Annotated in this window: 124 protein-coding genes (2 of these 124 only partly in view); 51 read left to right on the top strand and 73 right to left on the bottom strand. The window is 28.2% G+C overall.

What is annotated here, in order from left to right; all coding sequences use genetic code 11:
• From BFL38_RS04940 to BFL38_RS04920, 5 genes are all read left to right on the top strand, one after another.
• Nucleotides 1-1,332: the 3' portion of a DNA polymerase III subunit beta gene (locus tag BFL38_RS04940; RefSeq protein ID WP_069726005.1), read on the top strand. The gene continues 279 nt to the left of window position 1, outside the view; the window shows 1,332 of its 1,611 coding nt (coding positions 280-1,611); its start codon lies beyond the left edge, outside the window; the stop codon is at nucleotides 1,330-1,332.
• A 52-nt stretch (nucleotides 1,333-1,384) separates the two neighbouring features.
• On the top strand, nucleotides 1,385-2,758 hold the full coding sequence (locus tag BFL38_RS04935; RefSeq protein ID WP_142950324.1) for an FtsK/SpoIIIE domain-containing protein: 1,374 nt from the start codon (nucleotides 1,385-1,387) through the stop codon (nucleotides 2,756-2,758).
• A 61-nt stretch (nucleotides 2,759-2,819) separates the two neighbouring features.
• Nucleotides 2,820-3,179 carry a hypothetical protein gene (locus tag BFL38_RS04930; RefSeq protein WP_069726003.1) on the top strand — a complete coding sequence of 120 codons (360 nt, stop codon included), beginning with the start codon at nucleotides 2,820-2,822 and terminating at the stop codon, nucleotides 3,177-3,179.
• Nucleotides 3,180-3,314: 135 nt separating this feature from the next.
• Nucleotides 3,315-3,566: an HK97 gp10 family phage protein gene (locus tag BFL38_RS04925; protein WP_069726002.1), complete on the top strand. Its 252-nt coding sequence runs from the start codon at nucleotides 3,315-3,317 to the stop codon at nucleotides 3,564-3,566.
• A gap of 123 nt (nucleotides 3,567-3,689) precedes the next feature.
• Nucleotides 3,690-3,965 (top strand): hypothetical protein, encoded by a 276-nt coding sequence (locus BFL38_RS04920; RefSeq protein WP_069726001.1) that lies wholly within the window; start codon nucleotides 3,690-3,692, stop codon nucleotides 3,963-3,965.
• Here BFL38_RS04920 and BFL38_RS15120 read toward each other — a convergent pair.
• The 34 genes from BFL38_RS15120 to BFL38_RS04765 all read right to left on the bottom strand — a co-directional run bounded on the left by BFL38_RS15120 (nucleotide 3,962) and on the right by BFL38_RS04765 (nucleotide 16,961).
• A complete protein-coding gene (locus BFL38_RS15120; RefSeq protein ID WP_176720546.1) occupies nucleotides 3,962-4,135 on the bottom strand; it encodes a hypothetical protein in 174 nt (57 codons plus the stop codon). The two genes, BFL38_RS04920 and BFL38_RS15120, sit on opposite strands and share 4 nt — an antisense overlap.
• Nucleotides 4,136-4,180: 45 nt before the next feature.
• The gene (locus tag BFL38_RS04915) at nucleotides 4,181-4,405 is read right to left on the bottom strand and encodes a hypothetical protein (protein ID WP_069726000.1); all 225 of its coding nucleotides are present in this window, start codon (nucleotides 4,403-4,405) and stop codon (nucleotides 4,181-4,183) included.
• A 19-nt stretch (nucleotides 4,406-4,424) separates the two neighbouring features.
• Nucleotides 4,425-5,048 (bottom strand): hypothetical protein, encoded by a 624-nt coding sequence (locus tag BFL38_RS04910; protein WP_069725999.1) that lies wholly within the window; start codon nucleotides 5,046-5,048, stop codon nucleotides 4,425-4,427.
• A gap of 63 nt (nucleotides 5,049-5,111) precedes the next feature.
• Nucleotides 5,112-5,336, bottom strand: a complete 225-nt coding sequence (locus BFL38_RS04905) for a hypothetical protein (protein WP_069725998.1) — start codon at nucleotides 5,334-5,336, stop codon at nucleotides 5,112-5,114.
• 11 nt (nucleotides 5,337-5,347) lie between these two features.
• Nucleotides 5,348-5,515 (bottom strand): helix-turn-helix domain-containing protein, encoded by a 168-nt coding sequence (locus BFL38_RS15115; protein ID WP_176720545.1) that lies wholly within the window; start codon nucleotides 5,513-5,515, stop codon nucleotides 5,348-5,350.
• Nucleotides 5,516-5,554: 39 nt separating this feature from the next.
• A complete protein-coding gene (locus BFL38_RS04900; protein ID WP_069725997.1) occupies nucleotides 5,555-5,857 on the bottom strand; it encodes a hypothetical protein in 303 nt (100 codons plus the stop codon).
• A gap of 41 nt (nucleotides 5,858-5,898) precedes the next feature.
• Entirely contained in the window at nucleotides 5,899-6,291 is a 393-nt protein-coding gene (locus BFL38_RS04895) for a hypothetical protein (RefSeq protein WP_069725996.1), read from the bottom strand.
• Between the two features lie 13 nt (nucleotides 6,292-6,304).
• Nucleotides 6,305-6,811, bottom strand: coding sequence for a hypothetical protein (locus tag BFL38_RS04890; protein WP_069725995.1), 507 nt, complete (start codon nucleotides 6,809-6,811; stop codon nucleotides 6,305-6,307).
• A gap of 90 nt (nucleotides 6,812-6,901) precedes the next feature.
• Nucleotides 6,902-7,735: a DNA (cytosine-5-)-methyltransferase gene (gene dcm / locus BFL38_RS04885; RefSeq protein ID WP_069725994.1), complete on the bottom strand. Its 834-nt coding sequence runs from the start codon at nucleotides 7,733-7,735 to the stop codon at nucleotides 6,902-6,904.
• A gap of 114 nt (nucleotides 7,736-7,849) precedes the next feature.
• Nucleotides 7,850-8,113 (bottom strand): HNH endonuclease, encoded by a 264-nt coding sequence (locus tag BFL38_RS04880; protein ID WP_069725993.1) that lies wholly within the window; start codon nucleotides 8,111-8,113, stop codon nucleotides 7,850-7,852.
• Between the two features lie 10 nt (nucleotides 8,114-8,123).
• A complete protein-coding gene (locus tag BFL38_RS04875; RefSeq protein WP_069725992.1) occupies nucleotides 8,124-8,684 on the bottom strand; it encodes a DUF5131 family protein in 561 nt (186 codons plus the stop codon).
• A 4-nt stretch (nucleotides 8,685-8,688) separates the two neighbouring features.
• A complete protein-coding gene (locus BFL38_RS04870; protein WP_069725991.1) occupies nucleotides 8,689-9,186 on the bottom strand; it encodes a hypothetical protein in 498 nt (165 codons plus the stop codon).
• Nucleotides 9,183-9,389: a hypothetical protein gene (locus BFL38_RS04865; RefSeq protein WP_069725990.1), complete on the bottom strand. Its 207-nt coding sequence runs from the start codon at nucleotides 9,387-9,389 to the stop codon at nucleotides 9,183-9,185. The genes BFL38_RS04870 and BFL38_RS04865 overlap by 4 nt, the downstream gene beginning before the upstream one ends.
• Nucleotide 9,390: 1 nt before the next feature.
• Nucleotides 9,391-9,570, bottom strand: a complete 180-nt coding sequence (locus tag BFL38_RS04860) for a hypothetical protein (RefSeq protein ID WP_069725989.1) — start codon at nucleotides 9,568-9,570, stop codon at nucleotides 9,391-9,393.
• Between the two features lie 10 nt (nucleotides 9,571-9,580).
• Complete coding sequence (locus BFL38_RS04855; protein WP_069725988.1) at nucleotides 9,581-9,910, bottom strand: hypothetical protein; 330 nt, start codon at nucleotides 9,908-9,910, stop codon at nucleotides 9,581-9,583.
• Nucleotides 9,910-10,422 (bottom strand): nucleotide modification associated domain-containing protein, encoded by a 513-nt coding sequence (locus BFL38_RS15420; RefSeq protein ID WP_256097200.1) that lies wholly within the window; start codon nucleotides 10,420-10,422, stop codon nucleotides 9,910-9,912. Before BFL38_RS15420 ends, BFL38_RS04855 begins: the two co-directional genes overlap by 1 nt.
• Entirely contained in the window at nucleotides 10,412-10,846 is a 435-nt protein-coding gene (locus BFL38_RS04845; protein WP_083249379.1) for a DUF4406 domain-containing protein, read from the bottom strand. Before BFL38_RS04845 ends, BFL38_RS15420 begins: the two co-directional genes overlap by 11 nt.
• A 2-nt stretch (nucleotides 10,847-10,848) precedes the next feature.
• Complete coding sequence (locus tag BFL38_RS04840) at nucleotides 10,849-11,055, bottom strand: hypothetical protein (RefSeq protein WP_069725987.1); 207 nt, start codon at nucleotides 11,053-11,055, stop codon at nucleotides 10,849-10,851.
• A 22-nt stretch (nucleotides 11,056-11,077) separates the two neighbouring features.
• Entirely contained in the window at nucleotides 11,078-11,275 is a 198-nt protein-coding gene (locus BFL38_RS04835) for a hypothetical protein (RefSeq protein ID WP_069725986.1), read from the bottom strand.
• Between the two features lie 2 nt (nucleotides 11,276-11,277).
• Nucleotides 11,278-11,577, bottom strand: coding sequence for a winged helix-turn-helix transcriptional regulator (locus BFL38_RS04830; RefSeq protein WP_069725985.1), 300 nt, complete (start codon nucleotides 11,575-11,577; stop codon nucleotides 11,278-11,280).
• Nucleotides 11,577-12,212, bottom strand: coding sequence for a hypothetical protein (locus BFL38_RS04825; protein ID WP_069725984.1), 636 nt, complete (start codon nucleotides 12,210-12,212; stop codon nucleotides 11,577-11,579). Before BFL38_RS04825 ends, BFL38_RS04830 begins: the two co-directional genes overlap by 1 nt.
• A 9-nt stretch (nucleotides 12,213-12,221) precedes the next feature.
• Nucleotides 12,222-13,172, bottom strand: coding sequence for a hypothetical protein (locus BFL38_RS04820; protein ID WP_069725983.1), 951 nt, complete (start codon nucleotides 13,170-13,172; stop codon nucleotides 12,222-12,224).
• Nucleotides 13,172-13,642, bottom strand: a complete 471-nt coding sequence (locus BFL38_RS04815) for a hypothetical protein (protein WP_069725982.1) — start codon at nucleotides 13,640-13,642, stop codon at nucleotides 13,172-13,174. The genes BFL38_RS04820 and BFL38_RS04815 overlap by 1 nt, the downstream gene beginning before the upstream one ends.
• A gap of 21 nt (nucleotides 13,643-13,663) precedes the next feature.
• Nucleotides 13,664-13,882, bottom strand: coding sequence for a hypothetical protein (locus tag BFL38_RS04810; protein WP_069725981.1), 219 nt, complete (start codon nucleotides 13,880-13,882; stop codon nucleotides 13,664-13,666).
• Between the two features lie 22 nt (nucleotides 13,883-13,904).
• On the bottom strand, nucleotides 13,905-14,153 hold the full coding sequence (locus tag BFL38_RS04805) for a hypothetical protein (protein WP_069725980.1): 249 nt from the start codon (nucleotides 14,151-14,153) through the stop codon (nucleotides 13,905-13,907).
• Between the two features lie 28 nt (nucleotides 14,154-14,181).
• Complete coding sequence (locus BFL38_RS04800; RefSeq protein WP_069725979.1) at nucleotides 14,182-14,814, bottom strand: hypothetical protein; 633 nt, start codon at nucleotides 14,812-14,814, stop codon at nucleotides 14,182-14,184.
• A 30-nt stretch (nucleotides 14,815-14,844) separates the two neighbouring features.
• Nucleotides 14,845-15,051: a hypothetical protein gene (locus tag BFL38_RS04795; protein ID WP_069725978.1), complete on the bottom strand. Its 207-nt coding sequence runs from the start codon at nucleotides 15,049-15,051 to the stop codon at nucleotides 14,845-14,847.
• A gap of 18 nt (nucleotides 15,052-15,069) precedes the next feature.
• The gene (locus BFL38_RS04790; RefSeq protein ID WP_069725977.1) at nucleotides 15,070-15,357 is read right to left on the bottom strand and encodes a hypothetical protein; all 288 of its coding nucleotides are present in this window, start codon (nucleotides 15,355-15,357) and stop codon (nucleotides 15,070-15,072) included.
• 14 nt (nucleotides 15,358-15,371) lie between these two features.
• Complete coding sequence (locus BFL38_RS04785) at nucleotides 15,372-15,569, bottom strand: hypothetical protein (protein ID WP_069725976.1); 198 nt, start codon at nucleotides 15,567-15,569, stop codon at nucleotides 15,372-15,374.
• A 102-nt stretch (nucleotides 15,570-15,671) separates the two neighbouring features.
• On the bottom strand, nucleotides 15,672-15,932 hold the full coding sequence (locus tag BFL38_RS04780) for a hypothetical protein (RefSeq protein WP_069725975.1): 261 nt from the start codon (nucleotides 15,930-15,932) through the stop codon (nucleotides 15,672-15,674).
• Nucleotides 15,933-15,934: 2 nt separating this feature from the next.
• Nucleotides 15,935-16,204 carry a hypothetical protein gene (locus BFL38_RS04775; RefSeq protein ID WP_069725974.1) on the bottom strand — a complete coding sequence of 90 codons (270 nt, stop codon included), beginning with the start codon at nucleotides 16,202-16,204 and terminating at the stop codon, nucleotides 15,935-15,937.
• A gap of 24 nt (nucleotides 16,205-16,228) precedes the next feature.
• Nucleotides 16,229-16,528 (bottom strand): hypothetical protein, encoded by a 300-nt coding sequence (locus BFL38_RS04770; protein ID WP_069725973.1) that lies wholly within the window; start codon nucleotides 16,526-16,528, stop codon nucleotides 16,229-16,231.
• 4 nt (nucleotides 16,529-16,532) lie between these two features.
• Entirely contained in the window at nucleotides 16,533-16,706 is a 174-nt protein-coding gene (locus tag BFL38_RS15110; RefSeq protein ID WP_176720544.1) for a hypothetical protein, read from the bottom strand.
• A gap of 3 nt (nucleotides 16,707-16,709) precedes the next feature.
• The gene (locus BFL38_RS04765) at nucleotides 16,710-16,961 is read right to left on the bottom strand and encodes a hypothetical protein (RefSeq protein WP_069725972.1); all 252 of its coding nucleotides are present in this window, start codon (nucleotides 16,959-16,961) and stop codon (nucleotides 16,710-16,712) included.
• A gap of 301 nt (nucleotides 16,962-17,262) precedes the next feature.
• Between BFL38_RS04765 and pnuC the strand changes: the two genes are divergently transcribed.
• The 5 genes from pnuC (at nucleotide 17,263) to recF (ending at nucleotide 22,739) form a co-directional block, all read left to right on the top strand.
• On the top strand, nucleotides 17,263-17,967 hold the full coding sequence (pnuC, locus tag BFL38_RS04760; protein WP_069725971.1) for a nicotinamide riboside transporter PnuC: 705 nt from the start codon (nucleotides 17,263-17,265) through the stop codon (nucleotides 17,965-17,967).
• A 34-nt stretch (nucleotides 17,968-18,001) separates the two neighbouring features.
• A complete protein-coding gene (locus BFL38_RS04755; protein WP_069725970.1) occupies nucleotides 18,002-19,003 on the top strand; it encodes an AAA family ATPase in 1,002 nt (333 codons plus the stop codon).
• A 175-nt stretch (nucleotides 19,004-19,178) separates the two neighbouring features.
• Nucleotides 19,179-20,165, top strand: coding sequence for a vWA domain-containing protein (locus tag BFL38_RS04750; RefSeq protein ID WP_069725969.1), 987 nt, complete (start codon nucleotides 19,179-19,181; stop codon nucleotides 20,163-20,165).
• A 165-nt stretch (nucleotides 20,166-20,330) separates the two neighbouring features.
• Nucleotides 20,331-21,515, top strand: a complete 1,185-nt coding sequence (metK, locus tag BFL38_RS04745; protein ID WP_069725968.1) for a methionine adenosyltransferase — start codon at nucleotides 20,331-20,333, stop codon at nucleotides 21,513-21,515.
• Nucleotides 21,516-21,671: 156 nt separating this feature from the next.
• Nucleotides 21,672-22,739, top strand: a complete 1,068-nt coding sequence (recF, locus tag BFL38_RS04740; protein ID WP_069725967.1) for a DNA replication/repair protein RecF — start codon at nucleotides 21,672-21,674, stop codon at nucleotides 22,737-22,739.
• A gap of 540 nt (nucleotides 22,740-23,279) precedes the next feature.
• On the opposite strand, the gene BFL38_RS04735 is transcribed toward recF, so the two are convergent.
• Nucleotides 23,280-24,347, bottom strand: a complete 1,068-nt coding sequence (locus BFL38_RS04735) for an ankyrin repeat domain-containing protein (protein ID WP_069725966.1) — start codon at nucleotides 24,345-24,347, stop codon at nucleotides 23,280-23,282.
• Nucleotides 24,348-24,554: 207 nt separating this feature from the next.
• Between BFL38_RS04735 and BFL38_RS04730 the strand changes: the two genes are divergently transcribed.
• The 9 genes from BFL38_RS04730 to carB all read left to right on the top strand — a co-directional run bounded on the left by BFL38_RS04730 (nucleotide 24,555) and on the right by carB (nucleotide 36,433).
• Complete coding sequence (locus BFL38_RS04730) at nucleotides 24,555-24,986, top strand: hypothetical protein (protein WP_069725965.1); 432 nt, start codon at nucleotides 24,555-24,557, stop codon at nucleotides 24,984-24,986.
• Between the two features lie 103 nt (nucleotides 24,987-25,089).
• Nucleotides 25,090-25,557 carry a TspO/MBR family protein gene (locus BFL38_RS04725; protein ID WP_069725964.1) on the top strand — a complete coding sequence of 156 codons (468 nt, stop codon included), beginning with the start codon at nucleotides 25,090-25,092 and terminating at the stop codon, nucleotides 25,555-25,557.
• Nucleotides 25,558-26,111: 554 nt separating this feature from the next.
• On the top strand, nucleotides 26,112-28,340 hold the full coding sequence (locus BFL38_RS04720; RefSeq protein ID WP_069725963.1) for a glycoside hydrolase family 2 protein: 2,229 nt from the start codon (nucleotides 26,112-26,114) through the stop codon (nucleotides 28,338-28,340).
• A 121-nt stretch (nucleotides 28,341-28,461) separates the two neighbouring features.
• A complete protein-coding gene (locus BFL38_RS04715; RefSeq protein WP_069725962.1) occupies nucleotides 28,462-28,902 on the top strand; it encodes a MarR family winged helix-turn-helix transcriptional regulator in 441 nt (146 codons plus the stop codon).
• Between the two features lie 65 nt (nucleotides 28,903-28,967).
• Nucleotides 28,968-29,411 (top strand): YkgJ family cysteine cluster protein, encoded by a 444-nt coding sequence (locus BFL38_RS04710; protein WP_069725961.1) that lies wholly within the window; start codon nucleotides 28,968-28,970, stop codon nucleotides 29,409-29,411.
• Nucleotides 29,412-29,418: 7 nt separating this feature from the next.
• Complete coding sequence (locus tag BFL38_RS04705) at nucleotides 29,419-30,882, top strand: B12-binding domain-containing radical SAM protein (RefSeq protein WP_069725960.1); 1,464 nt, start codon at nucleotides 29,419-29,421, stop codon at nucleotides 30,880-30,882.
• An 87-nt stretch (nucleotides 30,883-30,969) separates the two neighbouring features.
• Nucleotides 30,970-31,923, top strand: a complete 954-nt coding sequence (locus BFL38_RS04700) for a peptidylprolyl isomerase (protein ID WP_069725959.1) — start codon at nucleotides 30,970-30,972, stop codon at nucleotides 31,921-31,923.
• A gap of 234 nt (nucleotides 31,924-32,157) precedes the next feature.
• Entirely contained in the window at nucleotides 32,158-33,243 is a 1,086-nt protein-coding gene (gene carA, locus BFL38_RS04695; protein ID WP_069725958.1) for a glutamine-hydrolyzing carbamoyl-phosphate synthase small subunit, read from the top strand.
• The gene (gene carB, locus BFL38_RS04690; RefSeq protein WP_069725957.1) at nucleotides 33,236-36,433 is read left to right on the top strand and encodes a carbamoyl-phosphate synthase large subunit; all 3,198 of its coding nucleotides are present in this window, start codon (nucleotides 33,236-33,238) and stop codon (nucleotides 36,431-36,433) included. Before carA ends, carB begins: the two co-directional genes overlap by 8 nt.
• A gap of 71 nt (nucleotides 36,434-36,504) precedes the next feature.
• On the opposite strand, the gene aroF is transcribed toward carB, so the two are convergent.
• On the bottom strand, nucleotides 36,505-37,551 hold the full coding sequence (aroF, locus tag BFL38_RS04685; protein ID WP_069725956.1) for a 3-deoxy-7-phosphoheptulonate synthase: 1,047 nt from the start codon (nucleotides 37,549-37,551) through the stop codon (nucleotides 36,505-36,507).
• 361 nt (nucleotides 37,552-37,912) lie between these two features.
• Between aroF and glgP the strand changes: the two genes are divergently transcribed.
• The gene (glgP, locus tag BFL38_RS04680) at nucleotides 37,913-40,474 is read left to right on the top strand and encodes an alpha-glucan family phosphorylase (protein WP_069725955.1); all 2,562 of its coding nucleotides are present in this window, start codon (nucleotides 37,913-37,915) and stop codon (nucleotides 40,472-40,474) included.
• A gap of 190 nt (nucleotides 40,475-40,664) precedes the next feature.
• Here glgP and BFL38_RS15415 read toward each other — a convergent pair whose 3' ends face one another.
• A complete protein-coding gene (locus BFL38_RS15415; RefSeq protein WP_256097199.1) occupies nucleotides 40,665-40,838 on the bottom strand; it encodes a hypothetical protein in 174 nt (57 codons plus the stop codon).
• 200 nt (nucleotides 40,839-41,038) lie between these two features.
• On the opposite strand from BFL38_RS15415, the gene BFL38_RS04670 reads away from it, so the two are divergent.
• The 6 genes from BFL38_RS04670 to BFL38_RS04645 all read left to right on the top strand — a co-directional run bounded on the left by BFL38_RS04670 (nucleotide 41,039) and on the right by BFL38_RS04645 (nucleotide 46,966).
• Entirely contained in the window at nucleotides 41,039-41,992 is a 954-nt protein-coding gene (locus tag BFL38_RS04670) for a TAXI family TRAP transporter solute-binding subunit (RefSeq protein WP_069725954.1), read from the top strand.
• Between the two features lie 83 nt (nucleotides 41,993-42,075).
• Complete coding sequence (locus BFL38_RS04665; RefSeq protein WP_069725953.1) at nucleotides 42,076-42,579, top strand: DUF1850 domain-containing protein; 504 nt, start codon at nucleotides 42,076-42,078, stop codon at nucleotides 42,577-42,579.
• On the top strand, nucleotides 42,576-44,552 hold the full coding sequence (locus BFL38_RS04660; protein WP_069725952.1) for a TRAP transporter permease: 1,977 nt from the start codon (nucleotides 42,576-42,578) through the stop codon (nucleotides 44,550-44,552). The genes BFL38_RS04665 and BFL38_RS04660 overlap by 4 nt, the downstream gene beginning before the upstream one ends.
• 155 nt (nucleotides 44,553-44,707) lie before the next feature.
• Nucleotides 44,708-45,178, top strand: coding sequence for a GyrI-like domain-containing protein (locus BFL38_RS04655; RefSeq protein ID WP_069726061.1), 471 nt, complete (start codon nucleotides 44,708-44,710; stop codon nucleotides 45,176-45,178).
• 21 nt (nucleotides 45,179-45,199) lie between these two features.
• Nucleotides 45,200-45,793: an RdgB/HAM1 family non-canonical purine NTP pyrophosphatase gene (rdgB, locus tag BFL38_RS04650; RefSeq protein WP_069725951.1), complete on the top strand. Its 594-nt coding sequence runs from the start codon at nucleotides 45,200-45,202 to the stop codon at nucleotides 45,791-45,793.
• 15 nt (nucleotides 45,794-45,808) lie between these two features.
• Complete coding sequence (locus tag BFL38_RS04645) at nucleotides 45,809-46,966, top strand: ROK family protein (RefSeq protein WP_069725950.1); 1,158 nt, start codon at nucleotides 45,809-45,811, stop codon at nucleotides 46,964-46,966.
• A gap of 44 nt (nucleotides 46,967-47,010) precedes the next feature.
• Here BFL38_RS04645 and BFL38_RS04640 read toward each other — a convergent pair whose 3' ends face one another.
• Entirely contained in the window at nucleotides 47,011-48,516 is a 1,506-nt protein-coding gene (locus tag BFL38_RS04640) for a sulfatase family protein (protein ID WP_069725949.1), read from the bottom strand.
• A gap of 3 nt (nucleotides 48,517-48,519) precedes the next feature.
• The gene (locus tag BFL38_RS04635) at nucleotides 48,520-50,214 is read right to left on the bottom strand and encodes a solute:sodium symporter family transporter (RefSeq protein ID WP_069725948.1); all 1,695 of its coding nucleotides are present in this window, start codon (nucleotides 50,212-50,214) and stop codon (nucleotides 48,520-48,522) included.
• Between the two features lie 282 nt (nucleotides 50,215-50,496).
• Between BFL38_RS04635 and BFL38_RS04630 the strand changes: the two genes are divergently transcribed.
• From BFL38_RS04630 to BFL38_RS04615, 4 genes are all read left to right on the top strand, one after another.
• A complete protein-coding gene (locus BFL38_RS04630; RefSeq protein WP_069725947.1) occupies nucleotides 50,497-51,021 on the top strand; it encodes a DUF8052 family protein in 525 nt (174 codons plus the stop codon).
• Nucleotides 51,022-51,053: 32 nt separating this feature from the next.
• Nucleotides 51,054-52,721: a carbon starvation CstA family protein gene (locus BFL38_RS04625; protein WP_069725946.1), complete on the top strand. Its 1,668-nt coding sequence runs from the start codon at nucleotides 51,054-51,056 to the stop codon at nucleotides 52,719-52,721.
• Nucleotides 52,722-52,896: 175 nt separating this feature from the next.
• On the top strand, nucleotides 52,897-53,319 hold the full coding sequence (locus BFL38_RS04620; protein ID WP_008723919.1) for a hypothetical protein: 423 nt from the start codon (nucleotides 52,897-52,899) through the stop codon (nucleotides 53,317-53,319).
• 45 nt (nucleotides 53,320-53,364) lie between these two features.
• Complete coding sequence (locus tag BFL38_RS04615; RefSeq protein ID WP_069725945.1) at nucleotides 53,365-56,181, top strand: tetratricopeptide repeat protein; 2,817 nt, start codon at nucleotides 53,365-53,367, stop codon at nucleotides 56,179-56,181.
• Between the two features lie 75 nt (nucleotides 56,182-56,256).
• Here the strand turns inward: BFL38_RS04615 and BFL38_RS04610 are convergent, their stop codons facing one another.
• A complete protein-coding gene (locus BFL38_RS04610) occupies nucleotides 56,257-57,918 on the bottom strand; it encodes a formate--tetrahydrofolate ligase (RefSeq protein WP_069725944.1) in 1,662 nt (553 codons plus the stop codon).
• Nucleotides 57,919-58,099: 181 nt separating this feature from the next.
• Between BFL38_RS04610 and BFL38_RS04605 the strand changes: the two genes are divergently transcribed.
• On the top strand, nucleotides 58,100-59,062 hold the full coding sequence (locus BFL38_RS04605) for a Gfo/Idh/MocA family protein (RefSeq protein ID WP_069725943.1): 963 nt from the start codon (nucleotides 58,100-58,102) through the stop codon (nucleotides 59,060-59,062).
• A gap of 89 nt (nucleotides 59,063-59,151) precedes the next feature.
• Here BFL38_RS04605 and BFL38_RS04600 read toward each other — a convergent pair whose 3' ends face one another.
• The 5 genes from BFL38_RS04600 to BFL38_RS04580 form a co-directional block, all read right to left on the bottom strand.
• Nucleotides 59,152-59,778, bottom strand: a complete 627-nt coding sequence (locus BFL38_RS04600) for a hypothetical protein (protein WP_069725942.1) — start codon at nucleotides 59,776-59,778, stop codon at nucleotides 59,152-59,154.
• Nucleotides 59,779-59,832: 54 nt separating this feature from the next.
• Nucleotides 59,833-60,231 (bottom strand): YbaN family protein, encoded by a 399-nt coding sequence (locus BFL38_RS04595; protein ID WP_069725941.1) that lies wholly within the window; start codon nucleotides 60,229-60,231, stop codon nucleotides 59,833-59,835.
• Nucleotides 60,228-60,659, bottom strand: a complete 432-nt coding sequence (locus BFL38_RS04590; protein ID WP_069725940.1) for a nitrous oxide-stimulated promoter family protein — start codon at nucleotides 60,657-60,659, stop codon at nucleotides 60,228-60,230. The genes BFL38_RS04595 and BFL38_RS04590 overlap by 4 nt, the downstream gene beginning before the upstream one ends.
• Nucleotides 60,660-60,749: 90 nt before the next feature.
• Nucleotides 60,750-62,054: a cell surface protein gene (locus BFL38_RS04585; protein ID WP_069725939.1), complete on the bottom strand. Its 1,305-nt coding sequence runs from the start codon at nucleotides 62,052-62,054 to the stop codon at nucleotides 60,750-60,752.
• 202 nt (nucleotides 62,055-62,256) lie between these two features.
• Complete coding sequence (locus BFL38_RS04580; RefSeq protein ID WP_069725938.1) at nucleotides 62,257-62,925, bottom strand: hypothetical protein; 669 nt, start codon at nucleotides 62,923-62,925, stop codon at nucleotides 62,257-62,259.
• 229 nt (nucleotides 62,926-63,154) lie between these two features.
• Between BFL38_RS04580 and glyA the strand changes: the two genes are divergently transcribed.
• Nucleotides 63,155-64,582, top strand: coding sequence for a serine hydroxymethyltransferase (gene glyA / locus BFL38_RS04575; RefSeq protein ID WP_069725937.1), 1,428 nt, complete (start codon nucleotides 63,155-63,157; stop codon nucleotides 64,580-64,582).
• 88 nt (nucleotides 64,583-64,670) lie between these two features.
• On the opposite strand, the gene BFL38_RS04570 is transcribed toward glyA, so the two are convergent.
• Entirely contained in the window at nucleotides 64,671-65,333 is a 663-nt protein-coding gene (locus BFL38_RS04570; protein WP_069725936.1) for an HAD family hydrolase, read from the bottom strand.
• Between the two features lie 161 nt (nucleotides 65,334-65,494).
• Here BFL38_RS04570 and BFL38_RS04565 point away from each other — a divergent pair, with 161 nt between their 5' ends.
• Nucleotides 65,495-66,256 (top strand): glucosamine-6-phosphate deaminase, encoded by a 762-nt coding sequence (locus BFL38_RS04565; RefSeq protein ID WP_069725935.1) that lies wholly within the window; start codon nucleotides 65,495-65,497, stop codon nucleotides 66,254-66,256.
• A 110-nt stretch (nucleotides 66,257-66,366) separates the two neighbouring features.
• Nucleotides 66,367-67,524 carry a phosphopentomutase gene (locus BFL38_RS04560; RefSeq protein ID WP_069725934.1) on the top strand — a complete coding sequence of 386 codons (1,158 nt, stop codon included), beginning with the start codon at nucleotides 66,367-66,369 and terminating at the stop codon, nucleotides 67,522-67,524.
• Between the two features lie 360 nt (nucleotides 67,525-67,884).
• Here BFL38_RS04560 and BFL38_RS04555 read toward each other — a convergent pair whose 3' ends face one another.
• The 14 genes from BFL38_RS04555 to mutL form a co-directional block, all read right to left on the bottom strand.
• Nucleotides 67,885-69,441 carry a bifunctional metallophosphatase/5'-nucleotidase gene (locus tag BFL38_RS04555; RefSeq protein ID WP_069725933.1) on the bottom strand — a complete coding sequence of 519 codons (1,557 nt, stop codon included), beginning with the start codon at nucleotides 69,439-69,441 and terminating at the stop codon, nucleotides 67,885-67,887.
• A 130-nt stretch (nucleotides 69,442-69,571) separates the two neighbouring features.
• On the bottom strand, nucleotides 69,572-70,774 hold the full coding sequence (locus tag BFL38_RS04550) for an ABC transporter substrate-binding protein (RefSeq protein WP_069725932.1): 1,203 nt from the start codon (nucleotides 70,772-70,774) through the stop codon (nucleotides 69,572-69,574).
• Nucleotides 70,775-70,789: 15 nt separating this feature from the next.
• Complete coding sequence (locus tag BFL38_RS04545) at nucleotides 70,790-71,599, bottom strand: ABC transporter permease (RefSeq protein WP_069725931.1); 810 nt, start codon at nucleotides 71,597-71,599, stop codon at nucleotides 70,790-70,792.
• A 12-nt stretch (nucleotides 71,600-71,611) separates the two neighbouring features.
• Entirely contained in the window at nucleotides 71,612-72,430 is an 819-nt protein-coding gene (locus BFL38_RS04540; RefSeq protein ID WP_069725930.1) for an ABC transporter permease, read from the bottom strand.
• Nucleotides 72,427-73,485 (bottom strand): ABC transporter ATP-binding protein, encoded by a 1,059-nt coding sequence (locus BFL38_RS04535; protein WP_069725929.1) that lies wholly within the window; start codon nucleotides 73,483-73,485, stop codon nucleotides 72,427-72,429. The genes BFL38_RS04540 and BFL38_RS04535 overlap by 4 nt, the downstream gene beginning before the upstream one ends.
• 346 nt (nucleotides 73,486-73,831) lie before the next feature.
• Nucleotides 73,832-74,209 (bottom strand): hypothetical protein, encoded by a 378-nt coding sequence (locus tag BFL38_RS04530; protein WP_069725928.1) that lies wholly within the window; start codon nucleotides 74,207-74,209, stop codon nucleotides 73,832-73,834.
• A 99-nt stretch (nucleotides 74,210-74,308) separates the two neighbouring features.
• Nucleotides 74,309-74,764 carry a hypothetical protein gene (locus BFL38_RS04525; RefSeq protein WP_069725927.1) on the bottom strand — a complete coding sequence of 152 codons (456 nt, stop codon included), beginning with the start codon at nucleotides 74,762-74,764 and terminating at the stop codon, nucleotides 74,309-74,311.
• Nucleotides 74,765-74,890: 126 nt separating this feature from the next.
• The gene (locus BFL38_RS04520) at nucleotides 74,891-75,283 is read right to left on the bottom strand and encodes a hypothetical protein (RefSeq protein WP_069725926.1); all 393 of its coding nucleotides are present in this window, start codon (nucleotides 75,281-75,283) and stop codon (nucleotides 74,891-74,893) included.
• Between the two features lie 413 nt (nucleotides 75,284-75,696).
• Nucleotides 75,697-76,140: a hypothetical protein gene (locus tag BFL38_RS04510; protein ID WP_069725924.1), complete on the bottom strand. Its 444-nt coding sequence runs from the start codon at nucleotides 76,138-76,140 to the stop codon at nucleotides 75,697-75,699.
• 271 nt (nucleotides 76,141-76,411) lie between these two features.
• Entirely contained in the window at nucleotides 76,412-77,470 is a 1,059-nt protein-coding gene (locus tag BFL38_RS04505) for a hypothetical protein (RefSeq protein WP_069725923.1), read from the bottom strand.
• An 8-nt stretch (nucleotides 77,471-77,478) separates the two neighbouring features.
• Nucleotides 77,479-78,162: a LolA-like protein gene (locus BFL38_RS04500; RefSeq protein WP_069725922.1), complete on the bottom strand. Its 684-nt coding sequence runs from the start codon at nucleotides 78,160-78,162 to the stop codon at nucleotides 77,479-77,481.
• Nucleotides 78,155-79,372, bottom strand: coding sequence for an ABC transporter permease (locus tag BFL38_RS04495; RefSeq protein ID WP_069725921.1), 1,218 nt, complete (start codon nucleotides 79,370-79,372; stop codon nucleotides 78,155-78,157). Before BFL38_RS04495 ends, BFL38_RS04500 begins: the two co-directional genes overlap by 8 nt.
• A 346-nt stretch (nucleotides 79,373-79,718) precedes the next feature.
• Nucleotides 79,719-81,062, bottom strand: coding sequence for a LysM peptidoglycan-binding domain-containing protein (locus BFL38_RS04490; RefSeq protein WP_069725920.1), 1,344 nt, complete (start codon nucleotides 81,060-81,062; stop codon nucleotides 79,719-79,721).
• 353 nt (nucleotides 81,063-81,415) lie between these two features.
• Complete coding sequence (gene mutL / locus BFL38_RS04485; protein ID WP_069725919.1) at nucleotides 81,416-83,266, bottom strand: DNA mismatch repair endonuclease MutL; 1,851 nt, start codon at nucleotides 83,264-83,266, stop codon at nucleotides 81,416-81,418.
• Nucleotides 83,267-83,568: 302 nt separating this feature from the next.
• Between mutL and BFL38_RS04480 the strand changes: the two genes are divergently transcribed.
• From BFL38_RS04480 to BFL38_RS04465, 4 genes are all read left to right on the top strand, one after another.
• Complete coding sequence (locus tag BFL38_RS04480; protein ID WP_069725918.1) at nucleotides 83,569-84,756, top strand: acetyl-CoA C-acetyltransferase; 1,188 nt, start codon at nucleotides 83,569-83,571, stop codon at nucleotides 84,754-84,756.
• Between the two features lie 175 nt (nucleotides 84,757-84,931).
• Nucleotides 84,932-85,708, top strand: coding sequence for an enoyl-CoA hydratase-related protein (locus BFL38_RS04475; protein WP_069725917.1), 777 nt, complete (start codon nucleotides 84,932-84,934; stop codon nucleotides 85,706-85,708).
• 92 nt (nucleotides 85,709-85,800) lie between these two features.
• Entirely contained in the window at nucleotides 85,801-86,643 is an 843-nt protein-coding gene (locus BFL38_RS04470; RefSeq protein WP_069725916.1) for a 3-hydroxyacyl-CoA dehydrogenase family protein, read from the top strand.
• 339 nt (nucleotides 86,644-86,982) lie between these two features.
• Nucleotides 86,983-87,357 (top strand): group III truncated hemoglobin, encoded by a 375-nt coding sequence (locus BFL38_RS04465; protein ID WP_069725915.1) that lies wholly within the window; start codon nucleotides 86,983-86,985, stop codon nucleotides 87,355-87,357.
• Nucleotides 87,358-87,407: 50 nt separating this feature from the next.
• Here BFL38_RS04465 and BFL38_RS14605 read toward each other — a convergent pair whose 3' ends face one another.
• On the bottom strand, nucleotides 87,408-87,743 hold the full coding sequence (locus BFL38_RS14605) for a MarR family winged helix-turn-helix transcriptional regulator (RefSeq protein WP_256097204.1): 336 nt from the start codon (nucleotides 87,741-87,743) through the stop codon (nucleotides 87,408-87,410).
• A gap of 167 nt (nucleotides 87,744-87,910) precedes the next feature.
• Complete coding sequence (locus BFL38_RS04455) at nucleotides 87,911-88,678, bottom strand: MBL fold metallo-hydrolase (RefSeq protein ID WP_069726060.1); 768 nt, start codon at nucleotides 88,676-88,678, stop codon at nucleotides 87,911-87,913.
• A 244-nt stretch (nucleotides 88,679-88,922) separates the two neighbouring features.
• Between BFL38_RS04455 and BFL38_RS04450 the strand changes: the two genes are divergently transcribed.
• From BFL38_RS04450 to BFL38_RS04440, 3 genes are all read left to right on the top strand, one after another.
• The gene (locus BFL38_RS04450) at nucleotides 88,923-90,071 is read left to right on the top strand and encodes an ankyrin repeat domain-containing protein (RefSeq protein WP_069725913.1); all 1,149 of its coding nucleotides are present in this window, start codon (nucleotides 88,923-88,925) and stop codon (nucleotides 90,069-90,071) included.
• Between the two features lie 290 nt (nucleotides 90,072-90,361).
• Nucleotides 90,362-91,249 (top strand): DUF58 domain-containing protein, encoded by an 888-nt coding sequence (locus BFL38_RS04445; protein WP_069725912.1) that lies wholly within the window; start codon nucleotides 90,362-90,364, stop codon nucleotides 91,247-91,249.
• Nucleotides 91,250-91,268: 19 nt separating this feature from the next.
• Nucleotides 91,269-92,618, top strand: a complete 1,350-nt coding sequence (locus BFL38_RS04440; RefSeq protein WP_069725911.1) for an MATE family efflux transporter — start codon at nucleotides 91,269-91,271, stop codon at nucleotides 92,616-92,618.
• 11 nt (nucleotides 92,619-92,629) lie between these two features.
• Here BFL38_RS04440 and BFL38_RS04435 read toward each other — a convergent pair whose 3' ends face one another.
• The 5 genes from BFL38_RS04435 to BFL38_RS04415 form a co-directional block, all read right to left on the bottom strand.
• The gene (locus BFL38_RS04435) at nucleotides 92,630-93,883 is read right to left on the bottom strand and encodes an LptF/LptG family permease (RefSeq protein ID WP_069725910.1); all 1,254 of its coding nucleotides are present in this window, start codon (nucleotides 93,881-93,883) and stop codon (nucleotides 92,630-92,632) included.
• A gap of 2 nt (nucleotides 93,884-93,885) precedes the next feature.
• Nucleotides 93,886-94,452 (bottom strand): hypothetical protein, encoded by a 567-nt coding sequence (locus BFL38_RS04430; protein WP_069725909.1) that lies wholly within the window; start codon nucleotides 94,450-94,452, stop codon nucleotides 93,886-93,888.
• Entirely contained in the window at nucleotides 94,452-95,549 is a 1,098-nt protein-coding gene (gene sppA / locus BFL38_RS04425) for a signal peptide peptidase SppA (protein ID WP_176720543.1), read from the bottom strand. Before sppA ends, BFL38_RS04430 begins: the two co-directional genes overlap by 1 nt.
• Nucleotides 95,441-97,351 carry a ribonuclease J gene (locus BFL38_RS04420; protein ID WP_069725908.1) on the bottom strand — a complete coding sequence of 637 codons (1,911 nt, stop codon included), beginning with the start codon at nucleotides 97,349-97,351 and terminating at the stop codon, nucleotides 95,441-95,443. The genes sppA and BFL38_RS04420 overlap by 109 nt, the downstream gene beginning before the upstream one ends.
• Before the next feature lie 177 nt (nucleotides 97,352-97,528).
• Complete coding sequence (locus BFL38_RS04415) at nucleotides 97,529-99,151, bottom strand: TolB-like translocation protein (RefSeq protein WP_069725907.1); 1,623 nt, start codon at nucleotides 99,149-99,151, stop codon at nucleotides 97,529-97,531.
• 146 nt (nucleotides 99,152-99,297) lie between these two features.
• Here BFL38_RS04415 and BFL38_RS04410 point away from each other — a divergent pair, with 146 nt between their 5' ends.
• From BFL38_RS04410 to BFL38_RS04385, 7 genes are all read left to right on the top strand, one after another.
• Entirely contained in the window at nucleotides 99,298-99,717 is a 420-nt protein-coding gene (locus tag BFL38_RS04410) for a hypothetical protein (RefSeq protein WP_069725906.1), read from the top strand.
• A gap of 72 nt (nucleotides 99,718-99,789) precedes the next feature.
• A complete protein-coding gene (locus BFL38_RS04405) occupies nucleotides 99,790-100,146 on the top strand; it encodes an FMN-binding protein (protein ID WP_069725905.1) in 357 nt (118 codons plus the stop codon).
• A 170-nt stretch (nucleotides 100,147-100,316) separates the two neighbouring features.
• A complete protein-coding gene (locus tag BFL38_RS15410; protein ID WP_256097198.1) occupies nucleotides 100,317-100,667 on the top strand; it encodes an ADP-ribosylglycohydrolase family protein in 351 nt (116 codons plus the stop codon).
• 8 nt (nucleotides 100,668-100,675) lie between these two features.
• Entirely contained in the window at nucleotides 100,676-101,257 is a 582-nt protein-coding gene (locus BFL38_RS15405) for an ADP-ribosylglycohydrolase family protein (protein ID WP_256097197.1), read from the top strand.
• 20 nt (nucleotides 101,258-101,277) lie between these two features.
• A complete protein-coding gene (locus BFL38_RS04395; protein ID WP_069725904.1) occupies nucleotides 101,278-101,913 on the top strand; it encodes a Pr6Pr family membrane protein in 636 nt (211 codons plus the stop codon).
• A 334-nt stretch (nucleotides 101,914-102,247) separates the two neighbouring features.
• Entirely contained in the window at nucleotides 102,248-102,511 is a 264-nt protein-coding gene (locus BFL38_RS04390) for a hypothetical protein (RefSeq protein WP_069725903.1), read from the top strand.
• 399 nt (nucleotides 102,512-102,910) lie between these two features.
• Nucleotides 102,911-104,530 carry a gamma-glutamyltransferase family protein gene (locus BFL38_RS04385; RefSeq protein ID WP_069725902.1) on the top strand — a complete coding sequence of 540 codons (1,620 nt, stop codon included), beginning with the start codon at nucleotides 102,911-102,913 and terminating at the stop codon, nucleotides 104,528-104,530.
• A 68-nt stretch (nucleotides 104,531-104,598) separates the two neighbouring features.
• Here the strand turns inward: BFL38_RS04385 and BFL38_RS04380 are convergent, their stop codons facing one another.
• From BFL38_RS04380 to BFL38_RS04360, 5 genes are all read right to left on the bottom strand, one after another.
• Nucleotides 104,599-105,036, bottom strand: a complete 438-nt coding sequence (locus tag BFL38_RS04380) for an RbsD/FucU family protein (protein WP_008726000.1) — start codon at nucleotides 105,034-105,036, stop codon at nucleotides 104,599-104,601.
• A gap of 81 nt (nucleotides 105,037-105,117) precedes the next feature.
• Nucleotides 105,118-106,899 (bottom strand): L-fucose isomerase, encoded by a 1,782-nt coding sequence (locus BFL38_RS04375; RefSeq protein WP_069725901.1) that lies wholly within the window; start codon nucleotides 106,897-106,899, stop codon nucleotides 105,118-105,120.
• A gap of 24 nt (nucleotides 106,900-106,923) precedes the next feature.
• Nucleotides 106,924-107,946, bottom strand: coding sequence for an ABC transporter substrate-binding protein (locus tag BFL38_RS04370; RefSeq protein WP_069725900.1), 1,023 nt, complete (start codon nucleotides 107,944-107,946; stop codon nucleotides 106,924-106,926).
• A gap of 20 nt (nucleotides 107,947-107,966) precedes the next feature.
• A complete protein-coding gene (locus tag BFL38_RS04365) occupies nucleotides 107,967-109,184 on the bottom strand; it encodes an ABC transporter permease (RefSeq protein WP_069725899.1) in 1,218 nt (405 codons plus the stop codon).
• 39 nt (nucleotides 109,185-109,223) lie between these two features.
• Entirely contained in the window at nucleotides 109,224-110,720 is a 1,497-nt protein-coding gene (locus BFL38_RS04360; RefSeq protein ID WP_069725898.1) for a sugar ABC transporter ATP-binding protein, read from the bottom strand.
• Nucleotides 110,721-110,958: 238 nt separating this feature from the next.
• Here BFL38_RS04360 and BFL38_RS04355 point away from each other — a divergent pair, with 238 nt between their 5' ends.
• Genes BFL38_RS04355 through fucO form a run of 3 tightly spaced genes read left to right on the top strand, consistent with a single transcriptional unit; the run spans nucleotide 110,959 to nucleotide 114,305 of the window.
• Nucleotides 110,959-112,368: a rhamnulokinase gene (locus BFL38_RS04355; RefSeq protein WP_069725897.1), complete on the top strand. Its 1,410-nt coding sequence runs from the start codon at nucleotides 110,959-110,961 to the stop codon at nucleotides 112,366-112,368.
• Nucleotides 112,369-112,407: 39 nt separating this feature from the next.
• Entirely contained in the window at nucleotides 112,408-113,100 is a 693-nt protein-coding gene (locus BFL38_RS04350; protein WP_069725896.1) for an L-fuculose-phosphate aldolase, read from the top strand.
• A gap of 56 nt (nucleotides 113,101-113,156) precedes the next feature.
• A complete protein-coding gene (gene fucO, locus BFL38_RS04345; protein WP_069725895.1) occupies nucleotides 113,157-114,305 on the top strand; it encodes a lactaldehyde reductase in 1,149 nt (382 codons plus the stop codon).
• 87 nt (nucleotides 114,306-114,392) lie between these two features.
• On the opposite strand, the gene BFL38_RS04340 is transcribed toward fucO, so the two are convergent.
• On the bottom strand, nucleotides 114,393-115,343 hold the 3' portion of the coding sequence (locus BFL38_RS04340; protein ID WP_069725894.1) for an FGGY-family carbohydrate kinase. The gene runs 633 nt beyond the window's last position; only the last 951 of its 1,584 coding nucleotides appear in the window; its start codon lies beyond the right edge, outside the window; its stop codon occupies nucleotides 114,393-114,395.

The raw sequence follows: 115,343 nt of genomic DNA, 5'->3' as shown, positions 1-115,343 counted from the left end.
AATATATCAGTACAGGAAAATCAAAAAATATATATGTTTTATAAAGGTACTTATATCAGAAAAAGAGAAGATAAATATAATAGAGAAAGAAAAATAAATACACAGCATTTAATTATAGGAATGAACGCCGAAGAATACCCAGACAATAAAATAGATAGAAACTTTATTGACTATATAACAGTTGGTAAAAAAGAATTATTTACTATTTTTAAAAAAAGTATAAATACCGCCTCAAAAGATGATCTCAGAAGCCCAGCTATAAAAGGCGTATATTTTGATTTTTTAGATGATAATACATTAAATATAGTATCTACAGAAGGCAGACAAATGGCGGTATATAAAATGAATTATCAAGTCTATAAAAAATTAAATAATGCTATTATACAAACAGATACAATAAAAGCTATATTTAAAAATGTTTCTAATATAGACAAAAATATTGATAATAAAGAGACTGTAAATATATCTATTAATAAAGAATGTATACAGATAATAGATAATGATTATATATATACAAGTGCTTTAATAGTTGGGAAATATCCGCCTTATAAAAAAATTATACCAAGTAAAGAAAATGAAAAATATAAAGATGAATATAAAAAGCTATATAGTATTATATTAGATAATAAACAGATGATAGAAATAAAAAAAGCTATACAAAAATTGAAAAAAATAAATAAAACAAATAGTAAATGCATAGTATTAAGATTTTATAAAAATAACTTAATACTTACAATAGGAGAATACAAAAATATAGAGAATATGTCAAATATAGTTATAGACAGTATAAACAGTAATATAGATTATACTTTAACTATTAATCATGACTTTTTATTAAATATTTTATCTATGATAATAAATAAAGATAATGATAATAGATGTACACTTGAAATATATAAAAAAGATGATCCTATAAAAATAATACATAATACTAATATATTTCTAATTATGCCGTTTACAATAGAGAATATGAACGAAATAAACCAATACTTAGAAAACTTCATAACTAATATTAATATAAAAGAGCTACAAACAAAAGAAAACCAAGAACACAAAGAAACAAAAACTATAAAAATAAAACAAACAAGACAGCAGAGAAGATTTATTGAAAGAGAAAAATCTAAAAAACATACTATAAGATTTATAGATTATATTAATAGTATAAAAATCATTAATTATAAAGCTATAGAATTAATCAAATATATTGACAGCTTGAATATAACCGATGATGAGAAAATATCATTATTTAATATAAAATATAATAAGTACAAAAAGCCTTATATATGGCATATTACGGATACTACAAAAATAGAGATATTGAAAACAGCGTAAATATATTAAGCCTTTTTTTCGTGAAGCTAGTTATATATTAGCTAGCTTCACAATGGATACTAAAAAAATAATAATAGGAGGTATAAGAATGATAATAGGTACTATAATGTGTTTTAATGCTTTATTACAATGTTTAATCGTTTTAATAGAATATTCTTTTAAAGCAGCAGTTTTTATATTTGATTTAATATATAAGTTTGTGAAATACATTCAAAATAATAAAAAATCAAATATTGAAAAAAGAAATTATGATAATTTTGTATATACTTATAGAACAGCCCAAAAAGATGAAAATAAAGAATATAAAGAATATATAAAAGAAAATAAAGAAGATAAAGCAGAGGATAAAAAGGAGAATACCAAAAAAGAATATAATTACCCTAATATTGATTTATTAAATGAAAGTAAAGAAACTATATATAATAATTATATAGATATTGAAGAGATAGAAATTATATTAAAAGAATCAAGAATATCTATTAATTATATTTTTAAATATTACAACAGTATAATAAAAAGCTATACATTAAGCACACTTGAAAACAGCTTAAAATGTCTATTCGGCGATAATATAAGATTAAATAAATACTACGCATCTAAGACATTAGCAATAGAATATATAAAAACCGATGATAGCAGATACTTCGGAATAAAAGAAGTTATAAATGATGATGATAATTTTGAACTTCCTTTATATTTAGGCATAAACACGGATAATGAAAAAACAGCTATTGATTTAGCCAAAGCACCTCACATGCTTATAGCAGGAGAGACAGGAAGCGGTAAAAGCGTATGTTTATCATCGATCATAACAAGCCTTATATATAAGAAAACAACAGATGAATTAGAATTAATACTTATAGATAAGAAAAATGAATTAAGTATATTTAATGAACTTCCGCATTTAATATATAATTCATTAAATAATGATGATGATATAATATCAGCATTAAGAAACCTTGAAGGCGAATTAAGAGACAGAAATAACAAGATAACAAAGAAAGGAGCAAGAAACATACAGGAATACAATAAAAAAGCAAGAAATAAACTTCCTTATATAGTTCTTATTATAGATGAGCTGCAAGACTTATTCAATAGAGATATAAAGAAGGAAGCCGAAAAAATATTAAATACTATAGCATCATTAGGCAGAAGTGCTGGTATTCATATAATAGCAGCAACTCAAAGACCTAGTGCTAAAGTAATAACAGGCGAATTAAAAGCAAACTTACCGACAAAAATAGCTTTATCAGTTGCTAATAACACAGACAGCAGAGTAATAATAGATCATAAAGGAGCAGAGGATTTAATAGGCAATGGAGATGCTTTACTAAAAAGAAAAGAGAGTGTAAAATTAGAGCATATACAAGTGCCTTATGTTACAACTGAAGAGATAGAGCGAATAATAGATTATATAAACAAATGAACCGAAGCATATCGATAATTTATTATAGATATAATGAACATAACAATAATTGGAGGATAATATGCAAATATTTAAAACTTTATTAAAACCTTTATTATTCATACTTGTAAATATTACAGAATTATTTAAATGGCTTTCTATGAAAAAAGACGGAGATAAAAACACACTTTTTAAAAGATTTGTATTAAAACTTGTGTTTATAACAGATAAATTATACGATTTTGTAGAGGGAGAGCCTGCTATAAGAAGTATAGTGGAAGCCTATTTAGATGAAGAAAATAAGAAATGGTATATATATCAAGGCGACCCAGAAAAATATGATGATGAAGAATATATGAAAGAATACAAGAAATATGCAAGAGAACATTATAAAGGATATGATACAGATGAAGAAGTAGAAGAAGTTATGACAAAAATGTGATAAGTTCCTAATTTTTTAGTTTTTTAGTTTTAGGCGGTGATTATGAAAAGTAATTGTCGCCGTTTTTATTGATTCACTTTTTATTTTTATATTCAAGTATTATTATCTTTACAAGCATAAATTAAGGATAATACTATGGCTGAAACTATAACATTCAAAGAACTTCAAGAAAAATTAAAAAAGTTAGAGAAATTCGCAGAGAAAAAAACATCAAAAATACTCAATCAGGCAGCATTTGAAGTACAAAAAGAAGCAAGAGAAGAAACTAAAAAAACATTTACTTTAAGGAATCAATATGCTTTAAGAGTAATACAGGTAGAAAAATCAACTAAAAAAGATAAAAAAAGCATAATAGGAAGCACAGCAGAATATCAAGAGTATCATTAGTTCGGAAAGCCGCTAAGCCGTAACATCTGGGGTAAGTCTTTAAATACCAACCCTATAGCTACATTAAGCAGAAGAAAAAATAAATATACTAATATTATACCAAATAAATATAGATTTAATAAAATGGGTAATATTAGACAAATAGGAGAGAAAATAAAAGAAGGCAAATTAAAAAAAAGAGATAAAAGATTTTTCATATTAAAGCCAAAAGGAAAAGATCCTGCTATATATGAAAGAATAGGTACAAAAAAACATGATATAAAGCCTATCAGAATATTAAACTGTAAGAAAAAGATAAGAAAAAGACCAATATTTAAAAACTCTGCTAAAAAAGTAATAAAAAGTAATTATATATTCAAAAATATATCCTATGAAATGAAAAAAACTTTAGAGATTTAGTCTTTATTTATAAGATAATAAGGACATATCACTACCTCATCAAGATTTGAAACAGTATCATGATTACATTCTCCATTATCAAAATATATACATTTTTTATAATTAGCCTCACAGTCAATATTTTTATTATCAGAATGTACAGCCTTAATGATGTCTGCCCCAGATACCACAATAGTTTTTTTAGTATTTCTTTTTTTATCATATATAAGTCCTTATTATATATTTTTAAATATATTCTGCCCCTTATATTCTTCTGTATGCTCTTTTAATATAATAACCTGTCTTTTTTCTATAGGTATTTTTTTAGTAATAAAGTTTCTAGTAGGAGTGATCCCTGTTCCCAATAATCTAAGCAGGTCGAAAGTGTTATAATATTTGTCTGGCTCTATTTTATTAATATTACTTAATATGATTTCTTTTATATTATCTCTTCTTTCCATATGATACCCCTTATAGTTATTATACTAATAAATGCTCAAAATTATCTTTTTCTTTTTTCTGAAGTTTAACAAAGCTCACTTCATTAGACACTTCTTTTTCTTTGATAAATACAAACCAAGCAACATCAAACCACGGCTTATTTAATGATTTAATATTTTCAAAAGAAGTAAACTCAACTCTCTTATCAAAAATTAAAGTCTTTATGCTAAAGCCTAAATTATTTAACTTATTAAAAAACTTATGTCTTTTTACTCCATGTAAAGCCATAGTGGGAAGCAGAAAAGCAAAGCCATTAATGATATTTTTCTCTATAAGATAAATACTTTTTTCAATAAAATCATCTTTAATAGAATAAGGCGGATTAGTAACAACGAATACATTTGTTTGTATAGGCATATTAAGAATATAGTTATTTTCTTTAATATAGGAAGTATAAACATTAAAATTATATTCTTTTAATACTTTAGTAATATTAGAATTATTATTAGTATCGCAAGGCTCTAAAATATTATTAATATTGTATTTTTTTAATAATTCAGCAATAGGGTACACTGCCTCAGACGGCGTAAAATACTCATAATTTTTAACTATAGAAGACGAAGTTTTCAGCTTTCTTATAGACTTATTTTTATTATTTTCCATTGACTACCCCTAAAAAATATTTATTTTTATCTGCCTGCCTCAAACATCATTTTGGAAAAACATTTAAGGTACAATTCTATGTAAAAGAAAAGAATCATTTTTTAAATTCATTTCTTTTTTAGCGATTCGTTCTCTCATATTAAGATAGCAATCTGTACATATTGTACTATACCATATTTGCACATCACCTTTAACTCCTAAAAAAGAATCTTCCTTAAAACCTTTTAATGTGATAATTTCTTCAGAAGAAACTTCTCTATCACAAAAATTACATACAGTTTTATCCATTTCTAATTCTCCTATTTTTTTATATATCCTTTTTCTTTTATATTATTAATAACCGTTATTAATTTTTCTGTGCTAATATTCAACAGCTCTGCTATATACTCATTTTTTGGGAGAGAAGGAGTGAATAAAGATAAAAAACATAAAAATCTAAACTCTAAATCAGTCAAATTTTTATCCATAATATATTCTGTTTCAAAAGAAAAATATTTCCCAATATTTTAAAGTTTTTTTTGAATATCTAATCTTCTTTTTATTCCATCTACTCCTTTACTACTGTAAATATCTAATTCAATATTTTTTCTTTCTTCTTTCCTAAAAGCATATAATTGATTTAATTTATTTACATCATTGCGTAAATTATTTCTATTAAAATATTTTATAATTTTTTCCTCTTCATTTTCTTTCAATATTACAATAATACACATTCTTATATAGCAATAAGAATATCTTTTTATATCTTCTATCATATATTTGACACCATTTAAAAACATATATTTTTGTTTTTTAAAATCTATACTCATAATTTAACACCCATATTTATGAAATCTTTTTATATAATTTTTTACTCTAAAATATTTTTTAATTCTTTTTTCAAAAGTTCTTTATTGTAATATAGTGTTTTTATTATCTGTATAAGTTCACTATCTAAAATAGTTTTTTTATCTATAAATTTCATATATTCTTCAAGAGAACAATATACAGGTATAAATGCTCTATTATGATAAATTTTACTATTTAATTGGCTATGAATAGAAATATATAAATCATCATAACCTAAATCGAAAGCATACTCTATATATATTGTCAACAGAGTATTTTTTACATAAATAGAACAATGATAATTTTGAAAATATACATCTATATCAGTATTTGATATATTAAAATCTTTGAAGATTGTAAATATTAAATTCTTTATTTGAGATGTTAGGTCTTTCTTTAAATCTTCAACTTTCATTATTTACACTCCTTTAATAACTTTTATAAGGCTTGTATTTTTCGCCTGTCTGTAGGCAGTATTCTTTTATTAAGCTATCAAGGTTATAAGTTTCAAATCCTGTAAACCTTGAGAGATTAATTAATATTTTATTAAGATAATCCTGAAACTTTTTATGGCTCATATTATCAAATGAAATAGAGAGTTTTGTATATTTCATTTCTCTGCCGTTTTTATCTCTAATAGAATATATTTTATCTTCATAGTATATTTCAGAGAGCGTATATTCTATTTGTTTATGCATCATATCGTTATCTTTTATGTTGCTCCATTCTTCAGTAAGAAAATAACGAATAGCAGGCATAAGCATACCGAAGTACCATTTATTCTGTCTGTTACTTCTTATTTTATCTTTTTTTATAATCTGAATAACATACTCAAAAGGGTTAGTTAATGTTTTGATAAACTCCTTTAGCTTTAAAAAACCCTCTTTGCTTACTTCAAACTGCTTAACCTCTGATTGTTTTTCAGTATCAGTCATTTCTAACTTCCTTATTTAGTTTTTATATATTTTTTCTAATATTTTCTCTAAAACTTGTATGACTATACTGTTTCCAGCCTGCCTGTATAACTAAGTATCACTTAAATGCCTTACCTTACTGAAATCTTCCTTACTCCAGCCCATTAAAAGCCAGCATTCCAAAGGCGTTAATCTTCTAATACCTTTATCCGTTTTTATGAAATTGGAGGTAGGAACATCTGTTCTATTATTTATAGCATTGGCTATTATAAAATCCTCCAACAAAAAAGGCTTAAATCTCCCTTCAAAAGCTGTTCCTTTTCTCTCTATTGCCTCAAACTGCTTATCGCTTAAATAATATTTTTTATCAGCATTATCTTCTAAAATATCTTTAGCATAAAAAAAGAGTTCTTCCTTTTTAATATTTAAATGAGGATATTTATTAATCATAGATACTATAAAAACTCTGTCTCTGTTCTGAGGTATGCCGTATTCTTTGGCATTCATTCTTAATATTTTTGTTTTATATCCTATTTTTCCAAGCAGTTTTATTATTGTGTTTAATTCTTTATCAAATTTTTTACTCATAAGATTAGATACATTTTCTATAATGCTTACAGCAGGTTTTTTATGTTTTAATATTTCATAGCCTTGAAAAAATAAAACACTTTTCTCTCCATTAAATCCTTTCTGTGTTCCTATTACAGATAAATCCTGACATGGAAAACCCCAAGTAAATAAATCAAAATCAGGAAGAGTATTAATATCAATTTTAGTTATATCTCCGTAATTAATATTTTTATCAGCATTATGAAGTATACTGTAGCTTTCAGAAGCATATTTGTCTATTTCAGAGAAGCCTATTAATTCAAAATCTATATTCAAATTCTCTAATGCCTTCTCAAAAGCACCTATACCGCTGAACGCACTGAATAATTTAATCATATAAAAAGCTCCTTACTTTTTACTTTCAAAATAAAACACTACATTTTTATTCATATCAGCTTCTTCTATTCTTTCATACTTTAAGGCTAATCTATAAGCAGAATTGCCTTTAAGCTATTTGACAGTATTTTGTATAGACTTTCTAAAACCTTCAATATCTCTGTTTCTCTTATAATGATTACAGCTAAAACAGCATATTATAAGATTTCCTCTGTCATTAGTTCCTCCAACTGCTAAAGGCACTTTATGATCTATAGTAGCCTTTTTATACTCTAATTCTATCCCGCAGTAAGCACATTTTCCATTCATCTCTTCAAATAATTCTTTTTTATGTTTTAGATAACTATTATCTCTTTTATTAAATCTATTATGTTTCATTTTAATCTCCTTACACTTCAAGCGGTAATTTAGGGCTTTCACAAACTATTATTATATTGAATACCTCGCCGATTTTAGACTGATAATATTCTTTTTTATTAGCCATTTTTCCATAGGCACTTCTTATAGTACAGAAAGGAATATTTTTGTTTCCTAAAAAAATTAATTGAATATATTTGCCTTTTTTAAGTTCATAATAAGAACCGTCCAAAGCCTTAGTAAATGTTTTAAAATTAGTATTAGGATATGGTCTTCTTGAAACATTTTCTAAAGCATCAACTTTCTTAGTAAGAAAATAATATTCATTACTAGGGTTTGCTTTCATATAAAATACTACGGTATCAATAGTATAATCGTCCCAATACGCTATATCTGACATTGAGTTCATAAATATTTTTTTATTTTTTATTTTATTAATTTGCTCAAGTCTTTCTAAAAATGTTTTAGATTTAGAAAAATCTTCAGTAAAATGAAATCTATCATTTATTTTTTTAGCGTAGCAGTAAGGACAGCCTCTAGGACAGCCAACAACAGGATTTATTGTTATGTCGCACCATTCAATATTTTTCATTATGCTATTCTACTTTTTCTTCCCAAATGACAGGCTCGCCAATTAGATACTTATTAATTTTATATAAAGCGTCATTAATTCCATAACTTACTGAGCAAGGAATATGCTCGGCTTTAGTTCTATTGAGTATGTCTTTTTGGTCTTTAGATAGTTTGCCTATTACTGTTTTTAATTCTAAACAGAATGTAGTATCTCTTCTATTAAGCTTTTTTATAGTCAAATCAGGATAGCCTTTTTTTACTCCCTGTTCTCTCATCTTTCTTCTAGTCTTAAAAGATTTTATTCTTATTCCGCTCATAGAAGGCTCACAGATGATATTTTTATCATCAAGATAAGCTATAACTATTTGCTGTATTCTTTCTTCAGATAAATGATTGTTATATCTTTTCTCCTCATCTTTTTCAGCTGAAATATTATTTTTTAATGTTTCAATATCTATATCTCTTATTTCTTCAACTATCTTTTCTAAATTAAAACATTCGTATCTATCAGCAATTGTCATTTTCGCTCTCCTCTATTTTTTTTCACTATTAAAGTACACCATAGATTTGCTTGTCTTTCACTTTTACAGACTATATAAGAATATTTTCCATCTTGATAATAGATATATATTCCACAAGGATTGATACTGCTTTTTTCGATTCTCATAAAATCATCTTTATTAAAAGCAAGCCCTAATTTTTTTATATGAATTAATTTACTCATTTTACTTCTCCTCGCCGTAGGCGGACATTCGTCTTATTTTATATCCTGTATTAAGAATATGACTGCTATTTGCTATATCCGAAGAACATTCACAGCATACAGAAACTAATGTTATTAAACTTCCTATTTGGTAAGCCGCTTCTTTTACGGCTTTGTTTTGATTACAAACTTCGCATTTCATATTTAGCCTCCTAAAATCCAAGCATAATTTTATCTATAGTTACTTTACTATCTATCCATAAACTAACAGGAAATACAACATTTTTTAACTTTTTATCGATATTCTTTATTCTGCTATTTTTTTTCTTATAATATCTTTTATTTCTTATGCCGCTTTTATAATCTGGTAATAAATGTATATCAATATTTGATGTTTTATATTTAGATTTATAAAAATCTTTTATTTCATATACATATTGTGAATATTTATGTTTTAATCCTAACAATTTATTATATTTAATTATTTTCTCTCTTTTTCTTAATATGTTTTTATATCTTTTATTTTCTCTAATTTTTTTCATTATTTATCCTCCTTATTTTCCAAATATATAGCAAACAATACTCCGTAGCCTGCTATATCCAAAATAGTATCTTTTAAATCTTCATCTACCTTATGATCTGCTTTATCTTTTAGATTTTTAAATCTATTTATTTTATCTTCTATCCTCACCAAAGCTATATTTAATCCATATTCATCAAGCGTTTTATCAAAACTGTTTCCATAATCAGTATTTTTCTTTATAAGAAGTTTTTCTAATTCTTCATATTTATTTTTTATATCTTCATACCCTATATAATTATATTGTTTTAATAAAGAAACATTTACAGCATAATGTATTAACTTATTAAGATTATTTTTGACTTTATAATTTCCTTTCAATATTTTATGTTTCAATTTAGTAAAATTAAAAAGCATATTAGAAATACTCTCTTTAATATCTAAATTATATTTTCCCCTACATTTAAGAGAATTAATTTTATTAGTTATAAGCTCTTCTTTATTCATATTTAAATATCCTTTCTTAAACATCATACTGCATTTCGCCGAACTCTTTAAAATCATCAAGTTTGATATTATCAAAGAAGTTCTCATCTATTTTTGTAGTAGAATATTTATAAGTCATATTTCCGTCTAAAAAAGAACTTAAAGAAATAATAGGTATACCCAAAGACATACATATCATTTTTTCAAGCATAGCACCTTTCGATTCATAGCTTTCATTTTCTATATCTATAAGACAATCGCAGTCAACTAATAATTTAATATCATTTTTTAGATACTCTTCCCATATTCCTGTTTTATTAAGATAATCATAATCACAAGGCACTATAACTTCGCATTCTATATTCCTGCTTTTCATAAAATTAGTAACCTTATCCCTTGCCTCATAAAACTCTTGCTTATAATTTTCTCTATTACTAATAGCACCGCTTAAATATACTTTTATTTTTTCCATTTTTATTTTTCCTCCAATTCTATTAAGTTCTTTATGTCTTTGCCTCTCCAATTACCATAAAAATCTCTAAAAGAATCGCAGTCTAAATCTTCAACTTTTAAATTAGCTGCTTCCATATATATGTTATCAGAGATCATCTCTATACATATTTCTTTTGTATTTACCTCTTGCTTTTCCAAGATAGGTATACCGTATTTATTTATGTTCATTCTATCCCCCCAATTATTTGTTTTATTTATTTATTAATTTTCTATAACATTCAGCATGATAAGCTCCTGTAAAATCCAATGGCTTTTGTATAATATAATCACCATTTTTAAAGTTTTTACAGCAGTATTTACAAGGCAAATTATGAACTCTTTTATCAGGATTATATAAACATATATTTTCATTTTGAAATTCTTTATATAATTGTTCTAATGTTTCCATAATTAAAATAAACTCCATTGAATATTTTTATTAATACTCAAAACTATACTTGTTACATTAGTAATTTTGTCTTTTCTTTTTCCTGCCTCAAGCAATACGCCTTGTTCTTTTAATTCATTTATCCTAGCCGATATTGTAGAAGCCTCCATTTTTAGATGATTAGCAATTTCTCTGCATGTAGAAGGTTCTTTTAATTCTCTTATGGCTCTTAATATTTGTCTGTATAAATTAGCTTTCATATCTTTTACAGTAGTGTTATAGCAGTCTTTAGAAGTTTTTCTAACTTTCTTTTTATTAGTCATTAGCTCACTCCTTTAACTGTTTTCATTATTTTTTTACTAATAGCCTTATTCCTTCTTATCTCTTCATAGCTGTCAAACTCAAAAGTATTATCTCCTTCAAAATGTTCATTGCTTGATATTTCATTATGTTTAATTATCTGTTCTACTATGCTTGAATCTTCTTTGAAAATATTATTATGAGTATATATGCTAGGCTCTATGAAATTATTATATGAAGGAGCTACTATTAAACCGCAGACTGCTTTTAAATCTTCAAGAAAATCAAGATAAAATCCGTTATTTGAAAAATCTCTTATATTATCAATACATTTAAGTATTAATTTTAAAGCCTTATATATTTTTCTTTTATTGTTTAAATCAGATAAATATACTGCCAATTTTACAATCAATCTTTCATCTTTATCCTCAAAATATTTATAAGCACTATCAATATCATCTTCAGCATATATACCGTAATTTCTAAGAAGAACATAAAACTGTAAAATTGTCTTTGAATTAAGAGAATTTTCTTCTATGCCGTTTAATAAATTATAAAGCTCTTTTTTATATTTATTTCTATGCTCTCCATAATTAATTTTAGATACTGATATATTTTCTGTACTTTGTGTATCTTTATTGATGCCGTATCTTCCCATTTATTCCTCCTAATATTTAAAATTATCAAATGTAGGATTTGGATAATGCCCTGTGCCTTCAGTAGATATGCCGTCATTTTCTGCCAAATTCATATCTGACAAACGCATTATTACACCATCTAAATAATTAGAAGACCTAAGATAAACATTTTTCTGACAATCTTTGTTTTGAGCGATATATTCCAAAGTCTCAAATATTGCTACTCCGGCATTTACCTTGCGTTTATTAAAAGCATTCTCAAGCCAATTTATTTTATCCGAGCCTATATCTCTTTTGGATAAAGTTTGAATAATATCGTTTACAGCTTTACCGGTAAGAAGCGAATACCAATACAGATAAGCCTGCTTAAAATTATACCAATCCCAATTCGGATAATTCAGAAGTCCGTACGGATTTGTGAAATCATTAGCATTTTTTTCGCACGCAGTATTTGTTAAATTATTTGTTAATGTATCTGTTAAACTATTTGTTAAATTATCTGTATGTGATTTCTGAAAATTACTGCTTCCATTTTGGAAATTTTCTTCTTCCATTTCTGATTTTTCCGAAATGGATTTCTGAAAATTACTATTTCCATTTTGTATATTTCCGCTTTCCTTTTCTGAATTTTCATCTTTCTTATCTTCTTTTTTATAAGGGTTTGCTATAGCTTTTAAATCTTCAGGCTCTTCGCAAAAAGCATACCAGCTAGTTCTATCATAACTATTATCATTATAAACAGCCTTCACTAATACTTTATTATCTATAAGTTTTTTTAAAGCATACTCTATCTGATTTTTAGTCATATACGGAAATAAATCGCATAATGCTTTTACCGATGAATATGTCCAAAACTTACCGTCTCTATAATTTTTAGCATTGGCTTTATTTTTCTTTATCCAAAAAAGAAAATGATTATAAAGAACTGCCTCAGGCATTCCATACTTTTCTGCTATAACTATATTAAATGAATGTTCCATCAGCAAACCTCTACTTTAATACCTGTTCTATCAGAGAAGTTGTTTATTGCTTCTTTTAATTCTACTTGAAGTTCTTTAACTTCTTTTTCTTCTTCAGCATTATTCTCTTTACTCTCATCATCAAATAAACTAGGTTCATCGCTTATAATATGATATTTACTTGAGAAGTATTTATCTTTTACAATTTTTGCTTTTTTCATATATTTTATATCTGAGCCATCTTTATCAGAAAAAAAATCATCTATAACCACCCAATAACCAATAGGTACATTAGTGTATTTTATTCGTGCTGGTTCTTTTTTCTTTGCTGTCTGATATTCTCCAGTCTTTACAAAAAGACTTCTGTCATCTGGCTGATTAGGTATAATAAAAGCTAATTTTAAATCTATAGCTTTTTGAATATCCGCATTTAATATACCGTCCCACTTAAAAGCTATTTCTTCTTTTTGATATTTAATTATTTTATCCATTGACTATCCCCCTAATAATTGTTATATTCTACTATTTTTATCAAATGCCAATATGAAAGCCGTAAGTGCCTCTCCGCCATTTATTATTCCATATTTCTTTTTCACTTCATAAATTGCATCTCCATTTTTATTTTTTTTAGGCTCTTTATTTTTCTGTTCTGCTATATATACAGGCATATTTTTATTTTTTACTTCACTAAGAATCTCTATTAATTCTCCTACTGTTATTGTTGTTATCATTTTTCACTCCTTAAAAAAATGTTTAATCATCAAATGGAGTAGGTATATTACCTAAAAACTTGTTCATATCAGAATATTTATTATTATCAGTTTCATATACCAAAGGAAGCTCATTAATTTTACAGCCTATTTCTTTTGACTTATAAATATTAATTAAGTTTCTTTTTATTATTTTATCTTTTACCATTGATATTATTCTCTTTAATTCTTCCATACTTAAATCTTCAGGCTCTTTGCCTCTCAAAAGTTTTGTTAATTCTTCTTCTCTCATTTACAATTCTCTTTAATATTCATTACTATTAAAATGGTACTTCTTCATCATCTTCTTCACCCAAATAGCCGTCAGCATATCCTCTTATAGGCTCTGATAATTCATCAGGATTTACTTCAGGTCTTAAAGCTATTTTTATTGCCAAATAATCAGGAAGATAACCTATATTATTTTCTCTTATGATAGGATCTTCATTTTTAGGAAGTTTTGATATTTCTGTTATAGCAATGAAGGTTTTATCTGTACCTATATTAGTTAATTTCAAAATACAATTAGCTCCGCATAAACTTTCTGTTCTAAATTTTACTTCTTCTATTTGTCCGGTCTCATTATTTTTCTTTTTTGTCATTAAAGTCATAGTACCATTTTCATTATATCTTTCACCAAATTTGCATTTTCTCCAATTTTCTAGTGTTTTTCTAAACTCTGAATTGGCACTTGATGATAATACAAACTCTTTATGTATTATCATATTCTTACCTTTATATTCTCCTCTTGTATATTTTTGATCTATTTCAAAAATTAAAAATATTCTTCTAGTCCACCTTATTCTTCCATTAAACTCATTTTTATCATATCTTCCGTCTGATGCATTAAGACATACAGCTTTTACATATCCTTCTTTAGGATATTCAAAACTAACATTACTTGTTACTTCCATAATAAATAATTCTCCTTACAAAATATTTTTTTAATATAAAGTTTTTACTTTTTTGAGTTTTAATTTATAGTCTGCTTCTCTAAGTTTTAATTCGCATTCTCTGTGAACAGCATAAGCTCCAACAGTGCCGTCTACATTAAGACTTAAAACTCTAAAGCTTCCTTCTACATTAGCCCCGCATATAGGACATATCAAATGTTTTTTAGGCTTAAAAAAGTTTTTAATAGTTTTTATCATTGAACACCCCCTTAAAAATTATTTTTTATTAATATTCTCTTTCATTCTTTCAGCAATTTTGAAATCTCTTATGTATTTGTATACTGCTTTATACATTGTTTTTTCAGCTTCATTCAAATAGTCAATAAATGATACACTGTCAAGTGTTCCGTTTTTTTCAAAAATACCCACATTATAATTTAATTCTAACCCCTGTTCTTTCCATATCTTAACCATCTCTGAAGTCTTTGCCCCAAGTCCTTCATCAAGTTCCATTTCTACCATCATTATTGACCATTCTATTGGTTTTCTATGTTCCATAGCCATTGTAATACCCCCATTTAATATTCAATTATTAAATATCTGCCTCTTTTTAATATTTTGATAATTGGAAAAATACTATTTCCTTTACGAACTATAACATTAGATGTACTTCCAAACTTAGCTAATTTATTTTTCAAATCAGCTATAGTAATATTTTTCTTTTTATGTTTAGAGTTCTCTAAAATATCAAAATATAAATCACCCCAGTTTTTCACTATTTCAATATTGTTATAGCCCTTAAACTTTATTATTAAATCATCATCATATTTTTTATCTGTTTTTCTATTTCTTCCGTCTTCATTGCTTTATAAGCCTCTTTACTTATTCATTTCATAAATGCAATTAAAATAGCCGTCAAAAAGTGATGTTATTAGACATTGTTCACAGGGTAATATTATTTTCCTGTCTGCATCCTCAAGCAAGAACTCTCCAAAATATTTACAAAAATAGACTTTATCTTTTTCTGTTCCACTTTTATCAATATGCTTACAATCTTCCGCACAGGAAAAAAATCTCTTATTATTCCTTATACCTGCCTTAAAAGTAGATTCAAATTGTTCTTTTTCTTCTTTTTCCATTTTTACTCCTTATATGGATAATATTTAAGACAGCATTCTTCTCCAAACATGGCTTTATTAATCTGCTTATTTAATGCCTCAATATCAATACCTTCTTTTTTTAATGCTTCTTCTATTTTTTCATAAGTGTTTGGTGCTAAATCGGAAGGATAATGTCCATCATCTAAGTATGCATCTACATTGCAGTCTAAATCTTCAATCCCATTTTCAAGAACTCTGCATATATCAAAAGACACTATAATAGGTTCTGCTTCATAATCTAATTCAGGCATTTTTTACTCCTTAAAATAGTTATATTAAGATTTTTTATTCTCTTCTAATAATTCATCTAATAGTTCAATTTGAAGTTCTAAATATCTAATATGCTCCCACTTAGTATCACATCTAGCAGTAGCTGAAGTTCGTTGTGATTTACTAGGATTATTAGAAAGAATTTCTCTTAATTTTTGACTAGACTTTTCTGCCGCTTTTTTCTCCTTTTCTATCATTTTTAATAATTTCTGCTTGTATTCTAACAAAGCAAAATTACATACTTGTTTTTTAGTAGTTTTCCTTTGTTGTTCAAGCATTTTATCATTTACTGAATATTGCCCCATTTTTTTAATCCTTAATTGATTTGAATAATGGAACTATGACTCCAGCACCTGATTCAGTTTTGCTTATTCTGCCAAAATCTACTAATACAATTTTTCCATATTTATCTTTTACACGAACAAGTATTTGAGTATTATCTTCAAATTTTTTTAATTCTTCTTTTAAGTCTTTTACTAACATTCTTTACTCCTTAAAATGATTTCTCTTATCGTAAGTAGTCATATTTAAACTAGCAAATTCCGTTTGACTATATGCCATCAAACATTCTTCACAAGGCTGATAATTATCTTCCTCTCCTTCAATTTCTTTTTCAAAATAGCAGCATTTCATTTTGCCATTTTCTTCTTCAAGATGTTCACAATTATTTGAACAGCCTATATACTTTTTGCCTTTCCTAATTATTATCCAATAACTAGGATTAAATTCTTTTTCCATCTTTACTCCTTGAAAATTATTTTTTATATATTTTTTGTCTTTACAGACTAGACCTGCAATTTTAGAAATATTTAATACATTTGAAACAAAAAAACGCAGACTATTAACTTTTTTAGTTAATAATCTGCGTTCTAATATGTTTTTAGTTCTTTTATCTTTTGAAAAATAGACTTGTTTTTTTAAATTTGAGAAATTAGACTTGTTTGTTTTGAAACAAGTCTAATATAAAAAATTGATAATATTGATTTTATGTAAAATAATTATATAATAAATAAAAAACTTATCAGAATAAAAAATTATAATGACAAACTTCATAAAAAGTGAACTTAAAAATTGGAAAGCTTTAGAAGTATTATGGATTGTAACAGCAAGTGCTATAATACTATCACTTTCTATATATTGGAAAGAAAATATTATAGGCATAGTATCATCAATAAGCGGTATATTATGTGTAATTCTAACAGGTAAAGGAAAATTATCTTCATACATATTTGGAATGATTAATACAATTCTCTATTCGTATATTGCCTTTAATGCCAAATACTACGGTGAGTTTATGCTCAATGTCTTCTATTATATACCTATGAATATAGCCGGATTTATACTTTGGAGCAGAAACTTAAATAACGAAAGCAAAGAAGTTATAAAAACAAAATTAAATGATAAATATAAAATTATAATATTTGCATTGTCTTTCATATCTATATTTATTTACGGACTTATATTAAAAAAATTAGGAGGCTCTCTTCCTTTTGCGGACAGTGCAAGTACAGTATTTGCCATAACGGCACAGATACTATGCATAAAAAGATGTTCTGAACAGTGGATAATGTGGATATTAGTAAACATTTTAAATATTTCTATATGGTATATTAACTTTTCAAACGGAGGAGATAATATAGCAGCTCTGCTTATGTGGAGTGTATATTTAGTTAATGCTATATTTATGCTTATAAAATGGTACAAAGAGGCAAACGGTTTAAAAATTGATAAAGTGAATATTTAATAAAAATAATAAAAAATATTATTCGGAGTTTTTTATGTATAATGTTGGAATGTATGCAGGTTCATTTAATCCTATTCATCTTGGACATGTAAGATGCATAATAGAAGCCGCCAATCAATGCAAAACTCTTTATATAATTCTATGTATTGGAAATAATAGAAATGAAATTGATAGAAAAATAAGATACAGATGGCTTTATCAATTAACTAAACATATAGGAAATGTAAAAATTCTATTTATAGAAGATAATGCGAAAACAAAAGAAGATTATACAGAAGATTTATGGGAAGAGGATTCTATAAAAATTAAAAATGCTATAGGTGAAAAGATTGATGCTGTATTTTTGGGAGATGATTATAAAAATAAAGATTCTTTTTATACAAGGTACTATAAAGAATCAAAGTTAGTATTTATAGAGAGAAATGAAATAAGTTCTACAAAAATTAGAGAAAATGTTTATAAATATTGGGATTATATTCCTAATATAGTAAAGACTTATTATACAAAAAAAGTTCTGCTCTTGGGAAGTGAAAGTACAGGAAAATCAACACTTACAATTAATTTGGCTAATTATTATAATACCAACTATATAAAAGAAGCAGGCAGAGAACTATCAGAAAAATCTGGAACTGATTTGCTTATGCTTTCAGAAGATTTTACAGAAATCCTTTTAACTCATAAGCTAAATGAAATAAAGGCATCAGAACATAGTAATAAAATATTATTTATAGATACTGATGCTGTAATTACAAATTTTTATATGCATTTTTTGAAAGATGAAAATATAATTAATAATGAAATATTAGCAAAAGCGATTATTAATATAAATAAATATGATGCAGTATTATTTTTAGAGCCGGATGTTGATTTTGTTCAGGACGGTGATAGAAGCGAAGTAATAAAAAATAACAGAGAAAAATACAGCAGTCAAATAAAAGATATACTTGATAATCTAAAAATTAAATATTATTCTATAAACGGAGATTATCAGTCAAGATTTGAAAAGGCAGTTTCTATAATAGATAAGTTATTATAAAAGAAATTATATAAAATATTTATATGCATCGAATATAATTTAATTATTAAATATAGATCTATTGTATATATGATACTTTACTTTTATCCGTATTTTAGTATAATAGTTTAGCAAATATTACTTTGTATTATTTAACATGTTTTAATATTAAAATTATAATTAGGAAAATATATAAATGACTTTTGTATCTCCAAAATTTTTATTCTTGCTGCTGACTTTACCTATTATAATATTTTTATATATACAAACAAGAAAAAATCATTCATATTCAGTAAAGCACCCAAGAGTAAGTATGTCTAAAGTATTGAAATCAAGGTACTATGTTAAAGATATACCATTTGCCCTTATAGTTTTAGCTTTATTTTTTTCTATCATAGGTTTAGCTCGTCCTGCAAAAGTTTCTCATTTATCAGATATTAATGGAGAAGGGGTTTATATTTCTCTTGTTGTTGATGTTTCTCCTTCTATGATGGCTGAAGATATGATACCTACAAGATTAGAGGCTTCTAAAAAAACAATGATAGACTTTATAAAAAAAAGAAATTTTGATAAAATAAGTTTAGTAGCTTTTGCATTAAGAGCTTCTGTACTATCACCTGCTACTTTTGATTATACTTCATTAGAAGAAGAAATAAAAAAAATAGAAATAGATGAAGAAGGTTCTACTTCTATAGGACTTGGAATTGCAACTGCTGTTGATATGCTTAGAAGTATTAAGGAGAATAATGAAAAGATTATTATACTTCTTACAGACGGAGAAAATAATTCTGGTGAAATAGATCCTAAATTAGCTTCAGAGATAGCTTCCAATTTCAATATCAAAATATACACAATAGGTATAGGAGACGCTAACGGAAGTCATGCTTGGGTAACTTATGATGATCCCAACTATGGTAAAAGAAGAATAAGAGCGGATTTTACACTTAATGAAGAATCTTTAATAGATATAGCAGCAGCTACAGGCGGAAAATATTTTAATGCTAAAAATGCTTCAGCTTTAGATAATGTTTACAATACAATAGACAGATTAGAGAAAAAACCAATATTAGATGATGATTTAATTCAATATAAAGAATTGTATAAACCATTTATAATAATAGCTTTTCTTTGTTTATGCCTGAGTATTATACTTTCTACAACTAGGTTTTTGATAATACCATAGTTTGATATGTATTACAATTTTTAATTAATACTATATATGATAATAATTTCTATAAAAATTAATAGTTATTCATACTAAATTGTAATAATTATCAAATATTTCCTTGACTATTTATTTTAACTATTATACAATACTCTGATTATATTTTAATAAAGAGGTAAAACTATGGCAGAGATAAAAAATTATTATTTCTCTTCTGAATCGGTAACAGAAGGCCATCCTGATAAGATCTGCGATGCTGTAAGCGATGCAGTCTTAGACGAATGTTTAAAACAAGATCCTAATTCAAGAGTAGCTTGTGAAACTTTAGCAAAAACTGGAATGATTTTAATTGCTGGAGAAATCACTACAAAAGCTAAATTGGATTATCAAAAAATCGCTAGAGATACCGTAAGGCGAATAGGATACACAAGCAGCGAAATGGGTTTTGACGCTGATACTTGTGCAGTAATGGAGGCTATTGCTGAGCAGTCTCCAGATATAGATATGGGTGTTAGTGCTGGTAAAGGATTATTTAATTCTGAATCATCAAATGTTTCTGAAGGTGCAGGCGATCAAGGTATAATGTTCGGTTATGCTATAAATGAAACTGAAACATTTATGCCTTTAACTATATATTTAGCTCATAGATTGGCAGAGCGTTTGGCTAAAGTTAGAAAAGATAAAATAGTTGACTATTTAAGACCAGACGGCAAAAGTCAGGTTACTGTTGAATATAAAGACGGTAAAGCTGCTAGAATAGAAGCGGTTGTTATTTCTACTCAGCATGCTGCAGGCGTTGATCATAAACAAATAGAAACTGACATAAAAAAACATGTTATTAGTGAAATATGCCCAGCTAATATGCTTGATGAAAATACTAAATACTACATTAACCCAACAGGTTCATTTGTAGTAGGCGGTCCTATGGGCGACTGCGGATTAACAGGAAGAAAAATTATTGTAGACAGTTACGGCGGACATGGTGCTCATGGCGGCGGTGCTTTTTCTGGTAAAGACCCTACAAAAGTAGACAGAAGTGCTTGCTATATGGCCAGATATGTTGCTAAAAATATAGTAGCTTCTGGTATAGCTGACAGAGCTTTAGTTCAGTTTGCTTATGCTATAGGTGTTCCTGAGCCTTTATCTGTATATGTTAATACTTTCGGTACAGCAAAAGTACATGATGAAGTATTGGCCAATATAGTTTCTAAAGAGCTTGATTTAACTCCAGCAGGCATAATCAAAAGATTAGATTTAAGAAGACCTATTTATGAAAAAACCACTGCTTACGGACACTTCGGCAGAGAGCTTCCAGAGTTTACTTGGGAAAAAACAGATATAAAAGATTTGTTTGCTAATGCTAAATAATTAATTAAAAAAATAAATTATAAAAAGTTTTAAACATTCAGGGCTTGTTAATATTTTATATTAACGAGCCTTATTTTTATCAAATATAAATTACTGATATTTTTAATATTTTAATATATAATACTTTTCACTAATAAAACAAAAGGCTTAAATAAAATGATACTTAAAGAACTTACAATTCGTTCTTTTAGAAATTACAATGAAAATGTATTTGAATTCTCTGATAAAATAAATGTGCTTTACGGACATAACGGCTGCGGTAAAACTAATATTCTTGAAGCAATATATATGCTTGGAAATGGCGTATCATTTAGAACAAGACTTGACAGAGAACTTGTAAAAAATGGAAATGATAATTATTTTTTGAGAGGAGTTTTCAGAGAAGATGAATTAAATTATGATACGAATATAGAAATAGCATATCAAAAAAAAGTAAAAAATGTATTTATAGATAAAAAAGAAGTGTCTTCAAGAAAAGATTTAATAGGAAGAATACTTTATGTTATATTTCTGCCAAATGATACTGACTTAGTAATAGCAGAGCCTAAATTAAGACGAGATTATTTTAATATGTTAATATCTACAATATCATCAGAATATCTGCTTGCATTAATAAAATATAATAAACTATTAAAAATGAGAAATGTATGTCTAAGCACCAAGCCTAATGAAGCATATATTTATAATAACGATATAGCAAAACTCTCTATTTATATAGCTGGTGAAAATAAAAAATACTCTTCTATTTTAGAAGATAAAATGAATGAAATCTATAAAAATATTTTTAATGGTGAAAACCCTTATGTTATAAAGTATCAGTCTACCATAGAAGACATTTCAAATGAAAATGAATACATAAAAAAACTAGAAACTACCTTAAACGAACAAATAAGAATGCGTACCACATATTTTGGTATACATAGAGCAGAGTATCAATTCTTTTATAAAGACTCCCTTTCAAAAAAATTTTCATCCCAAGGTGAGAAAAGAATGTTTACTCTTATAATGAAACTTGCAAGTGAGAAAATATTATCCGAGTACAGAAAAAAATCTCCTATTCTACTTATTGATGATGCTATGCTTGAGCTTGATAATACAAGACGAGATAATATACTAGAATACATAAAAACATTAGGACAGGTATTTATTACTGTTACAGAAAAAGAGAAAGTAAAAAACTTTGAAAACGGAAAAGTATTTGATATACCAAATATAAGAATGTGAAAATTATAAAAGGTTTCAAAATGAAATATAAGCCTTATGTAAAATAGGAATTGAAAAAGTTAGTGCAAGAAAAAATATTTACTTGGGTGATATTGATACAAGTTTAATTACCGATATGAGTAGATTGTTCAGAAATACAGTTTTGCAGGTTCGACTATAGAAAATAATATTCTTTCTTTGTATATACTAAATTAAAAAATAAATTTTATTATGACTACCCTCCCTTTATATTTTTTTGTTTTAATTAACTATTTTATTTTTATAATATTTATAATTTTATTAGAATTTTTAGCACCCGCCCAAATTGGTTTAAATTTGTTGTATTTTCACCGCACGCAAAACTATATTAAAAGATTAATTTCCTTATTGATACAATTTAAATTTATTATAAAAGCGAATTAAGCGTGCGTTAAAAAAATTATCAAATTTACAAAATTAACTAATTAAAAATTATATCAGCTTTTTTAACAAAAAGTGTCAAAGAGATTTATTTATACTTTACTAACTCTTATAATATGGGATTTTAGATTATATAAATGATTATCTTTTTAAATATTCATCAAAAAGTTTTATTATATCGTCTCTTTTATTTTTTGCTGCTAATCTGTATGCAGTATTTCCATAACTGTTTCTATCAGTAGGATTAGCTCCAGCTTTTAAAAGTTCTTCTATTATATTTATAGGTGTTCCTATGGTTCTGTATATTTTTTTATTTAAATTACTATCCTGAACAGGAGCTTCATATTCATACATTACCGCTCTTATTAAAACAGTATTTCCATTTCTGTCGCGTGCATTAACATCGGCACCAAGTTCTATCACTTTTTTTATTAATTCAAAATCTAATTGCCTTTTTTCTATCAAATACATAAGAAGTGTTTTTCCATCATTTGTACTTGAAGAATTTACATCAGCACCTAAATTTATATATTCATTTAATATTTCCGTAGAATGAGTGCTGTCAAAATTCGTAGATATCACTTGAGAATTATATATAATAGCTTCATTCAAATTACTTGCCCCAGCATTTACTAATTCTTTTATTATATCAATATTAGTTGCCGCAGTTAAAGGCGATTTTCTCTCAGCACCTTTATAATTTCTGTATACTTCTATATACGCCCTTGTGTTAACATTAGCACCTTTATCTATTAAATATTTTACAACCTCTAAATGATTGCCTTCGCATGCAGACACCAATGCTGAATTAAGATCCTTAGCACCTAAATCAATAAGTTTCTCTGCTATATCTAATTGTCCGCCAATAGCCGCATAAGATAATGCAATATTATAATTACTAGCCCCAGATTTCATTATATTCTCTGCTATATCCCAATAACCTTCGGCACATGCAACATAAAAAGCAAAATCAAAATCTTTAGCACCGAAATCAAGAAGTTCCTGAACTATCTCCTTATTACCAAGCTGAGCGGCATACATTAAAGGACTCATACCATAATTTACATTATATAAATCCAAGTTAATGCCTTCTCTTAATAATATTTTTACTTTATCTATATCATTATTTTTTATAGATTCCATTAACTCATCATTCTGAGCAAATGCCAAATTAAATACTATAAATAATAGAATAATTATTTTTTTCATTATAAAATCCAAGTTATAAAATACCGTTTCTATTATCGGAAATAATAAAACTATACTTATAAAATAAAAAATTTGTCAAATTATAAATAAAATCGTATAAATAGTAAACATAACAACAATTATAAATATAATATGTATTGATATTTATTTTTATAGGTTTATAATTTGAATATAGGGGTAGAATTAAATATTTAAGAGGATAAAATTATGGAAATAAGTATTCGTAATAATGCTCCTTATATAAGAAACAATACTAACATAAGAAATAACAGCAGCAATATCAATAATATTGTTCAGGAAGCAAGTCAAAAAACTCCTATAAGTGAAGTAGGAGTATGTAAAACTTGTGCTTCAAGAACATATCAGGACGGCTCTAATGATATAGGAGTATCTTTTAAAAGTCCTACTCGTATAGATCCTTCAAGTGCTCCTTCCCTAGTAGCATCACATGAACAAGAGCATGTTGCAAATAATCAAAGATCTGCTGAAAAAAGCGGCGGTGAGGTAATCTTTCAAAATGTAACATTAACTACTAATATATGCCCAGAATGTAAAAGAGTTTATGTTTCCGGAGGTGTTACAAAAGCAGCAATAGCAAGTTCATCTTCTAAAGGAAATAATTTAGATACTTATGCATAAAAATATTAAAAAGTTCTGTTTTTACGCAAACTTCAAACTATATAATGACTACTAAATTTATATTATAATATATAATTAATAATATCAGTTAGGAGTATAATGTATGAATAAAAGATTTATCATTACTTTAATAATTTCAATAGTTGTATGTCTATTAATAGGTGCTGTGGGAGGACTCAGTGTAAAAGCGGATAATTTTGTTTGGTATGATTCACTTAACAGATCGCCGTTAAATCCGCCAAATATACTATTTCCAATAGCTTGGAGCATTCTTTATATACTGCTTGCCATATCAGTTTCGATTATAATCAATAAAAAACCTACAGACAAAAAAGCTGTTATAATTTTTATAGTGCAATTAATATTAAATTCTCTTTGGACTTTTATTTTCTTCGGATTAAAACAGCCTTTATTCGGTCTTATAGAAATAATGATTTTGGATGTTATGATAATAATAACTATAATAAAATTTAAATCTATTTCAAAAGCAGCTTCTTATCTTCTTGTACCGTATTTAGCATGGTGCTTATTTGCAAGCTATTTGACATTTTATATAGTAACATATAATTAAGCATCAAAAAATAATATACTTTATTTCTACAGTGATTTAAAAATTATTTATGGAATTTTCTATATAAACTTTTTTATACCTATGCTAATAGCATACCTCATTAAATATGCAAAAAAATTATAAATTCATTCTCACTCCCCACCCTATAAATTTTAAAACTTTACTCTGAAATAAACATTTTATTCATACTTATAGCCAATTAAGAAAAAGCACACCCGCCCAAGTGTTTTTTTAATTTGATGTTACAATAGCACGCGGTGAATAAAATTTCAGTTTATAGCAAAAATTAGAACTATTAATTAACTATTATTTTAGTATGAGTTTAACGCGTGTTGAATAAAAACATAATTTCTAAAACTCTATAGTTCTAAAATAAGTTTATTATTTTACCTAAATTGCATAACACTTTTATTTCATACTATCTATATATTCATAAAAAGTATGAGTAAATTCAATATATTAAATCAATAAAATATATTTTTTAACACTTTCATTGATTTTTATTATTTTAAATATAAAATATTTTCATAAAAAATTATTGGAGTATTACAAAAATGAGAGAAATAATCAATTTTAATACCGATTGGAAGTTTTTTAAGGAATGGAATGATAATATAAAAATTGAAAAATTAAACGGAGAAAATATCACATTGCCTCATACAGTTTCTGAAATACCTCTGCATTATTTCAACGAATCAGATACTTGGCTCGTATCAGGATATCAAAATATTTTTCAATACGACAAATCAAAATTAGAAGGCAAGAGAATATTAATTAATTTTGAAGGTGCTATGGCGGCTGCTGAAGTATTTGTCAATGAAAAAAGTTTTGGAGAGCATAAAGGCGGATATTTACCTTTTGTATATGATATCACAGATGAATTAAAAGACGGAGAAAATCTCATAGCTGTAAAACTAGATAGTACGGAAAGAGAAGATATTCCGCCTTTCGGAAATGAAATAGATTATTTATGCTATGGCGGAATATACAGAGAAGTACAAATTATTATTGCTGATAATATATCAATAGAAAATGTTATGCTTACAGGACTTGCTAATCAAAATATAACAGGAAAGATAAGAATAAGAAACAGCAAAAAAGAAAGCATTAAAGAAACAATTTCTATTAATTTATATAATAGAGAATATCATATATGCGAGATAAAAAAAGAAATAACTTTAAAAAAAGGCGAATTATTTACAGATATAACAGTAGATGAACATATAGACTCTGACAGAATAGAATTATGGGATATAGATAATCCGAGACTTTATAGATTGGAAGTATCTATTGCCAGCAATGAAGATAACTTTTCTGTAAAAATCGGATTTAGAGATGCTAAATTTACAGAGAACGGATTTTTCTTAAATGATAGAAGAATAAAGCTTAGAGGATTAAACAGACATCAAAGCTTCCCTTATGTTGGTTATGCTATGCCTGAAAGAATACAAAAGAAAGATGCCGATATATTAAAATTCGACTTAGGACTTAATATAGTTCGTTCTTCGCACTACCCTGCTTCAAGACATTTCTTAGACAGATGCGATGAGATAGGATTAATGGTATTTGAAGAAATTCCTGGCTGGCAGCATATAGGCGATAAAAAATGGCAGAAAGTTTCTGTAGAAAATGTTAAAGATATGATAGAAAGAGATTATCATCATCCTTCCATTATAATATGGGGAGTAAGAATAAATGAAAGTCAGGATAACCATAACTTTTATAAAGAGACTAATAAAACAGCACATGAACTTGATAAAACAAGACAAACAGGCGGAGTAAGATATATAACAGGAAGTGAATTATTAGAAGATGTATACACAGTGAATGATTTTAATTATGACGGTACTGCTGATCCTCTAAAAGCACAGAAATCTGTAACCAAATTAGATAAGAATGTTCCGTATATGATAACAGAATATAACGGACATATGTTCCCTACAAAAATGCAGGACTGTGAAGAAAGATTAATAGAACATACTAAAAGACATTTTGAAATAATTAATGCCGTTGCTATAGATAATCATATCTCAGGTTCTACAGGCTGGTGTACATTTGATTATCATACTCACTATAATTTCGGTTCAGGCGACAGAATATGCTATCATGGCGTTTATGATATGTTTAGAAATCCAAAATTGGCCGCATCAGTATATTCATCACAAACAAACAAAAGAAATAAAATAGTATTAGAACCTATCACTATATATGCCAGAGGAGAAAGAGCTATAGGAGGAATATCTCCTTTGATGGTTGCTACAAATTGTGATTATGTTGAATTATATTACCGAGATGAACTTTTAGCGAAAGAGTATCCTGCAGCAGGAAAGTATCAGGGCTTAAAGCATCCTCCTGTAATAATTACTATGGAAGTTAATATACCAGGTGTAAGTGATATGGGTTGGGGAGATATTAAAATAATAGGATACATAGAAGGAAAAGCAGTTATAGAAAAAAACTATTTGAGTAATCCTACATTTTCAAGTTTAGAGATGTATGCCGATGACTATGAAATCAATGCTATAAGTGAAGGCTCTTCTTGGGATTCTACAAGAATAACTGTAAAAGCAGTTGATGCAATAGGAAACAGACTTCCATATATTAATGAAGCTATTACTATAGAAGTTAAAGGTTCCGGAGAATTAATAGGAAATGATAATCCTGTATTAGAAGGCGGATACTATTCTTTTTGGGTAAAATCAAATAATAAGAAGGGAAGTATAAAAGTTACGGTACAAAATAAAAGGGTTAAAACCTCTTCTATTGAAATAAAAGTAAAATAATAACAAGTATAAAAAAGGGTTTGAAATTGATATTTCAAGCTCTTTTTTTATATAAAGCCATCTTGTTTTATTTGCAATTTATTGTTTAATTATAGTTATAATACTATTTATAGGAAGAATTATGAAAAATGAAGATATGAAAAAACATATAGAAATAATATATGATTTTTGGTATACATCAAATAGATTTTATTATCTATGGGCTAAGCAATATGGAATAACAGATTTAGCTTTATTTACATTATTTATAATTTACAACAGCAAAGAATGCGTACAGAACTCCATTACAGAAAAATTGTCTGTACCAAAACAAACTGTTTGTTCTATATTAGATAACTTTGAAAAGAAAGGATATATTAAGAAAAAAGTTAATCCTAAAGATAAAAGAAATAGACTTATTAGTTTAACAAAAAAGGGAAATACATTTGCCGAGCCTATATTAAAAGAGTTGGAAAAATTGGATATGGCAATGCTTAAATGTCTTACAGAAGATGAGATAAAAAATTATGTTGAATCTCAAAAGAAACTTATAACATTTATGAATAATTATTTTGATAATTAAAATATTGAATTTAATAAAATAATTAATATAATAATTGTATAAATTATTTTAAAGGCGGTTTTATTTTGAAAGTTATACCTTCAGATAGTTTATTAAAAAATAGAAAAGAAAAAGTAAGTGAAAAATTATGTGCAGACTGCAATTCATTATGCTGTCATGATTTAGTAATGGAAATCTCTCCTCCTAAAAATGAAAGCGAACTTAATACATTAAAATGGTATTTGCATTTCAGACATTCATTTATATTTATATATGAGAACACTTGGTATCACATGATAAGAAGCGAATGCAGATATTTAGATAAAAAAACATATTTATGTAAGAATTATGAAAATAGAAATGAAATCTGCTCAAAACACAGCCCACCCAAATGTGAAAGATATGAAGAATGGTATGATGTCATATTTGATGATCAGTATGAATTAGAAAAATATGTATATGAAAATAAGATAATTAAGAAAAAATCTTCCGGTACAAAGAAAAAGGCTGCTAAAAAAACTAAAAAATAGATAAAATATGAAAAAAAAAGCAATAAAAAAAGTTTGTATAACATATCCGCCATTTGAATATAATAATGGATATCCTTTGATGTCCTTAAATAGACAATTTCAATGGTTAAAAAATCCATCATATTCATATCCTATAATACCATCTTATGCCGCCACATTATTAAAGAATAATGGAATTAATGTTGTGTTTTTAGATACAATAGCATCTAATATAACAACTATAGATTGGTTTAATAGTATGGATAATATCTCTCCTGATTTAATATTTTTTGAGGTAAAAACTCCTATAATCAATTATATTTGGGATACAATAGAAGCATTAAAGGAAAGATATAGCAATACTTATATAGTTTTAGGAGGGGATCATGTTACAGCTTTGCCTGAAGAAAGTATGAATAAATCTAAAACTGATTTTGTATTAACAGGCGGAGATTATGACTTTCTTCTTTTGAATTTGGTTAATCATATAAATAATGGTGAGAAACTGAAAAAAGGAATATACTACAGAACTTCAAATGGAAATATTAAAAATACAGGAAAATTTGAACTTGAAGAATCTCTAGACAGACTTCCATTTATAGATAGAAATCTCACAAATTGGAAACTATATTCAAAAATAAATAGGTATTTCAAAAAAACACCCGGAACATCTATAATGTCGGCAAGAGGTTCTATATATAATAACTATAACAGTAATTCTTCAAATATTCTATTTAATAATATAAGAGTTAGAAATCCAATTAATGTAATAGATGAAATAGAATATTTAAATAAAAGATATGGAATAAAAGAAATATTAGACACAAGTGTTTATTTTCCCACAGGAGAATGGCTTTCATTATTCTGCGAAACTATGAAAGAAAGAAAACTCCATAAAAAACTTTATATAGACTGTTATGTTTATCTTGGAATATTAGAATATCAAGACTATAAAATGATGAAAAAATCCGGATTTAAAACAGTTATTTTTAATTTACCTTCAGGAAATTCTAAAACTATTGAGAAACTAGGTATTAATGATAACAAGATAGAAAATATTATAGAATCCATAAAATTAGCAAAGCAAGCAGGTTTATTTGTAGATATAATGGTAAAAATAGGTTATCCTTGGGAAACACCTGAAGATATAAAAAATACATTCAATATTATAAAATATTTAATGTTCAATGGATATATTAATTCTATGAACGCTTCTATTTTTATACCATATCCCGGAACCAAATTATTCAAATATTGCGATGAAAATAATTTGATTAAAACTAAAAATTGGTTTGACTATGATATGAGAAAAAGTATTATGAAGCTGGATATAGATGATGAACAAATATTCAAATACATTGAATCCTTTTATAATTTATCATTTACTCCAAGATATGTTTTTCAGAAAATAAAAAGTATAAGAGATATTTACGATATAAAATACTATATAAAATCGTTTAAAAACATACTTTCATACTACTTAAATGATTAAAAATATACTTGCATTGAAAATGTTTTAATGATATTCTTTTTAAACGGTTTATATATAATGCCATAATTATTGAGGATTAAAGTTTATATGAAAAAAATAATAGTTTTTATATTATCTTTTATTTTTATGCAAAGTAATCTTTTATTTAATGATGTTGTAAATAGCATAGTTGGTATAGTTGGTTCTATGCCCATTACTTATGAAGATTTTTTAAGCAGAAAAACATTTTTGACATTGCAGGCTAGATCTATTGGACAAAAAGTTACTGATGATATGGTTTATAAAGATTTAGTTGAAGAAAGGATAATGTATTTAAAACTTAAAGAAAATAATTATGTCATAGAAGATAATGATGTCAAAAGAAGATTAGAAAGTATTGCAAAACAATATAATATGACTTCAGATCAGTTTGCTAAGCAGCTTATGGCTGAAGGAATATCTTATGAAGAATATAAGAATTCTATAAAAAAACAAATAGCTATGGAAAATTTATATGGACTTGTAGTTAATAACACAGAAATTACTGATAAAGAAGCTGATGAATTCTATAATAATTCTAAAGATAAATCTGCATTTGAAGCTGATACTTTGGTAAAACTTTCTTGGATCTTTTTCAAAGCTGCCACATTTACAGAAAAAGGAGAAAAACAAGAATTAGCAAGTAAAGTAAGAGGAATGGCAGCAAGGGGACAAGATTTTGCTGAATTAGCTAAACAATACAGTGAAGATGAAGCAACAAGAAAAAACGGAGGAGATTTGGGATATAATCTTCTTTATGATGCTGGTAAAAGATCTTTGCCGGCTCAAATAAATGCCGGTCTTAATTTGGCTAAAAGAGGATATAAAGTAGGTACTGTAAGCAGTGTTCGTGAATTAGTTGGAAAAGGATTCTATATAGTAAAAATAATGGCAATAGAAAAGGATATGGAGAGCATAAGAACAAGAGTAAAAAACTATTTAAGCGAGGCTCGTATGAGAGAATCATTCATAAAATGGCTTGACGAAGAAACTAAAAGAGTATCTGTTCAAATTTATAAATAATTGATATACTTAAACAAAAAATTAATTGTAAAATAAATTATTATATGTTATTATTAAAAACAAAAATTGAGAAAATTGTACTATGATTTGGAAAAAGTTTAAATTAAAGAAAATGCTGTTAACAGTTTTTGATAATCTTAAAAAGATTGGAGATTGACTTTCCGTTAATTTCCAATCTTTTTTTTATTTTTAACAAAAATCTAAAAAAAATTTAGAATAATAGGAAGGTGTAATTTGAAACGTTACTTAATACTCGAAGATGCAAGCCATTATGAAGGCATAGCTTTTGGTTCTGATAATTTTAAAGTTGGAGAATTAGTATTTAATACATCTATGACAGGTTATCAGGAAGTATTATCCGATTTATCTTACTGCGGACAAATTACTGTTATGACTTATCCGCTTATAGGAAATTATGGAATAAACAGAGATGATTTTGAAAGTTTGAATCCGGCTATATTTGGATTTGTAGTTAAAGAGGCTTGTAAAAGTCCTAATAACTTCAGGAATGCTGAAACTATAGATGAGTTTTTGAAGCTTAAAAATATTCCGGGTATAGAAAATATAGATACTAGAGCAATAACAAAAAAAATAAGAGAAGCCGGCACTCTTAAAGCTGTAATGAGCGACACTATAGATAATAAAGATGATATAGTAAAAATGCTTAAAGAAACACCATATATAAATGATCATGTAAAAAGAGTTTCTACAAAAAATGCCTTTCCCATTCCTAATAGAGGTAAGAAAGTTGTATTAATAGATTTCGGAGCAAAACTCGGAATAATAAGAGAATTAAGCGAAAGAAATTGCGATTTGATAGTAGTTCCTTATGATACAGATTTCAAAACAATAATGAGTTTAAATCCTGATGGAATAATGCTTTCAAACGGACCGGGAAACCCTAAAGATGTTAAAGAATCTATAAATACAATAAAAGAGCTTATAGGAAAGGTACCAATATTTGGTATATGCTTGGGACATCAGCTTATAAGTTTGGCATGCGGTGCTGATACTATGAAATTAAAATTTGGTCATAGGGGCGGAAATCACCCTGTTAAAGATTTAGAAACCGGAAAAGTAAGCATAACAAGTCAGAATCATAGTTATGCAGTAAAAGCAGAAAGTTTAGCAAATACGGATCTTGTTATGACGCATATATCTTTAAATGACGGAAGCTGTGAGGGAGTTAAGCATAAAAGATATCCTGTATTTTCTGTTCAGTATCACCCTGAATCTAGTCCGGGACCTGAAGACAGTAAATATTTATTTGATAATTTTATTGAAATGATAAACAACAATTATGGAGAAAAAAATGCCTAAAAGAACAGATATAAAAAAAATATTAGTTATTGGGTCAGGACCTATTATTATAGGACAGGCTGCTGAATTTGATTATGCAGGTACGCAGGCATGCCAATCTTTAAGAGAAGAAGGATATGAGGTTGTACTTATAAATTCTAATCCTGCTACTATAATGACTGATGCTGCTGTTGCTGATAAAGTTTATATTGAGCCTATTAATTTGGATTTCGCTAAAAGAATAATATATAAAGAAAGACCTGATGCTGTATTAGGTTCTCTTGGAGGTCAGACAGGATTAAATTTGGTTGTTGAACTTGCTGAGAGCGGAATATTAGATGAATATGATGTTGAAATATTGGGTACAGATTTGAATGCTATAAATTGTGCTGAAGACAGGGAACTTTTTAAAAATCTTATGAATGATATTAATGAACCTGTTCCTGAAAGTATGATAGTTCATAGTGTTGAAGAAGCTATTGAATTTGCAAATAAAATAGGCTATCACTTGGTGGTTCGTCCTGCTTATACTCTCGGAGGAACAGGAGGCGGATTTGCACGCAATGAAAGAGAATTAATAGAAATATGTGAAACAGGTTTAAAAATTAGTCCCGTACATGAATGCTTAGTTGAAAAGAGTATCGCAGGTTATAAAGAAATAGAATATGAAGTAATAAGAGATAACAATGATAACGCTATAGTAGTATGCAATATGGAAAATGTTGATCCTGTTGGAATACATACAGGAGACAGTATAGTAGTTGCTCCTTGTCAGACTTTAAGCGACAGAGAAAATCAAATGCTTAGAAATGTCAGTCTTAAAATAATAAGAGCTTTGAAAATATGCGGCGGATGCAATGTACAGTTGGCATTAGATCCTAATAGCTTTAAATATTATATAATAGAAGTTAATCCTAGAGTATCTCGTTCCAGTGCTTTGGCTAGTAAAGCTACGGGTTATCCTATTGCTAAAATCAGTGCCAAAATAGCAGTTGGTATGACTTTAGATGAAATAATTAATCCAATAACTAAAAAAAGTTTTGCATGTTTTGAGCCTTCTATTGATTATGTAGTTACAAAATTCCCAAGACTTCCATTCGATAAATTTCCTAATGCAGACAGACAGCTTGGTACTCAGATGAAAGCTACAGGCGAAGTTATGAGTATAGGAAGAAATTTTGAAGAGTCATTTTTAAAAGCTGTACGCTCTCTTGAAATAAAATGCGATCATATAATACATAATGATGTTTCTAATTATACCACTAAAAAATTATGGGAGCGTATAGAATTAAGAGATGATTTAAGAATATTTATTATAGCTGAACTTCTAAGACGAAAAGAAGATATAAAAGATATTATATATATTACTCATATAGATAAATTCTTTTTAGACAAAATAAAAAATATAATTGCATTAGAAGAAAAATTATACAAAAATAAAATGGATATAGAAGTTTTAAAAGAATGCAAGGAGAGAGGATTTTCTGATAGTTATATATCTAAAGTTTGGGAAACTGAAGAAATGCATATATACAAATTAAGACATGAAAATAATATAATTCCTGTATATAAAATGGTTGACACTTGTGCAGGAGAGTTTGAAAGCGAGACTCCTTATTTCTATTCTACTTATGAAAAAGAAAATGAATCTTTTAAAAGCGGAAAGGAAAGCATAATAGTTCTAGGTTCAGGACCTATAAGAATAGGACAAGGTGTGGAGTTTGATTATTCTACAGTTCATTGTGTTATGACTATAAGAGAAGCCGGATATGAAGCTATAGTAATAAATAATAATCCTGAAACTGTATCAACTGATTTTTCTATATCCGATAAACTTTATTTTGAACCTTTAACTATAGAAGATGTTATGCATATAATAGAGCTTGAAAAACCTAAAGGTGTTATAGTACAGTTTGGCGGACAAACTGCTATTAACTTGGCAGAAAAACTAGTTATGCATGGAGTTAATATATTAGGCACTTCTTTAGAAAATATCAATAAGGCTGAAGACAGACATGAATTTGAAGAGATGTTAAAAACTCTTAATATACCTCAGCCTAAAGGTGAAACTGCTATAACTGTTGATGAGGCTTTAGTAATAGCAAATAATATAGGCTATCCTGTTTTAGTTCGTCCTAGCTATGTACTTGGAGGAAGAGCTATGGAGATAGTGGATAATGATTCATCTTTAAAAATTTATATGGAAACTGCTGTAAAAGAAGTAAGCAATAAAGCTCCTATATTAATTGATAAGTATGTTATAGGAAAGGAAATAGAAATTGATGCTATTGCCGACAGTGAGAATAATATATTTATTCCGGGAATTATGGAGCATATAGAAAGAGCAGGAATTCATTCCGGTGATTCTATAAGCGTATACCCTACTCAAACAATATCAAATAAAGTAAAAGAAACTATTATTGATTATACTAAAAGAATAGGTATAGGATTTAATTTCATAGGGCTTTACAATATACAATTTATAGTTGATAAAAATGATAATGTTTATGTACTTGAAGTGAATCCTAGAAGCAGCAGAACAGTACCTTTCTTAAGCAAAATAACTAATATACCAATGGCTAATGCGGCAACTATGTGCATAATTGGAAAATCATTAAAAGAGCAAGGATACAATAGTTTATATAAGGAAGAATCTAATAAGGTATTTGTTAAAGCTCCTGTATTTTCTTTTGCTAAATTAAGAAAGGTAGATACTATACTAGGACCTGAAATGAAAAGTACAGGCGAGGCATTAGGTTTTGATTTTAATTTTGAAAAAGCATTATACAAAGCATTAATAGCAAGCGGACTTAGAATACCTTTACAGGGAAATGTACTTCTCACTATTTCAGATAATCATAAAATTGAAATACTTGATTTGGCAAAGAGATTTTCTAATATAGGCTACGGAATATATGCTACAAAAGGAACTGCTAATTTCTTAAGAGAAAAAGGACTCTATGTTAAAGAAGTATCAAAAATTTATGAAGAAGGTTTAGAAAATATAATAGACACTATAAGACTTGGTAAAGTGGACTATGTTATAAATACAATAGAAAGCAATAGCCAAACACATTCAGATAGTTTAGAATTAAGAAGGGCTTCTGCTGAAAATAATATATCATGTATTACATCATTAGATACGGCTTATGCTTTACTTAAAGTTATAGAATCTATGAATTTCACTATAATGGATTTATCTAATATTTAAAAAATAAAAAACTATGTATTTGTTATCAATACAAAAACAAATACATAGTTTAAAATTCATTTTAAATAAAATTAATTTTTAGTATAAATTTTACCGCCATGACGCTCTTTTATCTTAGTTACAGTATCAGCCATCATATTAACAGAAGCCATAATCTCTTCAAAAGTATCAGGTTTTATAGACTGAGCCCCGTCGCATAAAGCATGTTCCGGATCATTATGAACTTCTATTATCATACCATCAGCACCGGCAGCTAGAGCAGCTAGAGTGAGAGGAAGCGCCATCCAAGCCTTACCGCTTGCATGTGAAGGATCCCCTATTACAGGCAAATGGCTCATTCTTTTTATTATAGGTATTGCAGAAACATCGAAAGTATTTCTAGTATAAGTTTCAAAAGTTCTTATACCTCTTTCACATAATACCACATTGCTGTTTCCTTTATCGAGTATATATTCAGCACTCATAAGCCATTCTTCCATAGTATTAGCTAAACCTCTTTTTAGAAGTATAGGTTTCTTTAATTTACCTACTTCTTTTAAAAGCTCGAAGTTCTGCATATTTCTAGCCCCAATCTGAATCATGTCAACTGTATTTTCAAACTCCTCTAAATGTCTTATAGATACAATTTCACTTACTATAGGAATGCCGACCTCTTCTCTAGCCAATTTTAATATTTTAAGTCCATCTAAAGCAAGACCTTGGAAAGCATAAGGCGAAGTTCTAGGTTTGAAAGCCCCTCCTCTAAGTATTGAAGCACCTGCCGCTTTTACGCTTTTAGCAATATTAATAACCTGATCTTCACTCTCAACAGAACAAGGACCTGCTATTATAACAGGTTTTTCAGCTCCTATTTTTACCCCGCTCACATCAACAATAGTGTCTTCTTTTTTGAAAGCTCTGTTTGCTCTTTTGAAAGGTTCCTGAACTTTTAAAACTCTTGCAACACCTGGTAAAGTAGCCATTAATTCTCTGTCAACCTTAGAAGTATCCCCTACTATACCTATAACAGTACAGTCAACTCCTACTATCTTATTAGTACCAAGTCCTGCTTCTATAAGCCTGTCTGTTATATTATTAATATGTTCTTCTTTAGCATTTGGTTTCATTACAATAATCATAGTAATTATCTCCTCGAGTTTAAAATATTATGTTAAGTATGATTGCTTTATATTATGTTTTCTTTGAATTAAAAAATTCAATTTATATATTTTGTTTGTTGTAAAAAATAGAATATTCCGGCGTTTTAAACGCCAAAAAAGAATGATAAGCAAAAGAAGTTATTGCTGATAGAGTTAATAAAAATTCTGCATTTCATAATTGTTTATTATATATCAATATGAATAAAAGTCAAGAAAAAATACTTATAATTATAATTTTATATAAAATAACATCATATAATTAAATAAATTCATTGATTTTATTATAAAATATTATAGAATAAGCAAGGTATATCTAAAATAATTTTTAAGGCGGTATATTATGAAATTAAATAAATATATGGTTTCACCATCGGTACCAAAAGAATTGGAGCCACTTATAGAAATTACTAAAAACTTTTGGTGGTGCTGGAATCAGAAAGCAATAACTTTATTGAGAACGATAGATATTGATAATTGGGATAAAAGAGATCATAACCCTATAAGAGTTTTAGGCGAATCTTTACAAGAGCGTTTTGATGCTATGCTTCAAGATGATGCTGCTATGATGAATTTAGCTGAAGTTTACGATGAGTTTAAAACTTACATGAATCAGGAAACTTGGTATAATAGTTTAGATGAAAGTAAAAAAACTAAAAACGAAAAAATAGCTTATTTTTCTTTTGAATACGGACTTCATGAATCTTTGCCTAACTATTCAGGCGGTCTTGGTATATTATCAGGAGATCACTTAAAATCTGCAAGTGATTTAGGTTTGCCTTTGGTAGCAATGGGACTACTATACAGAAAGGGATATTTCAGACAATATTTAAATGCTGACGGCTGGCAGCAGGAATATGATATAGAAAATGATTTCTTTAACTTAGCTTTAGAAAAAGTTTTAGATAAAAACGGCGAAACTATGAAGGTAGATGTAGATTTACCCGGAAGAAAAGTTTATGCTCAGATATGGAAAGCTAATGTAGGAAGAATTGAACTTTACTATTTGGATGCCAATATAGAAGAAAACAGCGTTGAAGATAGAGATATTACAGCTCAGCTTTACGGCGGTAACTTAGAAACTAGGATACAGCAGGAAATACTTCTTGGTATTGGAGGAGTTAAGGCATTAGATAAATTAGGAATTAAACCTACAATATATCATATGAATGAAGGTCATAGTGCTTTTCTTTCTTTAGAGAGAATAAGACAATTAATGGAAAATAATAATTTAGATAAAGAAACAGCAAGAGAGGTAGTTTACAGTTCTAATATATTTACTACTCACACTCCTGTACCTGCCGGTAATGATATATTCCCTATAGATATGATACAAAAATACTTTACAGAATATGTTAAGCATATCAATATGTCTATGGACGAGTTCATAAGACTAGGAAGAATTAATCCTGATGATCAAAAAGAAAGTTTCTGTATGACAGTGCTTGCTCTTAATTTATCAGCTGAAAATAACGGAGTAAGCGAACTTCATGGACAGGTATCAAGAAATATGTGGAAAGATATATGGAGAGGCGTTCCTGTTAATGAGCTTCCTATAGATTCTATTACTAACGGAATTCACACTTTAAGCTGGATATCTTTTGATATGCAGAACCTACTTGACAGATATTTAGGACCTCGTTGGAGAACTAAACCATTAGAGTATGAAATCTGGGAAAGAGTACAAAAAATACCTGATGCCGAACTTTGGAGAACACATGAAAGAAGAAAAGAGAGACTTATTGACTTCTGCCGTGAAAGATTAAAAACTCAGATTACAAACAGAGGCTTCACAAAAAAAGAAATAGAACATGCTGAACAAATACTTTCTCCTGAAGCTTTAACTATAGGTTTTGCAAGGAGATTTGCCACTTACAAAAGAGGAACATTACTTTTCAAAGATTTAGAAAGATTAAAGAAAATTGTTTCTAATTCTGAAAGACCTGTACAAATAATATTTGCCGGTAAAGCTCACCCGCATGATAATGGCGGTAAAGAATTAATAAGAAATATTGCAGAAATCTGCAGAAGAGAAGATTTCAGAGATCATATAGTATTTATAGAAGATTATGATATAAATGTAGCCAGATATATGGTTCAAGGTGTAGATGTATGGCTTAACAACCCTAGAAGACCTTTAGAGGCAAGCGGTACAAGCGGCATGAAAGTTCCGCCAAACGGAGGATTAAACTTCAGCGTATTAGACGGATGGTGGGATGAAGCTTATGACGGACAAAATGGCTGGGCTATAGGTAACAGAGAAGAATATACAGATTTAGAATATCAAGATGAAGTTGAAAGCAAAGCTCTTTATAATGTATTGGAAAATGAGATAATACCTCTATTCTATGAAAGAGGAAGAGACAATATACCTAGACAATGGGTTGCTGCTATGAAATGGAGTATGCAGACTGTTTGTCCTGTATTCTCTACAAATAGAATGGTTGCTGATTACTTTAACAAATTCTACAATAATGCAAGTAAAAGATTCTTCAATATGACAGAAAATGAATTTGATAAAGCTAAAAATCTAAAAAATTGGAAAAATGATATTATTTCAAAATGGTCTAAAGTTTCATTTGAAAATACAATTTCTGAAATGCCTTCAAGAAACTTAAAAGTTGGAAGTAAATTTGAAGTTAAAACTATAGTTAATCTTGGAGATATAGCTCCTGACTCTGTAAGAATAGAACTTTATTATGGTAAGTTAAGTATGAAAGAAGATATCATAGATCCTATTACAGTTGAAATGAAACATTCTTCTGATTTAGGAAACGGAAGACATTCTTTCTCAGGTACTTTAGAATGTACTAATAGCGGACAAAGCGGTTATGCTATAAGAATGTATCCATATCATAAGGACTTAAGTTATAAATTTGATATGAAACTTATAATATGGAGTTAATACTCAAAGGATAACTTATATAAAATATTAGGCTTAGACTTTTATAAGTTTAAGCCTTTTTATTATTAAAATTATTGACCTTTTATAATGAAAAGATAATCCTGATAGAAATTGGCAGTTAAATACATCTTTATTTTAAATGGTACATATTCAAGCTGAGGCTCATAATTACAGTATCTGCTTTATACTCTTATACTTGGTATAGTAGTTTTAATCCTACAGGAAGTGAATCAGAATCATTTATTATATTTTTATTATAAAGTATATAACAAAAATTTCTTTCTCTATATATAAATATATAAGATGATATTTTTAATAAAGTACATCCTCTTCTTACAGTATAATATCTGGGAAGCAAATCCATTGTTATATAATATCTTCTATCTATATAAATTTATTATAAGGGTGAATTTAATATTGAAGACATAATAGAAGTCCTAGAGTAGTTTATTACTATTGATAAAATTCTAAAAAACAGTATTATTGTTATTATATAAATATAATATTGACTTTTAATATTATAGAATGTATTATTTAATAAATCTTATAAGGAGTATTATTATTATGAGAAATATTTTTATTTCTGCAGCTATTATCCTATCATTATTAATGATAGGATGTCAAAAAAGCAACAATCTAAATTACATTTTTGCTACAGGAGGAACTAGCGGTACTTACTATTCATTTGGCGGAAGTATAGCAAGTATATGGAATGCTAATATCGAAGGAATGAATGTTACTGCTCAGTCAACAGGAGCTTCTGCTGAAAATTTAAGACTTCTTAACAGACATGAAGCTGACTTTGCATTTGCACAAAATGATGTTATGGACTATGCTTATAACGGTACAGATATATTCGCAGGAGAGGTATTAACTAATTTCTCTGCTATGCTTACATTATACCCAGAGATAGTACAAATAGCTGCTACAAAATCAAGCGGCATAAAAACAATAGCTGATATGAAAGGTAAAAGAGTATCCGTAGGTGATGCCGGAAGCGGTGTTGAGTTTAATGCTAAACAAATATTAGAAGCTTATGGATTAACTTTTGACGATATAAACAAATCAAATCTTTCATTTAAAGAATCAAGCGACGGGCTTCAAAATGGAACATTAGATGCTTGTTTTATAGTTGCTGGAATACCTAATGCTGCTTTGCAGGAATTATCTTTATCAAGCGATATAGTATTAGTTTCTTTGGAGCAGACTCAGGTAGATGAAATGCTTAATAAATATAAATATTATACAGAAATAACAATACCTGCAAATACTTATAATAATGTTAATACTGATACTAAAGCTATAGCAGTAAAAGCAACTATTGCTGTTAATAACAATATACCTGAAGATGTTGTTTATAATTTAATGAAAACATTATTTGATAAAAAAGATGATTTAGCAACTGCTCATGCTAAAGGTGAAGAATTAAATATTGAAGATGCTTATAAAGGTATATCTATACCATTCCATCCCGGTGCTTTAAAATATTATCAAGAATTGGGATATAATATACAATAATTATAAATATGTTGGTGTATTCATATTATTTATATTAATTAAAATGAATACACCAAATAATTATTCGAAAAAATAATATATATATGTTAAAGAAAATTATTACATGTATATCTGTTATAATCATAATAATTATTGCTTTATTATTTGTGCCTCTATTTCCAAGACTTGTATTAAATAGTGTTAAAAATAATAAAGTTAATTTTATATTTAATATTGATAAAAAAGAGTTTCTAATTTCATATACCCATTCTGTAAATAAAGGAAGAATTAGAGATTACTACATTATAAATGATAACAATGATATAGTGCTGGAGAAAACAAGATTTGTTTCTTATGGCGCTGGTATGTCTGATCCTCAGGGTGATGAACATATAATTATTACAAATGATTACATAGAAATAAATAATATTAATAAAGTAATAAAAGATTTATATTTATTTGTAGGTATTGTAGCGGATCACAGAATAGAATTTGATGGAAAAGAAATAGAATTAAATACACTATTCAAACCTCAAATAAATATAAAAATACAATATAAAAAAGTTTCATTATTTGAAATGATTACAAGTGTAAGGAGAAAACAATGAAAGATAAAAAAGATATTCATATTCCAACAGTCGAAGAAATTGATGATTATATGAGCAAATACGACAGTGAATCAAGATACAGAAGATATAATGATTGGAAAAAATATTTAATCATAGCAATATCAGTAATATTCTGCTTATTTCAATTATATTCGATACTTTCTGGAAGAATTACTGCTCAGGTTGTAAGGGCTACACACTTAGCATTTGTTATGCTATTAGCCTATTTACTTTTCCCAATGAAAAAAGATATGCCTAAGGATAAACTTCCTTGTTATGATGTTATACTTGCTATAATAGGAGCTGCTTCTTGGGGGTATATTGTAATTAATTTTGAATCAATAGTAAGAAGAGCCGGAATATATACAACAACAGATATTATAATTGGTATAATAGGCATACTTCTTGTATTTGAAGCCTGCAGAAGAATAGTAGGTCTTCCTATTCTTGTAATATCAATAGTTTTTATTGTATATGCATTATTCGGAGCTTATGCACCCGGTTTTTTAAATCATAGAGGATATTCTCTTCAAAGATTGGTTTCACATTTATTTTATAATACAGAAGGTATAATGGGTACTCCTATAGGAGCATCGGCTACATTTATATTCTTATTTATATTCTTTGGAGCATTGCTTGATAAAACAGGAATAGGTCAGTTTTTTATAGATATATGTAATGCCATAGCAGGAGGTTTTGACGGAGGTCCTGCAAAAGTAGCTGTACTTACAAGTGCAATGTTTGGTACTGTTTCTGGAAGTTCTGTTTCTAATACTGTAGGTACAGGAAGTTTTACAATACCTATGATGAAATCTTTAGGGTACAGAGGCGAATTTGCAGGTGCTGTTGAGGCTTCTGCTTCTACAGGAGGGCAGTTAATGCCTCCTATAATGGGTGCTGCTTCTTTCTTAATGGCTGAAAGTTTAGGGATACCTTATATGCAGGTTGCTAAGGCTGCTATCATTCCGGCTATACTTTATTTTACAGGTATATTTATAATGGTGCATTTAGAGGCTAAAAAAACAGGGCTTAAAGGTTTATCAAGAGATTCTCTTCCTAAAATGGGTGAGCTTTTAATGAAGAAGGGATATTTAGTTGTTCCGCTTCTTACTATAATATATTTTTTCGTACTTGGTAAAACAGCAATTTATGCAGGATTAATGGGTATTATTGCTGCTGCTTTAGTTGCTGTTATTAATTCTATAGTAGACATCATAATGAAAAGAAAAGTTAGTTTCGGACTTAATGATTTAATAGATGTTTTTGTTAATGCTGCTAGAAATATCATAAGCGTTGCTATTGCCTGTGCTATGGCTGGTATTATAATAGGAGTTATTACTTTAACAGGATTAGGTTTAAAAATAGGGGCAGGTTTAATATCAATATCCGGAGGAATACCTATACTTTTATTGTTCCTAACTATGATAAGTTCTATTATATTAGGTATGGGAGTGCCTACTACTGCTAATTATCTTATTACTTCTACAATAGCTGCTAGTGCTATAATAGGTTTAGGTTATGAACCTTTAGCTGCTCATATGTTTGTATTCTATTTTGGTATTATAGCCGATGTTACTCCTCCTGTTGCTTTAGCTGCTATGGCTGGTGCTGCTATCGCTAAATCCGATCCTCTTAAAACAGGAATAGAAGCTACAAAACTTTCTATAGGTGCTTTTATTATACCTTATATGTTTATATTTAATCCAGACATACTTATGATTAATACTACAATTTCTGATGTTATACCTATTTTAATAACTTCTCTTATAGGTATGTTCGGAGTATCTGCTGGATTAGAAGGATATGTCTTTAGAAAATGCAAAGCGTATGAGAGAATATTATTTATTATAGCAGGGCTTCTTTCTATATATCCTGAATTTTATACTGATATTATAGGAATAGCTATTATCGCTATATTAGTTATTGTACAGATAGCAACAAAAAATAAAAGAAATACTCCTGCTGCTGCTTAATAATATCAAAACTTAAAAATAATAATAATGAGGAAGCTTTAATATTTATAATGCTTCCTCATTTTTTATATATTGATTTTGAAATAAGTATAATATTTACTGCTATTAAAAAATATGTTATTATATTTTCTAATATAAGCAGGAGAAATATATTAATGGAAATAGAAATAGTAGAAAAAAAAGATTTTGAAGTAATTGGGAAAGTAGCTGAGGGTGAAAGTGAAAAACACTCTCAGTGGGTTCTTCCTCTTTGGCAGAATTTTAATAAAAATATTAAAGAAATTATAAATTTAGTAAAAGTTGATGAAAATAATAATTTAGCTGGTATATGGGGAATTATGAATGATATTGATGATACTTTTGCTCCTTGGGGTGAAATGGGTAAATATATGGCAGGTGTAGAAGTAAAAGAAAATTCTGCTGTACCTGAAGGCTGGGTAAAATGGAATATTAAAGGCGGAAAGTTCATAAAAGTAAAATGCAATATAGAAAATTACAGCAAAATATTTACAAAGATAGTTGAAGATTATGCTCCTAAAAATGGATATGTAATAGTTGAAAATGTAATGGAATACTATATACCTAACAGCAAAGATTTTTACTTATTTTTTAAAATTAAAAATTAGGATTATTTTAAGGATATTAATATGCTTGATAAATTAGTAATAGCAACATCAAATAAACATAAATTAAAAGAAATAGAATCCATATTTAAGGGAAGTGTAATAAAAGAAATATTATCAATGCCTTCTGATATAGGTGAAATAATAGAAGATGGAAATACCTTTATAGAAAACTCTTTTATAAAGGCTAAAGCGGTATACTATCATACTAAACTTCCATCTTTAGCAGATGATTCCGGACTTTGTGTTAATGCACTGGGAGGAAAACCCGGAATACATTCTGCAAGATACGGCGGAGAGAGTTTAGGATATAAAGAGAAAATGCAGATGCTTTTAAATGAACTAAAAAATAAGGATGACAGAAGTGCATATTTTATAACATCAGCTGTATGCATATTAGATGATAATTATTATATAGCAGTTGAAGGAAGAGTTGATGGAAAAATAATAGAAAACAAAAGAGGTTTTGAAGGTTTCGGATATGATCCTATATTTCAGCCTGATGGATATAATATTACTTATGCTGAAATGAGTCTTGAAGAAAAAAATTCTATGAGTCATAGAGCATTGGCTATGAAAAAAATAAAAAATATTTTATACGGCATTTATCATTTTTAACATGAGGGTATAATATTGAAGCATATTACTGAAATAAAATCTAAAAATAAAAAAGATATAATAAAACTTTTATATAAAAAAAATATTATGTCTAAAAAACGAATAGCAGCAGAATTAGAGTTATCTCCTTCTGTTATTACTAAACTATGCTCAGAATTAATTAAAGAAAATATATTAGTAGAAATGAATAGAATAGACAGTAAAAAATTAGGAAGAAAAGAAGTAGAGATAAAAATAAATCCAAATTATAAAAAATGCATAGGCATAACTATAAATCATATATCAACGGATATTTTACTTGTAGATATGCAGTTTCAAGTTATAGAAAAGGTATCTTTCAAAACAAGTACAAATTATGAAAATGATTTATTAAAAATAGTTAGTACAGTACAAGAAATCATATATAACTATTCACTTAATAATAAAGATATTCTTGGTATAGGAATAAGTATAAAAGGCAATACTGACGGCATATATTCATATTCAGGTATTTGGGGTATAAAAGTGAACATAAAAGATTATATAGAAAATAATTTAAATATACCAACAGTTATAGATAATGGTATAAGATGCAGTGCTTTACTTGAACAATTATATTCCAATGAAGATAATTTCATGTTCATTAAATATATGGAGCCTGGAATTGGAGGTGCTGTAATATTAAATGGAAGTATAAAACGAGGAGAAAATAATTTAATAATGGATTTTGGACATATGATAATCGATACAAATTTAGATTATTGCCATATTTGTAAAAGGAAAGGCTGCTTAGAAAGTGTTATATCCATTGAAAAAATTCTAATTAATATAAAAAATAATTTCTCTAAAGACTTCTGTCCTGTACTATGGGAAATATGCAGCGGAGATTTGAACAACATCAATATCTCAAATATAATAAAAGCAGCAGATAATGGCTGTATAAATATTAATAATATATTCAAAAAAAATGCTCAGTATTTTGCATTATGTTTAATAAATACATATTCTATTATGGATGTAAATAAGATAATAATTATAGGAGATTTATTCTCTTCAAAACGTTTTGTATCATATTTCAAAACTGCTGTTGAAGAATACCAATTAACAGATATTTATGATAAAATAGAAATGCACTTTCATGAAAATGTCCTGCTTTCTCCTATAGCTTTGCTTTTAAATGAGTATTTATTTTAACTGGGTATATCTATATTATATATACCCAATTAAAAATAATATATTTATTTTTTTTCATCATTTAATATTTTTTTTCTAACCGCATTAATCATAGGAAGCCCTGTATCATAATCAAGCTGACGAGATTCATTTTCTTCATTTTCTCTCTGTCTTGTATATCCGTCATTATTCCAATTAGGTACTTTATCTTTTCTCCAAGATCTTGCAGCCCACTGATATCCTCTGTATAAATCTCTTGTTCTGTTCATATTATCCAAAAGTTTGTCATGTAATTTATTTCTAACCTCTTTATAGTTTTCATCATTTATAAGATTATTAACTTCATAAGGATCTTTCTCTAAATCATAAAACTCATCACTATCCAATAAATTAATAACAAGTTTATATCTGTCATCAACTACCGCCCTCATCATTTGAAGTCCGCCGAAACCATCATGATCCACTTCATACCTTGTAAACTCTAAAAATACCTCATCATTTATCCTCACATTAGGATCTTCAATTTGCTTTAACATACTTTTTCCTTCAAATGCTTTAGGTATTTTAACACTCATATAATCTAGTATAGTAGGTGCTAAATCTATATGAGATGCAGGATATGATACTGTTTTTCCCTTTTCATTATATTTAATTATAAGAGGTATATTCGCTATTTCTTTATAAGCACATGCATTTTTCATTTGCAGTTTATGAGCACCAAGCATATCTCCATGATCCGATGTAAATATAATCATAGCATCAGAAGCTATTTCATTTACTTTATCAATAACCCTCCCTATTTCATAATCTACAAAAGAATTACATCCTAAAAATAGAGCTAATTGTTTAGAAGGCTTATTTATTTCATTGGCTTTTTGATTCAAAGCCTCTCCAGCCCATAATCTTTGCATAAGAGGTTTATTCTCTAAATTATCATTAAAAACGGTATCATCATCAAATTTAAATCCCTCATACATTGTATTATATGGTGCTGGGCATAAACAAGGTCCATGCGGTTCGTCATAAGATACTACCAAAAGAAAATCCTCATCTTTATGCTCATCTAAAAATTTCAAAGCTCTATTAGAACATCTATGTGCATAAGTGAAATCTTCTTTCATATCATCATTGTAGGAGGTTTCAGACTGTCTGGATTTTATTCTATCTTCTTCACTTAGTTCATCAAGATAATTTTTCATATCATACCAATAATTTTTATCCCATCCATCAGGACAAACCCCATATCCGAAATAATCTCCTCCATCAAGATGCCATTTACCTATATATCCGCAATGTATATCATTAGAAGTCAATATCTGTCCTATACTTTTTACTCCCTCCCTTAAAGAAACACAGTTTGTAACCATTCCATTAGTATGAGGAAAAGTACCTGTAAATATGGCAGATCTAGCCGGACCGCATACAGGCTGACATGTATAAGCATTTTCATATTTTATGCCATTTTCTGCTAATTTATCTAAATTAGGAGTTATCATTTTTTTGTTTCCATAGCAGCCAAGCATATCTTTTCTTGTAGTATCAGTCATAATAAAAACTATTTGCTTCTTCATAAATCATTCCTTACTAAATTTTATTTTTATAGCTACAAATGATATTACAGAAATTATAACATATATCAATGTTATAACAATAAATTTACTTTTTATATTTTCTTGAGAAGTAACTATTCCTATCTTAGAAAATAATACATACAAATAAATTAAAGTTGTAATCATCACAGCAGATACAGGCTTAGCCCATTTCCAAGAAGTTAAATCAACTTGTTTAGTATATTTCTGAACATAAGGTGTTTTCCTTGGAGATATCATTCCGGATATAAGCATTATCACTACACAGCATACAAATAATATCCCATATACATGTAGATAATGTATTTTTATAGGTATAACAAATTTGTATAAAGAATAACATACTATAAAAAATACTATTGATATTTTAGCACCAATAGCAGGTACTCTTTTTGTAGCAAATCCCATAAGCACAACTACCAATGTAGGTATATTGAAAAATCCCATAACGCTTTTCATAAAAGAATAAAGTCCGTCAGGTGCTTTAGCTATATTAGGGGCAACAAATATAGAAAATATGCACACTATAGTTCCAAATATCTTACCTATAAATACCAATTTTTTATCATCTACGCTAGGGTTAAATATAGGCTTATAAATATTTAAGCAAAACATAGTAGAAGCAGAATTCAAAGCAGAATTAAAAGAACTTAAAACAGCTCCAAACAATACAGCTCCAAAAAATCCTACCAAAGGTAAAGGCAGTACATTACTAACTAATATAGAATAAGCTAAATCCTGATGTGTAATTTGATCTTTATATAAATGAAATGCTATAATACCTGGAATAACCAACATAATAGGAACAAACATCTTTATAAACCCTGCTATAAGTGTTCCTATTTGCCCTTCTTTTAAATTTTTTGCGGCAAATGCTCTTTGAACTATTTGCTGATTTGTACACCAATAAAATAAGTTTACAAGAAACATTCCTGTAAATAGTGTGGAAAAAGGTGCATCACTTGTGGAACTTCCTATAGAATTCATCTTTTCTGGATTCACTAATACTAAAGTTTCTAATCCATTAAATAAACTTCCATCACCAAGTTTAACAAGTCCTAATATAGGAATCATAAGCCCGCCAATTAAAAGTAATACTCCATTTATGGTATCAGATACAGCAACTGCCTTTAATCCTCCAAATATAGCATATATACCTCCTACAATTCCTGTAAAAATAATTACTATAAATAATGACATTTCTCTTGATACATGTAAAATTTCAGAAACATTAAATAATGAATTAACAGCTATACCTCCGGAATACAAAATAATAGGCAGAACAATAAAAGTCAAACTTATAAGAAATAATCCTGTAACCATATTTCTAGTACCTATATCAAATCTCTCCTCTAAAAACTCAGGTACAGTAGTAAACCCGCTTTTTAAATACCTAGGTAAAAAAATCAATGCCATTATTACAAGTGATAATCCTGATGTAGTTTCCCAAGCCATAGATGATAAGCCATGTTTAAATCCGTTTCCATTAAGTCCTACTAATTGTTCAGCTGAAAGATTTGTGAGTATCAATGAACCCGCTATTACTATTCCGCTTAAACTTCTTCCTGCTAAAAAATATCCTTCATTTGTGGATAAATCATCTTTTTTAGTTATTATCCAAGATATAAATGCTACTAAAGCCGTAAAAAATAAAAAAGAAATAATAATTAAATAATTCATACATACCTCATATTAATTTATAAAAGAAATTATATACTATTAAATATAGTATAATTATTTTATATTGTCAATTAATTATAAAAATATTATTTGATATTAAAAAATTTTTATTAAAATTGTGTAATTTTTTAATTTATACTTAATTATTTTACTATATAAAACAATAGTAATAAAAGAATATATTATAACAATAAATTTTAATGATAATAATTACTATTTAGTATGTATATAAACTTGACAATGAAAAAAAACTTTATATACTATATACCATGGAGATGCAAGATGGCTAAACTTCACATTGATAATGAAGATGTAAAAAAATACATATTCAATATTTCAGAAAAATTGATGAGACATTTCGATTTAGAATACGAAATTACCAAAGAAAATGAATACTTTGACCTTTATGCTTTTCATAGAAATGATTTTTTTAAGTCATTTATAACAAAATCTACAGTTTATGAGGGTTATTCTGTATTTGAACATATGCTTTTAAGATTTGTTAAAGAATTAAAGAAAGAAGATATTGAAAATTTTCAAGAAATGCTTATAAGATTAACACCTATACTTTCAAACCCTAATAAATTTCATAAAAGAAGTTTAATAACCGGAATATTAGTTACAGAAAGTCCTTTAGAAAAAGAATGGGAAAAGATGGCTAAAAAATTCTTTTATAAAGTTAATTACAAACTTCTATTTCATGGCTGGTCAGAGACACAGTATGCTATAGTGTCTATGACTGATAAAAATGTATACTTACCTAAGATGCGTAAGAAAGAGTTAAAACTTCTTCTTTCGGATTTTTAGGAGGTTATAAAACAAATAAAAAGGAGATAAAAATGAATGCTTTCATTCTTCTATTGTTAGGTATGGTCATATTTTTTATAGCCTACATAACTTATGGATCATATTTAGCAAAAAAATGGGGAATAGACCCTGGTAAAAAAACACCTGCACATACTCTTAATGACGGTAAAGACTATGTGCCTACAGATGCTAAAGTATTATTAGGACACCATTTCTCATCTATAGCTGGAGCAGGTCCTATTACAGGTCCTATTATTGCCACTATGTTCGGCTGGCTTCCTGTATACTTATGGATCATATTCGGCTGTGTATTCTTTGGCGGAGTTCATGATTATGGTTCATTAGTTGCTTCTTTAAGACATGAAGGTAAATCTATCGGAGAAGTTATAAGACATAATGTAAGCCAAAAAGGTAAAATAATGTTCACACTATATGCATTTATTACTATTTGTTTGGTAGTAGCTGCTTTCTTAGATATTACTGCAGGTACTTTTGCTGTAAATGTTGATAATGCTAGAGAATCTGCTGCAGCTGGTACTGCTAGTATGCTTTTCATTGTCTTGGCTTTATTATTTGGTTTCTTAGTATACAGAAGAGGTGCCGGCGTTGCTGTTTCTACAATAGTCGGTGTTGTATTATTAGCTGCTATTATTTTCATCTCTGATAAATTCCCATTCTTAACTTTAGAAAAAATACATTGGCAAATAATATTAGTTATTTACATAATATTAGCTTCTTTAATGCCTGTATGGATATTATTACAGCCTAGAGACTACTTATCTTCATTCTTACTATATGCTATGGTAGTAGGCGGTGTTGTTGGTTTGGTAATAATGAGACCTGCTATACAAACTCCTGCTTTCACTAGCTTTATGCCTAGCGAAGGAAACTACTTATTCCCTATACTTTTCATTACTGTTGCATGCGGTGCCATATCAGGATTCCATGCTCTTGTTAGCTCTGGTACTAGTGCTAAACAGCTTAACAGTGAAAAAGATGCAAAATTAGTAGGATATGGTGCTATGCTTATAGAAGGTATAGTTGCTATAGTTGCTTTAATGAGTGTTTCTGCTGTTGCCGGTAACGGTGAAGGTACTCCTGCTGCTAGATTTGCTACAGGTGTTGCTACTTTCATGACTTCTTTCGGAGTTCCTCTAAGTATGGGTAAAACTTTCGTTACTTTAGCATTTGCTTCTTTTGCTTTAACTTCATTAGACAGTGCTACTCGTATAGGAAGATATTTAATACAGGAATTAGGCGAATATACTGCTGCTGACGGAAGAGTACATAAAACTTTCTTAACTAATCCTTATATAGCTACTTGTATTACAGTATTAGTTTCTTTAGGATTTACTCTTTACGGTTATGCTAGAATTTGGCCTATATTCGGAAGTGCTAACCAATTATTAGCTGGTTTGTCATTGCTTGCTGTTGCTGCTTGGATAAAAAACAGACAAAAAAGAAATTCTTGGGAAAATATTGTTCCTTTAGTATTTATGTTTGCTGTTACTCTTTCAGCTCTATGCTTAGTTGTTTATACTAATGTTATGAAAGCTACTTTCGACGGTTATGTATTAGCTGCTATAGCCGCTGTTATGATAATATTAGCAGTTATAGAACTATTCATCACAGGTCAATGGGCTCGCGGATTATCTAAAGAAACAGCTTCTAATCCTAATGATCCTATTAAAAATAAATAATTTTATTTAATTATATAATTTTCCCCTTTCATAAAATAATTATGGAAGGGGTTTTTTTATTTACTATATTTTAACACTATAATATAAATAAATTTTTTAATCTAATCAAATTTCTTACTTTGTCGATATAATATAAGACTCATATTTTAAACAAAGGTGAATATTTTCTAATATTATGTCTAATAAGAAATTTAAACTAAAAGAAGAGAAAGCTGTATTTGCTGATATTAGATCTGCAATATCTATAGCAATATTTGACAGTGAAATTAATAATTATGACGGTGGCGTAGATACTGATGTGAGAAGAGCTGTTATGTACAATAAAATAGTATTTGAAAATTTAGTAAAGCGTCTGTTCTCATATCAAGCAAGCAGAGAAGATAAAAAAGACAGATTAAAAGAACTTTCTATTATAAAAATGATAAAAAATGAAAGCAATTCTATATCTAAAGAAAGGATTTACTATATAGAAAATCCCAATGAACAAACTTTTGAATTTTTAAATGATGTTTTGGATAAAGATAAAAAGGTAAGAGGATACAGTGAATATATATTATATTCGCTATTTAATCATTATTTTGACTATATAAAAAATTGATAGTTTTAAATATTATCCTTAGAAAATAAAGAGGATCATATTATTATGAAAAAAATTCTTTCAATAATTATAATATCTATTTTAATATCATTATCATCTATACTGTTGGCACAGAACGCCGCTCCAAACGATGAAAGAAATATTGACAGAGAATTTTATAATGCAGAAAAACTTTTCTTCCAAAAAAAATATAATTTTGCAAGAGAGGCATTTCTTTTATATTTGAAAAGAAGACCATTATCAACAAATGATATGCTCTATTATTATATAGGGGCATGTTATTTCCAAGATAAACAATATGAAAATGCTATAAATTATTATAAATTGGCTTTTGATATAAATGATTCATATTCATATTGCAATAATATAGCAAACTCATACTATCAGTTAAAAAATTATGAAGATGCTTTACTTTGGTACAATAGATCCATAGAAAGACTTCATTCACCATATATAACTAAATTAAATTATGAGGTATTAACTAATTATACAGTTTCACAAAATGTAGTAACAAACACAATATTTATATTTGATGTTAATAACACAGTTTCTAATGAATCTGCAGCTAATATATCAATAACCTCAAATGAATCATTAACAAATGAATTTATATCAACTAATATAACTGCCGCTACTATAACTACAAATACATCAGCAACAAATTTATCATCTGATACCAATGCAATATCTGATGCTATAAATAATCTTAATGCAGCAAATGAAAATATAAAAAATACATTGGACAGCACATTTACAAAACTTCCATTATTTACAAATGTAGTTATAACAAATACATATACAAATGATTATGAATTTACAAATACAACTGTAATATTTGAAGCAAATGCTAATTTTAATTTAGAAGTAGTAAATCCTTCAGTATCAGAAACTTCACTCCCTCCTGATAATGTTACTAATGAAGCAGCATCAGGAGATTCAAACACTGTTGCTATGTCTACCAATTCAACAGTTACAGGTTCTACTTATGTAATAACAGAAGAAAATCCATTTATAGTAACAAATATAGTTATAATGACTAATGTTATGGATACTAATGGAAATATGGTAGAAATAAAAACGAATATAGCTTCAGTAGACGCTTATAATACTTGGGCTTTATATTACAGTGCATATCTTAATATGGGACATACTTTTTTAGCACTTGGCGAAATAACTAATGCGGCTATATCTTATGAAATATTTTTAACTAATGTAGGAAATGATTATTATCAGAAAGAATCTTTAGAAAGAGTTATCTCACTTATAAGAAGCAATGATACATCAATTAAATTTATTCCTTTTACTAATAATCATAGGGTAAATACAAATAATGACGGAAGCATAACAACAGAAACTATATTCCCTAATTTTGATTATGAAAGAGAAACTATATACCCTAATGGCGTTAGAATAATTTATGAAAATGGAAAAATAGAAAAGACAAAAATGTATTCTAATAATTATGAAATTTCAGATACAATATACCCTTACGGAAAAAGAGAAATAGAAACAGTATTTGAAAATGGAGATAAAAGATTAGAAACATATATGGCAGACAATTCAAAATCTGTCAATACAAAAACTTCTGCCGGAGATACTTTTGAATATACTTTATATCCGGACGGTTCATTTATAAATAGAAAAACTTTGGACAGCAACAAAGCATTTGTAGTGGAAAGATCCGACGGTTCTATAACAACAAATTATAAAGATAATAACGGAGCATTCTTCTATACAAGAAGTTTAGACGGCACAGAGGTAAAAAGAACAGAAGATAATCTAGGCAATATTACAACTGAAACTAAAAGGGTTGACGGAGCTGTTATAGTAAAAACAGAGAATCCTGACGGAAGTTATGTAGTAGTTGCCAATTACATAGACGGAAGCATAGGAACTACAACAGTAGATACTAACGGAACAAGCAATTTAAAAATAGTTTATCCTGATGGAAGAGTTGAAGAAAGAAACTCTACAGGAGCAGGAGCAGGTACATTCTCATACAATGTTAAAGCTGATGACGGAAGTATTATAACAAAAACTTATAATGATGATGGTTCATTTACTGTTGTAACTAAAAAAGTTGACGGTACAGTAATAACTGATACTGTCGCAGAAGATACTACAAGCGAAATAAAAATGCCTGACGGTACTACTATAAAAAGAATAATTAAACAAGACGGCTCAAAAGAAACTACTACTATTAATAGTGATTCAAGCACCGTAACTGAAATTATAGCAGCCGATTCAAGCAGTATAACTACAACAGTCAGACCTAATGGATCAAGCACCGTAGTAATAAAAGATACTCTAGGAAATACGGAAACAACAACAACAGAAGCAGATGGAAGCACCTCAACTACAAAAATTTATACAGACGGCAGAACAACAGTCAATGATATAAGAGCCGATGGTGTTACTATAGATATAGAAAATGACGGAAGAAATAAAACTACTGTGGCAAGAGATGCTGAAGGATATGTACTAGAAATGAAACAGTACAGAAATGAAGATCCTGAAATAACTTTGCTTGATTATTTAGGAGAGCCTGTAGAAGCAGAAATTGCAAAAACAGTAATTAGAAGAATGGATTTAAATATAAGAGTAGAAGATATTGATAACCTTAAACTGCCTCCGCCGCCGCCTGAACCGGAACCTGCAGAAGATACAACTGTTACAGATGACACAGCTGCAGAAAACACAGCAAATGATACTGCTGCTGATGATACAGGAAATACGGCTAGTGATACTGTTGAAGATGATACAGCTGCAGGAGATACAGCAAATACTGATAATACATCAGCTAATGATACTGCAGGCACAGATAACACTGCAAATACAGATAACACAGTATTACAAAATTAAAAATTAAATAAAATTAATATAAAATAAAAGAGCCATAAAATTATGGCTCTTTTTTATATTCTAATAATTATTTAATTAAAATAAACCTTTTATCTTACCATTTTCATCTATATCTATATTGCATGCTACAGGTATCTTAGGAAGCCCCGGCATGTCTATAATTCCTCCAGCCATAGCAATGATAAATCCTGCCCCTGATGCAAGTTTTATTTCATCAATATTTAATGTATAGCCTTTAGGAGCATTCAATAAAGCAGGATTATCAGATATTGATTTTTGAGTTTTTGATATACATATTGGAAGATTTCCAAATCCCATATCTTCTATCCTATTCATCATTTTTAAAGCCTTATTAGAAAACTTAACATCACCTGCTGAATATATTTCTTTACATATAGTTTCTATTTTTTCTTTTATACTCTTATCCAATTCATATAAAGGTTTATAATTTGATTCCTTAGAAGCCGCTTTCAAAACTTTATGAGATAAATCTATTGCCCCTTCTCCTCCTTTAGCCCAAACTTCGCATAATGAAATATCAACTCCTATGCTCTCGCAATGTTTTGTTATGCATTCTATCTCTTTATCTGTATCAGAAACAAATTTATTAATGGCAACTACTACAGGAATATTATATTTCTTCATATTCTCAATATGTTTATCTAAATTTTCAAAACCCCTATTTAAAGCATCTAAATCTTCTTTATTAATATCAGAAGCTCCGCCATGATGTTTTAATGCTCTTATAGTGGCAACTAATACTATACAATTAGGCTTTAAACCAGCAGCACGGCATTTTATATCAAGAAATTTTTCAGCCCCCAAATCCGCAGCGAAACCCGCCTCTGTGATAGTATAATCAGATAATTTTAAAGCCATTTTTGTTGCAAGTATAGAATTACATCCATGAGCAATATTAGCAAAAGGTCCTCCATGAACTATAACAGGAGTATTCTCTAGTGTCTGAACTAAATTCGGTTTTATGGCATCTTTAAGCAATGTACATGCAGCACCTTCTATTTTTAAATCTTTTACTCTCAAAGGATTATCATTTATATCATAAGCAAATATAATATTTCCTATTCTCTCTTTTAAATCCATTAATGAATTTGATAAGCAAAGTATAGCCATAACTTCAGAAGATACAGTAATTTGAAATGATGACTGCCTTACAACTCCGTTCTCGCTTCCTCCGAGACCTATCACTATATCTCTTAATGCTCTGTCATTCATATCCAAAACTCTTTTGAATACTATCTTATTAAGATCTATTTTTAATTCATTTCCCTGTTTGATATGATTATCAATACAAGCAGATATTAAATTATGGGCACTGCTTATAGCATGAAAATCTCCATTAAAATGCAAATTAATATCTTCCATAGGAACAATTTGAGAATATCCTCCTCCGCATGCACCTCCTTTTATACCAAATACAGGTCCAAGAGAAGGCTCTCTTAAAGCAGCAACAGCATTCTCTCCTATTTTATTTAATCCCTGAGTAAGTCCTATTGTAACTGTTGATTTTCCCTCCCCTGCCGGTGTCGGAGTTATTGCCGTTACTAAAACTAATTTTCCATCATTCTTATCTTTTAATTTATTTAATAATGATAATTCTATCTTTGCCTTATATTTTCCGTATACCTCATAATCATCATCTGTGAGTTTCAGCTTTTCAGCTATTTTTTCTATCCTTTCTAATTTACACTCTTGGGCTATTTCTATGTCTGTTTTCATATATACTCCAATTAAACAATTTTTTATATACATTCAAAATATACTATAATTTTAAAATATTTGATAGTTATAAATTTTTATAAAATAAAAAAATATTATTGAATTTTGTCAAATTCTTATTATAATCTTTAAAAGTTTTAAATATTGACTAGAAATAAAATTTTTTTAAAAAGGATTGCCAATGGATAAAGTAAATATAAGCCTTATAGGTGTAGGAAGAATGGGACAATTCCATTTAAATGTTGTAAGCCAAATAAATCAAATAAATTTATCAGGTATATATGACGCTGATGAAAATCATCTAAACGAAATATCAGCAAAATTTAATATAAGGAAATTTAATAGTATAGATGAAGCAATAGATAATGCTGATGCTGTTATAATAGCAAGCCCTACAATATATCATTTTGAAATAGCGAAAAAAGCTTTAGAAAAAGGAAAACATGTACTAGTAGAAAAACCAATGACAGAAACTTATGCTCAGGCTTTAGAATTAGAAGAAATTGTAAAACAAAAAAATGTTATATTTCAAGTTGGGCATGTTGAAAGATTTAATGGTGCCGTACAGGAACTTCATCATATAATAGAAAAACCTTATTTAATAGAAGCTAGAAGATTAGCACCTTTTACTCCTCGTATTACTGATGTAGGGGTTGTATTTGATATAATGATTCATGATTTGGATATAGTAACTTCTTTGGTGAAAAAAGCAGTAATAAAATTTTCAGCAAGCGGAAAAAGAATCAGAACAAAAAATGAAGATATTGCAAGTGCATTATTAGAATTTGAAGATTCAACTATAGCAACTATAAGTGCAAGCAGAGTAACTCAGGAAAAAATAAGAACTTTAGCCATTAGTACAGAAGAAGCATATTTCTTATTGGATTATGCCACTCAGGATATAACTATACATAGACAGGCAGCAAGTCAAAGTAATATAAAAACATCAGTTGGTATTAATTATAAGCAGGAATCTATAATAGAAAGAGTATTTATACATAGAGATAATCCGCTTAAATTAGAAGATGAACATTTTGCAAACTGCATATTAGGAAAAGATAAAAGATTCGTATCCATTGAAGATGATGTTAATACTATAAAATTAACAGAAAATATTCTAAAAGAAATTAAAAAGACTTGGTAATAAATTTTAATCTTAATAAAAAATAATTGCTTAATATAATTGTATAAATTTAATTATACTAAGCAATTATAATAATTAGGAGAAATAATTTAAAAATAATATCTTCCGCCAATACTCATTCTTCCAAATCCCGCCTTATTAATTTTTTCAGGATATCCAAGTTCTTTACCATCAGGCACAAGATGAAGTCCGCCGCCGAACTCCAACACTATAGCAACATGTTTGCTTACATTAATATTAAAGCCTGCCCCGCCGCCAACCTCCCAATAATACGGAGAAGCAAATAAAAATTTTCCGCTTTTATCAGGATCAAAAGATAAAAATCCAAAACTAAAAAAAGCAAATCCATATCTTGATATACTTATTTCACCTGTATATTCATCATTATTACCAAAAGTAAATTTCTGCATAAGCCCTAACTGATACATTTGAGGATTATCATCATATATTTTTGAACCTGTTATGGCAGTATAGCTTTTAATTTGAAAATTATTATATTTCATTATCTTAAATCCAAACTCTATATTGACACTTGTCTTTATAGAATCTGCACTGCTGAATAATCCTATAGAGAAAAATCTATTATCCAATACAGACTGAAAACCTTTTTTTTCTTCTTCTTTTTTATTATTATCTTTATTTTCCTCACTATAAATAATATCAAATAAAGATAAAAAAATAATATTAATATAAAAAATATATTTTAATATTTTCATTTATTATCCTTTAATAATACATAACTATTTTTTACTATATTTAAGATTGTAAAGTTATTCTATGTTATCTAATTCTGTTTTATTTATATTGTCTTCTTTTATAGTTCTTATTTGTGTAAAGAAATATAAATATTTTGAAATAAAAAGTATTACAAGAACTATTCTAGCATATAAATTATTAACTAAAATGAATGTAATTATAAGCATTGCACTTACAGGCAAAAGTATTGTAAGTTTAGATTTCAAAGTCATAGCTCTTGAATTAATAAAACTTTCTAAATGTTTTTTATATAGCTTTGTAGACATAAACCAATCATGAAATCTTTTAGAACCCTTAGCAAAAAAGAAAGAAGCGAGAAGAAGAAAAGGTGTAGTAGGCAAAATCGGAACAACTATTCCCACAGCACCTATACCTACAAAAATAAAACCTAAAACTATAAATAACACTCTCATATTATACCTTTAAAATTAATTTTTTTATTTTTATTAAAATTATGTCTTATCATAACAATAATATGTTTCAATGCTATTATAGGATGATAAAAAAGCATTCTCTTACCAGAAAAATGCATAATATCTTTTATTCTTTCTTTCATATCTTTTTTATAGCATTGAGATTTACATGCACTGCAGAAAGTTTTCGTTTCTATAAATCTGCATTTATCGGTTCTTATGCTGGCATAATTATATATGTTTTCACATTCCTTGCAAATATTTTTACTGCCGAAAGTTTTATTATAAAATTTATGATATTTTTTATGATTATTCCTGCAGTAAATTTCTATCATACAAAGAATAGTTTTTTTCTCATTCTCTCTTTTTTTATATATTCTGTACTCTTCAGCACTATAACATAAAAAAACGCAATAATCTTTTATCATTTTAATAACCTTTATTTGTTTTGCATATTGGGCATCTTTTTATAAAGACACCCAATAAATCTATTTTCCCAATATCAATAATTTAGCAAATTAAAATTTCCAAGTAATGCCTGTACTTCCATTGAAGGCAAGAGCACTGTTTGCACTATTTCCAATACCATCAACAGTAGTAGCCCCTCCAATCTGAGCTTCAAAATACCATTCCAAATTAGGCTTAGGAGTGATATATAATTCACCGTATACCAAATATCCCACAGAGTAGAACAAAGGCGGTATTCTTACAGGTTTTGAGCTGCTAGCATAGGTATTAATTCCTCCTGTAATCATAGAAAATGAAATAGCAGGCTCCAAATAAACACTTATAAACTCGCTTTCAGCAGTAAATCCTACAGGCATAGATACACCTATAAACTGAGGTTTTGTAAGATAATATTCTGTTCCCCCTATTTCTATAGAAGCTCCATCTCCTGTAAACATTATATTATGAGCTGTAAAATCATAGTATGGTGCAGCTGGTATTGAGCCAGAACTTCCTAATTCAAAAGCACCTATAGGATTTGAAGCATCTATATTATAAAGTCCAAATTTAGCTCCTCCTTCTTTAGCATCCATTCCAGGAGGTGTTACTTTGTATGAAGTACCTGTAAAGTCGGCTATTGATCCTTGATATACTACTCTTACCTGAGGCTCTATCAATATGGGGTCAGTTGCTGCTATGAAATATCCTCTGGCATCTATACCTATAGATTGTCCTATAGTATCTTTTATAAATCCGTATTTACCATTTTCTCCTACTGTTCCCATACCTACCAAGTTACCGCCTCCTGCTAAATCCCCGCTTCTGCTTGAATTGGCTTTTAATCTGTACATACCATATTTAAGATTAACTCTTATTCTACTGAATATATTATTTCCTGTATAATATTCTATTCTAGTATCTGTTGAAACGGCTATATCTCCTTCATTAACACTTCCGCTTCCTACTCCTATTGTAACAGGTATATTTATTCTCAAATTTTGATTTAGAGCATAAGCAGTTATTATAGGAGTATGTGCCTGCCAAGATCCTGATACATATTTAAATTGATATCCGGCTCCTATGGCAAAGCTGTCTGTTTTGTATCCGAATCCGGCTATGGCAGATGGTCTGAAAGTGCTTATTCCGCCTTTTGTTCCACTATTTAAATTATCAACTAAAACTCCTGCTGTTTCTCCTTCAACACCTACCATAAACCTTAAATTCTCTGTACCTGCTAATACTCCTAATCTGTCAAGCCTTATAGTAAGCTGATTTTCATCAATTAAAAAATCATTAAAGTCTTCTAAAATAGTATAACCAAATACACTGTAGACACTTATTATTAAAGCTGTTAAAATTAAACATAAACGTTTCATAATATTATCCTTAAAATTTTGTTTATAATTTTTAACAACTCTGTATTTTTTATTAATACAATATTTATATACCTGTCTTATATAAAGACTAGGGATCTGCCATCTATATAATTGGCAGGATATTTATCATGGCAAATCCCCAGATAAAATGATAAAACAAGTTTATTATAGACTACCTATCACTATTAAATCTGTCTTTTTGTTATAATGGTTTGTTTTTGGTATTGTTTCTTTCTATTGCCTCCTTTAATAATTCTCCATTTTTATATATGGCTTTACTCATTTCAATATACTTATTATAATTTTCATCGTCTTTTACTTTGAAGTAGTATTGAGAAAGCCATATATATGACAAATATTTTTGATATTTTTCTTTTGCATTATCCAATGCCTTATTAAAATATTCAAAAGCCTTTTTGTTGCTTCCTCCAGCTATTGCCGGAGCATGCATATATCCTACAGCTGTACCAAGAAGTGCAAAAAAGTTACAATCATCTCTATCTAAAATATCTTTATATATTTCTTTACTTTTTGAACCAAAAGAAATTTTTTCTGAAAGTCCGCTGTAATAAACTATATAACTCATTAATTCAGATACACTTATCAAATAATCGATATCTTCTGATTTTATATAATCTTTGTTAGCATTTATAGCATCCTTCAAATAATTATATTTTTCTTTTTCATTAGTTATACTTTTTGATTTTATTAGTGCATATATATTCTGATAAGTTCTTGATGTATTATTTTCTATTGATTTTATACTGTATGATGAAGAATAATATTCATTGTAAAAATTATTTATTTCTTTGGATTCATAAGAATATATTATATTTGTTATTATTATAAATAAAATAATTATGTATTTCATATAATCACCTTACATAAGTTAGTATACATATTCAATTTGTTAGTATATTCTAACATTTAAAATAAAAAAATCAATAGCTAAAATATAGATAAAATAAAAAATATTTATAATTTAAAAATAATAAAAAAACATATCAAATAATATTTTAATAATTGAAAAAAAAACTATATTGATATATCATTGTTTAAAATAAAAAATTGATTAAATAATAAATTTCATTGGAGGAAATATGGCTGTATCTAATAAAAAAGCAGCAGTTAAATCTTCATCAAAAAAGGTTTCTAAATCTGCTAAGAAAACAGTTGTTGACAAAAAAGCTGCATCTAAGAAAGTTTCTAGTGTAAAAAAAGCTTCAAAAACTGCAGAGAAAAAAGTAATTGCCCCTAAATATTATGTATCAGAAACTCCATTAAAAAGTGCTGATAAAGAAATATTTGCTGCAATGAAAAATGAGTATAAGAGAGAAGTTAATGGCTTTGAACTTATAGCTAGTGAAAATATAGTTTCACGTGCTGTTATGGAAGCACAAGGCTCTATATTCACAAACAAATATGCTGAAGGTTATCCGTCAAAAAGATATTACGGTGGATGCAGTGAGGTTGATATTGTAGAAGACTTAGCAAGAGAAAGAGCTAAAAAACTATTCAAAGCTCCTTTTATAAATGTACAGCCGCATTCCGGTTCTCAAGCAAATATGGGTGTTTATATGGCAGTTCTTCAGCCGGGAGATACTTGTTTAGGATTATCTCTTGATTCAGGCGGACATTTAACACATGGTAAAAATGTCAATTTCTCCGGAAAAATTTATAATTTCCAGCATTATAATGTTAGCAAAGATACTATGCAGATTGACTATGATGAACTTAGAGATACTGCAAAAAAAATTAATCCTAAATTAATTGTAGCAGGCGGAAGTGCTTATCCTAGATTCATTGATTTCAAAAAATTCAGAGAAATAGCTGATGAAGTTGGTGCTTTATTAATGGTAGATATGGCACATATTGCTGGACTTGTTGCTGCAGGTGTTCACCCTAGCCCTGTTCCTCATGCACATTTTGTTACAGGTACTACTCATAAAACTTTAAGAGGTCCTAGAGGCGGATATATAATTTCTACAGAAGAAGATTTAGCTAAAAAAATAGATAAAACTATATTTCCGGGTATACAAGGCGGTCCTTTAATGCATGTTATAGCTGCTAAAGCTGTATGTTTTAAAGAGGCTTTGGATCCTAAATTTGTTAAATATCAGGAACAGGTTATAAAAAATGCTGAGTCTATGGCTAATATGTTCCTTGCTAAAGGATATGAATTAATTTCCGGCGGTACTGATACACATTTAATATTGGTTGATGTGAAAAAATCTAAAGGCATAACAGGACAGCTTGCTGAAACTATTTTAGATAAAGCTCATATAACTATAAATAAAAACGGAATACCTTATGATACTGAATCTCCAATGGTTACTAGCGGAATAAGATTGGGTACTCCGGCAATAACTACAAGAGGATTAAAAGAAAAAGATGTTATGGAATTAACTCAATATATAGATGAAGTTTTAAGCAATAGTAATGATGAAAAAATGATTAATGCTATTGCTAAAAAAGTAGCTGCTTTATGTAAAAGATTCCCTATGTATAAATTTATAGCTGATATGTAAATTATATAATAACATAAAAAGGGAAGCTGATAATTTTCAGTTTCCCTTTTTTTATTACAAATATTTTTATCAATTTTATATACAAATATCAAATAATTTCTATATAATCAAATATTTCATCTATTCTATTTAAAACTATATCAGCACCATTTTCCAATAATATTTCTTTACTGTAGCTATTAGTAATTGCTGCAGTAATTATTCCTGTTTTTTTTGCTCCTATAACACCGGCAAGGCTGTCTTCAAATATTATAATATCCTCTTTTCTTATATCTCTATTTAATTTTTTTAATAGTTCAAAAGCATTTAAAAATAAATCAGGTTCAGGTTTAGCTTTTAATTCACCATTATAACATGAATAATCTTTTATATATTTTGATATTCCTTTTTTATCAGAAACTCTCGTAACATAATCAATATTACTATTTGATGCTATAACAATATCAATATTTTTTAATCTTTCTAAAGTCTCTGTAACACCATCAAAAGTTTCTAAATCTGTTTCTATTATTTTATGAAAATAAATTTCTGCCGACTTAAAAAAATTATCCGGTATATAATGCCCTTCTTTTTTTAAAAGATTATCTATATCTTTAGTCTGAAAACCAGCCAAGAATTTGAAATCAACATCCTTGAGTACATTCATTTCATTAGATACATGAATCAATGCTTTAGTATATAAACTTTCGCTATCGACTAAAGTTCCGTCAAAATCACATATTGCCGCTTTTATCTTTATAGTTTTATACATTTTAATCTTCCCTTAATATATTGATGCAAATATTTTATATTTTTTTCTATCAAAATCAATAGCAGCATACAATTTGATAATAAATTACATATATGTTATAATTTCAATGAAAAGATGATTTATGAAAAATATGACAATCCAAGTAAAAGGAGCATATTATTATGGGATTAAAATTAATTATTGCTAAAGATGCTAATGCAGTTGGAAAAAAGACAGCAGCAGAAATTATTAATTTATTAAAAGTTAAAAAAGATGCTGTTTTGGGACTTGCCACAGGAGGTACTGCTGAGGCTGTATATCCTCATTTAATAAAAGCTTATGAAAAAAAAGAAATAGATTTTAAAAATGTTAAATCCGTAAACTTAGATGAATATAAAGGATTAGATCCTAAAAATGAACAAAGCTACAGATATTTTATGAATAAAAATTTATTTGATCATGTAAATATTGATAAAAAGAATACTTTTGTTCCTAAAGGTATAGGCGAAAAAGAAAAAATATTAAAAGAATTTGATGATAAAATAAATAAACTTCCTAGAGATATACAATTATTAGGAGTAGGACCTAATGGGCATATAGCATTTAATGAACCTGATGAGGTTTTACATGCCAATGCTTTATGTGTTAAACTTAATGAAAAAACTATTAAAGCTAATTCAAGATTTTTTGCTTCAGAAAAAGATGTACCTAGAGAGGCGTTCAGTATGGGTATGGGCGGAATATTAAAAGCTAAAAAAATAGTTATAGCTGCTATTGGTAAAGGAAAAGCTGCTGCTATGAAAGAGCTTTTAACTAATGATAAGATTACTACTAAATGTCCTGTTACATTCTTGAAACTTCATAATGATGTAGTAGTTGTTATAGATCAGGAGTTGTATGATGCTATACCAGAACTTCAAGAGAAAAAAACTGTTAAGAAATAATTAATAAAAAATAATACTTACAATTTAGGGCGCTTATGATGCTGTCCTTTTTTATTTTATTCTTTGAAAATGGTTATATTTAAAAAAGATATAAATATAGGATTTTGTATATGAAAAAGAAAGCTGTTTTAATAGTTGTAGATAGCTGCGGTGTAGGTGCTTTACCAGATGCAGCTGTATTTGGCGATGAGGGTGCTAATACTCTTGCTCATTTAGCCGAAGCTGAAGGGGGAATAGCTCTTCCAAATATGGAAAAAATAGGTATTGGAAACATTATAGATATAAAAGGCGTTTCTAAAAATAATAATGCTTTAGGCTATTACGGTAAAGCGATGGAAACTTCTAAAGCTAAGGATACTACTACAGGACATTGGGAAATAGCAGGGCTTGTTTCAGAAAAACCTTTTAATACATATCCTAATGGTTTTTCTCAAATTACTATAAAAAAAATAGAAGAGGTTTCAGGAAGAAAAGTTGTATGCAATAAACCTTATTCAGGTACTGAAGTTATAGATGATTATGCAGATGAGCAGTTCAAAAATGGTTCTTTAATTGTTTATACTTCTGCAGACTCTGTGCTTCAAATTGCAGCTCATGAAGAAATAATACCTATAGATGAGCTTTATAATATATGCCAAAAAACTCTTGAAATATGTAATGAATATTCTCCTGTAGCAAGAGTTATAGCTCGTCCTTATATAGGAACTAAAGGCAGTTATAAAAGAACTGAAAGAAGACATGATTATTCAGTGCCTCCAAGCGGGGAAACTATGCTTGACAGATTAAAAAATCATAATTTGCCAGTTGTTGGAATAGGAAAAACAAGCGATATATTTGCAGGTATCGGAATCACAGAAAACAGACAAACCAATAAAAACAATCTTGATGGTATAGAAAAAACTATTAAAGCTATTAAGGAAATTGATGAAGGATTAATATTTACAAATTTGGTTGATTTTGATATGCTTTACGGACATAGAAGAGACCCTAAAGGTTACAAAAATGCATTAGAAGAGTTTGATAAATATATTCCTGATATGATTGAAAATTTGAATGATGATGATTTATTCATTATAACAGCAGATCATGGATGCGATCCTACATACAAGGGAAGCGATCATACAAGAGAGTATATACCTATACTTGCTTACGGAAAAAAATTGAAAAAAAACATTGATATAGGAGTGAAAGATTCTTTTGTCTCTATAGCGGCATCAATAGAAAAGCATTTACTTGGTGATACTAAACTTAAAGGCTGTTTTTTGTAAAAAAATTCATTTTAAGATTATTAATTATAATAATCGTATATTATAAAAATAAAGGTCTGGTATTCTAAATTTTATTAGAATGCCCGCCCTTTTTCCTTATAGTTCTAATTAGTTATTTTTAACTTTTTATTTCTATTTTATGAATATAGAAATAATATGCCCCACCCTATTTTTTTAAATTCATCACTCACTTAAGCACGCGTTTAATGAAAACTATATTATGAATTCTTATACAAAATAATTTTTTTTATGTTTAAAATCTAATTACCGCGTGTAAATTAATTTTTTAAGAATGTTATAATATATAAAAAAAGAGCCTAGTTTATTACAACTAGACTCTAATTTATCTTTTAATTACTATTATTCAAATATTACTCTTGGATTTTGATCAATATAATCAGCAGGAATATTATTAAACTCTTTAATCTTTGATATTAAAGCATCTCTTATATCATTGCCTGTACGAACAACATTTTTTCCTTTTCTTCCAATCGGATTGTTTTGGGCATCAAAATATCCGTCTCCTCCGTCAAATACAAAATCTGATAAAATAACAGTGTAATCTTTAGCTTCGCTTATATCCTCTCCATTCAATTTTGCAGATACTAACTCTCCGTCTGCTGTGTATTTTACTTCCATACCTTTAGAATACTGTAGGAATCCTCCAAGTCCTCTCTTTTTACCAGAAAGTTTTATCATATCAAGAACATCTTTTCCATTCAATGAAACTATTATAACTTCATTGTTAAAAGGAGCAAATTCATTCTGTATGTTTCCTAAAGTAATATCCCCAGATTTTAATGCGGATCTTAAATTTCCGGAATTAATCATTACAATATCAACATTTTCATAAGAGTCTTTTACTAAATCGCATGCAAAATTTCCTATAGCCATAGAGTTGGATCTTATTCCTTCATGAGCTAATTCCATAGGTAAAGAGCCTATTCTTACATTGAATTCTTTATCCACTGTACCTTTCATCTCATCAATAAATGCAAGCATATCATTATCCTGCTCTATTGTCTGATCCATAGCTACTAACTTATAATTTAAATTATTTTTATCCATTACCCCATTATTAATATTCAAATTAATATTTCCTAAATAATGTCCGTAAGAACCAGCCTGCACTATAGGAGTACCATTAACAACTTCAGCTTTTTCCAATTCAGTATGACTATGTCCGCCTATTATTATATCAAATGTATTTGGAATAGCTTCAGCAATTTTTTTGTCTGCTTCATATCCAACATGGCTAAGCAATATTGTAAGATCATTAGTAGTATTAAGCGGAGTTTGTTTTATGAAATCTTTTAATGATTTAATTTCTTCTTCAAATACCAAACCTTCAATATTTTTAGGACTGTAAACAGAATCTGAAGTTGTTATACCAATAATTGCTACATTAAGCCCGTTGACATTTGTAACAATGTATGTGGCAGCATAATAACTATTATCTGATTTATTTTTTATATTTAAAGAAAGCGTAGGGAATTTTCTCTCTTTCATAATCTCTGTGAAATTGCTAAGTCCATAATCTACAAAGTGATTTCCAACAGCAGCAGCATCAACTCCAATCATATTCATAATATCAACTTCATCTCTTCCCTGAAATACTGTAGAATATACACTTCCTGTAATAGTATCTCCAGCATGAAGAACTAATACATTATTATTAGTAGACTTTACCTGTTTTATATATGAAGCTCTTCTAGCTGCTCCATACATATAATTAGTTTCAGGAGGATTTACATCACTATTAACAACCATTTCTTGCTCATCTTTTCCATGGGTATCATTCATGTGTATTATGGTTAAACTGCCTGTATTTCCTGTTTTCTTAGCAGTAGAATTAGAGCAGGAATATGAAAAAATAATTAAAAATAATAATAAAATAACATAAGCCCTTTTAAACATTTTAGTTCTCCTTCAAACATTATATAAAAATTATATATCTATTATTCTCTTTTGCAAGATAATTTCTTTATAAATAAAAAAAGCCTAGCATGCTAAAACATACTAGGCTTTTATTTATTATAATAAAATATTAATTTTCTTTTCTCTTCATCTTTTTCAATACAATAATAACTACGCAAAGAAGAACTATAACACCCAAAGCAACAGGTATTACCCAGCCTTTATATGTAGTATCATTAGAAAGTATTTCATTCCATAATTCTTCCATTAAGATATTAGTTTCATCAGGCAATGTTATGTAAACCTCACAATTATCCAAAGTTTCCTTATCCGGATATATTATTTTATTATTCTTCATTTCACTGCTCATTATAGCAATAGCTCCGTCATTTGGAGAAGCATAATTAATAAACTCTATATTTGCCAAAGCTATTTCAGGTTCAGATAAGAAATTAATATACATCTCGCCTAATTCAGGAGAACCTGAAGAAGAAGGTACACACATAGAATCTACAAATAAATTAGCTCCTTTTTTAGGGATAACAAAATTCAAATCCTGATTATTTTCTATCATACTTAAAGAGTCCCCAGCATAGTAAACACCTATAGCAGCCTCTCCAGCTTCCATCTTATCATACATTTCATCCATTACATAAGACTGTACCAAAGGTTTTTGACTTTTTAAAAGTTTAGCACATTCTGCAAGTTCTGATTCATTAGTAGTATTAAGAGAATATCCTAAATATGCCTGAGCTATTCCGAAAGCATCTCTAGGGTTATAATACATAAGTATTTGTCCCTGATATTTTTTATCGAAAAGTATTTTCCAATCTATATCGGCTTCCTTTTCACTTACTAACTGTCTGTTATATATTATTCCTGTAACACCCCAAGTATAAGCCAAAGAATATTCTCCTGTAGGATCAAATGGAAGGTTTTTAAATCTTTGATTGATATTAGTATTTGCAGGAATATTATTAAAATTCAATTTTCTTATCAAATTTTCTCTTATAAGTCTTTCTATCATATAATCAGAAGGTATTATAACATCATACTGAATACCTCCGACTTTTAATTTAACATACATTTCTTCATTAGAGGCAAAAGTAGAATAGTTGACTTTCACTCCTGTAAGCTCCTCAAAGAGTTTATTTACATCTAATGAACCGTCTGAACCATCTGATATATACTCGCCCCAATTATAAACATTAACTGATAAATTCTGCCCCTTGTACTTATGATAATAGTTAGTATCAAATTTATTTAGATCAACAGTTTGAGCATTTGATACTATAGCAATCAGCATAAGAACTGCCAAAATTTTCTTTTTCATTTTGTTACTCCTTTTTTAATTTTTATTTATTTTTCTTTTTAACTGCATTAAATATTTTTCTTTTTTAATCTCTTTTAAATTCATAACAACAAGACTTACAAGCACAACTATAAATATAACCGTAGATATAGCATTAATCTCAGGGCTTACTCTTTTTCTTGTCATAGAATATATAGTAATAGGCAAAGTCTGAGAAGTAATACCTGTAGTAAAATAGCTTACAACAAAATCATCTAATGAATAAGTCAATGCCATTAAAAAACCGGCAAGTATACCTGGAAGTATATCCGGTATAACAACTTTCCAAAAAGCCATTGAAGGAGTACAGCCTAAATCCAAAGCCGCTTCATATAAACTATTATCCTGCTGTCTTAACTTAGGAAGTACATTTAATATAACATAAGGTACATTGAAAGTTATATGTGCTAATATTAAAGTAGTAAATCCAAATTTAAGCTTCATTATAACGAATAAAAGCATTAAAGATATTCCTGTTACTATTTCAGGATTTATTATAGATACATAAGTAATACCCATAACAGCACTTTTCATTTTTTTATTAAAACTATTTATACCTATTGCCGCCATTGTACCAAGTATAGTAGCAAATACCGAAGATACTGCCGCAACTATTATGGTATTAACAAATGAACTTAATATTAAATCATTGGAAAATAATTCTTTATACCAATGCAAAGTAAAACCGGTAAAGACGCCTCTTCCTCTTGCCCTATTAAAAGAGAAAAAAATTAATATTGCTATTGGAGCATATAAAAATAAAAATATAAAAGCGATATAGCTTCTTGATAGTATTTTCTTTATCATAACGGCATATCCTTATAAAAACATACCATTAATATCTTCATCTTCTTCATCTATCTGCTGCATAAGCATAATAGCACATAAAGATATTACAATTAAAACCAAACTTATAGCCGAACCTAAATTAGGATTATAAGACATACCTAAAAACTGCATCTCTATTAAATCGCCTATAAGTATATTAGAGCCGCCGCCAAGCATACGAGAAATTACAAATGTACTTACCGCTGCAACGAATACCATTGTAACACCTGCCGCCATTCCCGGCAAACTTAATGGAAATATTACTTTACTAAATACATTAAAAGAATTAGCTCCCAAATCCTGAGAAGCCTCTATCAAACTATGATGTATTTTAGTCATAACCGAATAAAGCGGAAGTATCATAAAAGGAAGATAATTATAAACCATTCCTATTAATACAGCAGTCTGAGTATTTATGAGTTTTACAGGTGAAAGTCCCATAAAAATAAAAGCTTTATTTATAAGTCCATTGTTTTCTAATATAGTCATCCAAGCATAAGTTCTAAGAAGAAAATTCATCCACATAGGAAGCATTACAAGCATTATTAAAGCATGCTGAACTGTTTTTTCCTGTCTTGATATATAATATGACATAGGATAAGCAAGTATCAAACATATTATCGTAGCAATAGATGCAAGAACCACAGAACGAACTATAACAGGAGTAAATGCTGTAACATTAGCAAAGTTATTTAAAGTAAAATCTCCGCTCTGATTTGTAAAAGCAAAATATATAACTAAAAAAAGAGGAACTAATACAAAAACTAATGTCCAGATTAAATAAGGTATTGCCGGTATTTTTGTTTTCATAATATCACCTCTTCTACAGTTTTTTTCATGATATGTATATTTTCTTTAGCAACATCTATCCCTATTTCAGTACCTGCTTCCCATTTTTCTGTAGAGTGTATTATCCATTTATAACCATGAGCATCAAGTACCATCTCAAAGTGAACGCCTTTAAATATAGCAGATTCCACCAAACCGGATATATTAGCATTGTCAGGAGGTACAACTATTATATCTTCAGGTCTTATAACAACATCAACTTTTTCTAATTTTTCAAAACCTCTGTCCACGCATTCAAACATATAGCCGGCAAACTCTACAGAATAATCATCATGCATAATCCCGTCTATAATATTACTTTCACCAATGAAGTCTGCTATAAATGCATTCTTAGGTTCATTATATATATCTTCAGGAGTTCCTATCTGAAGTATTTCTCCGTCTTTCATAACCGCTACAGTGTCGCTCATAGTTAATGCTTCTTCCTGATCATGAGTAACATATACAAAAGTAATTTCTAAAGACTGCTGAATTTTCTTTAATTCTATCTGCATTTCTTTTCTGAGTTTCAAATCCAAAGCACCCAAAGGCTCATCAAGAAGCAGAACTCTAGGTTTATTAATAAGTGCCCTTGCAATTGCAACTCTCTGCTGCTGACCGCCTGAAAGTCTTGCAATATTTCTGTTTCCGTAATTTTCTAAGTTCACCATTTTAAGCATTTGATGAACTCTATCTTTAATCTCTGATTTAGGAACTTTTTTAAGATTAAGTCCGAATGCAATATTTTCAAAAACATTTAAATGCGGAAACAATGCATATCGCTGAAACACTGTATTAACTTCTCTCTTGTAAGCAGGAGTATCATTAATAACTTTTCCGTCAAAAAGCACTTCTCCTGAATCAGGTTTTATGAAGCCTGCTATAGTTCTAAGTATAGTTGTTTTACCGCAGCCTGAAGGTCCTAAGAGAGTTAAAAATTCTTTATCTTTGATATCAAGATTAAGATTTTCTAATATAGAGTTTTCATCGTAGGAAACATTGATATTTTTTAAAGACACGATAATATTATCGCTCATGATAAAGCCCCCTATGCGTATATTTGCAATAGCCTCCGTAAAATTACGTATATACATCTTAACGTATAAAACGCAGTTTACTCGTCGCTTACCCGCATAGGGTTTTTTTCGTTCTAGCTAATTATAGATTAATAATAAGCCTTTCTTAGTCAACAGATACACCTGCTAAGAATATCCATTACTCGAGCTATTGCATAAATCATTTATTATTAAAAATCAATATAATACAAATATAAATAATGTCAATAGTATATAAAATATTTTTATAACTTTTTTATATAAATATTTTTCAATGCAAATAAAAAAGAGGCTTTTTACAGCCCCTTTATTTTATTAAACTTTATTATTATTTTGTTTTCGATAGTGTTGCATTAATTGGAGTAGCACTATCAGTGTATGTAAGAGAATCTGCGGTAAACACAAACTTAAATATACCATTACCAGCAGTATATGTATCATCTGATACTTTAGTTATTTGAGCATTTGGAATTGTTGCAGATCCAGATTCTCCAGTACTAGCAACCTCTGTAAGTGTAATACCATTAGCATCTACAACCATTGTGAGAGTTACTTGTCCAGCAATAGGATCTGTTGCTGGACCTGAATAAGTACCATGCCATTTAGAATCTATAACTGCAGCTGTTGATCCTGTTGTATCTTTGTTGCTGCAGCTTATTACTAAAAAGCTTGAAACTAATAAAGTAAATAAAAATAATTTTTTCATAATATCTAACCTCTTTATAATTTTTTATATATTTATTTAATAAGAATTAAAATTACATAAGAAAAGGTGTAAAAAACTACCTCTTATGTAATATTTATTTTATTGTGTTACTTTCTTTGTAAGAACAACAGGATCATCAGAAATATTTGAAATAAGAGTTAATAAAGTACCATCTTCACTAAATTCTAAAATTTCATCTACAGCTAATGAGGATCCAGAGTATTTATATTTTGTATCTGAATATTTATCAATAGATTCCGGCTTAATATTACCGACAAAAATTGAACTAGGATCATCATATCTAATAGTAGTCCTTATTCCGCCATCAGCCCTAACTTCATAAATTACCTGCATACTGCCATTTACACCTTGGGCAGAATTATTTTCATAAGTACCTACATATTTGGAATCTATACCCGTTCCTACTGATATAGGTTTTTCTATTTCAGGAACTGGTAGAGGTTCTTCTGTTTCAGGATTTGTAGTGTCATTTCCGCAGCTTATTACTAAAAAGCTTGAAAACAACAAAGTAAATAAAAATAATTTTTTCATCATACTTTTTCTCCTTTTAAATCTTACAGTAAGGATATATGTTTTCATTTAATTAGTCAATATAAAAATAGTTAATAATAGAAAAAGAGGCTTTTTACAGCCCCCCTTATTTTATTAAACTTTTATTGTTTAATTTCTTGTCAAAGTACCGCTCATTGCTAGATTATTTCCTGACATTTCAAAGATTAAACTTGTTCCGCTAAATGTGAAAGTTGCATTACCAGCACCTTGATTACAAGTATATTTACCGCCGCCATTATTAAATATATTCTTAGCTTCAAAGTTCACAGTTTGAACCCCACCAGCAAATGATGATGTAATAGAACCATCACTATTTATAGTAATAGTAGTTGGCATAGGCACACCTGGCATCATACTATAAGACGCATCTCCACTATATCTATAACCTCTATACTGCTGTTCTATACCTGTACCTGTTGGTGATGTAGTATCTTTGTTGCTGCAGCTTATTACTAAAAAACTTGAAACTAATAAAGTAAATAAAAATAATTTTTTCATCATACTTTTTCTCCTTTTTTAATATTCTATTATGATATACATTTTTAAAAATTAATCAACATTAATTTATGATAAAAAAAAATGGTGTCAATAGTATATGAAATATTTTTTAATGAAAATAAAAAACTATATGTTTATATACTATAAATAATAATTTATACAACATGTAAAACATTTTTTATAATCGATAAATTACTAAATTTTTATGTAAATTAAACAATTAATTAAAAGATAATTTTTCAACTAATTAATGATATTCCCAAAAAAATTTTATATTATTAATAGATGTTATAAATCTATCGATCATAATATACCAGCTTCCTTGTTTTTTAGTAAAAGTTCCAACTGGAATAGGACTATAACGAAAACCTATATCAGCTTTAACTATTTTTTTGTTTTCTGTTTTAAAATCCCAATCAATATGAAGTTGGAATATTTCTTTCAGGTCTATTAATATCAATAATTCCTGATACTGTTGAACCGCCTATATTTGTCAAATAAATATTTCCTATATTATTGTCGGTTTTAGATAACATAATAATTCCATTATAAAAATCATTATATACTACATAATTTTTATAATTTCCTGTAGAATCATCATCACCATCAGCATTTATACTATAAATACTAGATTTATCAAAGCTAAGAGAACCTAATCCGCTAATGCCTCCATTTTGAATAGTTACTGAATAAGTGTCGCCGTCCATACTAAAGAATTTATAACCTTTGCCTTCATAAACAGAAGATATTCCATTAGGTTTATAAGATAATTGTGGAATTCCTGTCTTATCTTTGTTGCTGCATCCAATTACCAAAAAACTTGATACTAATAAAGTAAATAAAAATATTTTTTTAACCATAATATTAATGCTCCTATTTTTAAATTGACCACATTGTATATTTTTATATAGATTAATCAATGAATTAAAAAGTGATTTTACCACTATATTTAATAATATTACTAAAAAAATTTATATTATTAATTATATGTTTTTATAAGTATTAAATAAAATGTTACATTTTTTAAAAATGAGATTAAATAAGAATATATATTTTCTTTAATTAGTAAATAGACTTAGTGTAAGTAAAAATAAATAAAGTATTAAAAAATATATTACTTAGGAAAATTAATCAATAATTATACTCCAAACCTATTTCAAATGCATGCTCCAAAATTTCATTGCTATTGAAAGGAGTATAATAATTAAAAGTAAAACTAAAATTATTATAGTTGATAAGAAGTTTAGTATTTAAATCCATTTTATAATTAGGCGAATGAGAAAAATAAGTTATTATATTAAACAAATTGTTAAGAAAAGATAAATAAAGTCCTATAGAGTAAAATGAATGACTATCCTCATAAAAATATTCAACATAAGGACTTAATATAAAATCATAATTATAAATAAAAGTATAATTTATTCCTAAAAGGCTTTTTACATCATTAAGACTTTTTCCTATATTATCACTGCTTAAAATATTATAAGTAACATTTCCGTAAAGTTTAAACCCTATATCAAATATATATGAAGTCTCAAAACCAAGCATTAAATTATTTTTAAGTGTTAAGTCATAATTATATTTTGTAATAGCCATTAAACCCAAATGTGAAGAAGAATATTTTAAATAATACCAAGCTCTGTAATACTTTGGTTTTTCTAATAAATCTATTGACTTTGTGTCTGTGATAAATCCTATAGAATGCGTTATATTATCCTGATAAAAATTAAGCTCGCTGTTATATAAAGCATCAAAATCATTATATAATACGCTCTCTCCTACAAACATATACTGCCTATTAAAACCTTCTCCGAAATGAAATTTTCTTTTACCTATATAAAAACCCAAAATATCATTTATATATGTAAATTGAATCTCATCAAAAGTAAAAGAAGCATATGCTTTATTATCTGTCTGCTTTATAAAATTACCGTTATCATAAATAAGATCTATGTTATCTTTGGTGTATATTCTTAATGCCGGCTTAAATGAAAAATAAAAATTATTATTAAGATATTCAAATCCAAAATAAAAATAAGTATCATTGCTTAAAACAGAATTTGGTATAAATGCCGTCTCTTTCATATCCATATAACTAAAATTATTTTTTATTCCGAACTTAGGAGTTATATCAGCGAATGCTATAGATGATATAATAAAAAAAATAAGATATATTTTTATATTTTTCATTTCTTCAATTAATCTTTAAATAAATTAAAAAGCATTTTCATGTTTTCACTTCTAAAATATGAACTTGAATAATTTGAAGGCACTGTAGTTTCTATACGGCATACTGTGCTTAAATTCTTATTAATAATCAAATTATAAAACTCCATATCATTAAAAGCATTATTACTAATTTTATATATTCCTCTTTTTAATGCTTTACCGCTATTGTCAAAAAAATCTATACTATAGCCATTAGAAGTTTTTTTTAATATTGCCTTAGCATAAGTAACGCTTATATTTTTCTTTACTAAATTCACTTCTTCATCACTTACAATGCTTTCAAGTTTATAATCATCAGTAAAGTTTATAGACATCAAATCATTCATATTGGCAGCACCCGTTACAACATAGCTCCCTGAAATTTTTAAAGGAGAAAGCTGCTTCTCTCCCTGAACAAAAAATCCCTGATTATTAGCTAAAAATAAAGTTTTATTATCTTTTAAATACATCAATTTATAATCTTTTCCAACTATCATATCAAAATTATTAATAGTTTTTTTTCCGTCTTTTATATCAGTAAAAGTTCCAGACATATTATAACTTTTGCCTCCTCTATTGTAAATATTAACAAAATCATCAAATATATTCTGACTATACAAATTAAAAGATAAAATACTTATTATAAATAAAACTTTTAAAATTTTTCTAAACATATTTTATAACCTCTATTATAGGCATTTTTATAACCTTTATTATCGGATAAATACCTGCTAAAATTGATACAGATAGTACCCATGCAAATATTAAAACAGTATCTTTAAATGTTAGTAATAAACTTAAAGGATAACCGTCAGTAGCCCCAGGAAATTTCATTATAAAGTTTGAAGCATTAAGTATTCCAGAAGCACTGTAAGAAATAATTATTGAAATAACTGAACTTAATACTGCCATTATGATAATTTCCAAAAATAAAAGTAAAGTTACATTTTTTATATTTATCCCTAATGCCCGCATAGTGCCAAACTCATTTAATCTCTCCAAAAAATTTGTAGTAAGCATCTGCATAACTGAAACAAATACTAATATGCTTAATACTCCCAAAGCTATTAAATAATTATTGGTATTCATATCAATTACAGAAAGCAAAAATGCATTCAAATCCTTCCAATCTTTAGCCTCATAATTTAAATTGTTTTCATTAAAATAGTTGTTAAGATAGTTTTTTATTTCCTCTGCCTTTTTATAATCTTTTAAATATATGAGTAAATTATGAGCATCGCCATATTCAAGACCAAATACTTCATATACAGCATTAAGAGGACAGTAAATAGTAATAGCATCTGAAGCACTATTATTTAATGATATCAAACCAACCGCCATTAAAGAACCTAAACTTATGCCCTCTCCAAAATCAGTCATCAAATTTAAATAAGTCTCTTCATCACAATTGAGATTAAAAAACTCTCCTAAATCTTTACCTAGCACCATAGTATTAATATCATCATCAAATATAGGTGTACCAGACTTTAAAGAAACTGACGACATGATTTTTGAAGGTTTTTCATAAGCATATCCTGAAAAGAATTTACTTTTATTTTCATTGCCTATAAGTCCGCCTATATCTAGTTTTTTCTGATAATCATTAACTTCATTTATAGTTTCAAGTTTTTTATAAATAATTTCAAAATCATTATCTTTAAGCATATTAATTTTTTCGCTTTTTTTATCCCAATATGATTTATCAGCTATTACAATAGAGCCTCCGCTTGTATTTATACTTGTAATAATTCCTTCTTTTGTAAAGTTATTATACCCGCTTATCATCATAAGAGATACGAAAGACACTATAATAAGTATCATATTTAAAATTGTTCTGGTTTTATTATACCAGAGATTATCAAAAGCTAATTTTATTATATTCATTTGTTTGTCCCATTAGACTTGTTTCAAAACTACTTGACAAGATTGTATATTAAATTTTTATAATTTATCAATTATAAAAATAATGTTTTATATGTTACATAAACCATCATTTCAGTATATAAGTATGCAGTCCTTTTGCTTCTCGCCGCAGGCGTACTTCGTATGGGTCACCACCGAGTAGGTGCCTATTCGGTGAAGTAGAAAGATTACATAGAGATGACAAACTATTTATTCTTTTCAGAAACAGATAAAAATATATGATTCTATGGTTGATTATCTTTGGGAAAGAAGAACTAAAATACTGAATAGATTAGAAACTCTCATAAATGAAAAACTTAAATAAATATTATTTATTTACAGGAATTCTTAAAAATATTTCTGTTCCTATAGAAAGAACATTGCTGTTTAATTTATTCCAAGCTTTTATTTCTGCTATATCAATATGGAATCTTCTTGCTATAATCCAAAGAGTATCCCCAGATCTGACATGATACATTATATCTTTATATTCATAATCAGGCGGCGGCAAAGATTCAAAATAAACGAATTTACCTTCTCTTATTCTTTGCTGTTCTTCTTCATATTGTGCCAAATCCACCTGTTTAGCATTATCAAGACCTTGAATAGGAATCATTACTTGCTGACCTATATTGAGACTTCTTGATTTTAATTTATTTATTTCTACTATGGCATTTATAGGCACACCATAAAATTTAGAAAGATGAGAAAGAGTTTCATTCATTTTTACTTCATGTCTTCTAAAAGTAACTCTTTCTGAAGCAGGTATTTTAGCAAAAGTTTCATTAAATTTATTTCCCAATCCTTCCGGAACTCTTAAAGGATATCTAACCATACCTGGAGGCGTTACTCCTCTTGCTAAATGAGGATTTAAAGCTTTTAAATCTTCAGTATCAACATCTATCATCTTGGCTATAACGGATAAATCAGCAGCATCATCAACATAAACTAAATCACCTTGAGGGAATACTACTTTAGGCTTATTTACTTTAAAACCAAATTTTTCAGGATTTTTAGCTATTATAACAGCAGCAACATATTTAGGTATATATTCCTCAGTTTCTTTAGGAAGTACGTCTGCTGCTAGTAAATCCTCAAAATCATTGCTTTTTACTTCTCTTATGGCTTTTGATATTCTTCCTCCTCCTGCATTGTATGCAATTAAAGCTATCACCCAAGATTTAAAGTTTTTATCGAGTCTTACTAAATGATCTGCAGCTGCTTTTGTAGAGCGTTCCGGGTCAAATCTATCATCAGACCAATAATTAACTTTAAGATTATATATAGCACCTGTCATAGGCATGAACTGCCAAAGTCCGGCAGCACCTGCATGAGAAACTGCCTGAGGATTGAAATCGCTTTCTATTATAGGCAAGTAAACTAAATCTTCAGGTACTCCTTTTTCTTTAAATACTTCTTTTATATAAGGAAGATATATTTGGGATCTGTCTATAATTTTTTGCATATAGTTTTTCCAGCTTCCTTGATATCTATTTATATAGTATGAAACTCTATCGCTTCTAAAATTATTTACATCAAAACCTCTAAGCTCTACAACTTTTATATCGCGTCCAAGTGATTCCCCAAAAATACTAAGTTCGTATAAATTTACACCGTCTAATGCTTTTCTTATATACATATCAAAAGTGTCGCAAGAGTTTGCAAATAACATTATTATTATGAGTAAAATAATTATTATATTCTTTTTTATGTTTCTAATAATAAACCTGCCTTAAAATTATTAATATATTTAACATTATTATTTAAAGATTTTCAAGTTATTTTTACATTTTAAAATCGGATATTATGACAAATAAATTTAACTTATATGAATAGAGTAGAGATGCTGCAATTTTGTGAATTTACATAGTTAGTATTAAAAACACATTCTATGGTTTTTATTTATAGTAATTTTTTATATATTGTTTTAGTTTTAAATAAGATAATAATATTTAAATAAAGGATAGTCCCAATAATTAATAAACAAAATTAGTTTAGAAACAACTATATTAATAAAAAAATATATCATCTAAAGAATTTTTTATCTAAATATTCTTTTGAAAGTCTTAATACAAAAGGTCTTCCATGAGGACAATTTGTAAGTATATTTTCTTCTTCGAGTAAATCAAGCAATGTCTGCATATCACTGTTTGAAAGTTTATCTCCAGCCTTAGGAGAATATTTGCATGATATAGTAGAACAAGTATGCTTTATTACTTTTTCTAAATTGTTATTATCTCCTTTTGAAATATATATATCCAAAATGTCTTTTATTATTTTTTCTATTTTTTGGTTTCTAGGAATATATATTGGTATATCTTCTATTATAATGCTATGTTTTGAATTAGTTTCAAATTTTATACCTATTGATTCTATTGATTCTTTTGAGGCATTTAAAATATCTATTTCATAATCTCTATACTCAATTTCGCATGGTATAAGAAGTTTTTCATACTCTATTTTTTTTGACATAAGAGTTTTGTATATTCTCTCATAATTAAGCCTTTCATAAGCGGCATGCTGATCTATTATATACATTTCTCCGCCTCTTTCAGCTACTATGTATGAAGAAAATACCTGTCCTATGGCTCTTGTGTACTCTCCAAATTCCATATTATTAGTATTAAAATTATTATTATTTAAATTTATTTCTTTATTAATATTATTTTCTTCTATTATATTTGTTATATTGCCGTTATTATTTAAATCATATTCTCTATAGCTGCTATTTGAATAGTTTATATTATCATATTTTTTTTTATTTGATGATTCAGTATTATAATTTGAAGTATTATATGTATTGTAATTATTATTCTGTATTGGAAAAGTAGGGGTTATATCTTTATCAATATCTATTTCTATATTAACAGAATCTAAATTGTTTCCTGAGTTTATATTATTTACTATAGTATTATACAGTATACCTGATATTTCTCTTTCATTTTTTATTCTCACTTCTTTTTTGCTTGGGTGAACATTCACATCTATTTTGCTGCTGTCAATATTAATGTATAGGAAAAAGAATGGATATCTCTCTTTAGGTATGGCATTAGAGTATGCATTTTTAATAGCATAAGCAAGAACTCTATTTTCTATAGGTCTGTTATTTAGAAATATAAAATTATTCTTTCTTATAGATTGGCTTATTTTAGAATTTGAAAATAAACCGTATATTGATACATCATCTTTTTCTATTTCAATTTCTATTAAATTTCTAAATATATTGCTGTCAGATAAGTAATTTTCTATTCTTTCTTTTAGAGTATCTGCTTTTATATATGAACTTACAACTTTACCATTATTTTTAAGTTTCATAGAAATATTAGGCTGTACTAATGCTTCCATATCAAAAACTTCTTTAACTAGGAAAAATTCTCTTGAAATATGTTTAAGAAATTTGTATCTTGCAGGTATATTAAAGAATAGATTTTTGGCTATAATTTTCGTACCCTGTGAAGCAGCAGCAGGTTTATGTTCTATTATCTTACCTCCTTCTACTAGTATTTTTCCTCCATTGCTTTCTTCTACACTTTTTGAAACAATTTCTAAATTTGTAACATCGGATATAGATGCTAAAGCCTCTCCTCTAAAGCCTAATGTATATATTGAATCCAAATCTTCTATAGAATGTATTTTACTTGTAGCATGATGAGTTATAGCTAGAGGAAGTTCATTGAATCTTATTCCGCTTCCATCATCTTCTACTATCATAGATCTAATACCGGCTTCTTCTACTGAGACTTCTATATTTGAAGCTCCTGAATCTATTGCATTTTCTAATAATTCTTTAAGCATAGATGCAGGTCTTTCTATAACTTCTCCGGCAGCTATACGATTAGCTACAGATTGCGGTAATTTTATAATATTTTTAATCATAATATTGATATTCTATCATAAAAACTAATAAAAAGATATAAAAAATTATATATACATAATATAGATGTATGATATGTTAATATATAGAAATATGATTTTTTTTGTAACCATATAATAGTAAAGTATCTATTTAGTTCATTTATTATTTATAATTACTAAAATAATATACTATTACTATTTATAATAAAAAAAATTAATATTTAATTGAATTTAATAAAAAAATGTACTATAATAAAAGCAACACATTAATATTTTACGTTTAAATATGAATGTGAAAACTAATAATTCTTTGGAGATTAAAAATGTCTAGAAAAATAGTAATAGCAAGTGCCTGCCGTACAGCAATAGGAAGTATGGGCGGATCTTTAAGTACAGTTCCAGCTGCTGAACTTGGTGCAATAGTTATAAAAGAAGCTTTAAATAGAGCTAAAGTTGCTCCTAATCAAGTTGATATGGTATATATGGGTTGTGTTATACAAGCATCACAAGGTCAGAATGTTGCTCGTCAAAGTTCTATAAAAGCAGGCTTACCTGTAGAAGTACCTGCTATGACAATAAATGTTGTTTGCGGTTCAGGACTTGATGCTGTAAATATTGCTGCTAATATGATCGCTGCTGGAAATGCTGATATAGTAGTTGCAGGCGGTACTGAAAATATGTCATTAGCACCTTATGCACTTAAAAAAGCTCGTTATGGTTACAGAATGGGTAATGATACAATAATAGATACTATGGTTAATGATGCTCTTTGGGATGCATTCAATAACTATCACATGGGTATAACAGCAGAAAATGTTTGTGATGATTGGAAACTTACTAGAGAAGAATTAGATGCATTTGCTGCTAATTCTCAGCAAAAAGCCGTTAAAGCTCAGGAAGCTGGTGCTTTCAAAAAAGAAATAGTACCTGTAACTATTAAAACTAAAAAAGGCGAGATAGTATTTGATAAAGATGAAGGTCCAAGACCTGGAACTACAGTAGAAAGTTTAGCTAAATTAAAACCTGCATTCAAACCAGACGGCGGAAAAGTTACAGCTGGTAATGCTTCTAGTATCAATGACGGAGCTGCTGCAGTAGTAGTAATGAGCGAAGAAAAAGCTAAAGAATTAGGTATTAAACCTATGGCTACTTGGATTGCAGGCGGTTTAGGCGGTGTTGAACCTAGAATTATGGGTATTGGACCTGTTGCTGCTACTAAAAAATTATTAGCTAAAACAGGATTAACTATTAAAGATTTCGATATCATTGAATCTAACGAAGCTTTCGCTGCTCAGTCAGTTGCAGTTGGTAAAGAATTAGGTATTGATGTAGAAAAACAGCTTAACCCTAATGGCGGAGCTATAGCTTTAGGACACCCAGTAGGTGCTTCAGGCTGCAGAATTTTAGTTACATTACTTCATGAAATGGAAGCTAAAAATGCTAAAAGAGGTCTTGCTACTCTTTGTATCGGCGGCGGTATGGGCTGTGCTACTATAGTAGAAAGAGAGTAGTATTTTTTTGTTTATTAAATATAGATAGTGTTTAGTCTGATTTATTAATGAAAATAACTTTTAAATAATTAAGGTTATTAATTTATTAGCCTTTGTATTATTTCTTCAATACAAAGGCTAGTATATAATATAAAAATTATGGGTTATGATAATATTTTAGTGATAAGGAGAAAAAATGGAATTCATTAAATATGAAGAAAAAGGTATGATTGGTATTATAACCATAAGCAGAGAAAAAGCTCTTAATGCTCTTAATTCTCAGGTTTTAGATGAAATCGAAAAAACTTTTGATTCTGTAAATATTAATAATATAAGATGTTTAATATTAACAGGTGCCGGCGAAAAATCTTTTGTTGCTGGTGCTGATATATCTCAAATGAGTACATCTAGTAAAGCAGAAGGTGAAGCTTTTGGTAAAAAAGGAAATGATGTATTTAGAAAAATAGAAACTTTTCCTATTCCTGTAATAGCTGCTATTAATGGATTCGCTTTGGGCGGAGGATGTGAAATAGCTATGAGCTGCGATATTCGTATTTGTTCTGATAATGCTATATTTGGTCAGCCTGAAGTAGGTTTAGGAATTACTCCTGGTTTCGGAGGTACTCAAAGACTTCCTAGAATAGTTGGAGTAGGTATGGCTAAACAGATAATTTATAGTGCTAAAAATATTAAAGCTGATGAAGCATTAAGAATAGGACTTGTTAATGCTGTTTATCCTCAGGCAGAACTTATGGCTGCTGCTGAAAAATTGGCTAATACTATAGCTGCTGCTGCTCCTATAGCTGTAAGAAATTGTAAAAAAGCTATTAATGAAGGCTTACAAGTTGATATGGACAAAGCTATCGTTATAGAAGAAAAATTATTTGGCGATTGTTTTGAAACTGAGGACCAAAAAGAGGGTATGAAAGCTTTCTTAGAAAAAAGAAAAGTTGAAAAATTTGTTAATAAATAATAAAATATTTAAAGCTATAAATCTAATGATAATAAAAAATAAATTTTATAAATTAGTTATAGCTGTAATAATAAAAATTAAGGAGTTATAAAATGAAAGTAGGTGTAATTGGTGCTGGTGCTATGGGTTCTGGTATAGCACAAGCTTTTGCTCAAACAGAAGGTTATGAAGTTTATTTGTGCGATATAAAAGAAGAATTTGCTGCTGGCGGTAAAGAAAAAATTGCTAAAAGTTTTGCTGGAAGAGTAGCTAAAGGTAAAATGCAGCAAGCTGATGCTGATAAAATTTTATCTAAAATTACTACTGGTTTAAAAGAGATTTGTAAAGATGCCGATTTAATTATTGAAGCTGCTTTTGAAAATTTAGAAGTTAAAAAAACAACATTCTCTGAATTACATAAAATTTGTAAATCTGATTGTATATTCGCTTCTAATACTTCTTCTCTTTCTATTACAGAAATAAGTTCAGGAATAGGAAGACCTGTTGTAGGTATGCACTTCTTTAATCCTGCTCCTGTTATGAAATTAGTTGAAGTTATTTCAGGACTTAATACTCCTAGAGATGTAGTTGAAAAAATCATTAAAATATCTCAGGAAATAGGAAAAACTCCAGTAGAAGTTAATGAAACAGCTGGTTTTGTTGTTAACCGTATACTTGTTCCTATGATTAATGAAGGTATTGAATTATATTCTATGGGTATTGCTTCTGCTGAAGGTATTGATAATGCTATGAAATTAGGTGCTAATCACCCAATGGGTCCTCTTGCTTTAGGAGATTTAATAGGACTTGATATAGTTCTTGCTATTATGGAAGTTCTACAAAGAGAAACAGGTGATCCTAAATACAGACCTAGTGCTTTACTTAGAAAAATGGTTAGAGGCGGATTGTTAGGACAAAAAACAGGAAAAGGTTTCTACGATTATACTAAAAAATAATATTATTTTTATTAGTTTATATCAAGATGCGGGTAAGATATATTAATTATCTTCCCGTATTTTTTTATTTGAAATTAAAATATTAAAAATCTGAATAATTAAAAAAGCTTCAGTAACTACTATTATATCCTAATAAATGCTAAAATTAAATTTGATAATGAAAAAAATATTATGGTTGATAACAATATTAATTATTTAAAAATATACTTGTAATTTATAAGAAAAATAAGTAAAATAAGAAAAAATTATTATAAGAATTATATTATTTAATAATATTTAAATTTTTTATTATATTATATATAATAAAAGTATATTGAATAATAAAAATGGGGATAAAGTATGAAATACAATGAAATAAACAATGAGGGTATAGAAAAATTAATGGATATATTCTATGCCAGAATTAGAACAAATGAGCAATTAGGTCCTATATTTAATGGGGCAGTTGGTATTGATGATGCTTCTTGGGAAAGACATAAAGAAAAAATAGCAAAATTTTGGAAAACTATGCTTTTGAATGAAAGGCTATATATGGGAAATCCTGTACAGCCTCATATTAACTTACTTCCTTTTGACATTAAACTTTTTGATGTTTGGCTTGATTTGTTTAAAGAATGTTTGAATCAAGTATTTGAAGAAGATGCTGCTGAACATTTCTATGAAATTGCTTGTAATATAGCAAGAAATTTCAAGGCTGTATTATTTCAGCAATAAATGTATTTCAAGGTAAGGGATAATTTCATAATTATTTTATTCCTTTACCTTTATACATTTGATATATTTTTCCTGATTTTTGCCAATATGGATATAAATTTATCTTTATCTTCATGATTCAATTCTTTTACTATATTTCCTAAAACTTGATTTTCATAATTTTCTATAATAGGAAGATCTTTTTTAGCTTTATCTGTAAGGAATAATGAAAAAGCTCTTTTATCTAGCTTCTTTTCTTTTCTTATTATGAAATATTTTATTTCCAATTTGTCTATCATCGCTTTAACAGTATTCTGATCTTTATCAAGTCTTAATGATAATTCTTTTTGTGATATTCCTTCCTCTTTAGCAAGCTCCTTTAATACTATTAACTGTTCGGGTGTAATATCAAATCCATTTATTTGTTTGCCTATATACTGATATATTTTTCTTGCAGTATAACAAATATCATATCCTATATTTTTAATATTATACTCCTTATAAAATATGCTATCATAAACTATTTTTATGATAGCATATATTTAATTTTTTGTTAATAATTATTTTTATTTTTTTATTTATTTAATTCTTTTTCAGCTCTTTCTATTAAAGAGTTTAAATATTTTTCCATATTATCTTTTGACATAATAAATGGATTTTTTTCTGTTGCTTTTAGACTGCCTGCTTTTTCTAAGTTAGCGTATCCATTATCTGCAAATAGATGTGCTGTTAATGATACTAATGCATTTTTTGAAATAGCTTCTTTTTTAAAATATTCTGCTGAAGTTTTATATTTTAATATAGAATCTCTATCTTTTGGAAGCCCTGTTCCGCCCCAAAGTATGGCAGTGTATTCTTTTCCTCTGAATTTTACAGGAAATATAAAAGAAGTGCATCCCGGTGTATGTCCTGGAGTTTCTAATATAGTGATGCTTGTATCTCCAAGCTTTATTATATCTTTATCTTTTGAATATATGTCAACTTTTGTTTTTGGAGAACGAGGTGAGTTTGCACCTGTATTTAAATTGTTCATTAAGTCTGTATCTGTTTTTGTAAGTACAACTTTAGCACTGTATTTTTCTCTCAAATAATTAGCTCCGCCGTAATGATCTCCATGTCCATGACTTAATATAATATATTTTAAATCTTTTGGATCTAATCCGAAACCTTTAATGCCGTCTTCTATGAGTTTTGCATCTCTGTTGTCCCACATAGAATCTATTAATATTAAGCCTTCTGATGTACTTATTACCCAAGCGAAAACACTCACAGAACCTATACAGTATACATTATCAAATACTTTTGTAGGTTTTAATGGAGTGTTGTCGTTTAGGTAATCCATTGGAGTTTTTTCAGCAGCAAAGACTGAAAAAATTAATATTAAATAAATGAAAAAGGTTTTTTCCAAAATGACATCAATTTTTGCCTCCTTATGTAATTTATTTGTAAATAATAGTATGTATACATATTATTGTCAATATGAATAATTCTTTTTTTATTAAAAAAATAAAAAATTATCATATTTATGATTATAATAATATTTTATATGTGGTATAATAATTAAATCTTATGCTTTGGAAAGTATTATGTTAAGAAAATCATTAATTATAATTTTTCTTTTGGTTACAGGTATTTTATATTCTCAGGAGTCTCAGGAGCCTCCTGTAAATATACCAATAATAAAGGCTATAGCCAATAATGATATTAAGACTTTACAGAAATTGATAGAAGATGGTGCGGATGTGAATGTTAAAGATGCAGAAGGGAATACTCCGCTTATATGGGCTTCTATTCTCGGATTGGATAAGATAGTGGAAGAATTATTATCAAGCGGTGCTGATATTAATATGGGTAATAGTTTTGGAAATACTCCTATAATGGCTGCTGTATTGGAGGGAAATAATGGGACTATAAGAACTTTAATATCAAAAGGTGCTGATTTAAATATTAAAAATAAAGATGGATGGACTGCTGTAATGTGGGCTTGTGTTAATGGTAATTTATCTGTTCTTAAAATGCTTGTCAATGCAAGGGCTGAGATTAATGTAAAAGATATTAATGGAAGCACACCTTTAATGGTGGCATCAGACAGCGGATATACTGATATAGTTAAAGAGCTTATAAAATTAGATGTTAATGTAAATGAAAAGAATAATTTTGGTGATACTGCCATAATGATGGGAGCTATTATTGGGGATGCATCTATTGTACGAGAATTAATTAAAGCAGGTGCAAATATAAATGAAAAAGGATCTAATGGAGGATCTGCTTTGATATATGCATCAAGGTTTGGAAGAATAGAGGTAGTGAGGGAATTATTAAAAAATAATGCAGATGTTAATATTACAGCTGATGATGGTACTTCTCCTATATTAGCTGCATGTATAGACGGACACAGTGATATTGTAAAAGAATTAATAAAAAATAATGCTGATATTAACAAACCTGATAATGTAGGATATTGTCCATTGATAGTTTCTGCTATAGAGGATCATATAGTAATAGTTGAGGCTTTATTAAATGCGGGAGCTGATATTGAAGCAGTTACTAAAGAGGGATATACGGCATTGATGGGGGCAGCTATTAGAGGAAACTTAGAAATGGCTCAGGTTTTGCTAGATGCAGGAGCTGATATAAATCATAAAGCACCTAATGGAAAAACGGCATTAAGCATGGCGGAGGAAAAAGAACAGGAAGAGATGGTGAATTTTCTGAAAGCCAACGGTGCAAAATAAAAATTGTGAGCATCCGTTAAGTTTACTTGACGGATCTTTATAGTGAACAATTTTTATGATAGTAATTTATTATTGTTGGCTATAAACTTTCTTAAAAATGTCTAACAATCTTATTATCTATTAACAAAAAATACAGTAGAAGTCATTTGGTATAGGCATGTTGTTTTATGCATATATAAGATAGCATCAATAAAATATAAAGAATTTTAATCATTCATTTTACTAAAGGTATTGTTTTTTATTTCTTAATAATATAATATTATACACAATAAAAAAATGATAGGATATCAATGTTTAAAGACAGCGGCATAACAACTCAGGATTTACTTAAATCCGTAAGACAAATAGAGATAAAAACTTCGAGAATAGTGAACTCATATTTTGCAGGGCAGTATCATTCTGCTTTTAAAGGGCAGGGTATAGAATTTGATGAAGTTAGAAAATATACTATAGGCGATGATGTTAGAGCTATGGATTGGAAGGTTAGTGCTAGATATAATGAGCCTTTCATAAAACGGTTTAGAGAAGAAAGAGAACTTAGTGTTGTAATACTTGCCGATTTTTCAGCATCCACAGATTTCGGATTCACTAAAACAAAACATAATTTGATAGTTGAGCTTAGTGCATTGCTTAGCTTTTCAGCTTTAAAAAATAATGATAAGGTGGGACTTTTAATATTTACTGATACGGTGGAGAAATTTATTCCTTTAAATAAAGGCAAAAATCATGTTCTTAGAATAATAAGAGAGCTTATAGAATTTACTCCTAAAAGCACGCAGACTAATGTTGATAGTGCCTTAGAATATTTTAACAGAATACAGAAAAGAGACAGCATCACTTTTTTGATAACAGATGCCTGCTGTGAACTTCCTAAAAAGGAAATAGATATTACGAGAAAGCGTCATGATTTTATAGTATGTTTGGTTAATGATAGGCTTGAGTATCATCTTCCTAATTTGGGCGGCACTTTGGTGTTGTCTGATTTGGAAAATGATGATTATGTTTATTTCGATATGTCCAATAAAAAAATAAGGGAAGAATATCTTAATGAGCAGAATAGAATTATGGAAGAAAGATTAGATTTTTTAAAAAGAAATTCTATAGAGCGTATAATTCTTGATACTTCTAGTGATTATGTTAATGATGTAATGAAATTTTTTGTCAAAAGAAGAAGATAATTAAATTTTAGGATTTATTATGACAAAAGATATGACTGTCGGAAGTCCTTTCAAAACTATAATATATTTTTCTATACCAATGCTTATAGGAGGCATATTTCAGCAATTTTATAGTGTTGCAGATACAATTATAATAGGTAAATTTGCAGGTTCTAGGGCTTTAGCTTCTATTGGTGCCACAACTTCAACTATGTTTTTCTTTTTATCATTTGCTGTAGGCTTTACGAATGCTTTTTCTATAGTTATGGGGCAGTTTTTTGGGGCTAAAAATGAGGTTATGATTAAAAGGACTTTTTTAAACTCCATTTATATAACATTGGGCAGTTCTTTAATACTTTTGATATTTGGTTTATTTTTTTCAAAGTATTTGATGATTCTTTTAAAGACTCCTCCTGATATAATAGAAAATTCTATAATTTATTTGAAAATATGTGTAGGCTTATCATTCGGACAGCTTTTTTATAATGGTGCTGCAAGTATATTGAGAGCTTTGGGAGACAGTAAAACTCCTTTATATTTTTTAATACTTACAACTATACTCAATATTATATTAGATTTAATTTTTGTTGTTTTATTAGATATGAATGTCGCAGGTGTTGCAATAGCTACTGTAATATCTCAAATGATTTCAGCTATTTTAAGCATACTATATATAGTGAAAAAATTTCCTATTTTAAAATTAAATAAAAGTGATATGGTATTTGAATTTGATAATTTATTTATGATAATTAAAATAGGAATATCTATGAGTATACAGGCTATATTTTTATCAATAGGAGAAATGATTATAAGCGGTGTAGTTAATACTTTTGGTACTAATGTTGTGGCATCATATACTACAGGAAATAGAATAAATCAATTTGCATCTATGGCATTTTTTGTTATTTCTGAGGCTTTTGCGGTATATACGGCACAAAATTTTGGAGCTGGTAGGATTGATAGGATAAAAGAAGGTTTCAGAAGTATAATATTACTTTCTCTATCATTGAGCGTATTGGCAGCTGTAATAATATTTTTATTTGGAGATCATTTAGTGAGAATATTTATATCTAGTAAAGATGAGTATATAGATATAATATCAGAAATATGTAAAGGATATCTGAGAATATCTTCTTTATTTTATCCGTTTTTAGGAATAATAGTTTTATATAATAATTCTGTAAGGGCTATTGGAAAAGCATTGATTCCTTTGATATCGGGAATAACTGAACTTGTTATAAAAGTTGGAGGCTCTGTATTTTTATCAATACCATTAGGATATGTTGGAATATGGTTTGCAAATCCTGTAGGCTGGGCTATAGGAATAATTCCTACTTGTATATATTTTCATAAATATGCTTTTAATAAAAAAACTAATAATATTTATTAAAATATATAATTTTATTTTCCTCTGCTGAAGAAAGATCTTATCATGAGAAAACCTCCCATCGCAGCTAAAACTATATTTGGAAACCACATGGCGATAATAGGCGGTACTTTTTTACTGCCTGCAATTAATTCTGCTGCAGTAATAAGCAAATAATATATAACAACTACTATTACAGATAGTCCGAATCCAAACCCTTTACCGCTTCTTTTTCCAACTATTCCTAAAGGAGCTCCTATCAAAACCATAAATAAACATGCAGCAGGTATAGAAATAAATTTATGAAACTCTACATAATAAAAATATGGTACAGATTCATCAATAGCTTTTTCTTTTAAAGCTTTTAATTCTGCTGAATTGGTTTGTATATATTCATTAGAAAATGAAGTTATATCAACGGCATTAGTATCTATGTTATTATAAGCATTTATTATCATTCCGTTTATTTGGTCATCAGCAGATTTATTTGCAGCTGCTTTTGAATCATTGATTTTTTTCATTATTTCCCAAGAAGGCATTTCTCTTAATCCTCTTTCATGGGAAGTCAATGTACTTACATTTCTTACAATATTGATATCCATAGAATCAAATACAGTATAATCATTAGATATAAATCCATATCCCGGCATTTCCTGTACAACACCGTCATATAAAGTTAAAGTTACCACCTGAGCATTAGCCTCATTATTTTTCCAAAGACCATATTTGGCAGTGATCACTCTTTTAGTTTCGGATCTGTCATATATTACAACATTAGACATACTTGTATCATCTGCATATTTTGATCCTATTGATAATCCCATATCTTGAATATCAGAGAACTCTAATTTCCCTACCGCAATAGAAGGTTTAATATTAACCATATATGAAATTAATGTTCTGTATCTGTAATTAGCTTCAGACATAACAACATTGTTAAAAAATAATGAAAAACAGAATGTAATAATTCCCAATATTATAATAGGTGCGTATATTCTCATATGCGGAAACCCCAAAGCACGCATTACTATTATCTCATTATCTGAGGAAAGTCTGCCGTATCCTATGATGCTTGCCATAAGTATAGACATAGGTATTGTTATTGCAATATTAAAAGGAAGCATATATACAAACACTTCCAATGACATTAATAAAGGGGCTCCATTATTTACAATAAGTCTTATTAATTCGGGCAGAAGCTGTATTACAAATATAAATGTAAAAAATAAAATACCCGCAAAGAATGGGCCTATAGTTTCAATGATTATATATTTGTTAATTTTTTTCATAATTATATATAGCTAATAAAAACTCCAAATACTAATATTGCCAATGATATATATAGTAAATAATCACATATTATAGGAGCTATTAAAACTAAAAATGCTTTTAATGAGCTTTCTATATTAAATGAGTATTTTATATTATTATAAAGTAAAATTATATAATATAACTGCAATAGCAATAAAACTGCAATTTGTATAAAATACAGATAAGAAAATCTTCCAAATATTAATGTTATAGGAAGAATAAGAATAAATATTCCATATATACCAAAACAGTTATTAATGAAAGTTGTTATATATTTTTTATCATTATTTTTAAAAAATATTGATATTGTAAGATTAATAACAGCTATTTTACCTATATTCGATATTGCAATATATGCTGCTAAACCAAATGATAATACAATTAAAGTTAATATATTGGATTTAGATGATGCTGTATATAATGCTGATATAGCTATGCTTAAAGATGCAAGTAAATATATAAATATAGAATATTCAAAATTTATAGATTTTTTTATAGCCTCTTTAGGTTTTAATATATAATAGTATATAGCTTCATGTAACTGCATTAATTTACTCCATTATAATTTGGAATATAAATATACATAGGCACACCAATATATTTTGTATTCATTATTTCTTCATAAGGAAAAGGAATACTAGATTTTGGCTTAATAGTTTCTGATATATTCGCAAAGAATAAATTCAGCACATCATTTTTTTCTTTAGGTTTATCTATTATATAAGGCTCTTCATCCTCTATTCCGCCCATTTTGGCAGCTTCTTTTACAGCATCATGTAAAGTTCCTATAGAATCTATAAGCCCTATTTCCAATGCTTTTTTTCCGCTGAATACTCTGCCGTCAAATATATCTTCTCTATTACCTTTTATTTTATCTCCTCTTGACTGTTCAACAACATTTGTAAACTGTCCTACAAATTCATCTGTCATATCCTGCCAATATGCAAGCTCATCTTCTCTAGGTGCTCTGAAAGGAGACAGAGAATCTTTATTTCTGCCGCTTTTTATAGTATACATTTTTATTCCATACTTGTCCATCAATTCTGATATGTTAAAGAATTGAGATATAACGCCTATACTTCCTGTGAGAGTAGATTCATTAGCATATATTTTATCTGCTATCATTGATATATAGTATCCGCCGCTTGCCGCCATTGATCTGAAAGATGCCACTATTGGTTTAGGATATTTTTCTTTTAATTCCTGTAAATATTTTAAAGCCTCTTCACATGAGGTTAAAGAACCTCCGGGACTATCAACCTGAAGTACAATAGCCTTAACTTTCGGATGCTGCATATAATATTCAAAATCTGAAATAAGCTCTTCTGTTACTGAAGGATATTCCATACCTAAACTATTCTTTCTTTTTATATGAGTTATAACTCCATTTAAATCTATTATTGCTATTCCATCTTTCAAAGCATTTTTTGATTGTATAGAAGAATTAATATTTGATGATATATTAATATTTTCATTTTTTAAAAATATACTTGCAGCTCCTATAATTATTGATATTATTATAAGTAATGTAAATATTAACTCTCTTTTGCTGCTTTTTTCTTTTTTGATTTCGTTCTTTTTATCTGTGAGGCATTCTTTTTCGTTACTGTCTTCTTGATTCTCTTTTTCTTCTTCGTATGACATTTTGCTTTCTCCTTATTATCTTCTATTTCTGTATTTTCTATATTTTCTACATTGTTATCAGAAATATTATTATTCTCATTATTATTATGTGATTGTTCTATATAGAAATGTTCCATATATAGGCATACAAATATTACAGGTTCTCTGCCTATTATCTGAATAAATTTTTTGCGTAGAGCTTCTCTTACTTCATATTTTATAGTAGAAGGCGTTTTTTTATTTCTATTTAATAACTTTCTAACAGCTTCTATTGCTGAGTTTATTCCTTCTTCTCTTAATTGTTCAGTTTTATTGATAATGCCTTCTTTTTCTCCGCCTGTATATGTAAAGCCTTTACTCTCTAAATCAACTTTTATATCATACTGTCCTGCAGCATTTTTCTTAGCTACAACATTGGCAACTACTACTCCGTTAAGAGATAATTGCTCCCTATCATAGAATATACTTTCCTCTAAATCTCCTACACCTTTTCCATCAACATATATATTTCTTATCTCTATAGGATCTGTGATTTTTGCTTCTAAAGTTTCATCTATTTCAAGTACATTTCCATTATAAAGCAGGAATCCTTTAGTGTCTAATCCATTTAAATTTTCAACTAATTTTATATGGCTAATTAAATGTCTTTTCTCACCATGTATAGGAATAAAATATTTAGGTTTTACTAGTCTGTACATTAATTTTAAATCTTCGCTAGAAGCATGTCCTGATACATGAAGAAGTTTTTTATCTTCGCCTACCATTTTAGCACCAAGATCAAACAGATTATTTATCATTCTAGTAACTGCCATTTCATTTCCCGGTATAACGCTTGATGAGAATATAACCATATCCCCGTCTTCTACTTTTATATGTTTATGAGCTTCTGCTGCTATAAGCGATAATGAGGAATAAGGTTCTCCCTGAGTTCCTGTAGTTATGCATACTATTTTTTCTCTAGGATATTTATTTATTTTGTCTATTGGTATAACTATATCATATAGATTTAGATATCCCATATCCTGAGCAATTTTAGTAAACTTTATTAAACTTCTTCCAGAGAATGCTACAAATTTATTATTAACTTTTGCAGCGGTTACTAAATCCTGTATTCTTTCTATGCTGCTTGCAAATACGGCAACAATAATCATTCCGTCTTCATAAGCGAATAGGGGAGTCATATTATTTTGGACAACGCTTTCACTCATAGAAAATCCTTCTCTCTGACAGTTTGTGGAATCTGCCAGCATAAGAAGAACTCCGTTTTCTCCGTATTCAGCGAATTTATAAAGATCTATAAATCTATCAGTAGTTGGGTTTAAATCTATTTTGAAATCACCTGTATGTATTATAACACCAAGAGGCGTTGTTATTGCTACACCAACTCCGTCAGGTATGCTATGGTTTACTCTTATAAATTCTATATCAAAATTCATTCCTAATTGTATTTTATTTCTAGGTTCAACTTCATGTAATTTTGCATCTTTATATTCATTTTTATAATCATTTAATTTAGCTCTTAAAAAAGCCAAAGTAAGTCTTGAACCGTATATAGGAATATCAGGAAATTTTCTAAGGAAATGAGGTATAGCACCTATATGATCTTCATGACCATGAGTAAGTATAAGTCCTATTATATTTTTATCTTCTAAATATGAAGTATCAGGAATCACATAATCTATACCTAGCATATGATATCTTGGAAACATAAATCCGCAGTCTACTATTAGAAGTTCATTTCCATATTCTATAACTGTCATATTCATACCTATTTCCTGTACTCCGCCAAGAGGTATGATTCTTATTTTATCATTATTATTCATTCATTAACTACTTTATATTTAAATTACTATAATAAAATTCAAATTTATTTTTTATTTTAACTATAATCAAAATTAAGTCAAGTTATAATTTTAATAGATAAATTAGTTTGATATTATAATGCGTAAACCATATTCAGATTTACGCATTAAAAATATATAGTCAGAATATTATAATAACTATTGCTGATTATTTAATATCATTCCATTTTTTATTATAAAAATATTTTTTCCGTCAGAGACTATTGATAAAGCATCTTCCTGATTATTATCCATAGCCGATACATAATCATATCCGCCGAATTCTCTTCTTATAGAATTATTTTTATTCATTATAAAGTAATAATGTTTTCCAAGTCTTTCTCCTGTAAATGCAAATGAATCTCCTAAAAACTTAAATGAAGTTATTCTGTTATAAGAAGGACTTTCAAAGTCATTAGCTATTATATATTCTCTACCATTCATAGAAGCATTATAAACCAAACTATTATTTGTAGAGAAATATATATCATTTACTTTATCAAAGTTTCTAGGAAGCCTTCTACCATTAACTATTAAAAATGATACATTATTTGTCTGTGCTGAGTATGCGAATATTGTACTGTCAAAAGAGTATTTATAATTATGTATCATATCATAATTAGTAGTCATATTGCCGCCTACATACAACTGCATGGTGTTATTAGTATTAATATTGATAAATACTAATGTTTTACCGTCAGGTGAGAATGACATATTAGTTACTGAATTAAACTCTCCATAATTTCTTCCATTAGCTATAACGCTTGTCATTATAAATTCATTACTGATAATTGAATTTGTAAATTCTGGTGCTGCTGGAAGTTCTGTTAATTCATTGTATCTTATATTTGTTATTACATTTGTTACAACCATTAAAGCTATAGTATTGGATTGTCCTTTTACTGTTATACCTTCTTCATTTGTATAGACACTGATATTTGAAAGATTATAATTTGTTACAGTTGTTGTATTGGTAACTATTTCATTAGTCATATTATTAGCATTTGTAATAAAATTATTTGAAATTGAATCATTTGAACTAATCATATTTGTTGAATTAGTATTTATTTCAGGCATAGCTTTTACTGCATAAGCTATACTATTATTATTGAATGAAGCTAAATCATCTACTAATCTGAAACTCTCACTATCAGTGCTTCCTGTAAATATAACAGCATTTCCTTCATTTTCTATAACATATACTATATTGTTTCCGTCATTTGAAAATTTAAGTCTGTCTGCTTTGGCTGATACCTGTTTTTCTTCTCCATTAATATTAACAAAATACTGTCCGTCTCTTGAATAAGAAAAAGCGTAAGAATTATCATTAATAACACTGTCATATAATTCAGAATACTGCACTTTAGCTTCTCCATTAACAACAGCCACTCCATAATTCATTAATCTTGTAAATATTATAGAATTATTTCCTGAGAAAATTTCTCTCTCTATAGAATCAAATTCCTGTTCAACATTTCCATATATTAAAACCCACATATCTTTACCAAGAGAAGTTTTCAGCATAGTTGCAATTAAAGTTCCATTAGGAAGTATTTTTATACTGCCGGCATCTTTATAGCCTGTTAATCTGGCATTTTTATATATTATATCAAAAGTTTTTCCAGAATTAGCAGTATTTTTTTCTATTATTACCGCATAATTTGTTTCTGATAAAATATATGAATTATTTAGTTTTTCTCCGATTTGAAATGTGTATATTTGAGTGAAGCCTCTTGCACATAATAAAAGAAATACTATAGATATAATGTATAACTTTTTCATAATAATTCCTGCTGCTAATATTATATATTTTTTTATATATTCGGAACTATTATACTCTAAAATTAATAATTATGTATAATAATATGCTTAAAAAAAATAAAATTTTGACGAATATTTTTCAGAGTTATTTTAAATTTGGAGGCTATATGAAATACTGCTATATCATTATAATCATTTTTACCATACTTGTATCATGCAAATCTGCTGAAAAAACTGTTTCTATCAATAATATCAATTTTAATGAAGGCTGGGTTAATGAGAATAAATTTATAGCTACTTCTATAGGATATCCTAATGGTTATGCAGTAACCAAAGATGAAATTGAAACAAGTGCTTTTAATGCAGCATTAGCATTATCAAAGGTAAAAATAGAAAATGCTTTTGCAAAAGAACTTCCAAATAATAAATTTGAAAATGATGAATTAAAAAATATAGTAGAAAAATATATAAAGGTAGAATATTCAAGTTTTGTTGATGATAGATATTGTCAGATAAAGACAACTGTAGAATATAATAACTTATTAGGGCTTCTTAGAGATGGGAATTTAAAAAAATTTTTAAATTAGCTTTACATTTTTTTTACTTTTATCTGTTTATAAAGTTTTAATAAATAACTATATTAAAAAAGGGGAAGATGTATGAGTCTTAGAAAGTTTTTATTTTTGGTAGCTATAGTTCTTTTTGCAGCTAGCTTATTCCTATTCGCTCAAGGAAAAGTTGATTTAGCTAAAGTACCTGATGGTACATATTTAGGAAATTACAAAGCTACTTATAAAACAAGACAAGGAGACTATCAAGCTAAAGTTACTGTTGCAGGCGGTAAATTAACTAAAGTTGTGTTAACAAAATGTGCACATAGTTCTGGACCTGCAAGAGGAAAAGCTGCTTATGATAAAATGATCGCAGCTAACAATATTTATGTTGATGGCGTAAGCGGTGCTACTTGGGCTGCCTTAGTAGAAGATGCTTTAACTAAATTAACTCCTGCTAAATAATTAAATTAATAAGAAATTTACTAACCCTAGCGTATCTAATATTTTTAGATACGCTTTTTTATATTTTCAAATTATATTTTTTTCATTTTATATTGATACTTCTAGTATATCTATTATAATTTTTAGCAATTATTAATTTTATTGCATTTTGATTAATTGGATTATTTTATATGAATTTAGAAAATAAATTAAAATCTTCAATATTAGGTCTTGCTGTAGGAGATGCTTTGGGGGTACCTTATGAATTTATGTCAAGAGATATTATTAAAAAGAGTCCTTGCGAAGATATGATTGGAAACGGTACTCATAATAAAAAAGCTGGTACTTGGTCTGACGATACTAGTTTAACATTATGTTTACTTGATAATTTGAATAACAAAGATATAAATTATAATAATATTATGAATAGTTTTATGTTATGGTATGATAATGGAGAGTATACTGCTGACGGAAATACATTTGATATAGGAATAACAACAAGAGAGGCTATAAATAATTATAAAGATGGAAAAAATCTATAAAATGCGGATTGTATGATGAATACAGTAATGGTAATGGTTCTTTAATGAGGATACTGCCAATAGCATTTTATATAAAGAAATATTTTGATTGTGAATTATTTGAAAATAGTGAAGTAATAGAAATAATATATAATGTTTCTTCATTGACTCATTCTCATAAAAGAAGTTTGATAGCATGTGTAATATATACTTCTATAGCATTAAATTTAATAAATGACATGAGTATTGAAGAAGCTATTAGTAAGGGATTAAAAGATTCTTATAATTATTATAAAAATGAAAAAGAGCTTGATTATTATAAAAGAATATTTGATGCTGACTTTAAAAAACTTTATGAAAAAGAAATAAAAAGCAGCGGATATGTTGTTCATACATTGGAAGCTTCTATATGGATATTATTAAATACTTTAAATTATAATGATGCTGTATTAAAGGCTGTTAATTTAGGAGATGATACTGATACTACTGCAGCAGTTACCGGCGGACTTGCAGGTTTATATTATGGTATGGATAATATGCCAAGTAAATGGATTTATGCTTTAATTAATAAAGAATTGATAATGAATATTTGCAGTAAATTTTTTGAGTAATTATATTTATTGGATTTAATATGATAAAAAATAATTTTTCTATAGTATATAAAATAATAATAATTATAATTGGTATTTTTGCGGTGCTTCATGGATTTTTTTATGATAATTTTAAACTTGATATAGAAACTGCATACTACTTCACATATCAAAGCAATATACTTGTGATAATTTATTTTATTTTAGACATTTTAAATATTATAAAGAAAAAAGAAACATTTTATCCAAGATTCAAAGGTGCAGTTACAATGTCTATAACAGTTACATTTTTGGTATATCATTTTTTATTAAGCCCTACAGCTGATAAATATATTGGATTTGCATATATAAGAAATGTGATAGTTCATTATATAGTGCCTGTTATGACTATTTTTGATTATATAATTTTTGATAAGAAAGGCATTTATAAAGTAATAGATCCTATTCTTTGGCTTATAATACCGATTTTATATTTTGTATTTATACTTATAAGGGCTAGAGTAGGAAGTCCTTTTTCAGATGGAAGTTATTACCCTTACTTTTTTGTTGATATAGATAAATACGGACTTAAAACAGTATTAAGAAATGTATTTTTTATCACTTTGTTTTTTGCTTTTTTGGGTTATATAGAATATTTTATTGACAGGTTATTTAATAAAGTATTTAATAAAAAATAATAGATAATTTTATTTATTGTTATATAGTCAGAGTATATATAAAAAATGTAATAAATGAATGCCGTACTTCTAAAATATTTTATCCTAAAATAATAAAAAACTTTTTGATATCATGGAATAAAATTATTTTTAAAGCAGCATATAAAAAATATATAATTATTTAAATGTTAATTAATTTCCTTGTTTAATTCATATCCAAAAAAGTGTCAGAATTTGTCATACCTGCATATTATAATTAAATTAAAAATTTAAAAGGATATAATATTTATGTAGGAATTAAAGATACAAAATAAAAAATATATTATACAATATAAATACCTAAAAGGAGAATAATATGGGAATATTCAAAAAATTATTTGAAAAGTTTGATGGTGTGATAATAAGTGATAATTTAGCAGATTTCGATAGTAATAATGATGTCGAGTATGACAAAAAGAAACGTGAAAAACTAGAATTCCTTAGAAGTGAAAGAGAGTATTACAAAATTGAACTCGAAAAAGAAAAAAATAAACCTAAAAAATCGCTGATTCGTATTTGGGATTTAGAATGTAAATTAGGTGAAATTGAAGATCTCATAATTAAAGAACTTAAAAAATAATTAGATTTCATAAAAAATAAAAATAAGGATATTCTTTATTCTCTCTTTTTTCTTTTTTTGACAAGTTAATATTTTATAGAAAAAGAAAGAAAAGAGTATGATGAAGAAGATAAGAAAGAAATTATTTTTGAAAAGTATAGAAAAAATGTATATATATATATTTTGAAGTTCGCCTATACAGATGTGATATTCTAAAATATATTGCTGAATTATATTTAAAAATTGATGATAAAGAAAAAGCTGAAGAATGCTATAGAAAAATTTTAGAGATTAGCCCTTATGATGATGAGGCAGCAGATTATTTAAAAAACTTGAATGATTGATACAAAATATTTTGACAATTATATTTTTGCTAGTATAATTAACTAATTAAATAAAAATAAAGTATTGGATTTTATTATGAATTTTTATGATAATACTTATGCATCTAAAAGAAATGTTGTATTTGGAAAGAATATAGTTTCAACAAGCAATGTACTAGCTTCGGAAGCTGGGATTGAGATTATAAAAAAAGGCGGTAATGCAGTAGATGCGGCAATAGCTTCAGCAGCTGCACTTACTGTTGCAGAGCCTACTTCAAACGGACTTGGAGGGGACGCTTTTGCTATAATAAATTTTGAAAATAAAATGTATGCCATTAACGGAAGCGGATTTTCTCCAAAGAATTTTGATATTGATAAAGTATTATCATATAATTTTGATAAAATGCCTTTATATGGAGTTTTGCCTGTAACTGTTGGAGGCATTCCAGCAGTTTGGGCTTCTCTTATAAACAAATTCGGTAAATTAAAACTTATTGATGTGCTTGAACCTGCTATTAGATATGCTAGAGAAGGATATGCCATTCAGCCTCAAGTGGCTATTGATTGGAAAGAGGCCTATAATATGTATTTGAATGCTTCTGATAATTTAAAAAAGGAAGAGTTTAAATATTGGTTCGATACTTTTACATTTAATGGAAAAACTCCAGAACTTGGAGAGATAGTTAAACTTCCATATCATGCTAAGACTTTATATGATATAGGAAAAACAGATGCAGAGTGTATTTACAGAGGTGAATATGCTGAAAAAATAGATTCATTTATGAAAAAATACGGAGGATATTTATCCAAAGAGGATTTAAACGAATATTATCCGGAGTTTGTTACTCCTATAATTGCTAATTACAGAGGCTATGATATTTATGAAATTCCTCCAAATGGCCATGGTATTACTGTATTAATGACTTTAAATATATTATCAAATTTTGATTTTAATAATTTAAGCGAATTAGAAAAAGTACATTATCAAATAGAGGCTTTGAAATTAGCTTTTACGGATACTAAAAAATATGTAGCCGATATTAATTATATGCAAACTTCTATAGAGGAAATGCTTTCAAAAGAGTACGCCAAAAAAAGAGCTTCACTTATAAATAAAAATAAATCATTAGAACCTATAAACTATATATTCTCATCAGGGGACACTGTATATTTAGCAGCTTCTGACAGTTACGGCAATATGGTTTCATACATACAAAGTAATTATACAGCTTTCGGTTCAGGAATAGTGATTCCAGAAACAGGTATAGCTTTGCAAAATAGGGGAGCTAACTTTTCATTAGATCCTAATTCTGATAATTTTATAGCAGCACATAAAAAGCCTTATCACACTATAATACCAGCCTTTATATGCAAAGATTCAAAACCTTATGGAGCATTAGGTGTAATGGGGGCTTTTATGCAGCCTCAGGGGCATGTTCAGGTTATAAGTAATTTAATAGATTATGATTTAAATCCGCAGTCAGCATTAGATAAACCTAGATGGCAATGGGTGGGGGATAAAAATATAGAGTTAGAATATAATTTTGATAATAATATCTATAAAGAACTTTCATCACTTGGACATAATATAAAAAAGAAAGATTATCTTACATACTTCGGTTATTTCGGACGCGGACAGATTATATTAAAAAATGATAATGATGTTTATTTTGCAGGCTGTGATGGCAGGACGGATTCAGCTATAGGTGTTTGCTAGATAATTAAAAAAATAACAAGCCTTTAAATAAATTAAAGACTTGCTAAATATTTTATATTTTAGAGACATTATTTCTTGTCTGGAAAAATTACACCTTTTTTTAGTATAATATTTGCATATATTTCAAGTTCGCTTGTGGCAACAATAGCATAGACATTTTTGCATCTGTCATAATATGCAAATCTTTCCAAATATTCATAATTTACTTTTTGATGCTTTGCTATTATATCTTTGTATTTAGCCCATACATCAGGTTCTCTGCCAAAATCAGCATTAGGCTGCATTAATACGACGGGGCTTTCTACAAAAGTATCCAAAGGAAATAAAGGCATAATAGCTTTTAAAACAGTAGGTATATCTATTCCGTCAAGTCTTATAATTTTTTTTACATTATAATCATGAGAAGGAAAATTACCGTCAGCAAATAAAATTTCACTGCCATGTCCCATTTCACATAATACTTTTAATAGCTCTGGTGAAACAACAGGATCTATTCCTTTTAACATATTCCAATTCCTTAAAATTATTTTTTTACAAAAGCCCCATTTAATATTTTAATACTAAATGGGACTTAAGAAAAATTATTATTACCTAGTTACTTTTCCAAATAAAGGTCCGAAATGTTTGCATGCTCTAAAGTCAGCACCTTCAGCATCTTTTGTACCAAATGCTTTCCATGCTTTAGGTCTGAATATTCTATCTTCACTTACATTATGCATGCTTACAGGTATACGAAGCATAGAAGCCAAAGTGATTAAATCAGCACCTATATGACCATAGGCAGCAGCACAGTGATTAGCACCCCAATCATTCATAACAGAATAAACATCTTTGAAAGAATCTTTTCCTGTAAGTATAGGAGCAAACCAAGTAGTAGGCCAAGTAGAGTCAGTTCTTTTGTTAATAGGATCAAATATACTGTTATCAATATTAACAGCATAACCTTCAGCTATTTGAAGTACAGGTCCGAAGCCTTTAACTAAATTAAGTCTTATTATAGTCATTGGCATTTCACCTTTAGTCAGGAAAGTAGAAGAGAATCCGCCTCCTCTGAAGTATTCTCTGTTAGCAGGTGAGAATTGAGTTGCATCAAGACATTTTTTAGCTTCTTCTTCAGTAATATTCCAATATTCTTTTAAAGCAGGGTTTCCATTAACTTTTTGCTCGCCTGTCCAATCTAAAGAAGCAGCACCAGAGTTGATTAAGTGAATGATACCATCTTTAGCTTTTCCTGTAAGTTCTTTTCCTGTAACTCTTTTAACAGCTTCAGGACTCCAATAAGTTCTAACATCAGCGAATAATTGAGATCTGCTTGTTAAAAGGTGAGCAAATAACATAGAAAGACCATTCAAAGAGTCATTTTCAGTAGCAACAACATAAGGTTCTCTTATACCATTCCAGTCAAAAGATGAATTAAGAATAGCTTCAGCAAAGTCCCCATTAGGCATAAAGTCAGTCCAATGTCTTTGTCCTTGGAAACCGCCTGCTATTGCATTATGACCTTGAGCTTCTTCTATATATCCCATTTCAGCCAATTTAGGATTTCCTACCATCAAATCACGCATAATCATAGCCATTTTAATTGAAGTAGCCCATTCTTTTTCTTTTTGTTCATCAGTGGCTTTTACTTTATTGTTGTCAGAGCCAAATTTACATTGTTTAGCCCATTCCCATGCTTTTTTGAACTCTTCTTTATCATATATTTCTAGTTCTAATCTTCTTTTGATTTCGCTCATATCTACGAATTCAGTTCTCATTCCTAAATAGTCAAGTAAGAATTCAGCATCAACCATAGAACCCATAATACCCATAGCAACATAGCCCATACTTACATAAGATTGATCTTTCATAGTAGCAACGGCAAGACCAGCTCTTACAAATCTAAGTATTTTTTCTCTAACATCTTCAGGAACATTTTCATCTCCTGCATCCTGAACATCTTTACCATAGATGGAGAAAACTGGCAAACCTAATTGAGTATGTCCAGCATCAGCAGCAGCCAAATAAACAGCACCAGGTCTTTCAGTGCCATTAAATCCCCATATTGCTTTAGGTATAGCTGGAGTCATATCGATAGTTTCAGAACCATAACACCAGCAAGGTGTAACAGTAAGAGTTAGTTTAACATTATTTTCATCAAATTTTTTCTGACATCTTGCAGCTTCAGCAACACCTCCGATAGTAGTGTCAGAGATTACACATTCAACTTTTTCTCCGCTAGGATGTTTAATGTTTTCTTCTATAAGTTTTGCAGCTATTTTAGCCATGTTCATAGTGGTATCTTCAAGAGATTCTCTAACTCCGTTTCTTCTCCCGTCTATGACAGGTCTAATACCAACTTTTGGTAAATTATTTTGCATTCTAAACATAATTGTTATAATTCCTCCGTAATTTTATTCGTATAATAATTTAGCTATTTCAGGATCGTCTATATTAGTTTTATCATACCATTTAGCACCAGTATCTATGTTAGCAACAGGTTCTCCTTTAGAAGCTTTAACTGCTAAAGTAACAGCTTGGAAACCAATGCTGTAAGGGTCTTGAGTAACAGAACCTTGTATTATTCCATTTCTTATAGCATCTAACTGAGGTTTTCCAGAGTCAAATCCCATAACAACTAAATCTCCGCCGTCTTGAGCATCTCCAACTATAGTGTTAGCAGCACCTGCTTCAGCACTTTTATATACTACTAAGAAACCTCTTGCCATAGCTTCATTAGATAAATATATTCCTAAAACACTTTTACCTCTTAAAGCATTAACTTCATTAGCTATATCAGCTTCATTTTGAGTAGTAGGAACTATAACTTGCAAAGTGTATTTTCCTGCAGTAGCAGCATCTCCGTCAGCTAATTCAGTAAATCTTTTTACAAAACCTTCAGCTCTTCCTATACCAGTATCAGAATTATCTAATTGAAGAACAGCTATTTTAGCTTTGTTTTGAGCAGTAAAAGTAGCTATTCTTTCTTTTAAAGCTTCAAACATTTTATCTGCAACTATAGCAGCAGCAGCTCTGTTATCAGTAGAAGCAGTAGCAAGTACAGCACCTTGAGCTTGGTCTGGTAATATACCAGAGTCAAAACCTATTAGAGGTATATTTTTTTCTTTTATTCTTTTAACTTGTTCAGTGAAATCTCCTGTTACAGCAGCAAAAGCTATAGCATCGGGGTTTTTATTTATTTCACTATCCAACAAGTCCTGCTGTATTTTTGAGTCAGATTCTGTTTCAGGACCAACAAAACTTATTTTTACACCGTTTTGTTTAGCAGCAGCTTCTGCACCGTCTCTAACAGTTACCCAAAACTTGTGCTGGAATCCTTTGGAAATAACAGCTATATAAGGTTCTTTGTTGCCGCAGCTTGCCAATATAACTGTTAATCCTATTAAAGTAGTAGCTAGTAATAAAATTTTTTTCATCTTATTCTCCTTTATTTGTTTTATTTTAATTTTTTCTTTTCTTCTATTAAGCTATTAATTTTAGATTGTACTTCTGATATCTCTTTTGAATAATCTTTAGCATTGTCAGATATCATATAATCTATTTTTATTCTGAAAGATTCTATTTCTTCTTCTAACTGTTCCATTCTCTCTTTTTTTACATCTACTTTTTTAACTTTATTAGACATTTTTATTCTATAAACATCTATAAGTACTGCTATAATAACTACTATACCTATAGTAAAGTATTGGAAGAATTGTTCTACACCTACAGAAGGAAGTCCTACTTTTAGTACAGACATTATATATACACCTATTATTGTACCTATTATAGAGCCAACACCTCCGGAAAGGGATGTACCGCCTATAACTACAGCAGCAATTGCATCAAATTCATAACCTTGTCCAGCTCCGGGACTTATGCTTGAATAACTAGCAGCAAAAGTTAAACCTCCTATACCGCAGAAGAATCCTGCTATTGTGTATGCTATTATTTTCCATTTGTTAGTTTTTATACCTGAAAGTCTTGCGGCCTCTTCATTGCTTCCTAAAGCAAATATATATCTTCCGATTATAGTTTTAGTTAATACAATTACAGATATAATAGTAAATATTGCAAGCATTATAAAGCCGGATGGGAAATTAGATTCTGTTGCATTAAATAATACTCTGAACCAGCCGTACTGAGGATCTGTTATAGTAGGGTAGTATATAGTTTGAGATTTTGAAACTATACCTGATAAACCTTTAGTAACCATAAGCATACCTAAAGTGGCAATAAATGGAGGTAAATTAAAATATGAAATTAAAAAACCATTTATAAATCCGCCTAAAGTTGCAACAGCTATAACTATAATAAGAACTGCCCACATAGGAGTTTGAAAATTGGTTATCATCACACCGCCTACCATAGCAGCAAATAATGAAAGCGATCCTATAGATAAATCAATACCGCCTGTAATTATAACAAATGTTACTCCTATAGCTAAGAAACCTATAAAATATGAATTCCTTAATATCAAAGAAAATGTATCGAAAGTGAAGAAATTTCTTCCCGCTATAACAAAAAATACATACAAAATAAGAAGAGCAACAACTGTTAAAAATTTCTGCAGTCCATTCTTTTTCAAATAAATTAATATATCTCTTGTTCTCCTTCTCATTTTAGCTTTGAAGCATAATTTTCCAGTAAAAGTATTGTTTTCGATATTGTACATATAATTCTCTCCATTTTATTTTTTATTATAGTTTTATATCTATCTCATAGTTGCATATTTCATAATATCATCTTGAGTAGTTCCTTTTATATCTAATTCCCCTGTTTTTTTACCTTCAGACATAACAAGTATTCGGTCGCTCATTCTAAGTATCTCAACCAAATCAGATGAGATCATTATTATAGATTTACCCATAGATACTAATTGTTCCATAAGATTGTATATTTCACTTCTAGCACCTACATCTATTCCTCTTGTAGGCTCATCAAATATTAATACTTTGCATTCTTTTATAAGCCAATTAGCTATTACAACTTTCTGCTGATTACCGCCGGATAGGTTTTTAACTAATTGATTAATAGAAGGTGTTTTTATATTTAATGATTTTACTTCCTTCTCTGAAATATCTCTTACTTTTGAATTCTGAACCATAAGCATATTTGAAAACTTATCATAATTGCCCATCATCATATTTTCAAATACAGGAAGACCTAATGCCAAGCCGTATCTTTTTCTATCTTCAGAAAGATAACCTATACCGCTTTTTATAGCATCTACAGGGGATTTTACTGATATTTCATTTCCTTCAACAAATATTTTTCCGCTTTCAAATTTATCAGCTCCAAAAATAGCTCTTGCAGTTTCTGTTCTTCCTGCCCCCATAAGTCCCGCAAATCCTAATATTTCACCTTCTTTTAAAGAAAAACTTACATCTTTAACTACACCCGGAACAACTAAATTTTCTACTCTCAATATCTCTTTAGCATCTTTTGGTACTTTACTTTCAGTTTTTGGTGTTTCATATATAACGCGGCCTACCATTAGATTCACTATTTCATCTTTATTTGTTTCTTTAGTAATTTTTGTGTCTATATATTCTCCATCTCTTATAACTGTTATTCTGTCAGATAATATGAATAATTCATCTAATCTATGAGAAATATATACTATTGATACGCCTGTTATTTGAAGGTCTTTAATGATTCTAAAAAGTTCTTTTGTTTCTGATTCTGTTAATGCTGCTGTAGGTTCATCTAGTATTAATATTTTAGAATTATGAGTTAATGCTTTTGCTATTTCTACTAATTGCTGCTTTCCTACAGTAAGAGAGCCTATTTTAGCAGAAGGATTAATATCTACATTCATGCCCTCAAATATTTTCTTTGCTCTTTTTATCATTAATTTATCATCTATAAGACCGAATTTATTTAATGGTTCATGTCCTATGAATATATTTTGTGCTACAGTTAAATGATTCATTAAATTTAATTCCTGATGCACTATAGATATACCTTTTTCCTCTGCTTCTTTAGGACCTGATACTTCTAATGGTTCTCCGAAATATTCTATACTGCCTGCATCTTTTTTATATATGCCAGATAGAATTTTCATAAGTGTAGATTTGCCGGCTCCATTTTCTCCTATCAAAGCTAATATTTCACCTTGAATTAAAGAGAAATTGAAATTTTTCAAAGCATAAACACCTTTGAATCTTTTTTCAATACCTGTCATTTTTAAAATTACATTATCACTCATAAGAATAAATTAATCCTTAAGTTTTAAATTTTTATTTATATATATATTTTAGTAAAAAAAATTGCTATAATCAATATAGTATTGTTTTTTTTGAATAAAAAATGAAATAATTTTCATTTTTTTATCTTTTTTATATTTTTGTTTTATTTTTTTATTAAAAAATATTTTTTTTATTGAATATGAAATAAAAATGTATTATATTATAAATATATATATTTTTTTATTATGGCGGGGCATTATGAGTAATAAAGTTTATTCTATAGCTTGCGACTTTGGTTCATCCGGCGGTAAAATATTCTTATCTAAATTTGAAAATGATAAAATGACATTGGAAGAAGTTCATAGATTTTCTTTGACTCCTATAAAGATTAATAATTATTATTATACAGATTTTATATATATGTATAATGAGTTATTAAAAGGCATTAAAAAAGTTATAGATATGGGAGTGCAGCCTTCATCTTTGGGTATAAATTCTTGGGGTGTTGATTATGGTTATATAGATAAAAATGGAGAATTACTATCCAATCCTATAAATTACAGAGATACTAGAACTATAGATACTATAAAAAAATTGGAAAAAATAGGTCTGGGTGCTAGAGAATTATTTAATATAACCGGTATATCATGCATGCCTTTTAACAGTATAATGCAAATATATGAAGATATACAGGGCAGGGCTGATATTGTAAATAATGCTTCAAAGTTATTATTTACTCCTGATTTATTCGGATATTTTTTAACAGGAAATATTTCTTCTGAATATACTATATCTTCAACTTCTCAATTAATAGATGTAAAGAAAAAAATATGGTCTGATGAAATTTTAGAAAAAATTAATTTTGATATTAATAAGCTCCCTAATTTAGTTGAAGCTGGTACGAAAAAGGGTTTATTAAAACAGGAGATAGCAGATTATCTGGGATGCAAACCTTTCGACATTATAGCAGCTGCATCTCATGATACTGCTTCTGCTGTTTTATCTGCACCTATTTTTGATGATAATACGGCATACTTATCATCAGGTTCATGGTCTTTGCTTGGTGTCGAATTAAAAGAAGCAATATTAACAGATGAGGCTTTTGAAAATAATTTTACTAATGAAATGGGATATAATAATACTATAAGATTCTTAGAAAATATTAACGGACTTTGGACTATACAGCTTCTTCAGAAGAAATATCAAATCTCATTTAATGATATGGAAAAGCTTGCAAGAGATAATATTAAAGATGAACATAGAATAGATATCAATGATAATAGATTCTATAATCCTAAGGATATAGAAGATGAAATATTGAATTACTATAAAGATACAAATCAGACTAATGTTCCAAAAGATTCAAGAGGTATTATAATAGCTTCTGTATATAATTCTTTAGCAGAAAGTTATGCTAAATATATTAATAGTCTGAAAAAACTTTTGAATAAAGATATTAAGAAGTTATGTATTGTAGGTGGAGGAACTAGAGATAAATTAATATGCGAACTTACTAAAGAAAAAACTAATTTAACTGTTTCAATAGGGCCTATAGAATGTACTGCTACAGGAAATATATTAGCACAATTTAAATCTTTAGGTATTGTCAAAAATGTTGAAGATATGAGAAAATTAGTTATAAATAGTTTTGAAATAAATGAAATATAATATAGTATTATAATTATTATTTATTTTTAAGGAGAAAAGATGTCTAAAAATAACAGAAAAGATTTAGCTAAAAGTATAATAGATGCTTGTTTAAGTATGAGAAAAGACGGTGTTAATCAGGGAACTGCTGGTAATATTAGTCTTAGATATGAAAATGGTATGCTTATTACACCTTCTGGCATGCCTTATGAGATTATGACTCCTGAGGATATTGTTTTTGTTGATGAAAATGGAAATCCTGAAAAAGATAAAATTCCTTCAAGCGAATGGAGATTTCATTTATCAATACTTAAAGATAATCCTAATTTTAATGCGGTAATACACAATCATGCTGTTTATTCTTCAATGGTTTCTATATTAAATGTAGATTATATACCTGCTATTCACTATATGGTAGGTGTTGCTGGAGGAAATAAAATTCCTTGTGCTAAATATGCTACTTATGGTACTCAGGAGCTATGTGATAATATATCTGAAGCTATGAAAGGTTATAAGGCTTGCATATTAAAAAATCATGGACTTCTTGCAGCTGATGAAACTTTACCTAAAGCGTATCATGTTATGATGGAAGTTGAAAATTTAGCAAGATTGTATATGGGTGTAATAGGAATAGGTAATTATTCAGTTTTATCTGATGCTGAAATGGAAATAGTTTTAGAGAAATTCAAGAATTACGGATTGAATGTTAAACATAAGACTAAAACTAAAGCAAAATCAAAAACTAAAAAATAAATCTTCTTAAGCTACAGAAGATTTAGTAAAATAAAAATATAATAGGAGTAATTTTTATGGCTAGATATATTTTAAATGAAACAAGTTATTTTGGTATTGGTATAAGAAGCGAGCTTGCTGCTGAAATTAAGGCAAGAGGATTTAAGAAAGCATTATTAGTTAGTGATAAAGTTTTGGATTCTTGCGGAGTTCTTAAAAAAGTAAAAGATGTTTTAGATGGAGTTGGTATAGCTTATGATACATTTTTAGATATTAAGCAAAATCCTACTATTAAAAATTGTAAGGACGGATTAGCAAAATATAATGAATCCGGAGCTGATTTTTTGATTGCTGTTGGAGGCGGTTCTGTAATGGATGTTGCTAAAGCTATAGGTATTACAAAAAATAACCCTGATTTTGCTGATGTTAAATCTCTTGAAGGTGTGGCTGCTACAAAAAATAAAAGTGTACCTATTATGGCACTTCCTACTACTTGCGGTACTGCTGCTGAAGTTACTATTAACTATGTAATCATTAATGAAGAAGAAAATAGAAAAATGGTTTGCGTTGATCCTAAAGATATACCTATAGCTGCTTTTGTAGATGCTGAACTTATGGCTTCTATGCCTAATAGCCTTGTTGCTGCTACAGGTATGGATGCTTTAACTCATGCTATAGAAGGATATATTACTAAAGCAGCCCATACTATTTCGGATATGTTTGAATATAAAGCTATGCAGCTTATATCTAAACATTTAAGAGGGGCTGTTAAGGATAAAAACATGACTGATATGGACGGAATGAGTATTGCTCAGTATGTTGCTGGTATGGGTTTCAGTAATGTTGGTCTTGGTATTGTTCACTCTATGGCTCATCCTCTTGGAGCTATATTTGATATACCGCACGGTGTTGCTAATGCTGTACTTCTTCCAATAGTTATGGAATTTAATATGCCTGTTTGTATAGATAAGTATGTTGATATAGCTGTTGCAATGGGCGAAAAAGTTGATGGATTAAGCAAAGAAGAAGCTGCTAAATTAGCTGTTGAGGCTGTTAGAAAACTTTCTAAAGATGTTAATATTCCTGCTAATTTAAGAGAATTAAAAATTAAAGAAGAGGATTTACCTAGACTAGCAAAAGATGCTTTGGCTGATGTATGTACAGGAGGAAATCCTAGAGATGTAACATTAGATGACATACTTGCTTTATATAAGAAAGCTTATTAATAATCATTAATTAATTATTCTTAAACTTTATTAAAAGGCTGTCTGTTATTTTATTCAGACAGCCTATTTTTGATAATTTGAACAAACTTAAAAATCAGACATTAGTTTTTCGTATTTTAATTTATCTTTATAAAGTTCCAAATATATTTGATACTTTTTATCAAAATATTCTTTCATAGTTTTATCAGTTTCTATGCATTCTCCCTTTTTAGACATTTTTGCTAATGCATCTTCATAATTTTTATATTCTCCTGAAGCTATAGAAGCCAGAATCGCACTTCCGAATACAACAGATTCTTCATGTCCTGCTGTATATATTGTACATTGACATATATCTGCAAGCTCTCTCATAAATAATGGATTTTTAGCAGCACCTCCGCATACTATTATAGTATTTATAGTATAACCATTATTTTTTGAAGTTTCTATAATATTTCTTGTACCAAAGCATATACTATCTATAGTTGCCCAATATAATTTAGCCATAGATGTAATATCTTCTGACATATCCAAACCTATTTCTACTCCTCTTTCTTTTGGATCTGCTATAGGGGATCTGTTTCCGTAATGATAATCTAGTATATGAATATCTTTTATATAGAATTTATTAATATTTTTTAATTTATCAACTTCTTCATTTAGAATTTGATATATATCTTTAAATGTTTTTCCTTCTTTTATGAGATTATTAAAATAAGGATGCTTTTTTATATTATAATCTATTAAACTTCCATAAGCACTTTGACCGCCTTCATTTAGCCACATGCCTGATACCATAGCATTATAATAAGGTCCCCAAACACCATTAACAAATATTGGTTCTTTACTATTCATCATATGACATGCAGAAGTGCCGGCTACTATTACAAGAGTATTTTCTGCTTTTCCTATCAATGAACCAAGTCCGCCTGCATGGGCATCTATCATACCAACAGCAACCTTAACATTTGAAGATAAACCTAATTCTTTGCTGCTTTCTTCTGTGAGATTTTCAGCAAATACGCCGGGTTCTTTGATAATATTTCCTATTTTATTTTC

Source organism: Brachyspira hampsonii, assembly GCF_001746205.1.
GTDB lineage: Bacteria > Spirochaetota > Brachyspiria > Brachyspirales > Brachyspiraceae > Brachyspira > Brachyspira hampsonii_B.
Note: the sequence above shows the minus strand (reverse complement) of the source record. Positions and strands in the feature narration are given on the sequence as shown.

Bases quoted from the DNA above. Each gene is read 5' to 3' on its own strand.
- aroF (WP_069725956.1), bottom strand. From the start codon at position 37,551: ATGATTATTGTAATGAAACCAAATGCTAAAGAAGAACATATTAATAAT.
- fucO (WP_069725895.1), top strand. From the start codon at position 113,157: ATGGCTAGATATATTTTAAATGAAACAAGTTATTTTGGTATTGGTATA.
- BFL38_RS04490 (WP_069725920.1), bottom strand. From the start codon at position 81,062: ATGTTATTTGCAAACTCTTGCGACACTTTTGATATGTATATAAGAAAA.
- BFL38_RS04875 (WP_069725992.1), bottom strand. From the start codon at position 8,684: ATGAAAAATATTGAATGGTGCGACATAACAATAAATCCTGTTGTTGGC.
- recF (WP_069725967.1), top strand. From the start codon at position 21,672: ATGATACTTAAAGAACTTACAATTCGTTCTTTTAGAAATTACAATGAA.
- BFL38_RS04470 (WP_069725916.1), top strand. From the start codon at position 85,801: ATGAAAGTAGGTGTAATTGGTGCTGGTGCTATGGGTTCTGGTATAGCA.
- BFL38_RS04655 (WP_069726061.1), top strand. From the start codon at position 44,708: ATGGAAATAGAAATAGTAGAAAAAAAAGATTTTGAAGTAATTGGGAAA.
- sppA (WP_176720543.1), bottom strand. From the start codon at position 95,549: ATGTCATACGAAGAAGAAAAAGAGAATCAAGAAGACAGTAACGAAAAA.
- BFL38_RS04455 (WP_069726060.1), bottom strand. From the start codon at position 88,678: ATGGATTACCTAAACGACAACACTCCATTAAAACCTACAAAAGTATTT.
- metK (WP_069725968.1), top strand. From the start codon at position 20,331: ATGGCAGAGATAAAAAATTATTATTTCTCTTCTGAATCGGTAACAGAA.
- BFL38_RS04600 (WP_069725942.1), bottom strand. From the start codon at position 59,778: ATGAAAATATTAAAATATATTTTTTATATTAATATTATTTTTTTATCT.
- rdgB (WP_069725951.1), top strand. From the start codon at position 45,200: ATGCTTGATAAATTAGTAATAGCAACATCAAATAAACATAAATTAAAA.
- BFL38_RS15420 (WP_256097200.1), bottom strand. From the start codon at position 10,422: ATGATGTTTAAGAAAGGATATTTAAATATGAATAAAGAAGAGCTTATA.
- BFL38_RS04820 (WP_069725983.1), bottom strand. From the start codon at position 13,172: ATGGAACATTCATTTAATATAGTTATAGCAGAAAAGTATGGAATGCCT.
- dcm (WP_069725994.1), bottom strand. From the start codon at position 7,735: ATGATTAAATTATTCAGTGCGTTCAGCGGTATAGGTGCTTTTGAGAAG.
- pnuC (WP_069725971.1), top strand. From the start codon at position 17,263: ATGACAAACTTCATAAAAAGTGAACTTAAAAATTGGAAAGCTTTAGAA.
- BFL38_RS04585 (WP_069725939.1), bottom strand. From the start codon at position 62,054: ATGAAACGTTTATGTTTAATTTTAACAGCTTTAATAATAAGTGTCTAC.
- BFL38_RS04415 (WP_069725907.1), bottom strand. From the start codon at position 99,151: ATGAAAAAGTTATACATTATATCTATAGTATTTCTTTTATTATGTGCA.
- glgP (WP_069725955.1), top strand. From the start codon at position 37,913: ATGAAATTAAATAAATATATGGTTTCACCATCGGTACCAAAAGAATTG.
- BFL38_RS04735 (WP_069725966.1), bottom strand. From the start codon at position 24,347: ATGAAAAAAATAATTATTCTATTATTTATAGTATTTAATTTGGCATTT.
- BFL38_RS04620 (WP_008723919.1), top strand. From the start codon at position 52,897: ATGTCTAATAAGAAATTTAAACTAAAAGAAGAGAAAGCTGTATTTGCT.
- BFL38_RS04410 (WP_069725906.1), top strand. From the start codon at position 99,298: ATGAAATACTGCTATATCATTATAATCATTTTTACCATACTTGTATCA.
- BFL38_RS04815 (WP_069725982.1), bottom strand. From the start codon at position 13,642: ATGGATAAAATAATTAAATATCAAAAAGAAGAAATAGCTTTTAAGTGG.
- BFL38_RS04520 (WP_069725926.1), bottom strand. From the start codon at position 75,283: ATGATGAAAAAATTATTTTTATTTACTTTATTAGTTTCAAGTTTTTTA.
- BFL38_RS04595 (WP_069725941.1), bottom strand. From the start codon at position 60,231: ATGAGAGTGTTATTTATAGTTTTAGGTTTTATTTTTGTAGGTATAGGT.
- BFL38_RS04405 (WP_069725905.1), top strand. From the start codon at position 99,790: ATGAGTCTTAGAAAGTTTTTATTTTTGGTAGCTATAGTTCTTTTTGCA.
- BFL38_RS04635 (WP_069725948.1), bottom strand. From the start codon at position 50,214: ATGAATTATTTAATTATTATTTCTTTTTTATTTTTTACGGCTTTAGTA.
- mutL (WP_069725919.1), bottom strand. From the start codon at position 83,266: ATGATTAAAAATATTATAAAATTACCGCAATCTGTAGCTAATCGTATA.
- BFL38_RS04765 (WP_069725972.1), bottom strand. From the start codon at position 16,961: ATGGAAAAAGAATTTAATCCTAGTTATTGGATAATAATTAGGAAAGGC.
- BFL38_RS04435 (WP_069725910.1), bottom strand. From the start codon at position 93,883: ATGAAAAAAATTAACAAATATATAATCATTGAAACTATAGGCCCATTC.
- BFL38_RS04665 (WP_069725953.1), top strand. From the start codon at position 42,076: ATGTTAAAGAAAATTATTACATGTATATCTGTTATAATCATAATAATT.
- BFL38_RS04360 (WP_069725898.1), bottom strand. From the start codon at position 110,720: ATGAGTGATAATGTAATTTTAAAAATGACAGGTATTGAAAAAAGATTC.
- BFL38_RS04500 (WP_069725922.1), bottom strand. From the start codon at position 78,162: ATGTTTAGAAAAATTTTAAAAGTTTTATTTATAATAAGTATTTTATCT.
- BFL38_RS04810 (WP_069725981.1), bottom strand. From the start codon at position 13,882: ATGATAACAACAATAACAGTAGGAGAATTAATAGAGATTCTTAGTGAA.
- BFL38_RS04570 (WP_069725936.1), bottom strand. From the start codon at position 65,333: ATGTATAAAACTATAAAGATAAAAGCGGCAATATGTGATTTTGACGGA.
- BFL38_RS04365 (WP_069725899.1), bottom strand. From the start codon at position 109,184: ATGTACAATATCGAAAACAATACTTTTACTGGAAAATTATGCTTCAAA.
- BFL38_RS04845 (WP_083249379.1), bottom strand. From the start codon at position 10,846: ATGGAAAAAATAAAAGTATATTTAAGCGGTGCTATTAGTAATAGAGAA.
- BFL38_RS04430 (WP_069725909.1), bottom strand. From the start codon at position 94,452: ATGCAGTTACATGAAGCTATATACTATTATATATTAAAACCTAAAGAG.
- BFL38_RS04550 (WP_069725932.1), bottom strand. From the start codon at position 70,774: ATGAAAAAGAAAATTTTGGCAGTTCTTATGCTGATTGCTATAGTATCA.
- BFL38_RS04480 (WP_069725918.1), top strand. From the start codon at position 83,569: ATGTCTAGAAAAATAGTAATAGCAAGTGCCTGCCGTACAGCAATAGGA.
- BFL38_RS04580 (WP_069725938.1), bottom strand. From the start codon at position 62,925: ATGAAATACATAATTATTTTATTTATAATAATAACAAATATAATATAT.
- BFL38_RS04715 (WP_069725962.1), top strand. From the start codon at position 28,462: ATGAAAAATGAAGATATGAAAAAACATATAGAAATAATATATGATTTT.
- BFL38_RS04380 (WP_008726000.1), bottom strand. From the start codon at position 105,036: ATGTTAAAAGGAATAGATCCTGTTGTTTCACCAGAGCTATTAAAAGTA.
- BFL38_RS04605 (WP_069725943.1), top strand. From the start codon at position 58,100: ATGGATAAAGTAAATATAAGCCTTATAGGTGTAGGAAGAATGGGACAA.
- BFL38_RS04465 (WP_069725915.1), top strand. From the start codon at position 86,983: ATGAAATACAATGAAATAAACAATGAGGGTATAGAAAAATTAATGGAT.
- BFL38_RS04440 (WP_069725911.1), top strand. From the start codon at position 91,269: ATGACAAAAGATATGACTGTCGGAAGTCCTTTCAAAACTATAATATAT.
- BFL38_RS15410 (WP_256097198.1), top strand. From the start codon at position 100,317: ATGAATTTAGAAAATAAATTAAAATCTTCAATATTAGGTCTTGCTGTA.
- BFL38_RS04625 (WP_069725946.1), top strand. From the start codon at position 51,054: ATGAATGCTTTCATTCTTCTATTGTTAGGTATGGTCATATTTTTTATA.
- BFL38_RS04935 (WP_142950324.1), top strand. From the start codon at position 1,385: ATGGATACTAAAAAAATAATAATAGGAGGTATAAGAATGATAATAGGT.
- BFL38_RS04895 (WP_069725996.1), bottom strand. From the start codon at position 6,291: ATGAAAGTTGAAGATTTAAAGAAAGACCTAACATCTCAAATAAAGAAT.
- BFL38_RS04700 (WP_069725959.1), top strand. From the start codon at position 30,970: ATGAAAAAAATAATAGTTTTTATATTATCTTTTATTTTTATGCAAAGT.
- BFL38_RS04825 (WP_069725984.1), bottom strand. From the start codon at position 12,212: ATGGGAAGATACGGCATCAATAAAGATACACAAAGTACAGAAAATATA.
- BFL38_RS15110 (WP_176720544.1), bottom strand. From the start codon at position 16,706: ATGTTAGTAAAAGACTTAAAAGAAGAATTAAAAAAATTTGAAGATAAT.
- BFL38_RS04720 (WP_069725963.1), top strand. From the start codon at position 26,112: ATGAGAGAAATAATCAATTTTAATACCGATTGGAAGTTTTTTAAGGAA.
- BFL38_RS04560 (WP_069725934.1), top strand. From the start codon at position 66,367: ATGAAAAAGAAAGCTGTTTTAATAGTTGTAGATAGCTGCGGTGTAGGT.
- BFL38_RS04350 (WP_069725896.1), top strand. From the start codon at position 112,408: ATGTCTAAAAATAACAGAAAAGATTTAGCTAAAAGTATAATAGATGCT.
- BFL38_RS04540 (WP_069725930.1), bottom strand. From the start codon at position 72,430: ATGAAAACAAAAATACCGGCAATACCTTATTTAATCTGGACATTAGTT.
- BFL38_RS04705 (WP_069725960.1), top strand. From the start codon at position 29,419: ATGAAAAAAAAAGCAATAAAAAAAGTTTGTATAACATATCCGCCATTT.
- BFL38_RS04775 (WP_069725974.1), bottom strand. From the start codon at position 16,204: ATGCCTGAATTAGATTATGAAGCAGAACCTATTATAGTGTCTTTTGAT.
- BFL38_RS04670 (WP_069725954.1), top strand. From the start codon at position 41,039: ATGAGAAATATTTTTATTTCTGCAGCTATTATCCTATCATTATTAATG.
- BFL38_RS04370 (WP_069725900.1), bottom strand. From the start codon at position 107,946: ATGAAAAAAATTTTATTACTAGCTACTACTTTAATAGGATTAACAGTT.
- BFL38_RS04860 (WP_069725989.1), bottom strand. From the start codon at position 9,570: ATGAAATGCGAAGTTTGTAATCAAAACAAAGCCGTAAAAGAAGCGGCT.
- BFL38_RS04780 (WP_069725975.1), bottom strand. From the start codon at position 15,932: ATGGAAAAAGAAGAAAAAGAACAATTTGAATCTACTTTTAAGGCAGGT.
- BFL38_RS04910 (WP_069725999.1), bottom strand. From the start codon at position 5,048: ATGGAAAATAATAAAAATAAGTCTATAAGAAAGCTGAAAACTTCGTCT.
- BFL38_RS04915 (WP_069726000.1), bottom strand. From the start codon at position 4,405: ATGGAAAGAAGAGATAATATAAAAGAAATCATATTAAGTAATATTAAT.
- BFL38_RS04420 (WP_069725908.1), bottom strand. From the start codon at position 97,351: ATGAATAATAATGATAAAATAAGAATCATACCTCTTGGCGGAGTACAG.
- BFL38_RS04590 (WP_069725940.1), bottom strand. From the start codon at position 60,659: ATGATAAAAGATTATTGCGTTTTTTTATGTTATAGTGCTGAAGAGTAC.
- BFL38_RS04725 (WP_069725964.1), top strand. From the start codon at position 25,090: ATGAATAAAAGATTTATCATTACTTTAATAATTTCAATAGTTGTATGT.
- BFL38_RS04855 (WP_069725988.1), bottom strand. From the start codon at position 9,910: ATGAAAAAAATTAGAGAAAATAAAAGATATAAAAACATATTAAGAAAA.
- BFL38_RS04630 (WP_069725947.1), top strand. From the start codon at position 50,497: ATGGCTAAACTTCACATTGATAATGAAGATGTAAAAAAATACATATTC.
- BFL38_RS04495 (WP_069725921.1), bottom strand. From the start codon at position 79,372: ATGAATATAATAAAATTAGCTTTTGATAATCTCTGGTATAATAAAACC.
- BFL38_RS04395 (WP_069725904.1), top strand. From the start codon at position 101,278: ATGATAAAAAATAATTTTTCTATAGTATATAAAATAATAATAATTATA.
- BFL38_RS04840 (WP_069725987.1), bottom strand. From the start codon at position 11,055: ATGAACATAAATAAATACGGTATACCTATCTTGGAAAAGCAAGAGGTA.
- BFL38_RS04925 (WP_069726002.1), top strand. From the start codon at position 3,315: ATGGCTGAAACTATAACATTCAAAGAACTTCAAGAAAAATTAAAAAAG.
- BFL38_RS04805 (WP_069725980.1), bottom strand. From the start codon at position 14,153: ATGAGAGAAGAAGAATTAACAAAACTTTTGAGAGGCAAAGAGCCTGAA.
- BFL38_RS04445 (WP_069725912.1), top strand. From the start codon at position 90,362: ATGTTTAAAGACAGCGGCATAACAACTCAGGATTTACTTAAATCCGTA.
- BFL38_RS04475 (WP_069725917.1), top strand. From the start codon at position 84,932: ATGGAATTCATTAAATATGAAGAAAAAGGTATGATTGGTATTATAACC.
- BFL38_RS04390 (WP_069725903.1), top strand. From the start codon at position 102,248: ATGGGAATATTCAAAAAATTATTTGAAAAGTTTGATGGTGTGATAATA.
- BFL38_RS04615 (WP_069725945.1), top strand. From the start codon at position 53,365: ATGAAAAAAATTCTTTCAATAATTATAATATCTATTTTAATATCATTA.
- BFL38_RS04800 (WP_069725979.1), bottom strand. From the start codon at position 14,814: ATGGAAGTAACAAGTAATGTTAGTTTTGAATATCCTAAAGAAGGATAT.
- BFL38_RS04450 (WP_069725913.1), top strand. From the start codon at position 88,923: ATGTTAAGAAAATCATTAATTATAATTTTTCTTTTGGTTACAGGTATT.
- BFL38_RS04920 (WP_069726001.1), top strand. From the start codon at position 3,690: ATGGGTAATATTAGACAAATAGGAGAGAAAATAAAAGAAGGCAAATTA.
- BFL38_RS15115 (WP_176720545.1), bottom strand. From the start codon at position 5,515: ATGGATAAAAATTTGACTGATTTAGAGTTTAGATTTTTATGTTTTTTA.
- BFL38_RS04525 (WP_069725927.1), bottom strand. From the start codon at position 74,764: ATGATGAAAAAATTATTTTTATTTACTTTGTTGTTTTCAAGCTTTTTA.
- BFL38_RS04545 (WP_069725931.1), bottom strand. From the start codon at position 71,599: ATGATAAAGAAAATACTATCAAGAAGCTATATCGCTTTTATATTTTTA.
- glyA (WP_069725937.1), top strand. From the start codon at position 63,155: ATGGCTGTATCTAATAAAAAAGCAGCAGTTAAATCTTCATCAAAAAAG.
- carB (WP_069725957.1), top strand. From the start codon at position 33,236: ATGCCTAAAAGAACAGATATAAAAAAAATATTAGTTATTGGGTCAGGA.
- BFL38_RS04755 (WP_069725970.1), top strand. From the start codon at position 18,002: ATGTATAATGTTGGAATGTATGCAGGTTCATTTAATCCTATTCATCTT.
- BFL38_RS04535 (WP_069725929.1), bottom strand. From the start codon at position 73,485: ATGAGCGATAATATTATCGTGTCTTTAAAAAATATCAATGTTTCCTAC.
- BFL38_RS04730 (WP_069725965.1), top strand. From the start codon at position 24,555: ATGGAAATAAGTATTCGTAATAATGCTCCTTATATAAGAAACAATACT.
- BFL38_RS04930 (WP_069726003.1), top strand. From the start codon at position 2,820: ATGCAAATATTTAAAACTTTATTAAAACCTTTATTATTCATACTTGTA.
- BFL38_RS04835 (WP_069725986.1), bottom strand. From the start codon at position 11,275: ATGGAAACATTAGAACAATTATATAAAGAATTTCAAAATGAAAATATA.
- BFL38_RS04880 (WP_069725993.1), bottom strand. From the start codon at position 8,113: ATGAAACATAATAGATTTAATAAAAGAGATAATAGTTATCTAAAACAT.
- BFL38_RS04530 (WP_069725928.1), bottom strand. From the start codon at position 74,209: ATGAAAAAATTATTTTTATTTACTTTATTAGTTTCAAGCTTTTTAGTA.
- BFL38_RS04505 (WP_069725923.1), bottom strand. From the start codon at position 77,470: ATGAAAAATATAAAAATATATCTTATTTTTTTTATTATATCATCTATA.
- BFL38_RS04790 (WP_069725977.1), bottom strand. From the start codon at position 15,357: ATGGCTATGGAACATAGAAAACCAATAGAATGGTCAATAATGATGGTA.
- BFL38_RS04555 (WP_069725933.1), bottom strand. From the start codon at position 69,441: ATGTTTAAAAGGGCTTATGTTATTTTATTATTATTTTTAATTATTTTT.
- BFL38_RS15415 (WP_256097199.1), bottom strand. From the start codon at position 40,838: ATGGATTTGCTTCCCAGATATTATACTGTAAGAAGAGGATGTACTTTA.
- BFL38_RS04375 (WP_069725901.1), bottom strand. From the start codon at position 106,899: ATGTTTAGAATGCAAAATAATTTACCAAAAGTTGGTATTAGACCTGTC.
- BFL38_RS04770 (WP_069725973.1), bottom strand. From the start codon at position 16,528: ATGGGGCAATATTCAGTAAATGATAAAATGCTTGAACAACAAAGGAAA.
- BFL38_RS04385 (WP_069725902.1), top strand. From the start codon at position 102,911: ATGAATTTTTATGATAATACTTATGCATCTAAAAGAAATGTTGTATTT.
- BFL38_RS04510 (WP_069725924.1), bottom strand. From the start codon at position 76,140: ATGGTTAAAAAAATATTTTTATTTACTTTATTAGTATCAAGTTTTTTG.
- BFL38_RS04890 (WP_069725995.1), bottom strand. From the start codon at position 6,811: ATGACTGATACTGAAAAACAATCAGAGGTTAAGCAGTTTGAAGTAAGC.
- BFL38_RS04750 (WP_069725969.1), top strand. From the start codon at position 19,179: ATGACTTTTGTATCTCCAAAATTTTTATTCTTGCTGCTGACTTTACCT.
- BFL38_RS04900 (WP_069725997.1), bottom strand. From the start codon at position 5,857: ATGAGTATAGATTTTAAAAAACAAAAATATATGTTTTTAAATGGTGTC.
- BFL38_RS04355 (WP_069725897.1), top strand. From the start codon at position 110,959: ATGAGTAATAAAGTTTATTCTATAGCTTGCGACTTTGGTTCATCCGGC.
- BFL38_RS04610 (WP_069725944.1), bottom strand. From the start codon at position 57,918: ATGAAAACAGACATAGAAATAGCCCAAGAGTGTAAATTAGAAAGGATA.
- BFL38_RS04870 (WP_069725991.1), bottom strand. From the start codon at position 9,186: ATGACAATTGCTGATAGATACGAATGTTTTAATTTAGAAAAGATAGTT.
- BFL38_RS04660 (WP_069725952.1), top strand. From the start codon at position 42,576: ATGAAAGATAAAAAAGATATTCATATTCCAACAGTCGAAGAAATTGAT.
- BFL38_RS04830 (WP_069725985.1), bottom strand. From the start codon at position 11,577: ATGACTAATAAAAAGAAAGTTAGAAAAACTTCTAAAGACTGCTATAAC.
- BFL38_RS04795 (WP_069725978.1), bottom strand. From the start codon at position 15,051: ATGATAAAAACTATTAAAAACTTTTTTAAGCCTAAAAAACATTTGATA.
- BFL38_RS04865 (WP_069725990.1), bottom strand. From the start codon at position 9,389: ATGAGTAAATTAATTCATATAAAAAAATTAGGGCTTGCTTTTAATAAA.
- BFL38_RS04565 (WP_069725935.1), top strand. From the start codon at position 65,495: ATGGGATTAAAATTAATTATTGCTAAAGATGCTAATGCAGTTGGAAAA.
- BFL38_RS04640 (WP_069725949.1), bottom strand. From the start codon at position 48,516: ATGAAGAAGCAAATAGTTTTTATTATGACTGATACTACAAGAAAAGAT.
- BFL38_RS04905 (WP_069725998.1), bottom strand. From the start codon at position 5,336: ATGGATAAAACTGTATGTAATTTTTGTGATAGAGAAGTTTCTTCTGAA.